99 protein-coding genes, 2 tRNA genes and 1 pseudogene (2 of these 102 cut by a window edge) are annotated in these 115,343 nt (G+C 71.8%); 47 read left to right on the top strand and 55 right to left on the bottom strand.

The features are described from left to right. Together CUC05_RS10095 and CUC05_RS10090 are read left to right on the top strand one after the other, a co-directional pair. Positions 1-150: the final stretch of a MaoC family dehydratase N-terminal domain-containing protein gene (locus tag CUC05_RS10095; RefSeq protein ID WP_108665971.1), read on the top strand. Its footprint begins 288 nt before the window's first position; 150 of the gene's 438 nt are visible here — the last part of the coding sequence; its start codon lies beyond the left edge, outside the window; the stop codon is at positions 148-150. Then, the gene (locus CUC05_RS10090) at positions 150-563 is read left to right on the top strand and encodes a MaoC/PaaZ C-terminal domain-containing protein (RefSeq protein WP_108665970.1); all 414 of its coding nucleotides are present in this window, start codon (positions 150-152) and stop codon (positions 561-563) included. The genes CUC05_RS10095 and CUC05_RS10090 overlap by 1 nt, the downstream gene beginning before the upstream one ends. 403 nt (positions 564-966) lie before the next feature. Here the strand turns inward: CUC05_RS10090 and CUC05_RS10085 are convergent, their stop codons facing one another. Continuing rightward, positions 967-2,526 (bottom strand): class I adenylate-forming enzyme family protein, encoded by a 1,560-nt coding sequence (locus CUC05_RS10085; protein WP_205712247.1) that lies wholly within the window; start codon positions 2,524-2,526, stop codon positions 967-969. 166 nt (positions 2,527-2,692) lie between these two features. Between CUC05_RS10085 and CUC05_RS10080 the strand changes: the two genes are divergently transcribed. From CUC05_RS10080 to CUC05_RS10070, 3 genes are read left to right on the top strand one after another with little or no spacing between them, the layout of a single operon-like run. After that, the gene (locus CUC05_RS10080; RefSeq protein WP_108665969.1) at positions 2,693-4,087 is read left to right on the top strand and encodes a phytoene desaturase family protein; all 1,395 of its coding nucleotides are present in this window, start codon (positions 2,693-2,695) and stop codon (positions 4,085-4,087) included. A 16-nt stretch (positions 4,088-4,103) separates the two neighbouring features. Continuing rightward, a complete protein-coding gene (locus CUC05_RS10075; RefSeq protein WP_108665968.1) occupies positions 4,104-4,649 on the top strand; it encodes a VOC family protein in 546 nt (181 codons plus the stop codon). A gap of 31 nt (positions 4,650-4,680) precedes the next feature. Further along, on the top strand, positions 4,681-5,328 hold the full coding sequence (locus CUC05_RS10070; protein ID WP_170127975.1) for a TetR/AcrR family transcriptional regulator: 648 nt from the start codon (positions 4,681-4,683) through the stop codon (positions 5,326-5,328). Positions 5,329-5,343: 15 nt separating this feature from the next. Here CUC05_RS10070 and CUC05_RS10065 read toward each other — a convergent pair whose 3' ends face one another. From CUC05_RS10065 to CUC05_RS10055, 3 genes are all read right to left on the bottom strand, one after another. Next, positions 5,344-5,808, bottom strand: coding sequence for a hypothetical protein (locus CUC05_RS10065; RefSeq protein ID WP_108665966.1), 465 nt, complete (start codon positions 5,806-5,808; stop codon positions 5,344-5,346). Positions 5,809-6,045: 237 nt separating this feature from the next. Continuing rightward, on the bottom strand, positions 6,046-6,456 hold the full coding sequence (locus tag CUC05_RS10060; RefSeq protein ID WP_157965425.1) for a nuclear transport factor 2 family protein: 411 nt from the start codon (positions 6,454-6,456) through the stop codon (positions 6,046-6,048). A gap of 21 nt (positions 6,457-6,477) precedes the next feature. Continuing rightward, positions 6,478-7,893, bottom strand: a complete 1,416-nt coding sequence (locus CUC05_RS10055; RefSeq protein ID WP_157965424.1) for a DUF1990 family protein — start codon at positions 7,891-7,893, stop codon at positions 6,478-6,480. Positions 7,894-8,028: 135 nt separating this feature from the next. On the opposite strand from CUC05_RS10055, the gene CUC05_RS10050 reads away from it, so the two are divergent. Next, the gene (locus tag CUC05_RS10050) at positions 8,029-8,604 is read left to right on the top strand and encodes a hypothetical protein (protein ID WP_108665963.1); all 576 of its coding nucleotides are present in this window, start codon (positions 8,029-8,031) and stop codon (positions 8,602-8,604) included. A gap of 60 nt (positions 8,605-8,664) precedes the next feature. Further along, entirely contained in the window at positions 8,665-9,435 is a 771-nt protein-coding gene (locus tag CUC05_RS10045) for a M90 family metallopeptidase (RefSeq protein ID WP_108665962.1), read from the top strand. Here the strand turns inward: CUC05_RS10045 and CUC05_RS10040 are convergent. Further along, positions 9,369-10,619: a cation:proton antiporter gene (locus tag CUC05_RS10040; protein ID WP_108665961.1), complete on the bottom strand. Its 1,251-nt coding sequence runs from the start codon at positions 10,617-10,619 to the stop codon at positions 9,369-9,371. The two genes, CUC05_RS10045 and CUC05_RS10040, sit on opposite strands and share 67 nt — an antisense overlap. Continuing rightward, entirely contained in the window at positions 10,616-11,095 is a 480-nt protein-coding gene (locus tag CUC05_RS10035; protein WP_157965422.1) for a cation:proton antiporter regulatory subunit, read from the bottom strand. Before CUC05_RS10035 ends, CUC05_RS10040 begins: the two co-directional genes overlap by 4 nt. Before the next feature lie 103 nt (positions 11,096-11,198). On the opposite strand from CUC05_RS10035, the gene add reads away from it, so the two are divergent. Next, positions 11,199-12,224 carry an adenosine deaminase gene (gene add / locus CUC05_RS10030; RefSeq protein WP_157965421.1) on the top strand — a complete coding sequence of 342 codons (1,026 nt, stop codon included), beginning with the start codon at positions 11,199-11,201 and terminating at the stop codon, positions 12,222-12,224. Between the two features lie 30 nt (positions 12,225-12,254). Here the strand turns inward: add and CUC05_RS10025 are convergent, their stop codons facing one another. From CUC05_RS10025 to CUC05_RS10010, 4 genes are all read right to left on the bottom strand, one after another. Then, on the bottom strand, positions 12,255-13,367 hold the full coding sequence (locus tag CUC05_RS10025; RefSeq protein WP_108665959.1) for an FAD-dependent oxidoreductase: 1,113 nt from the start codon (positions 13,365-13,367) through the stop codon (positions 12,255-12,257). 117 nt (positions 13,368-13,484) lie between these two features. Continuing rightward, positions 13,485-14,480: an NAD(P)-dependent alcohol dehydrogenase gene (locus tag CUC05_RS10020; protein ID WP_170127974.1), complete on the bottom strand. Its 996-nt coding sequence runs from the start codon at positions 14,478-14,480 to the stop codon at positions 13,485-13,487. Positions 14,481-14,535: 55 nt separating this feature from the next. Continuing rightward, entirely contained in the window at positions 14,536-20,712 is a 6,177-nt protein-coding gene (locus CUC05_RS10015) for an alpha-2-macroglobulin family protein (protein WP_108665957.1), read from the bottom strand. Between the two features lie 146 nt (positions 20,713-20,858). After that, positions 20,859-23,300: a neutral/alkaline non-lysosomal ceramidase N-terminal domain-containing protein gene (locus CUC05_RS10010; protein ID WP_108665956.1), complete on the bottom strand. Its 2,442-nt coding sequence runs from the start codon at positions 23,298-23,300 to the stop codon at positions 20,859-20,861. Between the two features lie 145 nt (positions 23,301-23,445). Between CUC05_RS10010 and fbaA the strand changes: the two genes are divergently transcribed. Then, on the top strand, positions 23,446-24,480 hold the full coding sequence (gene fbaA, locus CUC05_RS10005) for a class II fructose-bisphosphate aldolase (protein WP_108666151.1): 1,035 nt from the start codon (positions 23,446-23,448) through the stop codon (positions 24,478-24,480). A 105-nt stretch (positions 24,481-24,585) separates the two neighbouring features. Next, complete coding sequence (uvrA, locus tag CUC05_RS10000) at positions 24,586-27,084, top strand: excinuclease ABC subunit UvrA (RefSeq protein ID WP_108665955.1); 2,499 nt, start codon at positions 24,586-24,588, stop codon at positions 27,082-27,084. Here uvrA and CUC05_RS09995 read toward each other — a convergent pair. The 4 genes from CUC05_RS09995 to CUC05_RS09980 all read right to left on the bottom strand — a co-directional run bounded on the left by CUC05_RS09995 (position 27,068) and on the right by CUC05_RS09980 (position 33,353). Further along, positions 27,068-28,102, bottom strand: coding sequence for a hypothetical protein (locus CUC05_RS09995; RefSeq protein WP_157965419.1), 1,035 nt, complete (start codon positions 28,100-28,102; stop codon positions 27,068-27,070). The genes uvrA and CUC05_RS09995 overlap by 17 nt on opposite strands. Before the next feature lie 110 nt (positions 28,103-28,212). Next, entirely contained in the window at positions 28,213-29,598 is a 1,386-nt protein-coding gene (locus CUC05_RS09990; protein WP_108665953.1) for an FAD-binding oxidoreductase, read from the bottom strand. A 106-nt stretch (positions 29,599-29,704) separates the two neighbouring features. After that, positions 29,705-31,123, bottom strand: coding sequence for an FAD-binding oxidoreductase (locus CUC05_RS09985; RefSeq protein WP_205712246.1), 1,419 nt, complete (start codon positions 31,121-31,123; stop codon positions 29,705-29,707). Beyond that, complete coding sequence (locus CUC05_RS09980; protein ID WP_108665951.1) at positions 31,098-33,353, bottom strand: ATP-binding protein; 2,256 nt, start codon at positions 33,351-33,353, stop codon at positions 31,098-31,100. The genes CUC05_RS09985 and CUC05_RS09980 overlap by 26 nt, the downstream gene beginning before the upstream one ends. A gap of 202 nt (positions 33,354-33,555) precedes the next feature. Here CUC05_RS09980 and CUC05_RS09975 point away from each other — a divergent pair, with 202 nt between their 5' ends. Beyond that, positions 33,556-35,745 (top strand): bifunctional diguanylate cyclase/phosphodiesterase, encoded by a 2,190-nt coding sequence (locus tag CUC05_RS09975; protein WP_108665950.1) that lies wholly within the window; start codon positions 33,556-33,558, stop codon positions 35,743-35,745. A 70-nt stretch (positions 35,746-35,815) separates the two neighbouring features. Here the strand turns inward: CUC05_RS09975 and CUC05_RS09970 are convergent, their stop codons facing one another. Then, positions 35,816-37,519 carry an alpha/beta hydrolase-fold protein gene (locus CUC05_RS09970; protein ID WP_170127973.1) on the bottom strand — a complete coding sequence of 568 codons (1,704 nt, stop codon included), beginning with the start codon at positions 37,517-37,519 and terminating at the stop codon, positions 35,816-35,818. A gap of 169 nt (positions 37,520-37,688) precedes the next feature. On the opposite strand from CUC05_RS09970, the gene CUC05_RS09965 reads away from it, so the two are divergent. Then, on the top strand, positions 37,689-38,447 hold the full coding sequence (locus CUC05_RS09965; RefSeq protein WP_108665948.1) for a sulfite exporter TauE/SafE family protein: 759 nt from the start codon (positions 37,689-37,691) through the stop codon (positions 38,445-38,447). Between the two features lie 28 nt (positions 38,448-38,475). Here CUC05_RS09965 and CUC05_RS09960 read toward each other — a convergent pair whose 3' ends face one another. Next, positions 38,476-39,228: a polyphosphate polymerase domain-containing protein gene (locus tag CUC05_RS09960; protein WP_108665947.1), complete on the bottom strand. Its 753-nt coding sequence runs from the start codon at positions 39,226-39,228 to the stop codon at positions 38,476-38,478. Then, positions 39,225-39,827 (bottom strand): DUF4956 domain-containing protein, encoded by a 603-nt coding sequence (locus CUC05_RS09955; RefSeq protein ID WP_108666150.1) that lies wholly within the window; start codon positions 39,825-39,827, stop codon positions 39,225-39,227. The genes CUC05_RS09960 and CUC05_RS09955 overlap by 4 nt, the downstream gene beginning before the upstream one ends. A 213-nt stretch (positions 39,828-40,040) precedes the next feature. Between CUC05_RS09955 and CUC05_RS09950 the strand changes: the two genes are divergently transcribed. After that, entirely contained in the window at positions 40,041-41,435 is a 1,395-nt protein-coding gene (locus CUC05_RS09950; RefSeq protein ID WP_108665946.1) for a CotH kinase family protein, read from the top strand. Between the two features lie 57 nt (positions 41,436-41,492). After that, a complete protein-coding gene (locus CUC05_RS09945) occupies positions 41,493-42,539 on the top strand; it encodes an aldo/keto reductase (protein WP_205712245.1) in 1,047 nt (348 codons plus the stop codon). Positions 42,540-42,554: 15 nt separating this feature from the next. Here CUC05_RS09945 and CUC05_RS09940 read toward each other — a convergent pair whose 3' ends face one another. Continuing rightward, a complete protein-coding gene (locus tag CUC05_RS09940) occupies positions 42,555-43,391 on the bottom strand; it encodes a hypothetical protein (RefSeq protein ID WP_157965418.1) in 837 nt (278 codons plus the stop codon). Between the two features lie 146 nt (positions 43,392-43,537). Between CUC05_RS09940 and CUC05_RS09935 the strand changes: the two genes are divergently transcribed. The 4 genes from CUC05_RS09935 (at position 43,538) to CUC05_RS09920 (ending at position 45,945) form a co-directional block, all read left to right on the top strand. Further along, the gene (locus tag CUC05_RS09935) at positions 43,538-44,191 is read left to right on the top strand and encodes a VOC family protein (protein ID WP_108665943.1); all 654 of its coding nucleotides are present in this window, start codon (positions 43,538-43,540) and stop codon (positions 44,189-44,191) included. Positions 44,192-44,314: 123 nt separating this feature from the next. After that, a complete protein-coding gene (locus CUC05_RS09930) occupies positions 44,315-44,839 on the top strand; it encodes a carboxymuconolactone decarboxylase family protein (RefSeq protein WP_157965417.1) in 525 nt (174 codons plus the stop codon). Between the two features lie 159 nt (positions 44,840-44,998). Further along, positions 44,999-45,370 carry a TA system antitoxin ParD family protein gene (locus tag CUC05_RS09925; protein ID WP_108665941.1) on the top strand — a complete coding sequence of 124 codons (372 nt, stop codon included), beginning with the start codon at positions 44,999-45,001 and terminating at the stop codon, positions 45,368-45,370. Next, complete coding sequence (locus CUC05_RS09920; protein ID WP_108665940.1) at positions 45,367-45,945, top strand: ATPase; 579 nt, start codon at positions 45,367-45,369, stop codon at positions 45,943-45,945. The genes CUC05_RS09925 and CUC05_RS09920 overlap by 4 nt, the downstream gene beginning before the upstream one ends. Before the next feature lie 193 nt (positions 45,946-46,138). On the opposite strand, the gene CUC05_RS09915 is transcribed toward CUC05_RS09920, so the two are convergent. Then, positions 46,139-46,214, bottom strand: a tRNA-Thr gene (locus CUC05_RS09915). 179 nt (positions 46,215-46,393) lie between these two features. Here CUC05_RS09915 and CUC05_RS09910 point away from each other — a divergent pair. Together CUC05_RS09910 and CUC05_RS09905 are read left to right on the top strand one after the other, a co-directional pair. After that, complete coding sequence (locus CUC05_RS09910; protein ID WP_108665939.1) at positions 46,394-47,437, top strand: sugar phosphate isomerase/epimerase family protein; 1,044 nt, start codon at positions 46,394-46,396, stop codon at positions 47,435-47,437. A 420-nt stretch (positions 47,438-47,857) separates the two neighbouring features. Beyond that, a complete protein-coding gene (locus CUC05_RS09905) occupies positions 47,858-48,493 on the top strand; it encodes a hypothetical protein (protein WP_108665938.1) in 636 nt (211 codons plus the stop codon). A gap of 29 nt (positions 48,494-48,522) precedes the next feature. On the opposite strand, the gene CUC05_RS09900 is transcribed toward CUC05_RS09905, so the two are convergent. Together CUC05_RS09900 and CUC05_RS09895 are read right to left on the bottom strand one after the other, a co-directional pair. Beyond that, positions 48,523-50,373: an HD-GYP domain-containing protein gene (locus CUC05_RS09900; RefSeq protein ID WP_108665937.1), complete on the bottom strand. Its 1,851-nt coding sequence runs from the start codon at positions 50,371-50,373 to the stop codon at positions 48,523-48,525. 94 nt (positions 50,374-50,467) lie between these two features. Then, positions 50,468-51,592: a hypothetical protein gene (locus tag CUC05_RS09895; RefSeq protein WP_170127972.1), complete on the bottom strand. Its 1,125-nt coding sequence runs from the start codon at positions 51,590-51,592 to the stop codon at positions 50,468-50,470. Positions 51,593-51,711: 119 nt separating this feature from the next. Here CUC05_RS09895 and CUC05_RS25860 point away from each other — a divergent pair, with 119 nt between their 5' ends. Beyond that, entirely contained in the window at positions 51,712-51,840 is a 129-nt protein-coding gene (locus CUC05_RS25860; RefSeq protein WP_276308891.1) for a hypothetical protein, read from the top strand. A 13-nt stretch (positions 51,841-51,853) separates the two neighbouring features. On the opposite strand, the gene tmk is transcribed toward CUC05_RS25860, so the two are convergent. From tmk to CUC05_RS09880, 3 genes are all read right to left on the bottom strand, one after another. Then, a complete protein-coding gene (gene tmk, locus CUC05_RS09890) occupies positions 51,854-54,043 on the bottom strand; it encodes a dTMP kinase (RefSeq protein ID WP_108665935.1) in 2,190 nt (729 codons plus the stop codon). A 135-nt stretch (positions 54,044-54,178) separates the two neighbouring features. Continuing rightward, entirely contained in the window at positions 54,179-56,899 is a 2,721-nt protein-coding gene (topA, locus tag CUC05_RS09885; RefSeq protein ID WP_108665934.1) for a type I DNA topoisomerase, read from the bottom strand. A 49-nt stretch (positions 56,900-56,948) separates the two neighbouring features. Continuing rightward, positions 56,949-58,004 carry an HD domain-containing protein gene (locus CUC05_RS09880; protein ID WP_108665933.1) on the bottom strand — a complete coding sequence of 352 codons (1,056 nt, stop codon included), beginning with the start codon at positions 58,002-58,004 and terminating at the stop codon, positions 56,949-56,951. Between the two features lie 295 nt (positions 58,005-58,299). On the opposite strand from CUC05_RS09880, the gene CUC05_RS09875 reads away from it, so the two are divergent. From CUC05_RS09875 to galE, 3 genes are all read left to right on the top strand, one after another. Beyond that, the gene (locus tag CUC05_RS09875) at positions 58,300-60,444 is read left to right on the top strand and encodes a sodium-translocating pyrophosphatase (RefSeq protein ID WP_108665932.1); all 2,145 of its coding nucleotides are present in this window, start codon (positions 58,300-58,302) and stop codon (positions 60,442-60,444) included. Positions 60,445-60,535: 91 nt separating this feature from the next. Further along, entirely contained in the window at positions 60,536-61,894 is a 1,359-nt protein-coding gene (locus tag CUC05_RS09870; protein WP_108665931.1) for a YibE/F family protein, read from the top strand. Beyond that, on the top strand, positions 61,891-62,826 hold the full coding sequence (gene galE, locus CUC05_RS09865) for a UDP-glucose 4-epimerase GalE (protein ID WP_108665930.1): 936 nt from the start codon (positions 61,891-61,893) through the stop codon (positions 62,824-62,826). The genes CUC05_RS09870 and galE overlap by 4 nt, the downstream gene beginning before the upstream one ends. A gap of 15 nt (positions 62,827-62,841) precedes the next feature. Here the strand turns inward: galE and CUC05_RS09860 are convergent, their stop codons facing one another. Genes CUC05_RS09860 through CUC05_RS09850 form a run of 3 tightly spaced genes read right to left on the bottom strand, consistent with a single transcriptional unit; the run spans position 62,842 to position 64,870 of the window. Beyond that, on the bottom strand, positions 62,842-63,618 hold the full coding sequence (locus tag CUC05_RS09860) for a sterol desaturase family protein (RefSeq protein WP_108665929.1): 777 nt from the start codon (positions 63,616-63,618) through the stop codon (positions 62,842-62,844). Then, a complete protein-coding gene (locus tag CUC05_RS09855; RefSeq protein ID WP_108665928.1) occupies positions 63,615-64,361 on the bottom strand; it encodes a FadR/GntR family transcriptional regulator in 747 nt (248 codons plus the stop codon). Before CUC05_RS09855 ends, CUC05_RS09860 begins: the two co-directional genes overlap by 4 nt. A 56-nt stretch (positions 64,362-64,417) precedes the next feature. After that, positions 64,418-64,870, bottom strand: coding sequence for a flavodoxin family protein (locus CUC05_RS09850; RefSeq protein WP_108665927.1), 453 nt, complete (start codon positions 64,868-64,870; stop codon positions 64,418-64,420). 86 nt (positions 64,871-64,956) lie between these two features. On the opposite strand from CUC05_RS09850, the gene CUC05_RS09845 reads away from it, so the two are divergent. Further along, positions 64,957-65,676: a sulfite exporter TauE/SafE family protein gene (locus CUC05_RS09845; RefSeq protein WP_157965416.1), complete on the top strand. Its 720-nt coding sequence runs from the start codon at positions 64,957-64,959 to the stop codon at positions 65,674-65,676. Positions 65,677-65,715: 39 nt separating this feature from the next. Here CUC05_RS09845 and CUC05_RS09840 read toward each other — a convergent pair whose 3' ends face one another. From CUC05_RS09840 to CUC05_RS09790, 11 genes are all read right to left on the bottom strand, one after another. After that, on the bottom strand, positions 65,716-66,339 hold the full coding sequence (locus CUC05_RS09840; RefSeq protein ID WP_108665925.1) for a class I SAM-dependent methyltransferase: 624 nt from the start codon (positions 66,337-66,339) through the stop codon (positions 65,716-65,718). Positions 66,340-66,389: 50 nt separating this feature from the next. Continuing rightward, positions 66,390-66,848, bottom strand: coding sequence for an ATP-binding protein (locus CUC05_RS09835; RefSeq protein ID WP_108665924.1), 459 nt, complete (start codon positions 66,846-66,848; stop codon positions 66,390-66,392). Next, a complete protein-coding gene (locus CUC05_RS09830) occupies positions 66,845-67,174 on the bottom strand; it encodes an STAS domain-containing protein (protein WP_108666149.1) in 330 nt (109 codons plus the stop codon). Before CUC05_RS09830 ends, CUC05_RS09835 begins: the two co-directional genes overlap by 4 nt. 152 nt (positions 67,175-67,326) lie before the next feature. Beyond that, complete coding sequence (locus CUC05_RS09825; RefSeq protein ID WP_157965415.1) at positions 67,327-68,538, bottom strand: fibronectin type III domain-containing protein; 1,212 nt, start codon at positions 68,536-68,538, stop codon at positions 67,327-67,329. 27 nt (positions 68,539-68,565) lie between these two features. Beyond that, the gene (locus CUC05_RS09820) at positions 68,566-69,363 is read right to left on the bottom strand and encodes a sortase (protein WP_157965414.1); all 798 of its coding nucleotides are present in this window, start codon (positions 69,361-69,363) and stop codon (positions 68,566-68,568) included. 47 nt (positions 69,364-69,410) lie between these two features. Next, entirely contained in the window at positions 69,411-69,797 is a 387-nt protein-coding gene (locus tag CUC05_RS09815) for a hypothetical protein (RefSeq protein WP_108665921.1), read from the bottom strand. After that, positions 69,794-70,159, bottom strand: coding sequence for a hypothetical protein (locus CUC05_RS09810; protein ID WP_108665920.1), 366 nt, complete (start codon positions 70,157-70,159; stop codon positions 69,794-69,796). Before CUC05_RS09810 ends, CUC05_RS09815 begins: the two co-directional genes overlap by 4 nt. A gap of 91 nt (positions 70,160-70,250) precedes the next feature. Next, positions 70,251-70,559: a hypothetical protein gene (locus CUC05_RS09805; protein WP_108665919.1), complete on the bottom strand. Its 309-nt coding sequence runs from the start codon at positions 70,557-70,559 to the stop codon at positions 70,251-70,253. Positions 70,560-70,583: 24 nt separating this feature from the next. Then, entirely contained in the window at positions 70,584-71,654 is a 1,071-nt protein-coding gene (locus CUC05_RS09800) for a type II secretion system F family protein (protein WP_108665918.1), read from the bottom strand. Further along, entirely contained in the window at positions 71,651-72,838 is a 1,188-nt protein-coding gene (locus CUC05_RS09795; protein ID WP_157965413.1) for a TadA family conjugal transfer-associated ATPase, read from the bottom strand. Before CUC05_RS09795 ends, CUC05_RS09800 begins: the two co-directional genes overlap by 4 nt. Next, entirely contained in the window at positions 72,828-73,679 is an 852-nt protein-coding gene (locus tag CUC05_RS09790) for a hypothetical protein (protein WP_108665916.1), read from the bottom strand. The genes CUC05_RS09795 and CUC05_RS09790 overlap by 11 nt, the downstream gene beginning before the upstream one ends. Positions 73,680-73,767: 88 nt before the next feature. On the opposite strand from CUC05_RS09790, the gene CUC05_RS09785 reads away from it, so the two are divergent. After that, on the top strand, positions 73,768-74,439 hold the full coding sequence (locus CUC05_RS09785; RefSeq protein ID WP_108665915.1) for a PaaI family thioesterase: 672 nt from the start codon (positions 73,768-73,770) through the stop codon (positions 74,437-74,439). Positions 74,440-74,568: 129 nt separating this feature from the next. Here the strand turns inward: CUC05_RS09785 and CUC05_RS09780 are convergent, their stop codons facing one another. From CUC05_RS09780 to CUC05_RS09770, 3 genes are all read right to left on the bottom strand, one after another. Continuing rightward, a complete protein-coding gene (locus CUC05_RS09780; protein ID WP_108665914.1) occupies positions 74,569-74,916 on the bottom strand; it encodes a nuclear transport factor 2 family protein in 348 nt (115 codons plus the stop codon). A gap of 119 nt (positions 74,917-75,035) precedes the next feature. Beyond that, positions 75,036-75,527 carry a proteasome activator gene (locus tag CUC05_RS09775; protein WP_108665913.1) on the bottom strand — a complete coding sequence of 164 codons (492 nt, stop codon included), beginning with the start codon at positions 75,525-75,527 and terminating at the stop codon, positions 75,036-75,038. A 78-nt stretch (positions 75,528-75,605) separates the two neighbouring features. Next, positions 75,606-76,421 carry a tetratricopeptide repeat protein gene (locus CUC05_RS09770; RefSeq protein ID WP_108665912.1) on the bottom strand — a complete coding sequence of 272 codons (816 nt, stop codon included), beginning with the start codon at positions 76,419-76,421 and terminating at the stop codon, positions 75,606-75,608. Positions 76,422-76,522: 101 nt separating this feature from the next. On the opposite strand from CUC05_RS09770, the gene CUC05_RS09765 reads away from it, so the two are divergent. Further along, entirely contained in the window at positions 76,523-76,927 is a 405-nt protein-coding gene (locus tag CUC05_RS09765; RefSeq protein WP_108665911.1) for a PaaI family thioesterase, read from the top strand. 21 nt (positions 76,928-76,948) lie between these two features. Here the strand turns inward: CUC05_RS09765 and CUC05_RS09760 are convergent, their stop codons facing one another. Beyond that, positions 76,949-77,818 (bottom strand): PAC2 family protein, encoded by an 870-nt coding sequence (locus CUC05_RS09760; RefSeq protein ID WP_108665910.1) that lies wholly within the window; start codon positions 77,816-77,818, stop codon positions 76,949-76,951. A 76-nt stretch (positions 77,819-77,894) separates the two neighbouring features. On the opposite strand from CUC05_RS09760, the gene CUC05_RS24640 reads away from it, so the two are divergent. Continuing rightward, positions 77,895-77,988: transfer RNA gene (locus CUC05_RS24640), tRNA-Sec, on the top strand. A gap of 84 nt (positions 77,989-78,072) precedes the next feature. Further along, the gene (locus CUC05_RS09755; protein ID WP_170127971.1) at positions 78,073-79,911 is read left to right on the top strand and encodes a sensor histidine kinase; all 1,839 of its coding nucleotides are present in this window, start codon (positions 78,073-78,075) and stop codon (positions 79,909-79,911) included. A gap of 9 nt (positions 79,912-79,920) precedes the next feature. On the opposite strand, the gene aroQ is transcribed toward CUC05_RS09755, so the two are convergent. After that, positions 79,921-80,367, bottom strand: coding sequence for a type II 3-dehydroquinate dehydratase (gene aroQ / locus CUC05_RS09750; RefSeq protein WP_108666148.1), 447 nt, complete (start codon positions 80,365-80,367; stop codon positions 79,921-79,923). Between the two features lie 161 nt (positions 80,368-80,528). On the opposite strand from aroQ, the gene CUC05_RS09745 reads away from it, so the two are divergent. The 6 genes from CUC05_RS09745 to CUC05_RS09725 all read left to right on the top strand — a co-directional run bounded on the left by CUC05_RS09745 (position 80,529) and on the right by CUC05_RS09725 (position 86,009). After that, entirely contained in the window at positions 80,529-81,029 is a 501-nt protein-coding gene (locus tag CUC05_RS09745; RefSeq protein WP_108665908.1) for a hypothetical protein, read from the top strand. A gap of 193 nt (positions 81,030-81,222) precedes the next feature. Further along, complete coding sequence (locus tag CUC05_RS09740) at positions 81,223-82,785, top strand: AMP-binding protein (protein ID WP_108666147.1); 1,563 nt, start codon at positions 81,223-81,225, stop codon at positions 82,783-82,785. Continuing rightward, positions 82,785-83,042: a DUF2510 domain-containing protein gene (locus CUC05_RS24635; RefSeq protein WP_157965411.1), complete on the top strand. Its 258-nt coding sequence runs from the start codon at positions 82,785-82,787 to the stop codon at positions 83,040-83,042. The genes CUC05_RS09740 and CUC05_RS24635 overlap by 1 nt, the downstream gene beginning before the upstream one ends. Then, positions 83,039-83,845, top strand: a complete 807-nt coding sequence (locus CUC05_RS09735) for a prolipoprotein diacylglyceryl transferase (RefSeq protein WP_157965410.1) — start codon at positions 83,039-83,041, stop codon at positions 83,843-83,845. Before CUC05_RS24635 ends, CUC05_RS09735 begins: the two co-directional genes overlap by 4 nt. 35 nt (positions 83,846-83,880) lie before the next feature. Beyond that, a complete protein-coding gene (locus CUC05_RS25310; RefSeq protein ID WP_420810901.1) occupies positions 83,881-85,689 on the top strand; it encodes a radical SAM protein in 1,809 nt (602 codons plus the stop codon). Further along, positions 85,686-86,009: a hypothetical protein gene (locus CUC05_RS09725; protein ID WP_205712240.1), complete on the top strand. Its 324-nt coding sequence runs from the start codon at positions 85,686-85,688 to the stop codon at positions 86,007-86,009. Before CUC05_RS25310 ends, CUC05_RS09725 begins: the two co-directional genes overlap by 4 nt. Here the strand turns inward: CUC05_RS09725 and CUC05_RS09720 are convergent. From CUC05_RS09720 to hmgA, 4 genes are all read right to left on the bottom strand, one after another. After that, positions 85,996-87,087, bottom strand: a complete 1,092-nt coding sequence (locus tag CUC05_RS09720) for a glutathione S-transferase family protein (RefSeq protein WP_108666145.1) — start codon at positions 87,085-87,087, stop codon at positions 85,996-85,998. The genes CUC05_RS09725 and CUC05_RS09720 overlap by 14 nt on opposite strands. Before the next feature lie 113 nt (positions 87,088-87,200). After that, positions 87,201-88,928 carry an ABC transporter permease gene (locus tag CUC05_RS09715; protein WP_108665906.1) on the bottom strand — a complete coding sequence of 576 codons (1,728 nt, stop codon included), beginning with the start codon at positions 88,926-88,928 and terminating at the stop codon, positions 87,201-87,203. Continuing rightward, on the bottom strand, positions 88,925-89,878 hold the full coding sequence (locus CUC05_RS09710; RefSeq protein WP_108666144.1) for an ABC transporter ATP-binding protein: 954 nt from the start codon (positions 89,876-89,878) through the stop codon (positions 88,925-88,927). The genes CUC05_RS09715 and CUC05_RS09710 overlap by 4 nt, the downstream gene beginning before the upstream one ends. Before the next feature lie 59 nt (positions 89,879-89,937). Further along, positions 89,938-91,245, bottom strand: a complete 1,308-nt coding sequence (hmgA, locus tag CUC05_RS09705) for a homogentisate 1,2-dioxygenase (RefSeq protein WP_108665905.1) — start codon at positions 91,243-91,245, stop codon at positions 89,938-89,940. An 86-nt stretch (positions 91,246-91,331) separates the two neighbouring features. Between hmgA and CUC05_RS09700 the strand changes: the two genes are divergently transcribed. The 4 genes from CUC05_RS09700 to CUC05_RS09685 all read left to right on the top strand — a co-directional run bounded on the left by CUC05_RS09700 (position 91,332) and on the right by CUC05_RS09685 (position 95,336). Continuing rightward, a complete protein-coding gene (locus tag CUC05_RS09700) occupies positions 91,332-92,591 on the top strand; it encodes a hypothetical protein (RefSeq protein WP_108665904.1) in 1,260 nt (419 codons plus the stop codon). 137 nt (positions 92,592-92,728) lie between these two features. After that, a complete protein-coding gene (locus CUC05_RS09695) occupies positions 92,729-94,045 on the top strand; it encodes a M20 family metallopeptidase (RefSeq protein WP_108665903.1) in 1,317 nt (438 codons plus the stop codon). Beyond that, positions 94,042-94,458 carry a DoxX family protein gene (locus CUC05_RS09690; protein WP_108665902.1) on the top strand — a complete coding sequence of 139 codons (417 nt, stop codon included), beginning with the start codon at positions 94,042-94,044 and terminating at the stop codon, positions 94,456-94,458. The genes CUC05_RS09695 and CUC05_RS09690 overlap by 4 nt, the downstream gene beginning before the upstream one ends. Next, positions 94,455-95,336, top strand: coding sequence for an ATP-grasp domain-containing protein (locus CUC05_RS09685; RefSeq protein WP_108665901.1), 882 nt, complete (start codon positions 94,455-94,457; stop codon positions 95,334-95,336). Before CUC05_RS09690 ends, CUC05_RS09685 begins: the two co-directional genes overlap by 4 nt. On the opposite strand, the gene CUC05_RS09680 is transcribed toward CUC05_RS09685, so the two are convergent. Then, the gene (locus CUC05_RS09680; RefSeq protein ID WP_108665900.1) at positions 95,317-96,777 is read right to left on the bottom strand and encodes a hypothetical protein; all 1,461 of its coding nucleotides are present in this window, start codon (positions 96,775-96,777) and stop codon (positions 95,317-95,319) included. The genes CUC05_RS09685 and CUC05_RS09680 overlap by 20 nt on opposite strands. 288 nt (positions 96,778-97,065) lie before the next feature. On the opposite strand from CUC05_RS09680, the pseudogene CUC05_RS26115 reads away from it, so the two are divergent. The 5 genes and pseudogenes from CUC05_RS26115 to CUC05_RS09660 form a co-directional block, all read left to right on the top strand. Then, positions 97,066-97,365: pseudogene (locus tag CUC05_RS26115) on the top strand (hypothetical protein); the annotation flags it as partial. Positions 97,366-97,488: 123 nt separating this feature from the next. Beyond that, on the top strand, positions 97,489-98,121 hold the full coding sequence (locus CUC05_RS26110; RefSeq protein ID WP_108666143.1) for a TrmH family RNA methyltransferase: 633 nt from the start codon (positions 97,489-97,491) through the stop codon (positions 98,119-98,121). A gap of 97 nt (positions 98,122-98,218) precedes the next feature. Further along, positions 98,219-101,929 (top strand): multifunctional oxoglutarate decarboxylase/oxoglutarate dehydrogenase thiamine pyrophosphate-binding subunit/dihydrolipoyllysine-residue succinyltransferase subunit, encoded by a 3,711-nt coding sequence (locus CUC05_RS09670; RefSeq protein WP_108665899.1) that lies wholly within the window; start codon positions 98,219-98,221, stop codon positions 101,927-101,929. After that, a complete protein-coding gene (locus CUC05_RS09665) occupies positions 101,929-103,233 on the top strand; it encodes a M18 family aminopeptidase (protein WP_108665898.1) in 1,305 nt (434 codons plus the stop codon). The genes CUC05_RS09670 and CUC05_RS09665 overlap by 1 nt, the downstream gene beginning before the upstream one ends. 59 nt (positions 103,234-103,292) lie before the next feature. After that, a complete protein-coding gene (locus CUC05_RS09660; RefSeq protein ID WP_108665897.1) occupies positions 103,293-104,525 on the top strand; it encodes an AI-2E family transporter in 1,233 nt (410 codons plus the stop codon). A 71-nt stretch (positions 104,526-104,596) separates the two neighbouring features. On the opposite strand, the gene alr is transcribed toward CUC05_RS09660, so the two are convergent. From alr to CUC05_RS09630, 6 genes are all read right to left on the bottom strand, one after another. Continuing rightward, positions 104,597-105,721, bottom strand: coding sequence for an alanine racemase (gene alr / locus CUC05_RS09655; protein ID WP_205712239.1), 1,125 nt, complete (start codon positions 105,719-105,721; stop codon positions 104,597-104,599). Between the two features lie 4 nt (positions 105,722-105,725). Then, on the bottom strand, positions 105,726-107,303 hold the full coding sequence (locus CUC05_RS09650; RefSeq protein WP_108665896.1) for an NAD(P)H-hydrate dehydratase: 1,578 nt from the start codon (positions 107,301-107,303) through the stop codon (positions 105,726-105,728). A 286-nt stretch (positions 107,304-107,589) separates the two neighbouring features. Continuing rightward, a complete protein-coding gene (gene acpS, locus CUC05_RS09645; protein WP_205712238.1) occupies positions 107,590-107,955 on the bottom strand; it encodes a holo-ACP synthase in 366 nt (121 codons plus the stop codon). Beyond that, on the bottom strand, positions 107,955-109,787 hold the full coding sequence (gene glmS / locus CUC05_RS09640) for a glutamine--fructose-6-phosphate transaminase (isomerizing) (RefSeq protein WP_108665895.1): 1,833 nt from the start codon (positions 109,785-109,787) through the stop codon (positions 107,955-107,957). Before glmS ends, acpS begins: the two co-directional genes overlap by 1 nt. Positions 109,788-109,927: 140 nt before the next feature. Continuing rightward, positions 109,928-110,818 carry a DUF3105 domain-containing protein gene (locus CUC05_RS09635; RefSeq protein WP_108665894.1) on the bottom strand — a complete coding sequence of 297 codons (891 nt, stop codon included), beginning with the start codon at positions 110,816-110,818 and terminating at the stop codon, positions 109,928-109,930. Between the two features lie 172 nt (positions 110,819-110,990). After that, on the bottom strand, positions 110,991-111,602 hold the full coding sequence (locus CUC05_RS09630; protein ID WP_108665893.1) for a TetR/AcrR family transcriptional regulator: 612 nt from the start codon (positions 111,600-111,602) through the stop codon (positions 110,991-110,993). Positions 111,603-111,656: 54 nt separating this feature from the next. Here CUC05_RS09630 and CUC05_RS09625 point away from each other — a divergent pair, with 54 nt between their 5' ends. Genes CUC05_RS09625 through CUC05_RS09615 form a run of 3 tightly spaced genes read left to right on the top strand, consistent with a single transcriptional unit; the run spans position 111,657 to position 114,550 of the window. Then, positions 111,657-112,766, top strand: coding sequence for an ABC transporter permease (locus CUC05_RS09625; RefSeq protein ID WP_108665892.1), 1,110 nt, complete (start codon positions 111,657-111,659; stop codon positions 112,764-112,766). Then, positions 112,767-113,846, top strand: a complete 1,080-nt coding sequence (locus CUC05_RS09620) for an ABC transporter permease (protein ID WP_108665891.1) — start codon at positions 112,767-112,769, stop codon at positions 113,844-113,846. Between the two features lie 5 nt (positions 113,847-113,851). Further along, on the top strand, positions 113,852-114,550 hold the full coding sequence (locus tag CUC05_RS09615) for an ABC transporter ATP-binding protein (protein WP_108666140.1): 699 nt from the start codon (positions 113,852-113,854) through the stop codon (positions 114,548-114,550). A 37-nt stretch (positions 114,551-114,587) separates the two neighbouring features. On the opposite strand, the gene cofE is transcribed toward CUC05_RS09615, so the two are convergent. Next, positions 114,588-115,343 carry the 3' portion of a coenzyme F420-0:L-glutamate ligase gene (cofE, locus tag CUC05_RS09610; protein ID WP_108665890.1) on the bottom strand. 189 nt of this gene lie beyond the right edge of the window, so only the last 756 of its 945 coding nucleotides appear in the window; the start codon falls outside the window, past its right edge — the gene reads right to left on this strand; its stop codon occupies positions 114,588-114,590.

Raw genomic sequence — 115,343 nt, 5'->3', positions numbered from 1 at the left:
GCGGTCCAGCCGACAATCGTGGACGTGACCCGCAAGGAGGGGCGCAGCGGCACCTTCGACCTGATCGCCACCGAGTTCGTGGTGCGCGGCGAGGACAGCGAGCCGGCCGCGACCCTGCGCAACACCTACGTCTGCCCGAGGAGGGCGTGATGGCCACCGTGTCCGTCGGTGACGAGGTCACCCCGCTGCACATCGACGGGGTCGACGGCCAGCACATCAAGACGATGGCGGCGCTGCTCCGCGACCCCAACCCCATCCACTTCGACACCGCCGTGACGCAGGCGCTCGGCATGGGCGACAAGGCCGTGAACCAGGGTCCCACGAACGTGGGCTACGTGGCCACCGCGCTGATGGCGTGGGCCGGCGGTGGCCCGTCCTGCGTCCGCCACCTGAAGGTCCGCCTGGCCGGGAACGTCTTCGCCGACGACCGCCTGACCGCCGGCGGCCGCGTCGAGTCCGTCGAGGACGTCGACGGCACCCCCGTGGCCACCTGCGCCGTCTGGCTCCGCCGCGACACCGATGACGCCGTCGTCGTGACCGGAACGGCCCGGGTCGCCGTCTAGCCAGCCCACCCGCCAGCCGGCCCACCCCCGGGGCGTGTGCGATCGCCACCCCCCGACGCGGCCGACCACACCCAGCGCCCGCCCCACCCCCACCCGGCGTGTGCGATGGCCACCCCCCAAGGCCGTCGATCGCACCCGGGGTGGAGGGTCGTGTGGCATACCCACCTCCTCGCGGCCTGAATGCCACACACCGGCCCAAGGTGTGCGACATGCCCACCCCGAACGGACGCCGACCGCACACACCAGCGTGTGCGGAACCAACCGAGGTCCCCACGCACCGCCGCAGGGCGCCGACGAAACGCGAGTGAGACTCGCAGCGCCCGATGCGAAGCGAGGGTCGAGAATCGAAGGAGCGATTCGTCGGTCACGAGCCCGAGGACCGTCCGAGCGAAGCGAGGACCAGCTACACAGTGCGGCCGGCGTCGTCCCAGTGGTGCTTGCGGAGCTCGCGCTTGAGGATCTTGCCGGTCGGGGCCTTGGGGAGGGCGTCGACGAACTCGACGCTCTTCGGCTTCTGGTAGGAGGCGAGGTGCTCGCGGGCGGCGTCGATGATGTCGCGCTCGGTGGCCTCGTGGCCGTGGCGCAGCACGACCACGGCGTGCACGTTCTCGCCCCACACCTCGTCGGGCACGCCGATGACGGCGCACTCCAGCACCGCCGGGTGGGTGTTGATGGCCTCCTCCACCTGCACCGAGTAGATGTTCTCGCCGCCCGAGATGATCATGTCCTTGGCCCGGTCGACGATGTAGACGAACCCGTCGGCGTCCCACGTGGCCATGTCGCCGGTCCACATCCAGCCATCGCGCAGCGTCTGCGCCGTCTGCTCGGGCTGGCGCCAGTAGCCCAGCATGTTGGCGGGTGACCGGACGATGATCTCGCCGGTGGTCTCGCCGTCCTTGGGCACCGGCCGCCCGTCGAACCCAACGACGCGGACGTCGGTGACGAACCCCTCCCTCCCACAGGACTTCAGCCGGTGGGCGTTGATGCCCTCGACGGCATCGGCGTGGACCTCCTGGGACAGGAACGTCATGGTCGTGCCCTCGGTCTGGCCGTATCCCTGGATGAGGGTGCAGGGGAACGCCTCGAGCGCCCGCTTGACCACCGAGCTGGGCATCGGCCCGCCGCCGTACTGGATGTTGCGCAGGCTGGACAGGTCGAACTCGTCGAAGTCCTCGACGTCCATCATCCAGCTGAGCATCGTGGTGATCCCGAGGAACGCCGAGACGCGTTCGCGCTGGATGACCTCCAGCGCCAGGCGCGGCTCGAAGTTGATCAGCACCACCGGGCAGCCGTGGGCCAGGTAGTTCATCGACAGCACCACGGGGATGTGGAACATCTGCCCGGTCAGCATGTAGACGTCGGTCGGCACGATCCGCTCGGCGACGGTCTGGTTGAGCATCCCCATCCACACGCTGGTGTGGGAGTGCAGCGCCCCCTTGGACCGGCCGGTCGTGCCGCCGGTGTAGAGGATGAACAGCGGGTCGTCGTCGCCGACCTCGGCGGCCCAGGGCGGTTCGTGGTCACCGGCCCGGGCGACGAGGTCGGCGAGGGTGCCGCTGCCGTCGGCGGCCACGGTCAGCACGTGCGCGACGTCCTGCGCCGAGGCGATGGACCGGGCCACGTCGGCGAACTCCTCGGCAACGACGATCACCCGTGGTTCGCCGTCGGCGAGTATCCGGCCCAGCTCGACCTCGCCGAGGCGCCAGTTCAGCGGCTGGGTGATCAACCCCGCCCGCCCGCAGGCGAAGTACAGGGCCTGATACTCGATGGAGTTGCGGGACAGGACCGCGACCCGATCACCCTGCGCGAGCCCCAGCTCGTCCCTGAGGGCGTTGGCGAGCCGTCGGACGTACTCGTCGAGGGCGGCGAACGTCATGCGCCGTCCGCTGGGCACGTCGATCAGGGCCTCGCGCTCGCCGTCGAGGTGGGCCCACTTGGCTGGGATGCGGCCGATATTGATCACGACCCTGTTCTACCATCCGTTTGGTAAACCATTCCACCGTCCACCGACGATCCTCGGAGAACGAAGGCTTGCGTACTGACCGCAGGGATGCAACGATTACCAAACAGTCGTTTGGTCGAGAAGCCCGGACGCGCTGGCCGACCCTCCAACCCACACAGGAGCCGTGATGCAGAACTACGACGTCATCGTCATCGGAGCGGGTGCCGCGGGGCTGTCCGCGGCCGCGCTGCTGGCCAAGGAGGGGAAGTCCGTCCTCGTCGTCGAGCGCAGCCCGTACCTCGGCGGCCGTGGCATGGCCACCCCCGACGAGGGCTACGAGCTGAACCTCGGCGCCCACCTGATGGAGGACTCCGGCTCGGGCCTGACGAGGATCTTCGAGCACGTCGGCAAGACGCTCGGCCACGGCCCCTCCAACACCGACATGCCCGTCTGGAACCACGAGACCGAGCAGTGGGGCTCCATCCGTGACCGCTACTCGGGCTCCAAGGACGAGCTGAAGGCCGTCATCAAGGCCCTCGTCGACACCCCCTACGAGGAGCTCGAGCGCTGGGACGACCGCCCCATGCGCGCGTGGATCCAGCAGTACACCAACCACCAGGGCGTCATCGACCTCTTCGAGTTCATCACCGTCATGGAGTGCATGACCGAGGACTGGTGGGACCACTCCGCCTCGGAGAACCTCTTCGTGCGCAAGATGCACTACGAGGAGAAGAACACCGCCGCCTACTCCTACTGGCCCGTCGGGGGCTGGCAGAAGCTGTTCGCCGACCTGCGCGACGCCATCGAGGAGCACGGCGGCGAGGTACGGCTCGGCCAGCCCGTCAGCCGGGTCCTGATGGACGGCGGCGAGGTCAAGGGCGTTGCCCTGCCGCGCGCCGGCGCCGTGCTGCCCAACGAGATCTTCCACGAGGACGAGGTCCGCGCACCCGTCGTCATCTCCACCCTGCCGGTGTGGCACGTGCTCAACATCGTCGACGAGCACGCCCTGCCCGAGTGGTACGTCGACCAGATCAAGCAGATGGCGCAGGACAAGAACCGCATCTCGTGGGCCGGCCTGTACATGGCAACCGAGGAACCCATCCCGGTCCTCGACCGACAGGAGATCGCGACGTGGCTGCACTCCCCCGTGGCCCGAGCGTCGGGGTTCATGTTCGAGATGTCGGCGCTGGACCCGTCCGTCGCCCCCGACGGCAAGCACCTCTACGTGATGGGCGCGATGCTGCACGGGTTCGGCCGCAACGGCGACATGGGCTTCGTGAAGCAGAAGTTCGACGAGTTCGAGCAGGACGTCGAGACGATGTGGCCGGGCCTCGCCGACCACGTGTTCAAGCGCCGCCACCTGGTCTACGACCCCTCCTTCGGGGTCATCCAGAAGCCCGGCCTGGTGGGCAGCTTCCGGCCCCACTGGAAGGCACCCAACGTGCACGGCCTGTACTTCGCGTCGGAGACCTTCAAGTCCCGCGGCATCGGCATCGACCGGGCCGCCCGCGCGGGCCTGTCGGCGGTGGAGGACATCCTCGGCCGTCGGCTGTGGCCCATCGAAGAGGGTTTCCGGTACTGATGCGCGGGGTCTGCTGATGCGCGACGTCGTCGGGCGACTCGGCGTGGTCCGCGTGGACCACGTCGCGGTCGCGGTCCGTTCGATCGAGGCCGCCCTGCCCCTCTTCCGCGACCTGCTGGGCGGGGAGTTCCTGCACGGTGGCAACGAGCCCGAACCGCTGGGCATCCGCACCATCCAGCTGGCGATGCCCAACGACATCCGCATCGAGCTGCTGCAGCCCTGCACGCCCGACAGTTACCTGCACGCCGTGCTGGACAAGCGGGGCGAGGGCGTGCACCACATCACCGTGTTCGTCGCCGACATCCACGTGGCCCTCGCCGCGCTGGACGAGGCCGGCATCGAGGTGGTGGACACCGACCTGGCCTCCGACCCGTCGTGGCTGCAGACCTACGTCCGTCCCCGCTCCGGCTTCGGCATCGTCTGGCAGATCGTGCAGTCCGCCGACGACTGGAGCGTCCCGCAGGGCGTTGCCTCGCTGGACGCCGTCCTGGCCGGCGACGTCGACTGGGCGACCAACCGGGTCGACCGCACTGCCGGGGATGCCGGACACGTCCCGTCGTGACGCGCCCTGCCCCGGTTACGCTTCGTTGACCATGTCTGCAGACCGCGCCCCCCGGGGCACCCGAGAGGCACCCCGCCGCAAGGACGAGGTGCTGGCCGCGGCCACCCGCGTCTTCCACGCCAAGGGCTACGCGACGGCCTCGATTCAGGACGTCGCCGACGAGCTGGGGATCCTCAAGGGCAGCCTCTACTACTACATCGACTCCAAGGAGGACCTGCTCTTCGACATCATCGACCGGGTCCACCGTGACACCGTCGAACGGCTCGAGGAGTGGCTGGAGGTGGGCGGCGACCCGCTCGTGCAGCTGCGGGCCTACCTGGAGCAGCAGGTGCAGGCGTACTGCCGCGACGTGCAGCAGGTCGGGGTCTTCCTCAACGACTTCGCGCACCTGTCGGCGGAGCGGCAGGCGACGATCCTGGCCGAACGCGACCGCTTCGACGCCGCCCTGCGCGACCTGCTGCGGCGTGGCGTCGAGTCGGGGGCCATGGCTGCCGACGTCGACCCGAAGCTGACGGCGATGGCCGTGTTCGGGATGATGAACTGGATCAGCACCTGGTGGCGCGAGGACGGGCCGAGCACCCCCGAGGAGGTCGCCGCCCAGTTCACCGACCTGGTGCTCGCCGGCGTCGTGGGTCCGGCCGGCGGGTCCCGCAGCGACCTGGGGCGCCCACCGGCCTGACCCCACCCCTCCGCCTCAGCGCAGGAGCGGCACCCGGCGGACCAGCGCCGTGTCGGCCCATGCCCGACCCATGCCCCAGGTCCGACCGGCGTCGAGGGCGGTCAGCGCCACCAGGGCGACGGCGTAGATCACGTGCTGGTCCACCATCGGGTTGTGCAGCAGCGGCAGGTTCGCCAGCCACAGGCTCGCCATGAGCAGGACACCGCCCGCGGTCGCCAGGCGCATGCCGATCCCGAGGGTCACCCCGACCCCGACGGCAAGCAGCGCCGCCATGAACAGCACGTCGGTCACCGGACCGGCCATGCCCACGAAGACGTGCTGCAACATCTTGCCCTCCAGCGCGAACTGCAGGTAGCCCCCGGCCGGCGACCCACCGTTGACCCACGCCTGCGACGCCGGCGTGTCCATCCCGAGGCCCAGGAGCTTGTCGAGGAAGGCCCAGAGGAAAATCCAGCCCAGGAGCATCCGCAGCAGCCCCACGGTCCGCGGCCTGGCGGGCGCGGAAGGGGGCGCGCCGACCCGCTCGAGAGGTGGGTGTGGGAGCGGGCCCGGCTGGGACGCGACGGGGGGTGGGACGACGAGGGCGGGGACGGATGGCTCCGATGGGGAGACGAGGGTGCGCATGGCGACTGCCTTTCGGTCCGAGTTCGTTGCCCGACTGCGGGCACCCGGAAGGCGTGAGGTCGGTTCTCACGAGGTGAGAACCGGCGCACACGGTCAGCCGCCCCGAACCTGCCGGGCCACGTCGCGTGTGTCGTACCAGAGGCTGAGGCCGGCGATGCGGCCGTCGTGGTCGATGTCGAACACGTCGACCGCGTCGAAGGCGATGTCGACCCCCTGGACGGTCCGGCCCTCGAAGTGGATCTCCGCCGTCACCACGCGGCCGGCGACGGAGATGCGCGTCGGGGTGTCGGTGCCGTGCACGAACCCGGCGAGCAGCGGCGGGTAGTACGCCGCGATGTCCTCGCGGCCCCGGCGGTCGGGTGAGCCCACGGGTCGGAACGACGCGTCCTCCGCGAAGAGCCCGGCGAGGGTGTCGAAGTCCCTGGCGTTGACGGCGTCGAAGTAGGCCTCGACCGTGCTGCGGGGATCGTCGGGACGGGGCGGCGATGTCGTCTGGTCGGTCACATCGCGATACTGACTGATCAGTCAGTAGGTAGCAACCGTGGCGTCGTCCAGCCGTGCCCGGACCAGCTCGTCCATGCGGGACAGGGCGTTGCGAGCGAAGCGCACCTGCATCCCGCGGCCGAACACGGTCATGCCCAGCCAGATGATCGGGTTGGTGATCCGCGCCCGGCGGCTGTAGGCGTTGACGCGGAACTCCACCTCGCCGGAGTCCAGCCACTTCCACACCTGGAAGTCCATCTGCCCCGTCTCCAGGTGACCCTTCAGGGTGCGGTAGTTCCAGCCCCACCGCTGCACCGGCCGGCCGGCGACGGTGGTGGTCTCGTCGACGACGTCCCCGACCCTGAGCCCGAGGAGGAAGCGCAGCCCGTGGAACCGGGCCTCGAGCACCATGTCGCGCTCGGCCAGCGGCACGTCGGCACGGTAGACCGCACGGACGATCCGGGGGTCGGCGAAGGCGTAGTCCTCGAGCAGCCCGGCCGCCACCTCGAAGGGGCCGCCGGGGACGGGCTCGCCGGGCGGTTCGTCGGGCAGCGGCTGGCACCAGTCGTCGAGGGTCCATCCCTGCGTGGCGTCCTCGACGTCGACGGCGTCGAGGTCGAAGTTCAGCGGGACGTCGTGCAGGTCCTCCAGCGCCCGGCGGGCCCGCGTCGACACCGGCGCGGTCACCACGACCTCGCGGGTCCCTGTCGACACGGGGTCGTCGTCGAGGACGTGGGTGTCCACCTCCACCGACGTCATCACCACCCCGCCGGCCAGGTCGACCACCCGTTCGCAGAACTGCGCCCACATGTGCAGCTGGATCTCGCTTGCGAGCGGGACCCGGTCGTAGAGCAGGTGGAACAGCCGGTTGCCGCTGCGGGCGAAGGACACGATCTCGAACACGGTCCAGTCGAAGCGGTCGTGGGGCATGGCCCGGAACGTGATCTGGCCGGCCTCCATGTGCCCCTCGAGCGTGGCGAGGGTGAACGAGGTGTCGTCGGCCTCGACGACCCGTACTGGACCGTTCCAGGGGCCCGGCAGGTAGACGACGTACTCGTTGCCGACCTCGATGGTGTCGGTCTCGCCGTCGTCGGTGCCGTCCTCGAAGCGCGCCATCGACTCGGGCGTGGCCGCGTTGATGTCGTGCCGGAGGGTTGCGACGAGCATCTCGGGGGTCATCGCGCTGTCGGTGAAGGCGATGCGGTACCGGCGGCAGTACAGCGGTCCCACGCCATCGGCCGCGCGCTGGACGGCGCGGGCGTCGCCGATGAGGTCGCGGTCGAGGTCGGGGGTGTCGGGCGCCGCGTCCCCGGAACGGCCGCGCCGGTACAGGGGGACGCGGTGGAGGAGGTAGGAAAGGGTCGCCCAGACCATGCTGCTGACCCACCGCCACACCCGCGCCATCGTGCTGGCAGGCGTGGGGGCACCGGAATCGGACATGTCGGGGATGGACGGCATGTGGGGGTCTGTACCCAGCCGGCCGCCGGTCGGACCGCGCGAGCTCGCCTGCAGCTGACCGCGGACGCGTCGCACGGGCCGATCCACCGCCCCTCGGAGGTGTGAGACACGCCTCGAGTGGACACATCCCGACAGGTGATCACCACCATCCTCCGACACGTGCCGAACTGGACCCTGCGGGCAGCCCACGACCTCGGCCTGGCTGCCTGGTTCGGCGGCGCCTACATGGGCGCGGTTGCGCTGAACGGTGCGTCGCGAGAGGTCGAGGACCCCACGCAACGCGGACGCGTCGCCAACGCCGGCTGGTTCCGCTGGGCGGCGATCGTGCCCGTGGCCGTCGGAGCCCACCTGAGCGGCGGTCTCGGCCTGACCCTGCGCCACGGCAGGGCCAGCCGCGGTTCCGAACGCACCGCCGTCGTGCTGCGAGCCGGCCTGCTGGGCGCGACGCTGCTTGCCACGGCGGAGAGCGGACGGCTCGGCCGGAAGGTGGCCCGCGCCGGCGACGTGCCCGTGGCCACCGCAGTGCAGCCGATCGCTGACACACCGGCCGACGTGGCGTCGGCCCAACGACGCCTGCGGGTCCTCCAGTGGGTGATCCCCTCGACCACCGCCGCCATGCTGGTCATCGATGCCTGGCAGGAGTCCCACGGCGGCGCACGCCTGATCCCGCGTCGGTGGCTGCCGCGCATGCTCGGATGGGGCCGAGGCTGATCACCGCCCCACCGACCCCAACCGACGGGACGCGCGGCGGGCGATGACAGACTGGCCGGGATGATCCGTCGCCGAGGACCGCGCCCCCTGACCGACGACGAGCTGCGGGTCGTCGAGCAGGCCTTCCCCGCACGCGGTCGCCTGTCCGTGGAGCATCGGGACCGCTACGACGCTGCGGTCGTCGACCTGCTGGACCGCTGCGGGTGGGAGGCGTCGGCCGGCTCGGCGCTGACCGACCCGATGCGCATCACCATCGCCGCGCGGGCGTCGATCCTCGCCATCGGCTTCGACGAGACGCCGCTGCACGCCGTCCGGACCGTCGTGGTGCACCCCTCCACGATCGTGCTCGCGTCGGTCCGCCGCGGCGCGATCCCCGGGACGGTCACCGACGGCCCGATGCCGGTGGTCGGGCACACCGCCGCCCGAGGACCGGTCCACCTCGCCTGGAACCAAGTGGCCGCCGACCGACGCCATCCCGGACGACGACGCGACGTGGTCCTCCACGAGTTCGCCCACCAGCTGGACTTCCTCGACGGCGTGGGCGACGGCACGCCGCCGCTGGAGGGGGACCGTCGTCGACGGTGGATCACCATCTGCCAGATGGAGCTGGACGACCTCCGCAAGGGCAAGCCGCCCGGCCTGCTGCGTCCCTACGCGGCGACCAACCCCAGCGAGTTCTTCGCCGTGGCCACCGAGGTCTTCATGACCGATGCCGGCGCCCTTCGCGAGGACAGGCCGCTGCTGCACGCGGTGCTGGCCGACTACTACAACGTCGACCCGGCTTCCTGGGTCGACGACGCCGACGCAGCCGCACCCGCGGTCGTGGACTGAGGACGTCGCCGGAACACCAGGTCGTGCAGCGCGTCGGCGTTCTTGGCGAGGACCGGACCGGCCACCGCCGTGAGCAGCACGTAGGCCGCGGCGATGATGCCCAGCTGGGCACCGTCGGCCAGGCCGATCCCCAGCGAGGCGATGACGATGGAGAACTCGCCACGGGCGATCAACGCCGCACCGGCCCGCACGCGTCCGCGTGTGCTGGCGCCGATCCGCTTCGCCGCGACCCAGCCGGTCGCCATCTTCCCCGCCCCGGTCACCAGCAGCAGGAGCGCGGCCGGCACCATCGCCGCCGGCAGGTCCCCCGGATCGATCTGGAAGGCGAAGAAGAGGAAGAACATCGCGGCGAACAGGTCACGCAACGGTTCGATGAGTTCGCTGGCCCGCTCCTGCACGGGGCCGGAGAGGGCAAGTCCGACGAGGAACGCCCCGATCGCCGCGGAGATCTGCAGCTGCTGGGCCAGGCCCCCGACGACGAGGGTCAGTCCGAACACCGCGAGCAGCAGGGCCTCGTTGTTGCCGCGGTCCAGCCGGACGCTCATCAGGTGGCCGTAGGACATGGCGACCCACAGCACGACCCCGACGGTGACCAGGGCGATCGCGACGGTCGTGGCCGTCGACATCATGTCCTCGCCGGCCACGACGGCAGCCACGATGGGCAGGTAGACCGCCATCGCCAGGTCCTCGATGACCAGCAGGTTGAGGACCGACGGCGTCTCGCGGTAGCCCAGCCGGTCGAGGTCGCTGAGGACCTTGGAGATCACCCCGGAGGAGCTGATCCAGGTGACGCCGCCGAGCAGCACGGCCGCAGGGACCGCCCAGCCCAGCAGGAGCCCGGCGACCAGGCCGGGGGTGAATCCCAGCAGCGCGTCAACAGCCCCCGGGACACCGCCTCCGCGGAGCCCTGAGCGAAGCTCGTCGGAGCTGTACTCCAGCCCCAGCGTGAGCAGGAGCATGAGGACGCCGATCTCGGCACCGAGCTCGACGAACCCCTCCGCGACCCCGATGTCGGCGATCCCGCCCTCGCCGAGCCCGAGGCCGGCCAGCAGGTAGAACGGCACCGCGGTGATACCCAGCCTGGAGGCGACACGGGCGAGGAACGCCAGGACCAGTGCCAGCAGGCCGATCTCCACGAAGGCCAGCGCCACGTCGGCGCCGACCGCTGCGAGGACGACCGTCACGCGAGGAGGTCGCGGACCTGTCGGACGCCGTCGGGGGTGCCGACCGCCACCGCCATGTCGCCGACCGCGAACGCGAAGTCCGGCTCGGGCGAGGGGATCGTCTCCTCGCCGCGGACGACGGCGACGATCGAGACCCCCGTCCGGCTGCGGACGTGCAGGTCACCGATGGTCCGGCCGACCGACGTCGACCCCTGGGCGATCCGCAGCCACGCGATCGTGAGGCCCTGGATGTCCTGCTCGATCGCGGTGGCGACCTGGCTGACCGTCGACGCACCCATCAGCTCGCCGAGGGCACGTGTCTCGTCGGCGGTCATGTGCAGCACCGTCCGGCAGCGGTCGGGGTCGTCGGCGTCGTAGACCAGCAGCTCCTTCCAGCCGCCCCGGTGGGCGATGACGCCGACCTGCTCACCGGCCTCGGTCGCGAACTCGTACCGGACGCCGACGCCCGGCAGGGTGACCTCGCGGATGTTGGGCATGTGCTGCTCCTCCCGCCTCGTGGCGGTCGTCGATGTGGACATCTGGAACGCCGGGACCTGCTGGGGTGTTCCCCGCCGGCGCACCCGACCCTACGATCCCGCCATGACCACCAGCCAGTCCTCGACCCGTCCGTTTCCGCTCGAGGAGGTGCGTGCGCTGCCGAAGGCCGAGCTGCACGTCCACCTCGAGGGGACCGTCGATCCGGCGACCCTGCTGGAGCTGGCCGAGCGGCACGGCGCCCGGCCGCCCGCCGACACCGTCGAGGGGGTGCAGGACTGGTATCGCTTCGAGGACTTCCCGATGTTCCTCGAGCGGTACTTCGCCGTGCTGGAGCTGCTGCGCGAACCCGAGGACTTCGCCACGATCGCCGAGCGCTACCTCGACGCCGCACATGCCCAGGGTGCGGTCCACGTCGAGCTGCACGTGTCGGCGACCGGCCACATCGCCGAGGGCGGCAAGGCGTGGGCCCCCATCCACGACGGCATCGTCGAGGGGTGCCAGCGTGCGGCTGGCCGGACGGGGATCTCCTGGGGGCTGATCCCCGACATCTCCCCGCACCTCGGAGCCGAGGTCTGCGCCGAGGCGATGGAGGAGGTGTTCGCCCACGACCTCGACCACGTCGTCGCGATCGGCATGGGCGGTCCGGCTGAGTCGTGGCCGACGCAGGACTTCGAGGCCATCTACCGCCGGGCCGAGTCGCTCGGCATCCCGGGGGTGGCCCATGCCGCCGAGCACGGCGACCCGTGGGAGGTGCGGCACGCCGTCGAGCGATTCGGCGCACGCCGTATCCAGCACGGGATCGGCGTGGTCGACGACCCGGACGTCGTCGCGCTGCTCGTCGAGCGGGGCATCCCCTGCGACGTGGCCCCGGGCTCGAACCTGGCCCTGAACGCCGTCGCGTCCCCGGCGGCCCATCCCCTGCGCCGCATGCTCGAGGCCGGGATCACGGTCACGTTGGCCAGCGACGACCCGCCCCTGTTCCGGACCTCGCTGCTGGAGGAGTACCAGCGCGCGTGGGAGTGGTGTGACCTGGACATGGACGGCATGGCCCGACTGGCCCGCAACTCCATCGAGCACAGCTTCGCCAGCGACACCGACAAGGGGAGATGGTTGGCACGGCTTGCCTGACGGCGATCGACACGGGCCGCTCGCCAGCGCCTACTTGACCCCGGACCCAGCGGTCCTCGTGCCTGCCCTGATCCGGAACCGTTCGATGGACTGGCTGGCGCCCTCGGCGAGGTCGGCGAGGACCTCCCCGATGGCGGGCGTGAACTTGAAGCCGTGGCCGCTGAACCCGGCGCCGATGACGACCCGGTCCACGCGGTCCAGCACGAAGTCCCGGTCCGGCGTCGTGGTGTACAGGCAGCGGGTCATGCTGACCGGCGTCGGATCGATCCCCGGCAGCCACCGGCGGATGTAGTCGGCCAGGCGTGCGGTGGCGGCGGTGTCCTCGTCGAAGGGTCGGTCGTCGGGGTCCAGCCATTCGGGTCGGTAGTGCTCCGACACCTTGACCCCCTCGCCGGGCACACCGAACAGGTAGACGTCCTCGACCCCCCGGTGCACGGCCGGCAGCCACTCCCCCGGATGGCGCACGACCGGGCGGAAGAACATCGGCTGCTCGGCGCTGACCTGCATGGGCGGCAGCGCCACGACTCCATCCAGCACCTTCTGGGTCCACGCGCCGACGGTGCTGACGATCCGGTCGGCCCGGAGCACGCTGCCGTCGTCGAGGCGGACCGCCACCCCACCGTCGCCCACGTCGACGCCCACCACGGCCGTGGCAACCCGGACGTCGGCACCGTGCTGTCGTGTCCGCTGCAGCAGCACGTCGAGGGTGCGCTGTGCCGCGACACGGCCGCCGGTCGGGTGATGCACGACGGCGGCGTCGAAGCGCATCCCCGGCCACCGCGCGGCCGCCCGCTCGGGGTCCAGCACCTCGTGCTCCACGTCGTTGGCGACGAAGGCGTCGGTGATCGGCGCGATGGCATCGGCAGGACCGTGGTCGACGACCCCCGTCAGCTCCAGCAAGCTGGCCCCGGTGCGTGCCTCGAGGTCCCGCCAGCGCGGCAGCGCCGCACGGGCCAGGGCGATGTAGTCGGCGTCCTCGTAGCCCAGGCGGAAGACCCGGGCGGTGGCATGGCTGGATCCGCGCGCGTGGCCGGGCTCGAAGCGCTCGACGAGGGCCACCCGTCGGCCCCGGCCGGCCAGGGCGTGCGCCGTCGCCAGCCCCATCGCACCGGCGCCCAGGACGACGACATCGTGGGTGGTCATGACGTGGCTGCTCCCCTGCGGACGGACCGGGTGGTGGTGACCGGCCCCAGTGTCGCCGACCGACCTGTTCTCGTTCCGACCCTCGACCGCGGACGTGGACGCACGGTCCCCGACGAGTCAGATGGTGATGATCACTTTGCCGCGGGCCCGGCCCGACTCGCTGTGCGTCATGGCTGCGGCCGCGTCGGCCAGCGAGAAGGTGCGGTCGATGACGGTGCGGACCGACCCGTCGGCCAGCCAGCCGGTGATGGTCAGGAGGTCCTCCCGCACCGACTCGTCGGCGGTGAACGTGACCAGGTCGTGGGATGAGAAGCGGTTGCGGAGGACGACCCGGAGGGCCCGTACCGCAGGGCCGAGGAGGGCGCCGTCCTCGTCCGAGCCGACCATCACGTACCGGCCGCCGGGCGCCAGCAGGCCCATGTACTCCCCCAGCGGCTGGGCGCCGGCGATCTGCACGACCAGGTCGAAGCGCGGCCCCAGCCCGGCGAGGTCCTGGGTCCGGTAGTCGACGACCTCCTCGGCGCCCAGCCCTCGCACCAGCTCGGCGTTGCGGTCGCTGCACACGGCGGTCACCCGGCCGCCGAGCGCACGGGCCATCTGCACGGCGAACGTGCCGACACCACCGGAGGCACCGACGACGATCACCCGCTCACCGGCGGCCAGCCGACCGTGACGCTGCAGTGCCTGCAGCGCCGTGAAGGCGGCGACCCCCACCCCGCCGGCTTCCTCGACGGTGACGTTGGGCGGTCGACGCACGAGCCGGGCCGCCTCGACCGCGACCAGCTCGGCCAGCGTCCCACCGGGCGCTGCCCCGAGGACCGGGTCGCCCGGCTGCAGGTCGGTGACGGCGTCGCCGACCGCCTCCACGGTGCCCGACACGTCCGCACCGGGGATCGGCCGGTCCCGCGGTCCTCGCAGACCTGCGACGAGCCGGAGGAACAGGGGTGTGCCCCGCATGTAGTGCCAGTCCAGCGGCTGCAGGCTGGTGGCCTGCTGCCGGACCAGCACCTCGGTCGGTCGGGGGACCGGGACGTCCACGGCCTGGAGGTCGAGCACCTCCGGTCCGCCGTAGCCCTGCTGGACGATCGCCTTCATGGTCTGTGAGTCGCGCATGCCGTGCATGCTGGCCCCCACCCGATCTCGGGGACATGGGGGGTTTCCCCTACGGTCAGCCCTCGACCACGACGGTGTCGGTGGCGGACCGGCCGAACACCTCCGGGGTGTAGATCTCCTCGGCCTTCGTCGGCGGGACGACGAAGGTGCCGGGAGTGGTCGCACGGGCGATGTAGTCGTAGGTGTAGGTGCCGGCAGGCAGGTAGCCGCTGAAGGCCTCGGCCCGGTCGTCGCGAAGGTTCTGGTGGTCGAACCATGTCGGGAACCAGCCGATGGAGTCGAACAGGTCACAGCAGATCTCACCCGGGGAGGGGAAGTCGCTCGGCTCCTCCGGCTCCGGCGGCAGCGCGGGCGATGCCGCCAGCGCGGGGTTGACGATCTCCAGCCCCGCAGGCAGCGGGTCGACAAGCGCCATGTTCACCCGTCGGCTGTCGGCCACCATGGTCAGTCGCACCCGGACCTCGGCCCCGGCGCGGATGCGCCAGGTCCCGTCGTCGCCGAGCACCACGTCACCGGGGTCGCCGACGGCCTCGTAGGCACGCTCGACGACGAAGCCCTCGTCGCGTGGTTCGAGGCGCAGGTCATCCGGCGCCGTCCGCAGGCCGAGCCGGTAGTACAGCCGGCCCTCGCCGTCCTTGGACAGCACGATCGTCGGGTCCTCGCGGGACAGCAGCTCGGCGGTCGGCACGACGGTCAGCATGGAGTCGGTCGAGCGCCCCTGGTAGGGGTGCTCGGCGGCGTAGAGGTCACCCAGCCAGACGCGGGCCACGAAGTCAGGGGTGGTCGCCTCGAAGGTGTCGAAGTACCGCTTCAGCGCCAGCAGGACGAAGGCGTTCTCCTGCACGTTGTCCCAGCGGCCCTGCTTCTGGTTGGCGATCAGGCCGTTGACGATCTTGGGCACCAGGTCGCTGTCCGGCTGCTGGTCGAGGTAGGCGTCGAGGACGATCCCGTCGGTGCGACGGTCCGAGCCGAGCACCAGGTAGGCGTCCTCGCCGTAGCCGGTCACGAACGTCGCCGCCGACGGCGTCTCGGTCACCTGGTTGGCGAACGTTCGCTCGATGGCGGCACGGATGTCGGCGTCGTCGACGACGGGCCACAGCCAGGCGATGGCGTCCAGCGGCAGCGTGTCGTCGTCGCCGGTCGCACCCTCCAGCGCCCGGTACACCTCCGCGGCACGACCCGGGTCGCGGTCGCCGGCCAGGTCACGGACGTGCACGGCGTAGGCGCGGATGGTCTGCCGGGTCGTCTCGCTCCACTCCGGGTCGATGACCGCCTCGATCGAGCGCAGTCGTTCGAGCGCCCGGTCGAGGGTGCCGGACGGGACGTCGTAGCCGGCGTCGCGGGCAGCGATCAGCGCGTGGGCGGCCTGGATGGTGTGGTACGGCTCGGTCGGGCGGTTGCGCTGCCAGACGGGCCAGCCACCGTCGTCGTTCTGCAGGCCGACGAGGCCGGCGATGTCGGCGGCGACGGTCTGCTCGATCTCGGCGGCGGGCGGCAGCTGCTCGGCCTCGAAGGCCTCGAGCACGTCACGCAGCGCAGCGCTGGCGAGTATGCGGGAGGCGAACGCGTCGCTGGAGGTGTAGGGGTAGTCCGACAGGTACAGCACGGCGTCGGTGAGGGCCTGCAGGGCGGTGGAGGAGGTGGTGACCTCCAGCCCGCCGAACTGCGGCACGACCCCGTCGGGGGTGAGGAGCGGCTGCGCGACGGCACCCTCGTCGACGACCCCGTAGGTGGCGAAGGACTCGCTGGTGGTCGGGGTGTGGACGGGCAGCGACACGGTGGCGGAGTCCGCTGACTCGCCATCGCCGGAGCTGCTGACGGCGGTGGCCCGGAAGCGTGCGGTGCCGGCGTCGGCGGCGGTCACGGGGAAGCGCACCTCGACCCGGTTGTTCGCCGGGACGGTGACGGTGGTGCCGGTCCGGGTCTCGTCGGGACCCTCGACCGCGAGGTTGGCGGTCTCGAGGACCACGTCGGCGGTGAGGTCGGTATCGGTCTGGTTCTGCAGGACGACCGGCAGCTGGAAGGCATCACCGAAGTTGGCGAAGCGCGGTGCGGACGGGCGGACCTGGAGCGGCAGCCGGGCGGTCAGGGTCGACTCGCCCTTGCCGAACCGGTCGTTGCCGGACGCCGCCACGGCGAGGATCCGGTAGCGGGTCAGGTTGTCGGGCAGGTCGACGTCAACCGTTGCCCGCCCGGCCGCGTCAGTCGTGACGGACGGGGCGAACACGGCGAGGGCGTCGAAGTCGGACCGCACCTCGATCGGCGCACCGCCCCCCTGCTCGCCCTCCGGGGTCGCCGCCAACGGCGCGGCCGCCGCCGTCGCCCCTCCCGCGGTGCCGTCGGTGTCGGCCGCCGCGTCCTCGGTCACCTCGAAGAGGGCCTCGTCCTCGGCTCCCTCCGCGACGCTTTCCTCGCGATCACCATCGGTCCCGGCGGGCACGGGGGTGTCGGCCCGGGACAGCAGGATCGTGCGACGCAGGTACTCGCTGTCCAGCCACGTGTAGAGGTCCCCGTGGAAGGTGGCGACCGGATCGGCCAGGTCGTAGCCGATCAGCGACAGGACGGCCTCGTCGACCACGACGACCGCCAGGTCGGCGCCCTCGACGGGAGTGCCCGCGGCGTCGGTGACGGTCACGTCGACCGCGGTGGAGCCGCCGGGCACGATCGCCGTGTCGCGGGGCACGGCGTCGACGGTCAGCGTGCGCGACGTGGGCGGCACGTCGATCCGGACCGACCCCGTGGCGTAGGCGGGACGGGCGGGCAGGTCCGGTGCGGGCGATCCGTCGTCCAGCAGCCGTGGGGCCGCGCCGACCAGGTCGACCTGGACGGTGATGCCGGGGACCATGTCGTCGGCCAGCGGGATCTCGACGACGGCGCTGCCGTCGGTCACGCCGACCACCCGGGTGCTGGCGATGCCGTTGTGGGTCACGGTGACCAGGCCCGTGGCCGGGCCGAACGGGGCCGGCACGAGGATCTCCGCGGTGTCCCCGACCACGTAGTCCTGCCGGGCCGGGATGAGCGTCAGCTGCTCCTGCTCGATGCGGCGGGTGGGGACCGCCTCGGCGCCGCTGACCCACATCTCGTACTCGGTGCGGTTGGTCCCGCCGTCGGCGTCGGTGACGGTGCCGGAGATCCGGTAGCGGCCGCCGACCTCGGTGGCGAACTCGCAGCGCTGCGGCTCGGCGGCGCTGGTCAGCTCGCAGGTCCGCGGGTCGACGGCCGTTTCGGTCAGCACACCGTCGACGTACTCCTCCACCAGGCGTTCGGCGGTCAGCACGAGCGGTTCGCCGACGATGGCGGTGCCGTCGATGTCGGTCAGGACGGCATCCATGCGGATCGGGTCGCCCTGCCGGACGAAGGCCCGGTCGCTGCGCAGCCCGAGGTACCGCTGGCCGGCGTGGACCAGCAGGTCGGTGGTCGAGGCGAACGCCTGCCGGTTGACGTCCTCGACGGCGGCGTTGGCCGACACCAGCGTCGGCTGGTCGGGCGCGTCACCCTCCAGCTCGATCTCGAGGAAGTGCGCGCCGGACGCGTCGGTGACGCCCTCGAACCGCTCGACGGTCTCCTCCCCACCGGGGAAGCAGCAGATGTCCTGCTCGAACGCACCGAACTCGGCCTCGAACCCACGCCCTCCGAAGGACCCGCCGCCGACGAACCACCAAGGCACGAAGATCCCGAAGCTGAACCCCTCCCATCCGGGCGGTTCGTAGGTGCCGTCGCGGTGGCTGACGGTCCATGTCACGGGGGCGTTGGGCAGGCCGCCACCGGCGAAGTAGGTGGCCTCGGCCGCGACGGTGATCGGGCTGGTGACGACGTGCGGGGCAGGGCTCTCCGCACGGGTGGCGACCTCGAACTCGGGCCGGCGGAACTCCTCGATCCGCAGGGGGTGCTCGAAGAAGGTGTCCTGCAGGCCGGGGACACCGGACAGCTGGAAGGCGATCGTGCCGTAGCCGAGGTTGGCGCCGGCGGGCAGCTCGATGGCCAGGTCGAAGGCCCCCAGGGCGTTCAGGTCGACCTGGCCGGACCCGATCTCGGTGTACTGCCCGTCGAACACCTGGTAGTCGACGCTGGCGCCGTCGCCCGGCAGCACCAGGTCGGCGTTGCCGGAAAGGCGCAGCTGGCGGATCCAGCCCTTCAACCGGACGGTTTCACCGGGCCGGTACAGGCCGCGGTCGTCGAAGACGTACCAGCGGGAGACGTCGTTCCGGGGCTGGGCCTGCCAGCGTTCGCGCCATCCCGAGCCCAGCACCGCCGTCTGGTCCCCGACGGTGGCGGTGATGGTCGGGTCGCCGGAGCTGTCCAGCCGGAACGTCGCCAGGCCGTCGGCGTCGGTGGTGGCGGTGCCGCCGTCGTGGGCCACCTCGGCGCCGGCGATGGGGCTGCCGTCGCGCAGGTCGGTGGTCCACACGACCAGCTGCTCGCCGTCGGCGAACGCGTCGATGCCGACGGTCGTGGCCTGGACCCAGACCAGCATCTGCAGGTTGTTCCAGTACTCCTCGCTGTCCCGCGGGAAGGTCCGGTTCGGTTCGACGTACAGCAACGCCTGCCCGGCCCCGTCGGGGAACGCCTCGGACAGGTCGACGATCGTCTCCACGGTGGTGCCGTCGCTGGCACCGGTCTCGACGGTCCGGTCGAACAGGACGGGGAAGTCGGGGGGCGTCAGCTCGTCGCTCCACCGGTCGAGGGCGATGTAGCGCGACCAGTCGTCGGGTTCGACGTCGAGGGCGACGACGCGAAGGTCCTCGTGGCCGGCGCTGACCAGCGAGACCGACGGCTGCTCGGCCAGCGGGTCGACGGTGACCATGTCGCTGTCGAACCGGCGGAGGAACGGCATCGGGTCCCCGACGTCGAACTCCCGGGTCTCCTCGGCGCCGAGGACCTGGCCGCGGTCGTCCCGCAGGCTGGCGGGCACGGTGACCCGGTAGGTGGTGTCGGCCTCGGTCGCCCCCTGGACGACGATGACGTTGCCCTGCACGCCGATGGTGGCGCCGCGCAGCTCGGGCTCGACGGTGACGGTCGCCGGCTCGAAGGCGGCGGTGTCCAGCGGGTTGGAGAACTCCACGAGCAGCGGCTGGCCGGGACGGCAGCCCTGCCCGTAGCCACACTCGGTGCGCACGATCCTCAGGGGAGGGAAGGTCCGCCCGCTGTAGCGCTGCTCGGCAGCGGTCGTGCGCGGCCCCTCCGCCGACGGCATGCCCTCCCCGAAGGTGACGGTCAGCGGGGTGTCGGCGGGCAACGGCTCGACCGGGCGGAACGCCACCCAGCGGCCGTCGAGCGCCCGGTCGACGATCGGCCGGACGGTGTCGTCGGCGTCGATCTCCTCCGGTGTCGCCTGGCGCACGGGGCGGGTGCCGTCGGCATCGAGGGTCAGGTGATCCAGGACCGCAGCCGGGTCCACGACCTGGTCGAACACGGCGACGAAGGTCGGCTGCAGCACGAGGCTGTTGCCCTGCGGGGCGAACGCCTCCACGGTCGGGGCAGGTGTGGCGAAGTCGAAGGTGACGTCCTGTGCCAGCGTGCCGCCGGTCTCGGACGTGGTGCCGGCCGGGACGGTCACGGTGAAGGCCGTGGCCATGGGCAGGCGGTCGATCGTGCCCGGGGTGTGCTCGAAGCGAAGGGTGCGGGTGCCGATCCACCGCCATCGACCGTCCAGCTCGGGTGTGACGGTGACCGGGACGTCGGCGGCGTCGAGCTGCTCGAGGGTGGCCAGCGGGACCATGGGTTGGTTGAAGGTGATGCTCAGCGAGGGGGCGATGTCGACCTCGCCCTCGGGCTGGACCCGCACGACCTCCAGCGGCCCCGCGGGGACGTCGGGGGCAGCGGCATCGTCGCCCCCGGCGGGTGGGAAGGTCGTCGGGACGGTCTGTCCGGCGACGGGCGGGGGCAGCGTCTCGGCGGGCCGGTTGAAGGCCTGGCGGTCACCCTCCTCCTCCCCGAACGGCTCCAGCCGGTCGATGATGGCATCGACCCGGTCGGCCTCCAGCGGCGTGCCGGTGGCCACCTCGACGGGGTCGTCGGCCTGCGCCACCGACTGGCCCTGGCGGAGGCGGACCCGAAGGGGTTGGCCGTCCTCGTCGGTCGCGGCGGGGGTGCCGTCCTCGGCGGTGGCGTCGTTCACGTCGTCCTCGTCGTCCCCGGAGACCGTGCACATGGTGGCGACCACCGCGAGGGCGATGAACACCGACAGGAACAGGGGCCAGAGTCCGCGGAGTCGGGTGGTTGTGGTCGGCATGTCGAGGGGCCTCTGCGTCGTCACTGCGATCGATTCGACACCATGGGTGGTGCCGTCGTTGCGAGGTCCGACGCGAGATCGTCACCGGTGGTTCCCGAGCAGGTCCGAAATCCACGAAGACCAGTCGCGATGCCGCTCGGGAGGGATCAGCCGGTGCGGTTGCCCCAGGCGTCGACGCCGGTGACGGTCGGCAGGTCCGTGCCCGGCAGGGTGACCCGGAAGATCGCGTGGATGGTGTTGGCGTCGACCTCCACGATCTCGGGAGCCGAGTCGACCGCCACGCCGGCGGCGCCCTCGAAGGTCGCCGTGCCGGTCCGGACCGGTGCCGGCCGGTCCGCGGGCAGGTCCGCGTCGAGCAGCCGTCGGTTGGTCGGGACCGGGGTGTAGGCCAGCCGGGCAGTCACGGTGTCACCGTCGCGGGTCACCTCGAGCACCTGGAGGGTGTCGGCGGGCTGCACGTCGAAGGGAGCGGAGGCCACCTCGTAGGTCCCGGCGAGCACCCCGGTCGCCCCGGCGGCGGTGAATCGGTAGGTCCCCGCCGGCCAGTCCTTCGGAGCCTCGAAGTCGACCACCCAGAGGTGGGCGTCACCGGACAACCGGTAGGTCAGCGCGTACTCGAACGGGCGGTCCAGCGGTCGTCCACCACGGACGTCGGCCGCGACCCACCCACCGTCGGCGTCCAGTCGTTCCAGCACGACCGTCGGCAGGTCCACCACCGGGTCGCCCCCCTCGAAGCGGAAGGTGGTCGAGTCGAACCGGGCCACGTCCGTGGGCTGGGTGACGACCCGTCCGGGGCGGGGTGCGGGGGCGGCGGCTGCGGGCACCCAGGGACGTTGGACGTAGCTGACCTCCAGCTCGTCGGCCGGCATGGCGGCGGTGCCATCCAGCGCGGCCATCACGGCGACGGTGGCGTCGAGGATCCGGCCGCCCTGCCTCCAGCCCCAGAAGGTCGTGGTGCCCTCCACGCGGCCCATCAGCCAGTCGGCTCGGCTGTCGGGGAGGATGTAGCCGACGTGGTCCTGGGCGTACCCGACGACGAAGGTGTCGGCCGGATCGGTGGAGGACGCCTCGACCAGGCGGAGGCCCTGCTCGACCAGCGGCTCGCCGGGCTGGGTGATCAGCCGCAGGTCACCGATGTCGGCGACGGTGACGCGGGTGTCCAGCGGCACGAACGAGCCGTTCTCGGCGTGGCCGTTGTCGGCCAGGTCCCACGCGTCGGGTGCGGGCGCGGGGACGCAGTTGCGGTCGCTCGCGACGCCCTCGAGCACTGCGGTGTCGGCGTTGTTGCACTGCACGGCACCCCACTCGTGGGGGTACTCGTCGCCGGTGTAGCCCAGCGCGTCGCGGTCCAGCAGGATCCGCTGGCTGGCGACCTCGATGTCGGGGGCGGTCTGCCAGGTGTCGATGCCGTCGGCGAGGGCGCGGACCTGCCGGCCGAGCAACTCCCCGAACCGTTCGATGCGCTGCAGCGTCGGACGCCCGCGTCCGTCTCGGTCCGCCCGGGGGCTCACGTCGCCCGACGCCGACTGCACGAACATGGCCACGACGGGCGTGTCGTGGGTCGACTCGACGTACCGCTCGGCGGCGGCGGGGGCCCCGCCGGAGAAGAAGTGGTTCTCGACGTCGAACATGATCCCGTGCGCCGCGAAGTTCATGACGACGGCGAGGGGGGCGACGGGCTGCCCCGTGGCGGCGTCGATGTGGTCGATCGTGATGACCCCGAGGCGTCGTCGGAACGCATCCTGCTGCGCGACACGGGCGGCGTCCCACGGGTCGCGGGGCCGGCGGAAGGAGTTCAGCGAGTCGCGGTGGGTGTCAGCGCCCATGGTGTGGCCGATGCGGGCCGGCACGGTGTCGGTGACGGCGTCCACGACGACGTCGGCCACGTCGTTGACGAGCCGGTCCAGCACCTCGGGCTGGAACACGTCCATGGCCGCCCAGAAGTAGCGGACGCTGTCACCGGCGACGGCACCCGGACCGTGGTGGGAGTGGGTGGCGGTCAGGACCAGCCCGTCGGCGACGTCGATGCCGGTGCGGTCCAGCACCCGCTGGGCGACGGCGAGGGTCAGCTCGTCGAGGCTGCCGATGGTGTCGGTCTTGACCAGGACGCTCCAGTCGGTGCCGTCGAACAGCGCGATGGCCTTGGCGGTCAGGGCGTCGTGGTAGCCGCGGCTGGGCGGGGAGATGGTCGCGAACGGCGAGTGGCCGGCACGGGCCTCGTCGGGGACGTGCACGATCGGGGTGCCGTCCTCGGAGAAGCCGGGCGACAGGTCGGTGTAGTGGGCAGGTGTCTGCTCGCCGAACAGCTCACCGCCGACCGGCGGGCGCAGGTATCCCCCGAGCGGCGTCCCGACGGGCACCCGCAGCAGCCCCTCGGCCGCGCCGGCCCGAAGCGGCGCGGCCGGCCCCTCCGAGGTGTCGTTGTCCAGCGTCGTGCCGGATCCGATGTCGGTCAGGACGGGTGGTCGCACGATCCGGTCGGCGTCGAACGCGGGCGTCACCAGCGCCGCCGCAGGGGTGGCCACGACGGCGGTGATGGCGATGGTCGACAGCAGTCGGCGCAGGCGGATGGTCGGCAACACGGCCATGGCGGGGTCCCTCGGAGTTCGGCTCTACACGGTGTGGTTCGCCGTTCGACCGGCGACATCCTCCCCCGCACGCATCGGGATAAATGTTGCTGCTTCCAACAAAAAGGGTTTGCCGGCCTCGTGGGGATTCGGCATGCTCCGTGCCATGCCCATCGCCACGCCCGAGTCCTACGCCGCCATGCTCGACCGCGCCAAGTCCGGCGGGTTCGCCTACCCGGCCATCAACGTGACGTCGTCACAGACGCTCAGCGCGGCGCTGGCCGGGCTGGCCGAGGCCGGCAGCGACGGCATCCTGCAGGTGTCGACCGGTGGGGCCGGCTACTGGTCCGGCGGCAGCCGCAACGACATGGTCGTCGGCGGCCTGGCCTTCGCGGCCTGCGCCAGGGAGCTCGCGGCGCAGTACCCGATCGAGGTGGCGCTGCACACCGACCACTGCCCGCCGGACAAGCTGGACGGCTTCGTCAAGCCGCTCCTGGCGATCAGCCGCGAACGTGTGGAGGCGGGCGGCCTGCCGCTGTTCCAGAGCCACATGTGGGACGGGTCCGCCGTGCCGCTCGCGGAGAACCTGCGCATCGGCGCCGAGCTGCTGGAGGCCTGCGCGGCCGCCAACATCATCCTCGAGGTCGAGGTCGGTGTCGTCGGCGGCGAGGAGGACGGGGTCGTCGCGGAGATCAACGAGCAGCTCTACACCTCCCCCCAGGACTACCTGGACACCGTCGCCGCCCTCGGCGTCGGCGAGAAGGGCCGCTACCTGCTGGCCGCCACCTTCGGCAACGTGCACGGCGTCTACAAGCCCGGCAACGTCACCCTCCGGCCGGAGATCCTCGCCGAGGGGCAACGGGTCGCCGCCGAGCACCTCGGCCAGCCCGACGGCGCCAAGCCGTTCGACCTGGTCTTCCACGGTGGGTCGGGGTCCGACCCCGCCGACATCGCCGCCGCGATCAGCCATGGTGTGGTGAAGATGAACATCGACACCGACACCCAGTACGCGTTCGCCCGGCCGGTGGCCGACCACATGTTCCGCAACTACGACGGCGTCCTGAAGGTCGACGGCGAGGTCGGCAACAAGAAGGTCTACGACCCCCGCGTGTGGGGCCGTGCGGCGGAGACGAGCATGGCTGCCCGGGTGGCCCAGGCCTGCGCCGACCTCGGCTCGGCGGGCAAGAGCCCGTCCGCCTGAGCCAGTCCCCCTGAGCCTGAGCCAGTACCGCCCGCAGGCACGCCAACCGTCGCACGGACCCCCGCGGGCGGTTGACGCCCGGGTCGGCGGGTACGCCTGCGGGCCATGACCTTCGACCCGACCGATCCGTACGTCCACGTCCGAGGCGCGCGCGAGCACAACCTCAAGCACGTCGACGTCGACCTGCCCCGCGACGCGATGGTCGCCTTCACCGGCGTGTCGGGGTCGGGGAAGTCCTCGCTGGCCTTCGGCACCCTCTACGCCGAGGCGCAGCGCCGCTACTTCGAGTCCGTCGCACCCTACGCCCGGCGGCTGCTGCAGCAGACCGGTGCCCCGCACGTGGAGGAGATCACCGGCCTGCCTCCGGCCGTGGCGCTGCAGCAACGCCGCGGCGCCCCGAGCTCGCGATCGACCGTCGGGACGCTGACGACCCTGTCGAACCTGGTCCGGATGCTGTACTCGCGCGCCGGCACCTACCCCGAGGGCGCCGAGCGGCTGGAGGCCGAGTCGTTCTCGCCCAACACCACCGCCGGGGCGTGCCCGCGGTGCGGCGGACTGGGCGTGGACCACGACGTCGCCGAGGACCTGATGGTCCCCGACCCCTCCCTGACCATCCGCGAGGGGGCGATCGCCGCCTGGCCCGGCGCATGGCAGGGCAAGAACCTGCTGCGCATCACCAAGGCGGTGGGCATCGACGTCGACACCCCGTGGAGGGACCTGGCCGAGGAGGACCGCGACTGGCTGCTGTACACCGACGAGCAGCCGAAGGTGCTGATCCGGCGGCGCGGCGAACCCGATGACTCCACTGGCCGTGACTACCACGGCACCTTCTCCAGCGCCCGCCGGCACGTGCGCCACACGCTGGCCAACACCAAGAGCCAGATGATGCGCGACAAGGTCCTGGCCTTCGTGCGGAGCACCACCTGCGCGGCGTGCGACGGCACCGGGCTGCAGGCCGAATCGCTGGAGGTCACCTTCGGCGGGCTGACGATCGCGGAGACGAACGCCCTGTCGTTCACCGAGCTGGTCAAGGTGCTGCGCCCGGTGGCCGAGCTGGTCGAGGTCGACGTCGCCACCTCCACCGCCGACTCCGGCGAGCAGACCGAGGTCGCCGTGCGGCTGTGCACCGACCTGCTGGCCCGCGTGCAGGTCCTGCTGGACCTGGGGTTGGGGTACCTGTCGATGGGGCGGGTCTCCACGACGTTGTCGCCCGGTGAGACGCAGCGGCTGCGGATCGCAACCCAGCTGCGCTCGGGGCTGTTCGGCGTCGTCTACGTGCTGGACGAACCCTCCGCCGGGCTGCACCCCGCCGACGCCGAGCCGTTGTTGGAGGTCCTGCGGCAGCTGAAGGCGTCGGGCAACTCGTTGTTCGTCGTCGAGCACGACATGGACGTGGTCGGGCAGGCCGACTGGGTCGTCGACATCGGGCCGCTCGCCGGGGAGGGCGGTGGGCAGGTGCTGTACTCCGGACCGGTCGCGGGGCTGGAGGCGATGGAGGAGTCCGCCACCGCCGCGTACCTGTTCGGCCGCGCCGAGCGGGTCGAGGGGCACGGCCGCGAACCGGGCGGGTGGCTGCACCTGCGTGGGATCAGCCGGCACAACCTGGTCGACCTCGACGTGGACGTACCCCTGTGCGTCATGACCGCGGTGACGGGCGTGTCGGGGTCGGGCAAGTCGACGCTGGTCAGCCAGGTGCTCGCCGAGCTGGTCCGCCGCCACCTGGGCCAGGCGCCCGACGACGCCGAGGACGTCGAGCTGCACCTCGACGTCGAGGATGCGGAGGGGCTGGGGTCCTTCGATCGGCTCGTGCGGGTCGACCAACGACCGATCGGGCGGACACCCCGGTCGAACCTGGCGACCTACACGGGGCTGTTCGACGCCGTCCGCAAGCTGTACGCCGACCTGCCCGAGTCGAGGGCGCGCGGCTACTCGGCCGGCCGCTTCTCCTTCAACGTCGCCGAGGGGCGCTGCGACACCTGCCAGGGCGAGGGGTTCGTGGAGGTCGAGCTGCTGTTCCTGCCCGGCACCTACGCGCCGTGCCCGACCTGCCACGGCGCCCGCTACGACGCCGAGACGCTGGAGATCACCCACCGCGGGCAGAGCGTCGCCGACGTGCTGGCGATGTCGGTCGACGAGGCCGCCGAGTTCCTGGCCGACGTACCCGCCGCCTCCCGCAGCCTGCGGACGCTCCAGGACGTCGGGCTCGGGTACCTCCGGCTCGGCCAGCCCGCCACCGAGCTGAGCGGTGGCGAGGCACAGCGGATCAAGCTGGCCACCGAGCTGCAGCGCGCCCGTCGCGGGCATGCGCTGTACCTGCTGGACGAGCCGACGTCCGGGCTGCACCCGGCGGACGTGGCGCTGCTGCTGCAGCAGCTGCACCGGCTGGTCGACGCCGGCAACACCGTCGTCCTGGTCGAGCACGACCTGGACGCCATCGCCACCGCCGACCACGTCATCGACCTGGGTCCCGGTGGCGGCGACGAGGGCGGCCGCGTGGTCGCCACGGGCACACCGGAGGAGGTGTCCCGGGCGACGGGCAGCGCGACCGCCCCCTACCTGGCCCGACGGCTGGACCGCCGGGCCACTGCTACTCCACGATCGTGACCTCCCGGATCATCCCCTTGGCGACATGGGGGATGCCGTCGGCGAAGGTCGGCACGTAGCAGACGAGGGCGTAGCGGCCGGCTGGCAGGTCCAGCGAGACCCGGGCCGTGGTACCCGGCACGATGGCGTTGACCCCACCGACCGGCAGACCGGGTGGCGGTCCCTCGCCGCCGGGCTCGGCAGCCAGGACGTCCTCGAGCGTGGCACCGTCGGCCAGCCGCAGGACGTTCATCTCGTGCGGCTCCCCACCGTCGTTGGTCACGGTCCAGGTGCCGGCCGTCAGCTCGTCGTCGGGCAGGGCGAAGTCGTACTCCCCCATCGAGATGGCAGGGCTGTCGTCGCTCGGCACGGGCGTGTCGTCGGACGGGTCGACGTCGACGAACGCGACCATGCCGCTGGCGTAGTGCGGCACGCCGTCGGCGGCGCCGGGGATGAAGCACAGGAGGGCGTAGGTGCCCTCCTCCAGGTCGACGATGCCGTCGGCCTCGCTGGTGCCGCCGGGCACGACCACCCCCGTGCCGCCGGCGAAGACGGCGACCTCGGCGATGCGTGCATCGTCGGTGGTCTCCAGCGCCGCGCGGAACGTGTCCTCGTCGACGCCGTCGGCCAGCCTGGCCAGCTGTGCGTGATGGGGTTCCGCACCGTCGTTGGACAGCGACAGCCGGGTGGGGCCGGCGGGCAGCCGGTCCGGCAGGTCGAAGCCGAAGTCGACGGCGGTGACGGCAACCTGCCCCGGGACGGCGACGGCCGCCTCGCTGGGCGGGTCGCTGCTGCCGAGTGCCCCGGCCGGGGTGGCGTCGGGGTTGGCGTCCGCCGTCGCGCAGCCAGCCAGCAGCAGCAGGGCCAGCACGACGGCGTGGCGACGACGGAGCCCGGACGTGAACCACTTGAGGGGACCGGGCGGGAACGGCGGGAAGGGCGGGAGGGGAACGACGCCGGGCCGTGGCCTCGGGGCCGGGACGGGCGGCGGGGGTGCTGAAGGCGAGGGGGCTGGGGGTGCGAGGACGACGGTGTGCACGGGATGCTCCTTGGGGACTGGTGGCCGGCTGTGGCCGGCGCGGCAGGGATGTCAGGGGTTGGCAGGGGTGGCCGGCGGTCGGGCCGGTCACCCCGGGTGGTGGGGTGACCTCAGCGGAGGTCGAGGACCCGGCCGAGCGCCATGACGCGGTCCGGGTCGTAGGTGCGCGAGGCCGCGCGCAGCCGGGTGATCGTCGGCGGGTCGTACGCGGTCGCCAGGTCCTCCGGGGAGAAGGAGAAGTTGGGCAGCCGGTAGGTCCCGGTCCACGGCGCCATGGCGTCCAGGACCGCGCGGCCGTGCTCGTGCAGCCCAGGGGTTCCCGCGATGCCCACCAGCAGCAGCGAGTACGCGGCCGCTCGCGAGCAGAAGGCCGAGGCCCCGTGGCGTTCGTCACGGACGGCACCGCCCATCTGGCGGACCTCGACGATGATCTGCGGTGACGGGGTCCCGGCTCCGGTGAGCGCGAGCAGCGCGTCCACCGCCTCCAGCGGCAGGTCGCGCAGGACGGTACCGGCCTCGTGCGACGGGATCGGGTCGAGCGGATCGGTGTGGACCGAGTCGATCGCGGTGTAGGGCTTGGTGGCCACGTCGTCGAGGATCACCGGGGCGGCGTTGCGCATCGGCTCGAACCAGCGCGCACCCTCGTCGTGGTCGCCGGTCCAGACGTACCGGATCGAGACCGTCATGCGGTCGGCGAGCGGAGGCGGGACCATGGGGTCCTCGCCCGGGAGCTGGAACACCGCGAACGAGGTCGTGCCGGCGGTGGGCAGCTCGTCGGACCACGACTTCCAGCGGCGGATCACCTCGGGGGCGTCAGCCCCGTCGAACCACAGCGAGCCGCCGTAGAACGTGGGCTGGCGCACCAGGTCGAACTCGATCGCGGTGACGATGCCGAGCATGCCCTTGCCACCGCGCAGCCCGAAGAACAGCTCGGGGTGCTCGGTCGGCGTGACGCGGCGCAGCAGGCCGTCGCCGCTCACGACCTCGACGGCGCGGACACGATCGCTGGCCAGGCCGTACGTCCGGGCCATCGGACCGAGCCCACCGCCGGTGGTGTAGCCGACGACGCCGACATCGGTGATGGAGCCCGACAGCGGCGCGAGGCCGTGCGGCGCGGCCGCCTCGACGACACGCAGCCACTTGACGCCGGCACCCACGCGGGCCCAGCCCTCGGGGTGCACGACGCACTCGTCGAGGCCCTTGGTGTCGACCAGGATCTGGCCGACCAGCGAGGTCATGGGACCGTGGCCGGTGGCCTGCGGGGTGACCTGCAGGCCGTGGGCACGGGCGAACCGGACGGCTTCGACGACGTCGTCGTCGGTCCGGGCCGCCAGCACCGCGTCGGGCTGGACGGGGATCGCGAGGTTCCACGGCATGACCATGGCGTCGTAGTCGGCGTCGCCACGGACGACGACGGGACCGGTCGTGCGTGCCGCGAGCTGCTCGTAGGGAACGGCGGGCGAGAGGGGGGAGGTGGTCGGCAGGAGCGTGGTCACTTGGGTTCTCCGGGAGTCGGTACGGATTCGATGTCCACACCGTCCGGCCCCCACTCGTGGCCGCCATGTCGCCCGCTGGGCGGTTCCCTCGTGTCTCGCTCGTGACCTACTCGCGAGTCCTCGATGCCCGTGAGGCGCTGGCCCGGCCGGGTTCGTGCGGCAGGACGAACAGGCCGTGCGGGTCCGCGGCCGCGCGGATGGCCCGCAGCCGTGCCCACGACGACGGTGCCCACCCTCGTTCGACGTCCACCTCGTCCTCGGTCATCGGCAGGTACACCGAGCGGTGGGCCCAGGGCTGGAGGGCCGAGAGCAGCTTCAGCGAGTCCGCCCGCTGGGCCGGCCACAACGAGGGATCGGGGTCGAGCCCGAGCCCGAGGAGCAGGAACCGCCCGTCCACCCGGTCGAGGGCGCCGGGACGCGGCGAGCGACGCCCCATCGCCCCGCCGAGCTGGCGGATCTCGGTCGTGGTGAGGCGCGAGCCGGAGGCAGGCCCGGCCGTGCGCAGGATGACGTCGATGGCCTCGTCGGCGAGCTCGTCGAGCAGGACGCTGTTGGCGTAGGCCGGTGAGGGTTCGTCGGGCTCGAGGTGCAACGTCGCGATCGACGCGGCGGGTACCACGTCCATGGTGTCGAGCTGGGGGTGGATCGCGCGCAGCGGCTCGACGAGCGCCGCTCCCCTGATTTCGTCGGACAGGGCCACGATGCCGATGACGACGACTTGCCGTCCACGCAGCGCCTCGGGCACCTCCGGCGCGTCGGGCACGTTGAACAGGCGCGCGATGCTGGTGATCTCCTCGGGCGCGTCGGTGGCCCATCGCGCCCAGGTGCGGAGGGCCACCTCGGCGTCGTCGATGTCCCAGACCAGCATGCCCGCGTAGACGGTGTCGACCTCGAACAGGTCGAAGGCCATGCCGGTCACGACGCCGAACCCGCCCCCGCCACCCCGCGCCGCCCACAGGAGGTCGGCGTGCTCGTCGTCGGTGGCGCGGACGATGGTGCCGTCGGCGAGGACGACCTCGACCTCGGTCACGGTTCCCGACTGCAGCCCGAGACGGCGGGAGTACCAGCTGACCCCTCCCCCCAGGGACGATCCGACGACGCCGACGTCACTGCTGGACATGTGCAGGCCCGCCAGGCCGACCTCGCCTGCCCGCCGGATGACGTCCCCCCAGCGGACCCCGGCCCCCACCCAGGCCGATCGCCGTTCGCGGTCGATGCGCAGGTCCGTCATGGCCGAGGTCCGGAGCAGGACGGCGTCCCGCAGGTCGCTGTCCAGGCTCAGCGCGCCGTGTCCGGTGCCCTGCGGGGCGACACGCAGGCCCAGCCGCGCCGCGGCGCGAAGCACCTCGCTGACCTCCTCCGCGAACGCCGGGTAGACCACGGCCGCCGGGTGGGCGTCCACCAGCAGGTTCCACGGGACCCGTGCATCGTCGTAGCCCGGATCCCCCGGCAGGAACACCGCACCGCCGCACAGCTCTCGCAGCTCGTCGTGGCGCTGGTCACGCGCTGGGGATGGGATCTGCACTCGGGGCTCCATGGTCCGGTCCGTCGAGGATGTTGACGAACGCTCGTGACGGTCTCGTGGTCGACTCGTGGGAGTCGGTTGCGGCGAGCTCGGCGAGGACGTCCTCGCGCTCCAGGCCCAGCGCCGGCTCCTCCAGGGCACGCTGCAGCAGCCGCCTCGCCAGCTCGACGGCGCCCCGGCCGAGGGCGTCCCTCGCCGCGGCACGCAGCAGAGCCACCGTGGTCCCGTCGCCGCGGCGGGGCGCCTCGAGGGCATGGACGCCGAGCCTGTCCGGCGGGACCCCGAGTGGGCGCAGGACCGCGATCGCCCGCTCGTGGTGGATCGACCGTTCCGCCGCCGACATCATCGCGTAGACGGCGTCGCCGACGACCGGGTGGACGAATCGCGGCGGGTCGTCGCGCAGCAGGTCGCTGCGCACCAGCAGGTCCAGGGCGTCGAGCATCCGCGAGTCCGACAGTTCGGCAAGGCGTGCAAGGGTGCCGATGTCGGCGTCGGCCCCGAGCACTGCCACCGACCGCGCGACCGCCACGGCGTCCGCAGGCATGCGGCGCAGGCGCAGCGACACGACGTCGCTGATCGCCCGGGATCCGAGGGCCCTGACGGTGTCGCAGTGGGAGACGTCGGGGGGAATGGACTCGCAGGCCAACGCGCCGAGGACCTGCTCGAGCAGGAGCGGGTTGCCGTCGGTCGTGCGGTGGCAGACGTCCACGAACGTCTCGGCGGCCGGCCCCAGCCGATCCTCCACCAGGGTGCGGGTGGCGTCGTGGGACAGCGGCGCCAGGCGCAGGTGGCGCTGGCAGTCCACGACGAGCGCATCGACCAGGCCGTCGCCCACGTCGGCTTCACCCGGGCGGACCGCGACCAGGATCGCCACAGGGTGGTCGGCGACGCGCTTGGACAGGTAGGCGAGGAAGCGCATCGAGGCGAGGTCGGTCCAGTGGAGGTCGTCGACGACGATCAGCAGGGGACGGTCGGCCGCCAGGGCCACGGTCAGCCGGTACAGGCTGTGGAGGACGGCGAAGCCGTCGACGTCGGAGTCGTCACGGACGTGCTGCAGGACGTCGCGGGCCAGCTCGGTTGCGTCGACCCACATGCGGTCGGGCTGGCTGGAGTCCTCCACGAACGGCTGGAACAGCTGTCGCACGACCCCGAACCCGAACGGTTGCTCCACGGCGCTGCTGCGTGCCGCGGCCACCGCCAGGCCCCGTGTTCGAGCCTCCGCGCTGGCGTGGGCGAGGAGCCGGGTCTTGCCCCGTCCCATGGGCCCCTCGAGCACGACGAGGCCCCCGCTGCCGCGGCCGAGCCCCTCGAGCAGGTCGGTGATGGCGGTGACCTCCTCGTCGCGCTCGACGAGGAGCCGCACGTCCACCCGACGAGGCCCCGGCTGAGGTGGGGGCCCGCCGCCCCGTCGCGCCGCCGGGTCGGCAGGGGGTGCCGGCGGCTCGGGATGCGAGGCCGCGACGTCGAGGGTGGGGGCCTGCAGCAGGACCTGCTGCTCGATGTCCCGCAGGCCGGGCCCGGGGTCGACCCCGAGCGTGTCGGCGAGGGTGTCGCGTGCCCGGCGCAGGGCGGCGAGGGCGTCGGCCTGCCGCTGGGCGCGGTACAGGCCGAGGGCCAGCAGTCGCCAGCGCTCCTCCCGCAGCGGCGACTCCGCGACGAGCGCCTCGAGGTCACCGATCAGCAGGGCAGGGTCGTCGAGCTCCAGCCGGGCGGCGAGCAGCCGTTCGCGGGCGAGGTCCCGCAGCTCGTGGAGGCGAGCGATCTCGGGCGCGGCCCAGGGCTGGTCGTCGTACTCCGCGTACGCCGGGCCGGCCCACAGGTCCAGCGCCGACCGGAGCTCCTCGACGGCGGCGACCGGCCCGAGACCCGCGGCCCTGGACACCGCCCGTTCGAAGCGCCAGGCGTCGACGGCGTCGTCGGCGACCCGCAGAGCGTAGCCGCCACCGGTGCTGGCGATCACCGTCCCGCGACGTCGTGCGGCGGCGGCCGGTTCGAGGTGTCGCCGGAGCAGGCTGATCGAGGACTGCACCGCCGCGACGACGTTGGTCGGCGGCGCCTCGGCCCACACCCAGTCGGCGAGGCGGTCCAGGTGCACGGCCTGTCCACGGGCCACGACCAGCGCCGCCAGGACCGCTCGCTGTCGCTTGCCGCCCAACGGCAGGACGACACCGTCCCGGGTCGCGGTCACCGCGCCCAGCACGTGCAGGTCCAGCGGTGCTGTCTCGCCCACCCCCTCCTCCCGGGTCGGAACGACTGGCGCACTCTAGCCCCTCCGGGGTGGCGGAACCAGAGGGATCTCGTGGCTGCTCCCGGACCGAGCTGGCCCGACGGTCCGAGGGCGACCGATCGGGGAGGCTCGCACCGACCGACGCAGCGACGACAGCCTCACCGAACGATCGTCACTCCGGCCGACGCTCCCCTATCCTCATGCGGTGGAGCAGCAACGCGGCTGGCTGATGATGCTGGTGCTCGGAGTGCCGGTCCTGCTGAGCACGGCGGACCCGGCCCTGCTCGGCAGCGCCCATCGGACCGTGCTGATCGCATCCCTCCTCGCCATCACGGCCGGCACGATGTGGGGGGCCATCCGCCATCGGCCGACCGTTCCTGCAGTGGGCGCCTTCATCGCAGGCGTCGTCGTTGCCAACGCGGTCAACATCGCCTTCGGGCTCGGGTCGATCGTGCTGGTCCTGACCGGGTTCGCCTCGGGCCTCGGTGCGATCGGGTTCATCCTCCGTGCGCGTCGGCCCCGGTTCCGGCTGACCACCGCCACCGATGCGCTGGCTGCCACCGCCGCACCGTTCACGATCGTGGCGCTGACGGCGTCCACGCAGCCGCTGCCGGCCGACGCGCCGGCGCTGCTGATCGCCAACTTCGTCGTGCTCCTGCTCGTCACGTTCACGGTCTGCCTGCCCTACGAGGTGCCGCGGGCGCTGTCGTTCGGCCTGGGCGCCATCGCGCTGTCGACCTTCGCCGACATCGCCACCTTGCTGCACACTCCGTTCACCGCCGCGGGCACGAACTTCCTGGCCGTCCTGCCGCTGCTGCTGCTCGCCGCCACCGCCATGCATCCCACGTTCGCCGCGGTCACCACACCGGTGCCGCTGCCCGACCAGCGACACCGAGTCGTCCGACTGGTCCTGCTGTCGGGGTCGATGGCGATCACCCTGGTTCTGGCGTTCAGCGACGGGCGGCTGCTGGCCGACCACGGGGGCCTGGCGGTCGCCACCCCGATGGCGCTGGCCGGGCTGATCACCTTCAGGATGGCGCAGTGGGTCACGTTCCTCGACGCCGAGGCACGTCGACAGCGGTTGCACGTCCGGACCGACGGGCTGACGGGCCTGCGGTCGACGTCCGGCCTGCGCAGCTTCGTGGCAGACGCCGAGGAGGGCCTGACCGCGCAGTCCTGGTCGATGGTTGCCATCGACCTCGACGGTTTCCGACGGATCAACGACGCCTTCGGGCTGGAGGGAGGCGATGCGACGCTGCAGGCCGTCGCAACCACGCTCCGGGCCATCACCCCTCCCGACGCCGGCCTCGGTCGCCTGGACGCCGACGAGTTCGCGATCGTCATGCGGGGCAACGACGTCATCCGTGCCCGGCGGGTCGCGCTGACCGCGGTCGCGGCGGTCCGGGAGCTGCTGAACGCCGGACCGACACTCGGTCGGCTGTCGCTGCGCGCCTCCGCCGGCATCGCCGTCGACCTCGACGGTGGTCCGGGCGCGATCGATCGCCTGACCCACCGGGCCCTCACGGCGGTCGGGCACGCCCAGCAGCTCGGCAAGCAGGTCCTCGAGTTCGACCCGGCGATGACCACCGAGGCGTCCACGGACCTGGTGCTGCTTCGTGACCTCCAGCAGGCCCTGCAGGCTGGTTCGGGACAGATCCGGCCGGCCTTCCAGCCGATCGTCGACCTGCACACCGGGCGGGTCGTGGCGGTGGAGGCCCTCGCCCGATGGGTCCGTCCCGACGGCACCGCGGTCGAGCCGGATCGCTACATCGGCCTGGCCGAGGCCAGCGGCTGGATCGGCGCGCTCGGCCAGCGGATGCTCCAGCTGTCGTGCGAGGCCGGTGTCGCCCTGCGTCGGCAGCATCCCGACATCCGCGTGCACGTCAACGTGTCACCGGTGGAGGCCGAGCAGCCGTCGTTCGTCCAGGCGACCCTCGCGACGATCCATCGGTCGGGCCTGCCGCTGGAGGCGATCGTCCTGGAGGTCACCGAGCAGGTGTTCCTCCCGCGGTCGGGGGCTGCGCTGGACGCCTTCCTCACCCTGGCCGGCGAGGGCGTGGCCCTGGCGCTGGACGACTTCGGCAGCGGATACGCCTCGGTCGGCTACCTCTCGCGGCTGCCGCTGGCCTACATCAAGATCGACAAGTCCTTCACCGCCGAGCTCGGGGCGGAGGGCGCCCTGCTGGAGGACCTCATGCCGTTCCTGCGGGCACGCGGCCCGGTCATCATCGCCGAGGGCGTCGAGACCGAGGTGCACCTCCGCAACCTCGAACGCCTCGGGTGCGCGCTCGGGCAGGGGTGGCTGCTGGGACGCCCGGTCCTGCCTGCCGGACCTGCCGACGACCCGGCGGCGATGATCGAGCTCCGGGTCGACCACCGCTTCGGCACGAGCTGACACTGCCGTCGCCCGGACCGGCCGCACGGCCCACGACCCGGGGGCCGATAAGCCGTGCGGCCACGCACCCTCAGCGGGCCTGGTCGAGCAGTGCCTGGTCGAGCCCGTGGCTGCGGAAGCTGCCCGAGTGCATGGCGAAGGACCGCCACAGGTTGGGCATCCAGCAGTCGTCGTTGTGACGTCCCGTGCCCGGGTGGATGATGCCCTCGTGCGGGGTCAGCTTGGCCGTCAGCTGGGCCTGCATGGCCACGACCCCAGCAGCGAAGCCGAAGTCGTCCAGCGGGCAGGCGTCGAAGTAGTAGTCGTACTGCTGCAGGAACTCCGGCGCCATGGTGGTGACGCGGGCCGCCGGGTAGTTGGCGGCGGACTGGCCGTTGCCCCCGAGGGTCAACGAGCCGATGTGGCTGCCGATGGAGCGGAAGAGCTCCGGGTGGTCCCAGCCGATGCTGAAGGCGCCGTTGCCGCCCATCGACACGCCGGTCAGGCCGCGCATGCCCGCGTCGGGGATCGTGCGGTACTCGGCGTCGACGAGCGGGACGAGCTCGGTGATGAACATGGTGCGCCACGGCACGGTGGCGTTGTCGCGGTACCAGAGCGACTCGCCGTGGGGCATGATCACGATGGTCTCGGCCAGGTCGTGCTCGGCGATGATGCCGTCGATCACGTCGTCGATCTCGCGGGGCTCCCACTCGCGGTTGCCGCCGTTGATGCCGTGGAGCAGGTAGACCACGGGGTAGCGACGGTCCGGCTCGCTGGTGTAGCTGGGCGGCAGGTAGACGTTGAACTCGCGGGATGTGCCCTCGACGGTCGAGTCGAGCACGTCACGGAAGAACCGTGACCGGTTGCCGAGCTCCTGCAGGGTGCTGGCGTCGAACCGGAGGAACTCCTGCCGGGTGGGGCGGATGACGCGGACGTCCTCGCCCGTGCGGATCACCAGCGACCGGTTGGTGTCGACGATCAGCTGGTCGCCGTCGTCGAGCACCTCGACCTCACCGTCGACGAACCGGACCTCGTCGGCACCGTCGAGCTGCCGGGCGAGCTCGCGCACGCGCCGGTCGACGTCCTGGCCATCGTGGAAGAACGCCGGCGACAGGGTCGTGGCGTAGGCGTCGAGGTCACCGCGTCGCAGGGCGTCGTCCTGCTGGGACAGGACGTCGAGGACTGCCTGCCGCTGCTCGTCCGAGGCCGGCGGTGCGGTGATGCCGTGCACCTGTGCACGGAGGGTGGCCTTGGAGAACAGCCCGATCGGGCCCTTGTACCAGCCACCACCGCCGCTCATGTCGTACATGCGCACCGCGAGGGTGTTGGTGCCGCCGTACACCGGGGCCGCGGCGGGGACGGTGTAGGTCCGCCGCTCGAACCACGCCGACTTCCGGGGACTGTCGACCCGTCCGGAGGCACCGATCAGCACCCCGTTGAGGTAGACCTCGTCGGCGTCGTCGATGAACCCCATCGACGCGATGAGGTTCTGCCCCTCGGCGCCGGCGGGGATCTCGAAGTCCAGCCGGAACCAGGCGTAGCCGTTGTAGTCGTCGAAGCCCTGGTTGAGGCTCGTGTCGGGGACCTGCCGGACCTCCCACGCCGAGTCGTCGAAGGCCGGGTCCCGCCAGGCGGGATCGTCACCGGTGCTGAACCGCCAGGTCCCGCTGAGGTCCAGCGCCACATCGGGGCTGCCCTCTTCCTCGGTCGTGGACAGGGGCAGTGCCCCCACGGGGATGGCCAGGGCCACGGCCAGTACGGCGATGAGCATGGCGAGGGACAGGCTTCGGCTCATGACGGTTCCTCCGGCTCGATCACGGGACATCCGTGCTGCGGAGGGTTTCGCTATGACAAGGCCACAATCCTTCTTGTTCCACGAGAAGGGTTCGCGTTCGTCGCAATCGCCCTTTGGAGGCTTTCGGAATCGAAAGGGTGTGACGGACGTGCCGTAGGCTGCCGCCCCGGTGTCGTCGTTTGAGCTCCTCCTCGTCGTCCTCGCTGGCTTCGGCGCGGGGACGGTCAACGCCATCGTCGGGTCCGGGACGCTGATCTCGTTCCCGACGTTGGTCCTGCTCGGCTACCCACCACTGCTGGCCAACGTCAGCAACAACCTCGGCCTGGTCCCCGGGTCGCTCGCCGGGGCGGTGGGGTACCGCCGCGAGCTCGCGGGACAGGGCCCGCGGCTGCGGTGGCTCGTCCCGGCCTCGCTGGTCGGGGGCAGCGTGGGGGCACTCGGCCTGCTGGTCCTGCCCGCCGCGGCGTTCGATGCCATCGTGCCGGTGCTCGTGGGCCTGTCGTTGGTGCTCGTGGTGGTGCAACCGTGGCTGCGCACCCGGCTGTCGGGGCGGCTGTCCGAGGCGGGCGACGGCCGTCCCTCGACGGGGCTGATCGTCGGGGTCGCCCTGGCCGGCTGCTACGGCGGCTACTTCGGTGCCGCCCAGGGCATCCTGCTGATCGCGCTGCTCGGCAGCCTGCTGTCGGATGACCTGCAGCGGCTGAACGGGACCAAGAACGTCCTGGCCACGGTCGTCAACGCCGTCGCGGCAGTGGTGTTCCTCTTCGGCGCGGACATCGACTGGACGGCCGTGGGGCTGATCGCCGTCGGGTCGACCGCAGGCGGGTTCGTCGGGGGACGCTACGGTCGACTGCTGCCACCGACCGTGCTGCGGGGCTTCATCGTGATCGTCGGTGGTGCTGCCCTGATCAGGCTGCTGGCGTCCTGACCGTGCCCCACGCCGTGACGATCGGTCGTCAATCGACGACCCAGTCGCGGACCAGGGTCCGGTGCCAGGCGTTGTTCGGCAGCTCGGGGTGGAGGGCGGCCAGGCCGGTGCAGAACTTGCTGACCCTGGTCGGGCGGATGCCATGGGCCCAGAGCCACCGGTCGGCCGGGCTGGGCCGTCCGGCGGACTTGGTCTCCACGACAAGCAGGTCGCCGATCGTGGCCCGGTGGGGGCCCCAGTCGGTGCACGCCAGGTCGTGGTCGACGGTGAGCCGGGTGCCCGCCTCGACGTCCACCATCGTGGTGCGCCGGTAGGAGGTGGCCAGCGTCGGGACCAGCTCGGACGTGGCACAGGTCCCGGCGGTCGCCTCCGTGACGAAGCGGCATGCGTCGCGGGTCAGCCGGGCCGCGGCGTCCGCGTCGTGGCCGATCCGGGACTTGACCGTGACGCCACGGACGCCCTTCGTCTTCACCTCCAGCATGCAGTCGCCGGTGTCGGCGTAGGTCCGGGTCCGGACCTTCCACCGACGCCGACGGCGTCGGGCGGCGCTGGTGAAGGCGTCCAGGTCGGGAGTGTCGAAGTAGATCGACCGGTACTCGAAGCCGCGTCGTCCGTCGATGGAGAGGACACGGATGGTGTCGGCGTGCGCCAGCACCAGGGCGTCGACGGTGTCGGAGTCGACCACGTACTTGCGGTCGACGCGGGTCTGGAGGGACGCCACGGCGTTCAGTGCCTCCAGCGAGATGGGGTCGAGGGCCGCGTAGGCGCTGGCGGTGGTCATCGTCGACCTCCGACGGTGACGTCGAGACGGTCCTCGGTCCAGGCACGAGGGGTGGCCGTGTCGAGGGTGTAGCGCACGTCGACGACGGTGGAGTCGCGGACGAGGTCGACGTTCTTGACCTTCAGCTTCGTGACCGATCCGCCGAGGAGCGACTCGAGCCTGGCGACCATGGCGGCCTCGTCGGTGTACGCGGCGTCGAGGGTCACGACCTGGTGGCGGCTGCCGGCGAACAGGCGCGGGTGGTCGCCCACCCAGAGGGCCACGACGATGGCGCCCATCAGGACCGGGGTGACCCAGACCGGCGTCACGGCGATGCCGCCGAGCAGGCCGAGGGCGAGGGCGGTGAAGTAGTAGGCCACTTCCTCCTGCTCCAGCTCCGAGGACCGCAGGCGGATGATCGACAGCACGCCGAACAGCCCCAGGCCGAGTCCGGCGCTGACCTGTGCGGTCGACAGAGCGGTCGCCACGGCCATCACGCCGACGTTGAGTCCGAGGATGGCCACGACCATGTCACGACGTCGGTAGCGCGGGAAGTACATGGCGAAGACCAGGATCGAGATGGCGATCAGGTCGGCGGCGACGAGGGCGGTCTGTGACACGAGGAGCTCCTTGGGTGGCCGGCGGGGTGCCGGGTGATGACGTCGCTCGATCATCGAAGCGGTCCGTGAGGAAGTTCTGTGGGTCGGGTGGGGACTTCCTGAGAGCCCGGCCGCGACGCTCGTGGATCGCTCACCGAGTCCTCAGAGGTTTCGAAGAGTCGGTCGCTTCACTGGCGGCCATCCGCCAGTCCCCCACCCACGGAAGTCACCGCCATGAGCCCCCGCCACCCCTCCCGACCCGTCCGGACCGTCGGCGCAGCCGTCGCCTGCCTCGCCCTGCTCGCAGGGTGTTCCGCCGCCCGGGGCCAGTCCGCCGACGGTGCCGCCGACAGCGCTGACGTCAGCGCCACCGGCGTCTCGACCGACAGCGCGCTCTTCGACAGCAGCGTGGTGCACCACATCGAGGTCACCTTCGACGACGGTGACTACGCCGAGATCATCGACACGTACGCGACCACGGGCGAGAAGGACTGGATCGCAGCGACCGTCGTCATCGACGGCGCCACCTACGAGGACGTCGGCCTTCGCCTGAAGGGCAACTCCTCGCTGTTCGGGCTGTCCACCGCCACGTCCGGCAACCCCGAGGACCTGCCGTGGCTGATCCGCCTCGACAAGTACGTCGACGGACAGTCCGTCGAGGGGCACACCGACATCGTGATCCGCTCCAGCTCGACCGAGACCGCCCTGAACGAGGCCGTCGCGCAGGAGCTCCTGGACCTGGCCGGCCTGGCCAACCAGGACCCGATCGCCACGACGTTCACGGTCAACGGTGGCGAGACCGAGCTGCGGCTCGCCGTCGAGCTGCCCAACGACGACTGGGACGACGCCAACTTCGGCGACGGCGGCGTCCTCTACAAGGCCGAGAGCACGGGCGACTACAGCTACCGCGGCGACGAGGTCGAGGCCTACACCGACGTCTTCGACCAGGAGGCCGGCGAGGACAACCTCGACCCGCTGATCGACTTCCTCGAGTTCATCAACACCGCCGACGACGCCACGTTCGACACCGAGATCGGCGACCACCTGGACCTCGACGCGTTCGCCACCTACCTGGCGTTCCAGGACCTGGTGGGCAACAACGACGACATCGACGGTCGTGGCAACAACTCCTACCTGCACTATGACTACGACACCGAGCGGTTCACCGTGGTCAGCTGGGACCTGAACCTCGCCTTCGGCACCGCCAACGTCAACGGCGGCGGGGGTGGCAGTGCCGCTCCCGGTGCGGGTGGGCCCGGGGGCGGTGCGCGCCCTGCCGGTCAGGCCCCCGATGGCGCAGCTCCCGGCGGTGCGGCTGCCGGCTTCGGCGCAGCTCCCGGCGGCGCAGCTCCCGGCGAAGGTGCCGCCGGACTCGGCGCCGGTGGCGCTGGGGGCCAGTCCAACGTGCTGGTCCAGCGGCTGCTGGCCAACGAGGCGTTCGCCGAGCGCTACGACGATGCCACCACTGAACTGCAGGACCGCCTGTTCACGAGCGGTGCCGCCGACGACATCCTCACCGCCTGGACCGACCTGCTGCTCGCCGACGCCAGCGAGCTCGTCGACGTCGACACCATCGAGGCCGAGTCCTCCACGCTCGCCGCCTACGTGGCGAACGTCGTCGGGAGCTGACCGGCGTTCGGCTGGCCAGCCGTGCACGCCCCCTCGCGAGGGCCCAGACTGCAGGCCATGGATCATCCCAGCCACGAGATGCCCGTCGCCCAGCTCGGCCCCCGCGGTCCCGTCGTGTCGCGGCTGGGGTTGGGGACGATGACCTTCGGAGCCGAGACCGCGGCCGAGGAGGCCCACCGCCAGCTGGACGCGTTCCACGAGGCAGGTGGGACCTTCCTGGACACCGCCGACGTGTACGCCGAGGGCCAGTCCGAACGGATCGTGGGCGAGTGGCTGCGGTCACGTGACCACGACGACGTGATCGTGGCCACGAAGGGTCGGTTCGCGCCGCCGCCGGGGTCGCCGGGCGCATCGCGTCGCGGGTTGGTCCGGTCGATCGACGCCTCCCTGGACCGGCTGGGCGTGGACGCGATCGACCTCTACTTCGTGCACGGCTGGGATCGGGACACCCCGATCGAGGAAACCCTGGATGTGCTGAGCGCCGAGGTCCGCAAGGGCAAGCTGCACGCCATCGGCTGGTCCAACGTGACCGGATGGCAGCTGAGTCGGCTGATGACCACCGCCCGGCTCGGCGGGTACGTCGTCCCGACGGTCGTGCAACCGCAGTACAACCTGCTGGACCGGTCCATCGAGATGGAGGTGCTGCCGTGCGCCATCGACGAGAAGCTGGCCGTGACGCCCTGGTCGCCCCTCGGTGGCGGGTGGCTGACGGGCAAGTACCAGCGTGATGCCGAGCCGACGGGGGCCACGAGGCTGGGCGAGGACCCCAACCGCGGGGTCGAGGCCTACGACACCCGCAACACCGAGCGGACCTGGCAGGTGCTGGACGTGGTCGAGGCCGTCGCCGACCGGCACGACCGTTCCATGGCCGAGGTCGCCATCGCTTGGCTGCTGACCCGCCTCAACGTGGCGTCGGTGCTGCTCGGTGCCCGAACGCTCGAGCAGCTCCAGCAGGTCCTGCCGGCTGCCTCCCTGGCCCTCGACGCCGAGGACCTCGAGCAGCTGACCGCCGTGTCGGCACCGGGGCTGCCCGACTATCCCTACGGTGTGGTCGAGTCCTTCAGCGACATGGCCGTCTGGAAGGTGCTGCGAACCGCCGGCTGAGCCAGTGTCCGCGGGTCACATGGAGCCGATCTCGACGACGGCTCGTACCAGGCCGGGCAGGCTGACCATCACGACGAGGCCGAGCCCCACCTGGGCGGTTCGACGGACGGGCGCCCCGTCCAGGAGGTGCACCAGCGAGGTTCGGGTCCCGATCAGGGCGCTTGCCCCGACGACCAGCAGTACCGCCGCGCCGATGCCCGTCACGAGGATCGGCAGCAGGACCAGCAGCCAGGCCGCTGCCATCCACCGACGGGACAGCAGCGGGACGAGGTGGGAGAGGCGGGCCTGGTAGGTCGCCAGCAGCACGCCCTGCGCCACCGCCATCGCGAGGAAGACGAGCAACGCGAGCCATCCGGGACCCACGACACGGAAGTCGACGTTGTCCGGCCGGATGGGGTCGACGGTGGAGCCCAGGACGATCAGCAACAGCACCCCGGTGACGACGCCGCCGAGCAGGCCGGCCGGCAGGACCCCACGAAGCAGGCCATGGACGGCGGAGGAGATGAGCCCTGCTCCGAGGCCGACGAAGACGACGAGGCCGATCGTCCCGCCCACGGTGATTCGACCGACCACTTCCCCCGCCTCGGTGATCCGGTTCTGCGCGGCATCACCCCCGGTGACCGCCAGCAGCCGCATGGCGAGCCGCGACGCCGGACCGACGAACAGCAGGCCGCTTGCCATGCCGGCTGCGATCACGATCACGATCTCGCGGAGGGCCACACGGGCCGCGTAGCGAGCACCCGCCGCCTCTGGCTCGAGCGTCGTTGCGGGAAGGCGCGACAGTCCACGCCATCTCCACGCGCACACCAAGGCGATGATCACCGATGCACCACACGCCAGCATCACCGCCATGCAGTCGACAGTGGACCCCCATCGGTGAACCGTCCAGCACGGATGCGTTCGGTCGTCGACCGAGGTCGTCCGCAGCGGACACTGGCGCGACGCGGGACCGACAGTCCTCGTAGGGTGAGCCACGAGACCACGCCGAGGAGGCACACATGGGCGATGACCGGACGATCCTGACCGCCGCCGCGGTCGGCGCGGAGGGACTGCAGGACTGGCGGATGCTCTTCAGCCGCCTGCACGCCCGGTTCGACACGGGTGGCTTCGCGAGGGGCCTGGCGCTGGTCGACGACATCGGCGAGGCCGCGGAGGCGGCCAACCACCATCCCGACGTCACGCTCACCTATCCCTTGGTCGAGGTCCGGCTGACCAGCCACGACGTGGGTGGGGTCACGATGCGCGACGTCCGGCTGGCCCGGCGGATCAGCGAGATCGCGAATGCGCACGGCGTCACCGCCGACCCGGCGTCGCTGAAGGCGGTCGAGTGGGCGCTGGACACCCACGACCACACCGAGGTCGCCCCGTTCTGGGCGGCGCTGCTGGACCTGGAGGTCGACGGCGACGAGGTCCACGACCCCGACGGACTGCTGCCCACGATGTGGTTCCAGCACACCGACCCGACCGACCCGCCGGCCCAGCGCTGGCACCTCGACGTGCGTGTCCCGGTCGAGACCGCCGAGGATCGGATCGCCCGCGCACTGGCCGCCGGCGGCACCCTCGTCTCCGACGAGGCCGCGCCGTCGTTCTGGGTCCTGGCCGACGCGCAGGGCAACCGCGCCTGCGTGTGCACCTGGCAGGGCAGGGACTGAACGTCGACTCCACCGGGGGTTGAAGGCTTTGGGCCGGCGGGACTATGTTCATCATTGTCATGGTTCGGCCGGTCCGGGTCGGGCCCACCGATGGGGCGAGTCACCGCCCGGGGAGTTCCAGTCATGCCGAGGGTCGCACTGCTGAGCGAGGAGGCCGCGGCACGGTTCCGCCGGTCGGTCGGACCGGAGGCCGGACGGGCCCTCGCGCATCGCCCCGCGATGGCCGAGGTGATCGGTCAGTTCAACGCGGTGGTGGCGCGCAGCGAGCTGCCCGCGCGGCTTCACGAGCTCGTCCGCTACCGCATCGCGCAGATCAACGGCTGTCAGCGGTGCACGACCTACCGGATGCCCGGCGCGCCCGTCAGCGAGGATGAACTCGCTCTGGTGGAGGGGTGGGCGTCCAGCGACGCGTTCGACCCCCTCGAGCGGCTGGCCCTCGACTTCGCGGAGCGCTTCTGCACCGACCCCACTTCCGTCGACGACGCGTTGTGCGACGGGCTGAAGGCGGGTCTGGGCGACGACGGGCTGGTCGACCTGGCGGTGTGCGTGTCGAAGTACGTGGGGACGGGCCGTCTCATCACCGTGCTCGACCTCGACCAGGCCTGCACGCTGCCGTGGACGTCCGACGACGCGCAGCCCGTCTCGTAAGCCATCCACGCGTACCCGGCAGGCTCGTACGGGCGTGCCATCGAACCCGCGATACTCCGGCCACTCCCGGCGACCTTGCCGGCTTCATAAGGATCTACGGACGTCGCCGTGTGGCAGTTTGCCACAACCGTGGCAGAATGGCATGTGAGGTGAGGTGCGATGTCCACAGCAAAGTCTGTCAGGATCAACAGCGACCTGGTCGACGCGGCCGAGGCTGCGGCGTTGCGCGCCCACAGGTCCACTGCCGAGCAGGTCAACTACTGGGCTGCGGTCGGCCGGCGCGTCACTGCGGCGACCGGGGTCGACCAGCGACGGCTGGACGCTGTGGTGGCAGGCGCCGGCCAGTTCGATGACCTGTCGGCTGATGAACGGGTGATCGCCCACGCCCGCATCGACGCCAACATCGAGCGGGCTGTTGCCATGACACCGCTGGCCGAGATGGCCCGTGCCGACGGCGTCACGACCGTCACCGTGGACGAATCCGGCCACCTGGTCTGGACCGCCCCCGACGGGACCGTCAGCAACGGGTGAGTCGCCTGGACCTGCTTGCTGGCCCCAACGGGGCAGGCAAGACCACGCTGTTCCGGCGCGTCATCGGGTCGCTGCGGCCGGGGTTGCCGCTTGTCAACGCTGACGTCATCGCGGCGCAACGGTGGCCAGAGGACCCCGAAGGCAACTCCTACGCCGCCGCACGGATCGCTGATGACACCCGACGGCAGCTGGTGGAGGCCCGGTTGGACTTCGCCACGGAGACCGTGTTCTCCCACACCTCGAAGGTGGAGTTCGTCCAGTTCGCCAGCGATGCCGGATACGACGTGGTCCTGCACGTCGTGATGGTCCCGCTGGAGCTCTCGATCGCCCGTGTCGAGCAGCGGACGCTGGCCGGCGGGCACACCGTGCCACCCGAGAAACTCCAGCCGCGCTTCGAGCGGCTGTGGCCACTGGTGGCCGCCGCGGTTCCGACCTGCCACCGTGCGATCTTCTACGACAACTCCCGCGACCGGGCACAGGTCGTGGCCTCCTTCGACCGGGGCGTGGCCGAACACGCAGCTTGGCCGGACTGGGCTCCCCCGCCCCTCCTGCGCCTCACCGGATCCCCGACCTGACCGGCGTGTTGGAGGACGACCCCCTCAGTTGATCCCGGCGGCAACGGCCACCGCTGGCAGCACCGACGTGCCGGTCGGCCATCTGGGCAGCGACGAGGCAGGCCGGGACCGGCTGACGCCGGCCGAGCGGCGCGTCGTCGCGTTGGCCGCCGAGGGCCTGTCCAACGGGCAGATCCCTGACCTGCACGTTCTCTGGAGCCGGGTCGGGGAATCGAACCCCGGACCTATTCATTACGAGTGAATCGCTCTGCCGACTGAGCTAACCCGGCTGGGGCCCGGCGCACCGGGCGGACGATCAGGGTAGCGGCCCACCGCGGATCGGGCCAGTTGACCGCGAGGCGCGGGCTGAACCCGCCCACGAGCACTGAGAGCAGGAGTTCGTTGTACGAACGGCGAGATACCGCGGTGGGCGCAGGCCCATCCGACATCGAGCCGAACGGAACACGCCATGGACGTCAGTCGATCCACGCAGACCCTCAGCCGGCGCGGGATGCTCGGCGCAGGCTCGGGTGCCGTTGCGGCCGTCGCCCTCGGCAGGGGGCGCGCACGGGCCGACGAGGTCGACCCGCCCGAGTGCACCGAGCCCGATCCCGACGCCGACCTCACCGACGAGGTCGGCACGAACCTGCCGCCCAGCCGGATCGGCGTGCAGACGTACTCCGTCAACGACCAGATCAGCAGCCGGGGCCTCGGACCGGTCCTGACCGCCCTGGCCGAGATCGGCTACCGAGGCGTGGAGTTCGCTGGCCTCGGCGGCGCCACCGCGGCGGAGGCCCGGACGATGCTCGATGACCTCGGCATCCATCCCGTCGGCCAGCACGCCGTCATGGACAGCGCGTCCCTCCGGACCGCGGTCGACCTGGGCCTGCCCCACACGGGGATCAGCCTGATCACCAACATCCACGGCGTCCACACCGACGCGTGGACGCAGACCGCCGAGGAGTTCAACACCTTCGGCGCCCAGTGCGCGGCGGAGGGCGTGCGGTTCTACGTCCACATGCACCCCGAGCCCTACACCCCGGTCCTCGACTCCCCCGGCAACCTCGCGCTCGATGTCCTGCTCGCCCACACCGACCCCGAGCTGGTGTTCTTCGAGATGGACCTCTACTGGGCGTGCTTCACGGCGATGTCCGCGCAGGGCCTCCTGTTCGACCCCGCCGACTTCGTCCTGCCCGCGCCGGAGCGGTTCCCCATCTTCCACGTCAAGGACGGGCGGGCGCTGGCCAACGAACGGGTTGCAGGTCAGCAGGTCACCCCGATGAACGTCACGCACGCCCCCTACCCCATGGACGGGATCTGCGACGTCGGCCAGGGCGACGTGCCGTTCAAGGACTTCTTCGGCAAGCTCGCCGAGGTCAGCGACCTCTCCACCCACGAGCTGGTCTGGGAACGCGACACCGCCAGCAACCACCCGCGCGGTTCGCTTGCCTCGGCCCGCGCGAGCTACCTGATGATGCGGCACGACCACATGGCCGCGCCGAGCCTCTACTGAGCCCAGCCTCTCCGGCCGATCGGCCCGGCCGGCCCGGTCGGACCGTTGCCGATGGTCAGTTCGGCCGCCCAGCCGGCCGAACTGCACACAACGCCGAGGCTCCAGTGCACCTCGGCCCCCGTGCTGGCCGAGCTGCACAACTCGAGGCCGGCCCGGCCTGACCGTGCCCGATGGTGAGTTCGGCCGCCCAGCCGGCCGAACTGCACACAACGCCGAGGCTTCGGTGCACCTCGGCCCTCGTGCTGGCCGAGCTGCACAACTCGAGGCCGGCCCGACCTGACGGGCCCGGTCCGAACGGGCCCGGCCTGAACGGGCCCGGCCTGAACGGGCCCGGCCTGACCGTGGGATGCCACCACGGCGACCGGTGACCGGAGGTCCGACGATGTGTCGGACCCGGCGTTCTCGGGAAGGGAAAACTGCATGACTCCGACACGCACCCTCGCCGTCTATCCCGACCAGCCCTCCGCCACGCGGGCCGAGGGCGCCGTGACCGACATCGTCGGGGCCGCTGCCGTCCATGTCGAGGAATCCGCCGACGTGAAGGCCTCCAAGGTCGCGGAAGAACAGGCCGAGGCCAGCCACTCCGGCCCGATGCCTGCGACCCCGCCGATGACCGGGCAGGCCGCGAAGTCCTCCACGTTCTTCGCCCTCGTCGCCGCCGCCGTCGGCGCCCTGCTGCTGCTCCCCTTCGCCTTCATCGGGTGGGGTGATACCGACCTCGGCACCCGCGTCTTCTTCGCGCTGTTCATCGGCGCCGCCGGCGGTGGCGTGGTCGGCTGGCTCGCCGGTGGCTACCTGGGAGCCACGGTCTCCACCAAGCCCATGGCCGTCGAACGGGGCTGGATCCTGCGTGTGGACTCCACCGACGAGCAGGTCCTTCAGGCGCTCCGCTCCGAGGGGCCGCTGCGCATCGACCTGACCGACGACGTCGGGAGCCTCGTCCGGACCGACATGGCCGAGGAACACGATGTCGAAGGCATGATCAACCGCCTTGGGCGCGCCTACGCCGGCCACGATGACCCTGCCGAGCTGACCGACCAGCGACGGGTGCGCTGACCAAGCACCAGCCGCCGTCCCGGCAGTCCTCAGTCGTGGCGGTCGTGCCCCTTGCCGCGACCGTGCTCGTTGCCGTGCCCGTGACCCTGGTGATGGCCGTGCCCACCCTGACGACGGTCGTCGTCCCAGTCCTCGTCATCCCCGCCGTCGTCGTCATCCCAGCCGTCGTCGTCGTCGTCCCAGTCATCGTCGTCGTCCCAGTCATCGTCATCGTCCGGGCGATGGTCCTCGGCGGGCGCCGTCCCCGAGGGGTCGGACTGGGCGGGCTCGGACTGCACGGGCTCGGACTGCACGGGTTCGGACTGCACGGGCTCCGACTGCACGGGCTCGGACTGGACCGGTTCTGGCTGCGGGTCGGGCGGCGCCGGTTCGGGGGCCGCCGGGGCTGATGCGCTCGCCCCGGGTGGCGGCGCATCCGCCGCGTCCGACGCGGCCGCCGGCTGGGTTGCTGACGCCGCGGCAGGTCCGGCACCGGATCCCGCAGGGCTGGCAGGCGGCGCGGGGTCGGGGTCGGGCGGCATCGGCACCTCGGACGCGGCGCCATCGGGTTCCGGCGGCGGCAACGCAAGCTCCTCGGGTGCCGCGTCGTCCTCGGGGGCAACGGGGGCCGCGGTGTCCCCGGATCCCGCCGGGGCCCCGACCTCGAACACCCGAGGGCTCAGGGGCGAAATGTCCCGCCGCTCCGTCTCGTCGCCGCGCAGCTCCCCGTCCAGGAAGTCCTCGAGCGCCAACGACAGGTCCGGCGGGCGGGGCACGGTGGCGACAACGGCGTCAACGGAGGCCGACGGTACCGGCGGGAAGGACGTGCCGGCCCCCATGACGGCAACCGACACCGCCGCGCCGCCCACCAGGACCTGCTTGGCGGTGCTGACCTGCGGCGTCCCTGCTCCACCAAGCATGCGGGCCAGGTCCATCGACGCGCGGGCCAACGGGGGCAGGGCGACGCCGAGGAGGGTCGGCCGCATCCGACGGAGCGGGATCGCCATGAACGCGCGCACCATCTCGGGGTCGAACTGGGTGCCCGAGTGGGCCTTCAGCTCCTCCAACGCCTGCGCGTGCGTCATCGCCGGCTTGTAGCTGCGCGGGGCCGTCATCACCTCGTAGCTGTCGGTCAGGGTGATGATCCTCGCTTCGCGGCAGATCTGCGGCCCACGCAGGCCGCGCGGGTACCCCCGGCCGTCCCAGCGCTCGTGATGCTGGGCAACCCCGTCGCTCCATGGCTGCAGCCACTCACCGAGCGGACCGAGCAGCAGCCGCCCGGCGTCCGGGTGGGCGCGCAGCACCTGCCACTCCAGGTCGTCGGGGGCTCCGTGCTTGTTCAGCAGCGCCGGACTCACGTGCAGCTTGCCGATGTCGTGCAGCAGCGCCACCCATCGCAGCTTGTCGCGGTCCTCCTTGGACAGCCCGAGCTCGATGGCCAGGACGTCGGTGAAGACCCGGACGCGTTCGGCATGACCGCGCGTGCGGCGGTCGTGGCGGTCCAGCGCGAGCAGCAGCTCCAGCACGGCCTCGGCCGCCGCGGTCACGTCGGCCCCCTGGCTGGCAACCCTGGCGTTGGCCACACGGGCCTCCAGCGTGCGCTGGGCGTTGACCCGCCGGGTCAGCCTGAACCGGCTGGGCAGCGCCTCGGGGAACGCCAGGTCCAGCCGGTACAGCGCCTCCAGCGGCAGGGCCAGCATCGCCACCTTCCGAGCCACGACGAACGTCGCCACGACGACCACCGCCAGCGCCAGCGCCTGCAGCACCACGGTCCCGACCCCCGCCGACGGTGCGGGCGACCGCCACAGCAGCGCCACCATCGCCGCGCTGACCCCCAGCGGCGCGACCCTGACGAGGACTCGGATCACCGTGGCGGCGACCGGACGACGCTTCCAGCCCATGGCATGACTCCCGTTCAGCTCTTGCCGACGGGTACGTCGCTGAGTAGTGCGTCCTTACGCGACGTGTTGGTGGGACGTGCGTCGAGCCGCCGACTCAGCCCGCCAGCGCCCGAGCGTGAGCCCCCAGGAGGAACGCCTCGATCGCCAGGTCCCACTTGACGTTGACCTCGATGGCCTCGCGGGTGTGCAGCGCCGTGTCGCAGACGTCCAGCAGCGTCGCCACGGAGAACGTCTCGGCGTCCTCGCGCAGCGCCGCCATGGCGTCGATGTTGCGCACGGCCCCGCTGTCGCCGCCCCTGGCGACCACGACCACGTCGCGACACCAGGTGACCACGTCGTCGAGCGCCTGCTGGATGGTGATCGTCTGCTCGGCACGCGAGAGGCGCTTGTACCGCTCCTCCAGCTCCTTGACGACCGGGCGGGGCGGCTGGTCACCGTAGAGCTCGGTCAGGGACTCCAGCGCCTCGGCCCCCTCCAGGTCGATCGCCTTGCCACGCCGCTTCACCTCGTCCTTGAGCGCGGCGGTGGCCTGCAGCGCGTAGCCCGGGCCGTCGGCCCGCACCCGGCTGACCCAGTGCCGGTGCGTTCGGAAGTCCTCCAGGGCCTGGGGGTCCGCGAGCCGCCGCAGCGTCGTCGGCGACCCCATGGCCACCCGTGCGGCCAAAGCCGCGTCGGGACCCTCCAGCCCCAGCTGACCGGCCAGGCCGAGCAGTCCGTCCAGGGTCCACGCGGCGAACGGCACGACCCGGCACCGCGACAGGATCGTGTCGGGCACCTCCTCGGGGTCGGCCAGGTCCAGGATCCACACCGTCCCCGGCGGCGGTTCCTCCAGGGCCTTCAGGAACGCGTTGGCCGCGTTGTCGTTCATCAGCTCGGCCGCGACGATCCGCAGGACCTTGACGCGTCCCTCCTTGACCGTGGAGTTGGCGGCCTCCAGCCACTGGCCGTGCACGTCCTCCTTGCGGTGGAACGCGCCGGTCGGCACGAACTCGCGGTAGGCGGGATGGGCGCCGCGCATGAACCGGCCCAGCAGGATCGGGTCGTCGAGGGCGTCGTTGGCGGCCGCGGCGAACGCCCGTGCAGCTTGCTCCTGGCCGACGTCGGGCGGGCCGACGAAGGCCCACGCGTGGCCGATGTCGCCACGGGCAGCCGCGCGCGACAGGACCGAGGTGGCCTTGTCCTGCGCGGGGATGTCCCAGATGTCGGTGTCGTGCGCCATGAGGACCCCGAGGCTACCGGGCCCCTGTGACGAACCCGCACTGCGGGTTGGGTTTGGGGACACCCCGGAGCGGCAATGAGTGCCCCCGTCCCGCAGTCGACCCACGAGACCCATCTCCCATGGACATCACCACCCACGCCGACGTGCCCCTGACCGTCCGCCAGCGCACGATCGAGGTCATCGCCCTGCTCCTCGTCGCGTCCCCTGTCGTCGGGATCGCCGTCTGGTCGATGCTGACGATCCTGTAGGGACGATCGGCGCTCAGGCGGAGGAGGGCTTGCCGCCCGTCCCGTCGTCGGCCTCGCGCATGTCGGTCAGGTCGACCTCGCGGTCCACGAGCACGTCGTCGACGGGCAGCGGCAGCCAGCGGTTCAGGCCGGCGCGCACCTGCCGTGCGACGACCTCGCTGTCGGCGGTGGCGTCCACGACGACGTAGCGGCGGCGGTCCTGGCGGGCCAGGTCGAGGAACCCGCGGGCAACCCGCTTGTGGAAGTCCAGCCCTTGTGCCTCCATGCGGTCCTTGGCGACCTGCTCGGTGAAGGTCCCGGGCAGCTCGAAGACCTTGCCCGTCAGCGACCGCTTGGCCTCGGCACGGTTGCGTTCGGCCCGCTCCTCGACGCGGCGCAGGCCCTCCCGGGGGTCCAGGCGCAGCAGCACGACGGCGTCGGCGTTCACGCCGTCGATGGCCCACTTGTTGACCTCGCGGACGTCGGCGACCTCCAGCCCGCGGGCGTGGCCCTGGTAGGCCAGCGAGCTGTCGACGAAGCGGTCGCACAGCACGACCTTGCCGGCATCGAGCGCCGGGCGGATCAGCTTGTCGACGTGGTCGGCGCGGGCGGCGGCGATCAGCAGCGCCTCGGTGCGGTCACCCATGTCCTCGACGTTGGGGTCGAGGACCAGCTTGCGGATGCGTTCGGCGATCGGGGCGCCGCCGGGCTCGCGGGTGACCACGACCTCGTGGCCCTCGGCCTCCAGCTGCTCGGCGAGCAGGCGGATCTGGGTGGACTTGCCGGCCCCCTCGACCCCCTCGAAGGTGATGAACAACCCGGCGTACTGGCGCGGGACCGTCGGCGTGATCGTCACGCGGTCGGCATCCTCGGCCTTCATCTGGCCGATGGCCACGCGGGCACGGACACCGAACCACGCCGCCACCAGGCTGCCCGCGAGCAACATCGTTCGGATGCCCGACAGCGGGGTCAGTCCCTCGATCGACCCGGCCACGTAGGGGCCCATCACGAACGACAGCAGCAGGGCGACACGGGTGAGGGTGTAGAAGAGCGCGAACGTGCGGGCGCGGGTCTCGTCGATCGTGTGCTCGTGCAGCAGCGTGTACCCCTGCACCACCGCCACGCCAGCGGCCGCGCCCAGCGCGAAGCCGAGCGGCAGGGCCAGCGCGAAGGTCGGCACGAGCGCGGTGACCGCGGAGATGATGCCGACGGCAGCCAGGAAGCCGGTGAACGACTTCTCCTGGTCGAAGCGGCGCATCAACGGCACGACCCCGGCGATGCCGACCACGAGGCCAACCCCGACGAGGGTGAACAGCAGGGTCCAGTCCGACTCGGGGCGTCCCAGCGTCGACTGCACGAACGGCGAGCCGAGGCTGACGATCAGGCCGGCACCGAAGAACACCCCGACCATGCCGGAGATGAGCGCCCGCAGCAGCGGGAACCCGCGGATGAACTCAAGGCCGTCGCGGAGCTCCTGCAGGACGTTGGTGTCGGCCTCGGCCGCTTCGGCGCGGCGTTCCCGTTCGCCGGGCAGGTCGACCCGGGCCATCAGCCAGGCGCTGAACAGGTAGGAGATCGCGTCGACGACCAGGGCCACGCGCAGTGGGTCGGTGCCCTCCGGCAGGACCCCGTCGAACGTGCTTGCCAGCGCGGCGATGATGAACGTCGACGCGGCACCGAGCGGCAGGGTGCCGTAGCTGACCAGCAGGTTGAGCTGGTTGGCCTCGCTCAGGTGGGCCTTGTCCTCCACCACCGACGGCATCGAGGCGTCCTTCGCGGACAGGAACACGACGCTGAAGATCTCCACGACGAACGTCAGCGCGAACAGCGCGACGATGTCGTCGGTGACCGCCACGGCCAGGAACAGGCCGAAGCGGGCGATGTCGGTGATGACGATCAGCCGCTTGCGGTCGTACCGGTCGGCGATGACCCCGCCCAGCGGCCCGAAGATGACGTTGGGCAGCAGCCGCATCATCAGCAGCGTGCCGAGCGCGAACAGGCCGGCCTGGGCGTTGGCGCCCTCCAGGGCCGGCACCAGCGCGGTCAGCGCGGCGAACCCGATCCAGTCACCCAGTGCGGAGATGAACGACGAGGCGAACCACAGCCGGTAGTTCCGGTTGGACAGCAGGGCCTTGTAGGCCGACCCCGTCGACGGGGCAGCTGCGTCGTCGGCATCATCATCGTGATGGGGACGATCGAGGAAGGAGGAGGGGTCGCTCGGCATGACGGGGGGCGCCCCTGCGCAGAGGCGTGCGTCCAGCGTAGGTCACCGTCTCCGGACGGTCACTGACCGTACGACCACGGTCGTGGCCGGTGGTCAGCTGGTCGTGGTCGCGCCGGAGGCGCGCGATGTCGTGGCCTACTTCGTCGCCTTCTTGGTGGCCTTCTTGGCCGTCTTCCTGGTGGCCTTCTTGGCCGTCTTCTTGGTCGCCTTCTTCTTCGTGGCCTTCTTCTTGGCTGCCTTCTTCTTGGGCTTCGTGCCCTTGGCGGCCATGCGTTCGCGACGCATCTGCAGCAGCTCGGCAGCGCGTTCGGGCGTCAGGTCCTCGATGGTGTCGCCCTTGCGAAGGGACGCGTTGACCTCTCCGTCGGTGACGTAGGCACCGAAGCGGCCGTTGCGGATCGAGAGGTCGCCGCCGGAGATGGGGTCCTTGGCGCTCATCTCGCGCAGCACCGGGTTGGCGCGCTCGCGGGCGCTCTTCTTCTCCTGCGCCAGTAGCTTGAGCCCCTCGTCGATGGTGATGGTGAACAGCTCGTTCTCGCTGCCCAGCGACCGGGTCTCCTTGCCCCACTTCAGGTAGGGCCCGTAGCGCCCGTTCTGCACCATGATCGGTTCGCCGTCCTCGGGGTGGGGGCCGAGGGAACGCGGCAGGCTCAGCAGCTTCAGCGCGTCGGACAGCTCGATGGTGTCCAGCGACATCGTGGAGAACAACGACCCGGTCCTCTCGGGCTTGCCGTCAGCGGGGTCGCCCAGCTGCACGTACGGGCCGAAGCGGCCGTTGCGAGCCACGACGGGCTTGCCGGTCTCGGGGTCGTCGCCCAGGTAGCGGTCGTCGTTGGGCGCCTCCAGCAGCGCCTGCGCCTTCTCGATCGTCAGCTCGTCCGGCGCCAGGTCGTCGGGGATCGACGCGGTGTCGTCGCCGCGCTGCAGGTAGGGGCCGTACCGCCCGACGCGGGCCACGATCGTCTCGCCGGCCTCGTCCTGGCCCAGCGGGATGGAGTTGATCGAGGCGGCGTCGATCTCGTCCAGCCGGTGGGTGACCATGTCGTGCAGGCCGTCGCGGCCATCACCACCGAAGTAGAAGCCCGACAGCCACGGCACGCGGTCGGCGTTGCCGGCGGCGATCTCGTCGAGGTCGTTCTCCATCCGTGCGGTGAACTCGTAGTCCACGAGGTGGGAGAAGTGCCGCTCCAGCAGCGTCACCACGGCGAAGGCGGTGAAGGACGGCACCAGCGCGCCGGACTTCTTCCACACGTAGCCACGCCCGATGATCGTGGAGATGATCGAGGCGTAGGTCGACGGGCGACCGACGCCCAGGTCCTCCAGCTTCTGGACCAGCTTCGGCTCGTTGTAGCGGGCCGGGGGCTTGGTGGAGTGCCCGTCGGCCGTGACCTCGTCGACCGACAGGACGTCGCCCTCCTCCATGGGGGGCAGAAACGTCTCGCGGTCGGCCAGGGCCTCGTCGGGGTCATCGGAGCCCTCGACGTAGGCCCGCAGGAAGCCCGGGAACGTGATCGTGCGGCCGCTCGCGGAGAAGGTCGCGGTCGCGCCCTGCAGCTGGCCGCTGGTGGCGGTCGCGTCGAGCTTGACCGACACGGTCTGCCCGACCGCGTCGGGCATCTGCGAGGCGATGGTGCGCATCCAGATCAGCTCGTAGAGCTTGCGCTCCTCCGCACCGAGCTCGGACTTGAGCGACTCGGGTGTGCGGAAGGTCTCACCGGCAGGGCGCACGGCCTCGTGCGCTTCCTGGGCGTTCTTGGACTTCTTGGCGTAGATCCGGGGGCTGTCGGGCAGGTAGTCGGGCCCGAACATGTCGGTGATCTGGGTGCGCGCCGCCTGCAGCGCGGTGTCGGAGAGGATCGTGGAGTCGGTCCTCATGTAGGTGATGTAGCCGTTCTCGTACAGCCGCTGCGCCACCTGCATGGTGCGCTGGGTGGAGAACCGCAGCTTGCGGCCGGCCTCCTGCTGCAGGGTGGAGGTGGAGAACGGTGCCGGCGGCTTGCGGCGGTACGGCTTGGTCTCCACCGAGGACACGGTGAAGTCGGTCCCGTCGAGGCCGTCGGCCAGCGCCTCGGCACGGACCTGGTCCAGGCGCTCGACCTCACGGCTGGTCAGGGTCCCGTCCTGGGCAAAGTCGCGTCCGGAGGCGAGCTTCTTGCCGTCCAGGGCCATCATCGTCGCGTCGAACGGGGCGTTGCCCGCCACGGCGTCGTCGGCGTCGGGCTTGCGCAGCTTCGCTGCCAGGTCCCAGTAGTCGGCGGAGACGAACGCCATGCGCTCGCGTTCGCGCTCGACGATCACGCGGGTGGCGACGGACTGGACACGACCGGCGGACAGGCCGGGGTTGACCTTCTTCCACAGCACCGGCGACAGCTCGTAGCCGTACAGCCGGTCGAGGATGCGCCGCGCCTCCTGGGCGTCGACGAGGCGGGTGTCGAGGTCGATGGTGTTGGCGATGGCCTCCTCGATCGCGGCCTTGGTGATCTCGCCGAACACCATGCGCCGGACGGGGACCTTGGGCTTGAGGATCTCCAGGAGGTGCCAGGCGATGGCCTCACCCTCGCGATCCTTGTCCGTTGCGAGGACGAGCTCGTCGGCGTCCTTCATCAGCTTGCGCAGCGTGGAGACCGTCTTCTTCTTGTCGGGGTTGACGACGTAGACGGGCTCGAAGTCGTTCTCGGTGTCCACCCCCATCGACGCCCACGGCTTGCCCTTGTGCTCGGCAGGCACCTCCGCGGCGTTGGCCGGGAGGTCTCGGATGTGACCAACGGAGGACTCGACGACGTAGTCGGAGCCCAGGATTCCGCCGATCTTCTTCGCCTTCGCGGGCGACTCGACGATGACAAGTGATTTGGCCATGAGTGCCTAGAGAGGTATCAGGCCGCGAGCCTCGGCGCATCTTCTGTTGTCAGCGCGCAGGGCTCGGACCCGGTGTGTGGGCGGTCGGAACGGGGGGCAGCACACCGACGTCGAACAGCCGCGGGCGGAACCAGCGATCGTGCAGGGCGAGGGCATAGCGGTCGGTCATGCCGGCCACGAAGTCGGCCACCTGGGTGATCCGGTCGGCGTCCGGATCGGTGTAGGTGTCGGTGATGTGCTCGGGGTGCTCGAGCAGGAACTCCACGAGCTCGGTGACGATCCGCTTGGCCGCCCGGGTGTGGGTCTGCTGGTCGTGGCCCATGTAGACGCGCTCGAACATGAACGCGCGCAGCTCGTGCATGACGGGCAGCACCGCCGGGTCCATCTGGACCGTCCCGACCTCCAGCGAGCGCTGGACGACGGCGCTGATCAGCAGGCCGATCCAGCTCGAGCCGGGCTCGCCGAAGGTGGCGGTCACGGTGGCGGGCAGGTCGCCGGGGGCGATGGCGTGGGCGCGGATCGCGTCGAGCACGTCGTGGGTCAGGTAGGCGATGCGGTCGGCGAACCGCACGCACATGGCCTCCGGGGTGGTGGGCGGCGGCTGCACCTTCCACGGGTGGCGCAGGATCCCGTCGCGGACCTGCTCGGTCAGGTTGAGCGGCTCGAGGACGTCGAAGATGCGGACCGACTGCGAGGAATGGACCCAGCCGTCGTCGAAGAACTGCGCCAGGGCGTCCTCGCCGATGTGGCCGAACGGGGTGTGCCCCACGTCGTGGCCGAGGGCGATCGCCTCGGCCAGGGGTTCGTTCAGGGCCATGTTGGCGGCCAGGGACCGTGCGACCTGGGCGACCTGCAGGGTGTGCGTCAGCCGCGTGACGGTGTGGTCGCCCGACGGGTTGATGAACACCTGGGTCTTGTGCTTGAGGCGACGGAACGCCTTGGAGTGGGTGATCCGGTCACGGTCGCGCTCGAAGCAGGTTCGGAACTCGTGGGGTTCCTCGGGCTCGCGCCGGTCCCCGGCCCCATGGGAGCGCGTGGCGGCGGGCGAGAGCGCCGATTCCTCGGCCTCCCTGTCGATCCTCGTGCGCTGGCGGATGGCGCTCATCGAGCGTCACCGTACCCACTCGCGCAGCGATCGAGGACCGAAGCCACGCGTCCGGTGGGGACAACAGCGGGGACAACATCGCCGCGGCGGCTCGTTTGCGCCCTCGTGGGGGCCTTCCCGTACACTGCCGACCGACTCTCCCCCGGGGGGTGGTCCTGCCGTGCCGACAGTGCGACGGCGGACGACGGCGCGCAGGCGCCGTCACCGAGGACTCCCTCCGTCCCGCAAGCCCCGAGCCGCTCACCTTTCCGCATACCCGCGAGCGTGGGCGGCCCCGACCGACGAAGGCACACACATGAGCTTCATCCCCTACCTGGCCGCCGCTGCGGCCATCGCCGGCCTCGGCCTGGCGTTCTACTTCGCGAAGGTGGTGAACGCCGCCGACGAGGGCACCGACGTGATGAAGGAGCTCGCGGCCGCCATCCGCGAGGGTTCCCAGGCGTTCCTCAAGCAGGAGTACAAGTGGGTCGGCGTGTTCGTCGCCGTCATGACGGTCGTGATCGCGATCGTGCTCCCCTACGGCATGCCCTACGGTGCCGCCGCCTACCTCATGGGTGCGCTGTTCTCCTCCATCGCCGGCGTCGTCGGCATGCAGATCGCCACCGCCGCCAACGTCCGCACGGCCAACGCCGCGCGTGAGGGTGCCGCCAAGGCGCTGCCCCTGGCGTTCAAGGGTGGCGCGGTCATGGGCTTCACCGTCGCGGGCATGGGCCTGCTCGGCGTGTCGCTGTGCTACATCCTCTTCGTCGACATCGCCGGCGTCGACGACGCGTTCTCCGTCCTGGCCGCCTTCGGCTTGGGTGGCTCCTCCATCGCCCTGTTCGCCCGTATCGGCGGCGGCATCTACACCAAGGCCGCTGACGTCGGCGCCGACCTCGTCGGCAAGGTCGAGGCCGGGATCCCCGAGGACGACCCCCGCAACCCCGCCACCATCGCCGACAACGTCGGTGACAACGTCGGCGATGTCGCCGGCATGGGTGCGGACCTCTTCGAGTCCTACGCTGGGTCCATCGTGGCCCCGATCGTCCTCGCCGCCCTGCTGTTCGGCGGGTTCGTCGGCCAGGACGCCATCTCCGGTGAGATCTCCGCGATCGACACCGGCGGCCTCCTCCAGGGCCTGTACCTCTTCCCGCTGCTCATCGCCGCCCTCGGCATGTTCGCCTCCATCATCGGTGCGCTGCTCGTCCGCGGTCGCGACGGCAAGTCCCTGTCGGCCCAGCTGCACTTCGGCACCAACGTCGCGATGCTGCTCACCGCCGTCCTGTCCCTGGGTGCCGGCGCCTTCGTCTTCGGCGACATCGACGGCGTCGACAACGGCCTGTTCCTCGGCCTCGTCATCGTGCTCGGCCTCGGTGTCGGCTACGCCATCGGCTTCGTGTCGGAGTACTACACCTCCGACCACTACGGCCCCGTCAAGCGCCTTGCCGGTGAGTCCCAGACCGGTCCCGCGACCGTGATCATCGGCGGCATCGCCGACGGCATGATCTCCACCGTCGCCTCCGTCCTCCTCATCGTCGGCGGCCTCGTCGGGTCCTACGCCCTGGGCCAGGCCGCGTTCTCGCCCGAGTTCCTGGCCTCCGCCGGGTTCGTCCCCGAGGCCGGTGGCCTCTACGCCGCCGCGCTCGCCGCGATCGGCATGCTCGCCACCACCGGTGCCGTCGTCGCCGTCGACGCCTACGGCCCGATCTCCGACAACGCCGGTGGCATCGCCGAGATGGCCCACCTCCCCCCGGAGGTCCGTGAGGTCACCGACGGCCTGGACTCCCTCGGCAACACCACCGCAGCCGTCGCCAAGGGCTTCGCCATCGGCTCGGCCGCGCTGACCGCGCTGGCCCTGTTCCGCTCCTACACCGCAGCCGTGGGCCTGACGCTGGAGGGCATCGACCTCGTCAGCGTGGAGGTCATCTCCGGCCTGTTCCTGGGCTCCATGGCAACCTTCGCCTTCGCCGCCCTGACCATGAAGTCCGTCGGTCGCGCCGCCCAGGCGATGATCGTGGAGGTCCGTCGCCAGTTCGCCGAGATCCCCGGCCTGCGCGAGGGCAAGCCCGGCGTCAAGCCCGACTCCGCTCGCTGCGTGGAGATCTCCACCCAGGCCTCGCTCAAGGAGATGGTGATCCCCGGCACGCTGGCGATCGTCCTTCCCCTCGCGGTCGGCTTCGTGTCCGTCCAGGCGCTGGGTGGCCTGCTGGCCGGCGCCCTGTCCACCGGCTTCATGCTGGCGATCTTCATGTCCAACGCCGGTGGCGCGTGGGACAACGCCAAGAAGTACATCGAGGCCGGCAACTTCGGTGGCAAGGGCTCGGACAACCACAAGGCGGCCGTCACCGGTGACACCGTCGGTGACCCGTTCAAGGACACCTCCGGTCCGGCGATGAACATCCTCATCAAGGTGATGACCATCGTCAGCCTCGTGTTCGCCCCGGCCTTCCTCGGCCTCTAGGCACCAGCACCACCCGACGGCCCGGTCCCCCACGCGGGGGCCGGGCCGTCGGTCGTTCCGATCCGGCATCCCCTCGACGACACTGCAGGACATGGCACGCACCTCCTCGCGACACGACCGGGGCCAACCGCAGGCCCCCCGCCGCCGCAACCCGTGGGCGGGGGTCGTGCTCGGCCTGTTCTGGCTGATCGCCGCGGCCACCGTCGTCGGCGTCCTGGTGCTGTTCCCCTGGGGCGGGCCCCCGGCGGCCGACCAGGCCGGCTTCGCGCAGTCCTCCGAGGAGCGGTTCGCCGGGCGGATCGTGGCGGTCGAGGCCTCGCCGGTGCAGGACGACTTCCTGCTGCCGGGATCGGTCGCCGTGACCGTCGACGTCGTCCTCGACGACGGCCGTGAGGTGACCGTGGAGACGGTGGACGAGGCCGGCATCTTCGGGCTGGGCCGCCGGGTCGAGGTCTCCCAGGTCGCAGCCCCGGGCACACCCGAGATCTGGGCCATCGTGGACCTGCCGCGCGGGGCACCGCTGCTGGGCCTGTCGGCGCTGTTCGTCCTCGCGGTCGTCGCGCTGGGACGATGGCAGGGCGTGCGAGCGCTGGTCGGGCTGGTGCTGTCGGCGCTGCTGATCGTGGCGTTCCTCGTGCCGGCGGTGCTGAACGGCGCGTCGCCGACCCTCCTGGCGCTGGTGACCGCGACCGCGGTGATGCTGGTGACGCTGCCGCTCAGCCACGGGTTCGACCGGCCGGTCGTCGCCGCTGCGGTGGGCACGGCCCTGGCGCTGGCCCTGACCGTCGGGCTGGCGCTGCTGGCCGTCGAGCTGACCGGCCTCACCGGGCTGGCCAGCGAGGACGTGCAGCTGGTCCGCTTCTCCACCGGCCAGGCCATCGACCTGCGCGGGCTGCTGCTGGCCGGGATGATCGTCGGCACGCTCGGCGTCCTCGACGACGTCACCGTCAGCCAGGCCTCGACCGTGGCAGCGTTGCGTCGCACCAACCCGACGTTGTCCGCCGTCCGGGTGTTCCGCGAGGCCCTGGCGGTCGGCCGGGACCACATCGCCGCCACCGTCAACACCCTGTTCCTGGCCTACGCCGGCGCGGCGCTCCCCCTCCTCATCCTCTTCTCCGTCGGCGACGCCCCGCTGGGCGAGACGCTGACCAGCGAGCTCGTCGCGCAGGAGATCGTGCGGACGCTGGTGGGCTCCATCGGCCTGATCGCCGCCGTCCCCCTGGTCACGGGACTGGCCGCCCTGACCCTCGACGGCAGCGAACCCGGGCACGGCCACACCCACACCGCACCGGCCGGCGAGGGGCCGCCCCCGCAGCCGACCCCCCAGCCGGCGCGTCCCGCCGCGGCCGACGACGCTACGGTGTCTGGCTCCGAGACGGTTTCCGATCCGGACGCGTCGCTGCGACGCCTGTTCCGGCTCGACGACGACGGGGAGCATTCCCAGACATGAAGATCCTGGTGGCAGGCGGCGCGGGCTACATCGGCAGCGTCGTGACGCGGCGGCTGCAGGAGGCCGGCCACGACGTGACGGTCCTGGACAACCTGTCCACCGGGTTCGCCGACAACGTGGTCGGCTGCGAGCTGGTCGAGCTGCCGATCAGCCGGGCCGGCGAGGTGCTGGACAGCTCCTTCGACGTGGTGGTGCACCTCGCCGCCTCGGCGCTGGTCGCCGAGTCCGTCGCCCACCCCGAGCGGTACTGGCAGAACAACGTCGTGGAGGGCCTGGCGCTGCTGGAGGCCATGCGGCTGGCCGGGGTCGGCGGCTTCGTCTTCTCCTCGACCTGCGCGACCTACGGTGACCCCGAGACGTTGCCGATCACCGAGGCCACCCCGACGGCACCGGTCAACAGCTACGGGGCCACCAAGCTGGCCCTGGACCACGCCATCGCCAGCTACAGCCGGGCCCACGGGCTGGCCGCGATCAGCTTCCGCTACTTCAACGTGGCCGGTGCCTACGGCGACCTGCGCGAACGCCACGACCCCGAGACCCACCTGATCCCCAACCTGCTGCGGGGCGCCACGGGAGGGGTATTCAAGGTCTTCGGGACCGACTTCCCCACCCGCGACGGGTCGGCGATCCGCGACTACGTGCACGTGCTGGACCTGGCCGACGCCCACGAGATGGCGCTGGAGGTCCTCGAGCCGGGTACCCACCACATCGTCAACCTCGGCAGCGGCGACGGCACGTCGGTCAAGGAGGTCCTCGCTGCCGTGGAGAAGGTGACCGGCCGAACGGTGCCCGCCGAGGAGCACGACCGCCGCCCCGGCGACCCGCCAGAGCTCGTCGCCGACTACGCCCGCGCCCGCGAGCTGCTCGGCTGGTCTCCCAAGCGGGGTCTCGAGGAGCAGATCGCCGACGCGTGGGCCGCCCTCAACCCCTGACCCGTGCCGCAGGCGTCAGCGGGCGTCGAGGTCCCTTGCCGTCGGTGAGGTGGGGACCGTGGCCGGGTCGGGGAAGGTGCGGAGGATCCGGTCGGCCGTGCCGGCCGTCGTCACGGTGAACCAGTAGTTCTCGTTCTTGTAGTGGTGCAGCCGGTGGTTGCGCCAGACGGACCTGTAGGCCGCGGTCACGGGCTTGTAGTCGCTGTGGATCAGGTAGTGGACCCACTCGTAGACCAGCCCGATGGCGGTCAGCGCGACGAGGTAGGTCAACCCAAGGCCCAGGCGGGCGAAGGCGAACACGCTGACCGCGACGAGGGTCGGCAGCAGCCACCAGTAGACCTTGGGCGGGATGAATACCAGGGGGATGTCGCGGGGGTCGGCGTGGTGGGCCCGGTGCTCGCGGGCCAGCAACGGGTCGATGGTGACGCCCGCGACCTCGAAGGGCTTGAAGTGGAGGACGAAGACGTGGATCACCCACTCCACGAACGGGAACGAGGCGAGCATCACCAGCACCAGGACGAGGTCGCTGACGTGGTAGCCGCCGACGACGACCCGCGCCGTGCCGGCGACGAGCATCGTCGTGGCGATGATCCATGGGGAGGGATGGCGCCAGAAGCGTCCCGCGGCGTCGGCCAGCGTCACCGTGGCCGTGCGGGGACGGCGGGCCAGGTGGTCCTCGTCGGCGTCCACCTGCGCGCTGGCCAGCGCCTCGACGCGTGCCTGCGCGACACGTCGGTCGTGCAGCCAGCGGCGGACGCGAGTGATGGCACCGGTCGGTTCGAGGGCGGTCATGCGTCGGCTCCTGTCGGTGGCGGGTCGGGTGTGGGGTCGTCGATGCGGTCCAGCAGGTCGCTGATGGCACCGTGGCCCGACGACAGCAGGTCGGCGGCGAGGTCATGGGCGGACTCGGCGTCCCCGGCCTCGATGGCCTCGGCGAGGGCCGTGTAGGCGTCGATCCGGTCGACCTCGGCGGCCATGGCGTCGGCCAGCACGTCGAGCATGGGTTCGTAGGCGGCCCTCAGGCCGTTGAACATCAGCCGATAGACGATGGAGCCGGATCGTTCGACCACGGCCTCCCAGAACACGAGGGCGGCACGCTGCCGGGCAACCCCGTCCTCGGCCTCGGCGATGGCCCGGACCGCCGCGTCGAGGGGCGGCCCCTCCCCGGCCTCGGCCGCCGAGCGTGCGAGCACGGGCCCGATGGAGGAGCGGGTGCGCAGGACGTCGCGGACCACCCGCAGGTCCAGCCCGCCCTCCCCCACGATCAGGCGAGGGAGCAGGTCCAGCCCGGCGTGCCGACGGAAGTCCCTGACGCGCGTGCCCCCGCCCTGGCGGATCTCGACGAGCCCGGCCTGGGCGAGACGCTGGAGGGCGGCCCGGACGGTGGGGCGGCTGACCGCGAGCGTGTCCGCCAGATCGCGTTCGCTCGGCATGTGGCCCCCTGCGGCCAGCCGGCCGGACACGATCCGATCGACGAGCTGGTCGGCGACCTCGTCGGGCACCGACCGCCGCCTGACGGGCTCGAGGTCGTCCATGCCGTCGACGCTAGACCGCGACCGCCCACCTGGTCAACTGGTAAGACCAGTTGGTTTCAGGCGATGGTCGCGGCGACCGTGGCCGCGAGCTCGATCGTGGCCGTGACCGCGTCGTCGTCGGCCGGCCCCTCCAGGACGACCGGCGGGACGACCCTGTGCCACCGCATCCCCGTGGCGATCGCCTCGAGCGCTCGGACCGCGCCGTCGGCGTCCGTGGTGCCCTTGACCACGGCGGCGTAGGGAAGGTTGGCCGTCACGTCCTCCAGGGCCCTGAAGGAGGAGTCGAAGAAGTGCTTGAGCGCCCCGGAGATGTAGCCGAAGTTGACCGGCGTCACGCAGATGACCCCGTCACTGGCCAGCACGTCGTCGGCGGTGGCCTCCAGCGCCGGTCGCAGCACCGCCTCGACGGCCCCGTCGAGGTCGGGGTGGGTGGCGCCGGCCACGACCGCGTCGGTCAGGCGACGGACGGACGCCATGGGCGAGTGGTGGACGATCAGCAGTCGGGCCATGACCGGCCACGCTAACCGGCGAACCCGGCCGTGCCGGCCGAATGGACAGCGGAGTGGCCCGCTCCGGGCACGCACGCTGTTGGTTCGTGGATGTCGGTGCGCTCGTGCTCGTCGCCGCTGCCGCCGTCCTCGGTGGTGCAGCGCAGTCCGTGCTGGGCTTCGGCGCGGCGTTCACGCTGGTCCCGGCCCTGGCGGTGTTCGCCCCCGACCTGCTGCCGGGTGCGGCGATCGCGGCGTTCCTGCCCCTGACCGCGCTCATGGCCTACCGGGAGCGGCACCATGCGGACCGTGCGGCGGCGACGCGCCTGGCGGTCGCCCGGGTACCCGGCACGTTGGTCGGCACCGCTGCGGTGGCGCTGCTGCCGGTGCGGGGCCTCGCGGCCACCGTCGCCGTCCTGCTGCTGGCAGCCGTCCTGTCCACGGCCCGTGGGTGGACGGTGACCGAGACCGCCCGCACGACGGCGGCGGCGGGACTCATCAGCGGGTTCTCCGGCACGGCGGTCGGACTCGGCGGCCCTCCGCTGGCCCTGCTGTACCGCGAGCGCCACTCCAGCGAGGTCCGGCCGACCCTGGCCGTGGTGTTCGGGGTCGGCACGGTGCTGTCCATCGCGACCCTCAGCGCCACCGGCGGTTTCCACCTGGAGGACCTGCGCGCAGGGTTGGCCCTCGGCGGCCTGAACGTCGTCGGCATGGTCCTCGCGGCACCGGCCCTGCGTCGGGTGCCGGAGGCCGTGATCCGACAGGGCCTGCTGGTATGGGCGTTCGTGGGCGCGCTGCTGGCCCTCGTCCGCGTCGTCTCCGGCTGAACCCCTCGGGCTGATCCCCCGGGACCGGCTGCGGGTCGGCTAGGCCGGGTCGGTCGGGGCCAGGCCGATGCCCTGGACCCACCGCTGGGGAATGCCTCGCGGATCGGGACGCGACTCGACCTCGACGTCGACGTAGCCCATGCGCAGCAGCAGGGCGCGCAACTCCTCCGCGGTGATGGAGGTGGCCTGGACCTTGCCCGCAGGCGGGTCGTCGATCAGGGCGAGGTCGGTCTCGCCCTCGGGGAAGCTGAGGTAGATGGGCCCACCGGCCTGCACGCGACGGAACTCGCGCATGGCAGCCGGGATGGCACGGCGCGGAAGGTGCTGCAGCGCCGCAGGGGCCCAGATGCCCATGAACTGGTTGTCGGCGAACGGGAGGGCCCGGTAGTCCCAGCGGGCCAGCAGGCCCTTGGGGAAGAACGTGCGCGCGACCTTCATGCACTCCATGGAGATGTCGCCGGACGCGGCACGGAGGCCGACGTCGCGGAGCAGGCGCACGTCGACACCGGGGCCCCCGGCCACATCGAGCACCAGCGCATCCTGGCCGGCCATCCGGGCGAAGGTGCGGGCGCTGTCACGGGGCCGACGATCCTTCCACGACTCCAGGTACTCCTGGGCACAGGCGTCGTAGAGGTTGACGGTTGCGGTGAGAAGAGCATCCACGGGACGGCGATCCTAGCTGCCGCACGGACCGTCGAGTGCCTGATGGCACCTCAACCGGTCGTGATGCCGTCGGCGCTCGAGGCCTCGGTCAGCGAGAAGCGCAGGCGAACGGTCGTCCCGCCCGCATCCTCGGGGAGCTCGATCTCCAGGCCATCGGCCAGCGACTCCATGACCGTCAGCCCGTACCCACGCTCGGCCAGCTCCGCCAGCTCCATGCCCTCGACGGCGGAGACGACGATCTCGTCACGGCGAAGTCCTGGACCACGGTCCATGATCTCCACGACCAGCGCGTCCTCGTCGAGGCCGACTCGCAGGGTGATGGCCTCAGCCACTCCCGCATCGCGGTGGGCCTTGACGGCGTTGGTGACGCCTTCCGACACGCAGGTCCGCAGGTCGTGGACGCGGCCCGGTTCGAGCTTGCCCACGGTCGCTGCGGCAACGGCCATGGTGCGCGCCACACCGACCAACGCGGGGTCCGGGGGCAGCACCAGGTCCAGCCACTGACTCACGACTGATCGGCCACCTGGTCCAGCGAGTCGACGACGCCGAAGACGTCCACGAGTCCGGTCACCTCGAAGATCTTGCGGACCGAGTCCGATGGGCTGACGACGACGAGGTTGCCCTCGAGCTGGCGAAGGCGCTTGAGGCCACCGATCAGCACACCGAGGCCCGTGGAGTCCATGAAGCCGACTTCCGTCAGGTCCACCGCCACCAGCCGCACACCGTCGTCGACGGCGTCCTGGATGCGCTGCCGGAGCGTCGGTGCCGTGGCGATGTCGATCTCGCCGTTGACCGCAAGCACGGTTCGTGTGCCGTTGCGGTCCTCGTTGATCATCACCTGCACAGGTGCCGCACCATCCTCTCGAAGTTCATTCCGCGCCCCTCGTCCAGAGCCGTTCCGGGCAAACATGTCCGGGCCACACGGTACCTAATCATCGTTTCGCCAACTTTTCGCGGCCGTCGTCACGCACGGTGACGACTCGTGCGTCATCGGCGAGAACCCACCGAAAGATAGCGACGCAGGTGACCGGCGACGACCACGAGCAGCAATCCAGTCGCGCTGGCGAGCACGAGCTGGCGCCGTCGGCCCTCTTCCTCGTCGGTGGTCAGGATCGCCTCGCTGCCGCCCGGACGGATGCTGCCGTCCAGCAACGCGGTCTCGGTTTCGGTCAGCTCCAGGGCGGTTTCGGTCGGGCCGATCGGCAGGAGCGGCTCGAAGACCCCGTCGTCGAGGGGGACGACGGCAGGTGGGGCAGGCGCAGCCGGTGCGGGGGCCGGAGCGGGGACGGTGACCGGTCGGGGCCGGCTCGGCTCGGGCGTCACGGTGGCGGTGCCCGTTTCCGCTGGGCCGGGGTCCTGGGCCACGTCGTCGTTGCCCGGGCGGCCGATGGGTCCGCCGGGCTGGGGGGTGGGCGTGGGCTCGACGGACGGCCGGTCGTCGGGCTCGGCAGGCGGGTCGAACGTCCCCGGGTCGGCGGGGTCGGCACGAACGCCACGGGGCCGAGAGAACCCGACGACCTCGCCGTCGCTGCCGTCGCTGCGGACCACGACGAGGCGGTAGAGGTAGGCGCCGGGGCTGGCGACCTCGTCGGTGGTGTCGCGGACCGCCGGGTCGTCGAACCGAGCGACGGTGCGCCACAGGCTGTCGTCGGTGTCGGGTCGACGCTGGATGCGGTAGGCCAGGAAGTCGGGCAGGTCGACCGGATCCCACGTCAGGGCCACCACCGTGGCGTCCTCCCCCGTCGGCGCGGCGACCAGCTGACCCTCGACGGGGACGGCCAGGACGACCTCGTGGCCCTCGAACGCGGGGGGATCCCCTGCGGCGGGCACGGGACGCACGACCAGCCGGTGACGGCCGTTGTGCATCGGTTGCTGGCCCAGCGGGTCGACCTGCAGGGCCCAGCGCTGCTCACCGTCCAGCCCCGGGCCGTCGACCCGGTTGAGCTGGAACACCCGGTTGGTCGGCCCAGCGAGCTGGGCCTCGACCCGCTCGATGATCTCGCCGTCGGAGGGGTCGACGACCACCTCGATGGTGAACGTCCCGTCCAGCGACGTGCCCGCCGCAGGGGAGGCGAGCCGGAAGCTGTCGACCGCCGTCGCCGGCAGGCCGCCGAGCAGCACGGCTGCCAGCAGGCACAGCACGGCCAGCATCCATCCCAGCGGAAGGGATGCAGGCGACAGCGACGGGCCCCTGGTCATCGACCGCCCACGGTAGCTCGGACGGGGTCAGGCCCCGTCCGCCTCCGTCCCGTCGTCGGGCAGGCGGTCGATCGGGACGGGCAGGCCGTCGGTGCCGAACTGCCGTGGGGTGGTCTCGACCAGCTCGGCCCTGATGATGAGCCGTTGGCGTGCGCTGCCCTTGGGGTGGCAGGTGGTCAGGGTCAGCATGGCGGTCTCCGTGGGGCCGACGACCTCCCACTGCGCCGGGTCGACGATCCAGCAGGCCCCGGTCGGACACGGACGGGCGACGTCGGCGGGGGCCGGCACCACCCGGTAGGTGTGGACCTCCAGCGGTGTGACGAGCGTGATCTCCGCGCCGACGACGAGCTCGTCGACCCGGTTGAACGGCTTGCCGTACGTCGTCCGGTGGCCGGCGATGGAGACGTTGCCGACCTCGCCTGGCAGCGGCGTCGTCGGGTAGTGGCCTGCGCCGGCACGCAGCGCGGCGGGCGAGGTGCCCTCCACCACGACGGTGTCCACCCCGAGGTCGGGCATGACGATGCGGGTCAGCGGGTCGCCGGTGGTGATCGTGCGGGTGCTGTACCGCTCGACCAGCTCGGCGGACTCGAACTGGTCCTCCAACGGTCGCTGGACCAGCTGGGTGGTGTAGATGTCGGTGAAGAAGGGGTAGGCGAAGATGCCGGCCCCGGCGACGAACAGCAACACGGAGAACAGCGACAGCAGCCGTCGGCCCGCTGGACGCAGGCGTACGGCGTCCATCAGGTAGCCCGTGGTCGACGCGCCCGTCGCACCCCGTGGCAGCGGATCCGGCTGCAGCAGCCCGGAGGAGATCATCTCGCTCATGGGAGGGCGCCAGCGTAGCGTCGAGTCGACCCCGCAGGCCGGTCCGGTCAGGGCGGATGGAGCGCGGCCGCAGCCTCCGTCGTCACGACCCCGTCGACCAGCGGCAGGTCGAGGTCGACCGCGACGGCAACGACGACACTTCGAGGCCATCCGGCCAGCTCGACCCGTACGAGCGAGGCCCCGTTGTCGCGGGCCACGTCGGCGGCTGCCTCCACGTTGGGACTGCCGCTGCCGCCGGCGAGCGGCGACCCGGTCAGCACTGCCAGGGCGGCGGCGTCCGCGGCGGCGGTGCCGTGTTGCAGCGCCACCGTCGCACGCCCCAGCGACGCGATGGCGACGGTCAGCCCGAGGGTCACGAGTCCGAGCACGAGCAGGGTGGTCGGTGCTGAGGCACCCGCGGCCCGGTCCTGCGGCAGCCACCGGGGTGCGGTCACGGGACGTCCTGGGTGATCGTGGTGGCTGATGCGGTCAGCGGCAGGCGGACCCCGGAGAGGACGGGTACCGAGACGGTGGTGGCGACCCGGACCGTCACCGGGTCCCCCGGCTGGCGAACACCCGAGGGTGGGTCGACGGTGACGTCCAGCCACGGCCGGTCGGCGAGTCGCTCCACGACCTCGTCGTCGTGGTCGACGCTGGCCGCCCGCGCGAGCTCCACGGCCAGCGCATGGGTCCGCAGCGCCGTGGCGGCCACGCCGCCGACGGCGACGAGCCCGACGACCAGCAGGGCGACGAGGGGCAGGACCATGGCGAACTCCATGGCCTGGCTGCCGTCGTCGCCGCGCAGGCGGTCCGCCACCGGCGCCGAGGGCAGGGGACGGGGCGTCCGGCGGGCCGGGCCGACGGGGGCCGCAGGGCGACCTCCCGTCGGCCGGCGCCCACCGAGTCGGTCAGGCGATGGCACCGAAGGCCGGCAGGAGGTCGCCGATCCGGTCCAGGAGCGACCCGAACAGGCCGGTGAAGAACTCCTTGATGGCCTCCTCGAACCACGGCTGGCGCATCAACCAGGTCAGCACGCTGACCGACGCCACGCCGGCGCCACCGAGCATGGCGTACTCCATGGCCTGCGCGCCGGTGTCGTCGGCCAGGCGGTCGAGGACCGTGGTCGAGGGGACGGGGTCGGTCGAGGGGACGGAAGCGGTCGAGGGGACGGGGACGGTCGGGGGAACCGTCGAGCGGTCGGTGGTGGTGTCGGACATGTGCTGTGCCTTTCGATGTCGGTGCTACGACCACAGCCGGACGCTGCTGAACGCCGAGACCACGAGCGGGACGACGACCAGCAGCCCGAAGGCCGGGACCAGCAGCAGGGTTGTGGGGAAGACGAGTCGGACCGAGAGCTGCTCGGCGGCGGCCTCGGATGCGGCGGTGGCGCGGCGACCCAGGTCGTCGGCCAGCAGGCGGAGCGAGGCGACGGCAGGGGCACCCCATCGCCCGCTGACGTCGATGACGTCGGCGACCTCCTGCAGCCCGCGAGGGAACGCGTCGGCAGGCGGGAGGCCGGCACGGAGGCCATCGGCCGCCCGACGCAGCGGCCGACGCACGCCGGGGGGACCGAGGCGTGACACCAGGTCCATCGCCTCGGCAAGGGGCACACCCGCGGCGAGCGAGACGGCCAGCAGCTGAAGCGCCTCCACGGTCGGCAGCAGCCCGTCCGCACCCGAGCGGTCCAGCGCGCCTCGCCCGGGACGCAGGACGCGATGGGGCGCCTCCACGAGCGGGTCGACGAGCAGGACGGCCCGGCCCACGCCGGACACGAGGTGGCGCATCCACCAGGAGGCCAGCAGCACGAGGAGGCCGGCGGTCGCCATCAGGACGGCCCCACCGGGGCTGGCCAGGAACGTGCGGGCCCCGGTGTCGAGCAAGGCGATGCCAGTGGCCCCGACCACCGGAAGGGCGGTCAACATCCGGGCGACCAGCCGTGCCTGTGCGGACCGCGTGTGGACCAGCCGGTCGAGCTCGACCGCACGCACCACCGCGTCGATCAACCCGTCGAGGACCGGTACGGCCGCCGTGCCTGCCACCTCGGCCGCGGCCAGCCCCCGGACGAGGGGGCCGGCAGGGCAGGCCGGGTCGGCGGCGAGCACCTGCAGGTCGGCACCGGCGACCAGGCGACGGGTGATGATGGCCAGCGGGCCGCCCCGGTCGGGCACCGCCGTCAGCGCCTGGGCAGGTGTGGCCCCGGCGTGCAGCGCGGCCCGCACCAGGAGGAGGTCGACGGGGGCGACAGATGCATCGGCGCGAGCGGACCCTGCGGCGGCCCGTGCACCGGCGCGCGGGCGCAGCAGCGCGGTCATGCCGCCATCCCCTCGGACGCACCGAGGGGCGCCCGGTCAACGGTGACGGCAGCGGGTCCCGAACCCGGCCACGACCCGCGTCGCCAGAGCGGGTCGGCCACGGGCCGTCCGTTCGCCGTCGACACCCTGGCGACCTCGACCACACCGCGTTGCCCGTCGGGCCCGCGGTCCAGCGCGACGACGAGGTCCATGGCGCTGCCGAGCTGGGCGTGGACCGCCTCCATCGGCAGGCCGGCCTGCAGCGCCATTCCCTCCATCCGCACGAGCGCCTGTGCGCCGCTGCGGGCGTGCACGGTCGTCATGCAGCCCTCGTGGCCGGTCACCAGCGCCTGGAGGACGTCGGCCAGCTCGACCCCACGGACCTCGCCGACCACGATCCGGTCGGGGCGCATCCGCAGCGCCTGCCGCACGAGGTCGGCGATCGTGACCGCCCCCGTGCCCTCCGTCGACGGGGGCTGGGCCTCGAGCCGGACCAGATGCGGGGTGTCGGGCCGCAGCTCGGGCGCATCCTCGATCAGGACCACCCGCTCGTCGCTGCCGACATCGGAGACCAACCGCTGGAGCAGCGTGGTCTTGCCGGTCCCGGTGCGTCCGCAGACGACCATGCACTCCCGCTCGGCCACGGCCTGCCGCAGCAGGTCGGCCACCTCCGGCGGCACGGCACCGGAGGCCACCAGCGCGGCCCAGGGCAGCAGGCGGGCATCGAAGCGGCGGAGGGTGACCAGCGGCCCGTCGGCGCAGACCGGCGCGATGACCGCGTGCAGCCGGCTGCCGTCGGGCAGGCGGGCGTCGACCCAGGGCTTGGCGCGGTCGATGCGGGCGCCGCGAGGCCCGACGACCCGACGGACGGCGTCGAGGACGGCGTCGGCGGAGCCGAACGTCACATCGGTCCGCTCAAGCACGCCGTGCCGCTCGACCCACACCTCGTCGGGCCCGTTGACCATCACGTCGGTCACCCCCGGCCGGCGCAGCAGCACCTCCAGCGGCCCAAGGCCGGCCAGGTGGTCGGCGAGCGTCCGCACGGCCTCGGCGAACCGGTCCTCGGGCAGGGCCACCCCTTCCTCGCGCAGCGCTCGCGCGACCGCAGCACGGACCGCTGCGGGGCCTCGCGTCGCCGACCCGTCGGCGGCGTCGGCCAGCCGGCTCCGCACGCGGTCGAGCAAGTCGTCCCGGTCAGCGACCACGAGCGGCACCCCCGGCGGCACCGGCCACGCGAAGGCCCGCGCGGAGGTCGGCGACCAGCCGGCCGGGCAGCGCCCCCGGCAGGCGACCGCGAAGGCCCGCGCGGGCCACCCTGACGCTGTGGTCGAGGTGCACGTGTCGCCGGCCGGCCACCGCCCGAGCCACCTCGTGCGGGTGCAGGCCGCCCGTGCCCACGGTGACCACGACCGGCGCCGATCCCGTGCGGACGGCGGCCAGCAGGGATGCGTCGGGGCGGGCCACGAGGACATGACCGCGGGCGTCGACGCCGAGGTCGACCACCACGCGTTCACCGGTCACCGCACGGCCGATCGCATCGTGCAGGTCACCTCCGACGCGCAACCCGGGCACCGCGTCGACCTCGTGGGACGCCGAGCCGTCCACGCCGCACAGCCGTCGGCCGGCAACGTCGGTGACGAGCCAGGTGGGCACGCCGGACCACGCTGACGCCGCCGCCGTGGCGATCGCGACCGTGCTGGTCCCCACTCCTCCCGCGGCCCCCGCCACACCCACCACGTCCGCAGCCGGCCGCACCACCGCCGTCGGGCGCAGCTCGGCCAGTCGTTCGGCCTCCTCGGGCCAGCGCACCACGTCCCGGACACCGGAAGCCATGGCGTGCCGGACGTCGGCGCCGTCCAGGGACCGCGCGACGAGGACGGCTCCCTCGCACACCGACTCGACGTCGACGAGGCGCAGCCGTGCCGGCAGCGCCACCGAGTCGGCGACGACCTGCCAGCCGAGGGTCGACTCGACCCACCGGACGACGTCGTCGGCCAGCTGCCGGTCGGCCATCTCGACGGCCACGGGAAGGGCTGTGGTGCTCACGGCTCGCACCGTAGGCAGGCCGACGGCGACACGACCGAGCAACCGGTGCAGCCCTGTGGACAACCCGCGGGGAGTAGGCTGCGTTCTCGTGACGAACCCAAGCCCGGAGAACACGAGCCCGGACGTATCCCAGCCGACCGCTGACGACACCCTGGCCGTCCGCATCGCCGCCGCCGAGGCGATGCGCCGGCTGAACCACGCGATGGTGGCCCACGAGGCCGACCCCGGCCTGCTGCAGCGCATCGCCCGCGAGGCCACCGCCACCGCCGCCGTCGTCGAGGCCGGCCCCCGCCGCGAGCGTCCCATCCGACGGATGAAGACCCAGCTGTGGCAGGCGCCCGTGGAGGAGGGGCAGCGACTCGCGCACTTCGAGGAGTGCATGGTCAGCGGCCGGGCCAACCCCATGGGCATCGCCATGCAGCCACGCCGGGAGGGCGACCGGATCGTGGCCGACGTCAACTTCGGTGCGGCCTTCGAGGGCGCGCCGCAGCGAGCGCACGGCGGCGCCGTCGCCGCCGTGATGGACGACATCATGGGCTACGTGCTGCTGCTGACGGCCACGCCGGCCTTCACCGGCAGGCTCGGCATCAGCTACCGGGCCCCGACCCCGGTCCAGACCGACCTCGTGGCCAGCGCCTGGATGGACCGGCGGGACGGGCGGAAGATCTTCCTCGTCGGTGACCTGCGGACCGCCGACGGCGACCTGATCGCCGAGGCCGACGCGCTGTTCGTCGCCATCCCCCGCGAGCGGCTCGCCTGACCCGACCGGCAGGTCGGTGCCGACGAGCCCGGACGGGAAGACGACGAACGCGGAGGGAAAAACGACGAGCGCACCCCTGATGGGGTGCGCGTCCGGGCTCGAGGGGTCGGGTGGCCGACCCCGGGCGTCCTAGTAGTAGTCGCGCTGGTAGGCGATGCCCTGGTCGGAGACCTCGATCCAGCTGGACCGGGGCAGGGAGTTCCAGCGACGGCCGGCCGCGGTGTAGGAGATCGCCCACTCGATGGCGGCGAAGGAGCCGTCCTCGGACTCGAGGATCCGCTTGGTCGACACGTCGATGTTCTCGCGGGCCTGCATCCACGAGGACAGGTACGCCTGGATCAGCTTGTTGGTCTCGTGCGGCGGGTTCTGCGGCTCGAGCCACACCGCGTCGGGGGCGTAGAGCTCACCGACGGTCTCCACGTCGACCTTCTCCAACGCAGCTCGAAGCTGCTCCCAGTGCTCGCGTGCGCGACCCATGTACTTGACTCCTCGTGATGAACGGCGACGGATGCGTCACCGGCGAACGACCGCAGAGGGTATCGAACCCGCGCGCCACCGGCCCAACCGACCGGTGGATGCCTGGACGGTGGTGGCGATCAGAGGTAGTTGCCCGGGCTGCGGCCCGAGGACTCGGCCTGCTCGCCGCCGGGCGCCGTGCCGGCCGGCAGGCCACGGCCACGCATGGCCTCCAGCTGCTTCCGCGCGGCGGCCTGCTGGTTGAAGATCGCCGCCTGGATGCCCTGGAACAGCCCTTCGAGCCAACCGATGAGCTGCGCCTGGGCGATCATCAGCTCGCTCTGCGACGGGGTCTCGGTGTCGAAGTCGAAGGAGAACTGCGACAGCTCGTCCTGCAGGTCGCTGCTGAGGATCCCGCACAGCTCGTTGAGCGCACGTTCGTGCACGTGGCGGAGGCGTCCGCGGCCGGCCTCGTCGGCGTCGGCCCGGCGCGCCTCCTCCTGCACCTCGCGCAGCATCACGGCGATGCGCATCAGCTTGCCGGGCTCGCTGATCATCGGTTCGGACTCCTCGTCCTCCGCGACATCGGCGTCCTGCGGCTCGTCGTCCACGACCTCGATCTGTTCAACCATCGGCGCGCACCCTACCCCGCCGTTCCGACACGGACACGTCCGAGGGTGACCCCAGGCTCCCGCACGCGCGGCGGGCGATCAGAACAGCGCGGCGGCAAGCCTCGGCCGGGCCTGCTTGACCAGCGGGTGGTCGTTGCCGAGCACGGTGAAGACCTCCAGCAGGGCGTCGCGTGCCGCCTCCTTCGTCGACGGGGTCCGCACGCCGTCCAGCAGCACCGCGATCGCTCCCTCGTGGTCACCGCCAGCGGCCAGCGCCCGGCCGAGCGCCACACGGGCATCGTCCTCGCCCTGCGCCACACGGCTGCGGAGGTCCTCGACGTCCCCGACCTGCTCGCTGGTGGCCGACAGGTTCAGCGCGGCGATGGCCTGCTGCACCTCCGGGGTCGGCCGCGCCCTGGCCAGGATCGCCTGCGCGTCCTCGACGTCGTCGGTGTCGGCGGCCAGCGCCAGCGCCGCCGCCGGATGGTCGACCTCGAGCTCCATGGCCTGCTCCAGCAGGCTGCGGCGCCGATCGGCGTCCACCTCGTTGCCGGCGGCGATGACCAGCCGGTCGGCCTCCGACGGTCCCAGCCCGGCGAAGAACTGCGCGATGACGGGGGCGGGCTGCAAGCCGGTGAACTCCGCCGCCACCCTGCCGTCGACGAACGCCTTCACCGCCGGGATGCCCTGCACCCCGAACTGCTGGGCCAGCCGCGGCGCGTGGTCGACGTTGACCTTGACCACGTCGACCTGGCCGGCATGCTGCTCGGCCATCTGCTCCAGCAGCGGCGACAGCTGGCGACACGGGCCGCACCACTCGGCCCAGAAGTCGACCACGACGGGACGGGACTTCGAGCCCTCCACGACGACGTCGACGAACTCCGATTCCTGTACGTCCTTCACGACAACGCTCATGGCGCCCCAATCTAGGCAGGGCCTGCAACGCCGACAGTCCCCCGGCCGGTCGCCCCACGACGATGCTGCTGTCGCCCCGCCCACGAGCCAGACTGCCGGGCATGGAAATCGACCCCGAGAGCTTCCCGCGCGACGGATTCCTCGAGCTGCTGGGCGTGGAGGTCATCGACCTCACCCCCGAACGCTGCGAGGTGCGCCTGGAGATCAACCCCACCCACCACCAGCCCTACGGCATCGTGCACGGTGGGGTGTACTGCACCCTCGCCGAGTCCGCCGCCAGCGTGGGCGCGGTCATGGCCATCGGCGGCAAGCCCGCCGTCGGCATGTCCAACCACACCGACTTCCTGCGGTCCATGCGGGAGGGGACGATCACGGCCGTCGCCACCCCGATCCACGTCGGCCGGTCCTCCCAGCTGTGGGAGGTCGACATGACCGATCAGGACGGGCGGAAGGTCGCCCAGTCCAAGGTGCGGCTGTTCAACCTGCCCGACGGCGCGGCGGGCTGAGCCCGCTGCCCGGGGGGTGGGCTACTCGCCGCCCCGGTCGGACAGGAAGCGTTCGATCTCGGCGGCAAGGTCGTCACCCGACGGCACCTGCATCGCGGCCCCGCCCTCGTCGTGGTGGGCCTCCAGCCGGCTGATCATGACGGCGGCTTCCGGGTGGTCGGCGACGGCGTCGTTGACCTGCTCCTCGTGGGCTCGCGCGGCGGCCTGCAGCTCGGTGGTGTCGATGGACACCCCGAAGGCGCCGGCGACGACGTCGACGAGCGCCAGGGCGGACGACGGGTGGTTGTTGGCGGAGATGTAGTGGGGCACCTCGGCCCACATGCCGACCGCCGGAATGCCGGCCTCGCCCATGCGGTGCTGCAGCATCACCTGCGCGCCCACGGGACCGGTGTAGCCGGCGACCTCGCTGGTGGTCGGCAGCACCTCGCCCGAGGCGATGTTGCGGGCGGAGGTGACGTTGACCGGACGGGTGTGCGGGACCGCGGCCGGGTAGGCACCCAGGCCGATCACCTGCTCGATGCCGAGGTCACGGCACAGCCGGACGACGGTGGCGCAGAAGGCCTCCCACCGCATGTCGGGCTCGGGGCCGAGCAGGAACACCGCGTCGTGCGGCGAGTCGTCGACTCGCGCCACCAGCACCTGCAGCTCGTCGAACTCCATGCGCCGCAGGACGCCGCTGTCCATGACCGTCGTGGGCCGGCGTGCCCGGTAGTCGATGAACGTGTCGTGGTCGAAGGTGGCCACGACCTCGGCGGTCCAGCGATGCCGCAGGAACATGGCGGCGGTCTGGGCGGCGTTGCCTGCGTCGATGAAGCCATCGAGGGCGAGCAGCATCACCGGACGCCGCAGCGCCGGCACTTCCTGGGTCCAGTGGATGGAGGGGGTGGCCATGGCCCTCAAGGCTAGTCGGCAGCGCACCGCTCCTCACGAGCGGCCTGCCCGGGACGGGTAGGGTGTGGGAGCCCATGGGGGCGTCTGGGTTCCTGGTGGGCCCCACGGTCTTCAACACCGATGAGGGCGGCTCGGCCGTCCTGGCGGGTTCGATTCCCGTCCGCCTCCGCTTCCTCCCCGTTCCACGACCCTCGTGCCCGGATCCCGTTCATGTCGGTCGTTGCCCGGCCGATCGTGCCTCTACCATGTTGCTGGTGGGCTCGGACGGAAGGCGGGACACCGAGGCGTCGTCGCGCTCGGTGTGGCCTGTCGCGCTGCCGTGGGTCATCGGGGCGGTGCTGCTCGCGCTGACGGTCAGCTTGGTCGTGTGGGCGGAGCGAACGGTGGACTCCAGCGCCCAGGACCGGCTGGACCGGCGGGCCAACGAGGCCCGCGAGGCCATCGACCGTCGGATGCAGGCCTACACCGAGTCCATCTTCGGTGGACGTGGCCTGTTCACCGCCGGTCCCGTGGACCGCAACGAGTGGCGCGCCTTCGTCGGGGCGCTCGAGCTGACGACTCGGTACCCCGGCATCCAGGTGATCGGGCACGCCACGCGGGTCGACGCGACGCAGCTGGGCGCACACGTCGAGGCGGTCAACGCCGACGCCGGCACCGTCGATGCGTACCCCGAGTTCGTGCCCCATCCACGGACCACCGACGACACCAAGGTCCTGATCGACTACGTCGAGCCGACCGCCGGCAACGAGGCCGCGTTCGGCCTGGACTTCTTCTCCGAGGCCAACCGCCGTGCGGCCGTGGAGCTGACACGCGACACCGGGCAGGTCGCCACCACCGCCCCGATCGTGCTTGTCCAGGAAACGGGCTCCCAGAGCGGCTTCCTCGTCATGGTCGCCATCTACGACAACCCCGGCGTGTCCACGGTGGAGGAACGGCGCGCGGCGTTCACGGGCGTGTCCTACGCCGCCTTTCGCATGGGCGACCTGGTGGAGGGGGTGCTCGGCGACAACGCCGACGCCCGGCTGGAGGTCTACGACGTCGGCACCCCGGACGACCCGGTGCCGGCCAGCCCGGACAACCTGACCTTCGGCGACGACGCGACCGTGCCCGACGGGGTCGATGCCAGCGACGCACGGCTGCTGGAGTACGACATCGGCGGGCGACGCTGGGCGATCCTCTACCAGGCCGTCGAGCCCCTGAACACGCCGTTCGAGCGGGCCACCCCCTGGGTGGTCGGGGTCGTCGGGCTGATCATCACCTCCCTCATCGTGCTGGGACTGCGGTCGATGTCGACCGCCCGCATCCGTGCGGTCCGGCTGGCCGAGTCCATGACCAAGGACCTGCGGGAGAGCCGCGAGGAGCTGGCCCGGTCGAACCTGGAGCTGGAACGGTTCGCCTACGTCGCCTCCCACGACCTGCAGGAGCCGCTGCGCACGGTGTCGAGCTTCGTCGGGCTGCTCCAGATGCAGTACGCCGACGGGCTGGACGATCGAGCCCTCGAGTACATCGCCTACGCCCGCGACGGGGCCAGCCGCATGTCGACGTTGATCAGCGAGCTGCTGGACTACTCCCGTGCCGGGCGGGACCACGTCCTGGAGCCCGTGGACCTCAACGTCTCCTGGCGTCAGGCCGTCGGATCGTTGGGGGCGGCGATCCTCGAGGCCGAGGCGATCGTGGAGGTCGATCCGCTGCCGACGGTCCTGGCCGAACCGGCTGCCATGGCCCAGGTGTTCCAGAACCTCATCGGCAACGCCCTGAAGTACCGCTCTCCGGGCGAGGTGCGCATCCACGGCACCGCCACCCGCGAGGACGGCATGTGGCGGATCACGGTGACCGACAACGGCATCGGCATCGACCCGCAGTACCACGACGAGATCTTCGTGATGCTCCGCCGCCTGCACACCCGTCAGGAGTATCCCGGCACGGGCATGGGACTGGCGATCTCAAAGAAGCACATCGAGGCAGCCGGCGGTCGGATCGGCGTCGAGTCCAGCCCGGGCAACGGCGCCACGTTCTGGTTCACCGCCCCGCCGGCACCTGTCGAGGCAGCACCGGCGACGGACGCGCCCGACGCCGTCGAGACCGGGACCTGACGGTCGACCTCAGGTCGGCGCTGCGTCCAGGTGGCCGAGCAGGCCGTCGAGGGCCACGGTGTAGCTGCGCCAGCCGAAGCCGGCGACGACGCCGAGGCACACCCCGGCCAGCATCGAACGGTGGCGGAACTCCTCCCTGGCGTGGACGTTGGACAGGTGGGTCTCCACCACCGGAAGGCCACAGGCGCTGATCGCGTCCCGCAGGGCCACCGACGTGTGGGTGTAGGCGCCCGGGTTGAACACGACGCCAGCACGGGTGCCGTGGGCGGCGTGGAGGGCCTCGACGAGCTGGCCCTCGTGGTTGGACTGCACGTGGGTGATGGTCGCGCGGTCACCCGCGTGCGCGACGACGCGCGCGACGATGTCCTCCAGCGTGTCGGCCCCGTAGACCTCGGGCTCGCGCACCCCGAGCATGTTGAGGTTCGGGCCGTTGAGCAGCAGGACGTCGTGTGCCATCGCCATGGAGCGTAGTCACGCCCGTCGCCGACGAGGGTCAGGACGCTCAGAGGACCGCCAACCGCCTCTCAGAGTCCCCTCACGAACACGGCTCAGTCTGTTGTTCGAGCCGGACGGGACATCCGCCGGGCCACCGGACCGAAACGAAAGGCGTTTCCATCATGACCACCACCGCCAAGACCGTGTCGGCGCTCGCCATCGCCGCGCTGCTCAGCCTGGCGCTGTTCCTCTCCCCCGTCGGCATCTCCCGAGCCCAGGAGGACGACGCCACCGAGGACACCACCGACGTGCCGGCCGATGACACCACCGAGGACGGGTCGGACCGTCCCGACCGCGAGCCCCTCACCGACGAGGAGCGCGAAGCCCTCCGGGCCGAGCGCGAGGCCGAACGACAGGCCTTCGTCGACGACGTCGCGGCCGAGCTCGGCGTCACCAGCGACGAGCTGACCGGCGCGTTCCGGACCGTCGCCATCGAGCGAGTCCAGGAGAAGGTCGCCGACGGCACCATCACCCAGGAGCGCGCCGACGAGATCATCGAACGCATCGAGTCCAGCGACGGCTTCGGCTTCGGCTTCGGTGGCCGCGGCCACGGTCGTGGGCATGGCCACCGGGGCATGGGCGGCCACGACGCCGGCGTGGCCGAGTCCGGATCCGAGATCTGACCACCTCCGGGGGAGGACACCCCCCACCTGCCCCGGACGGGGTCGGCCCACGGGCCGGCCCCGCGTCTCGTCGTGGCCCCGGTGTCCCGACGGGGACACGTGGATTGCCGAACGGCCGGGCCCCGGGCTTCACTTCTCGCCGTCGACGGTGCAGGATCCGGGCGACCCCACCCCCGAGCCGAGGAACCCGTCCATGGCGTCCATCGTCCACCAGAGCCCGCTGCCCTCCCTGGAGATCCCCGAACAGGCGCTGACGCCGTTCACCATGGCCAACGCCGCCCAGCTGGGCGACAAGCCGGCCCTGATCGACGGGCCGACCGGTCGGACGCTGACCTACAGCCAGCTCGACCAGGGCATCCGTGCGCTGGCAGGTGGGCTGGTGGCCCGGGGCTTCGGCAAGGGCGACGTCCTGGCGATCCTGGCCCCGAACCTCCCCGAGTACGCCGTGGTCTTCCACGGCGTGGCGATGACGGGCGGTGCGGTCACCACGATCAACCCGACCTACACCCCCAAGGAGATCCGTCACCAGCTGACCGACGCGGGGGCCACCATGCTGGTCACCGTCGGGATGTTCCTCGACACCGCTCGCGAGGCCATCGAGGGCACGCAGGTCGAGTCCATCCACGTCATCGGTGAGGCGGAGGGCGCCGAACCCCTGACGGCCCTGTTCGGCGAGCCGCTGGCCGAGCAGGTCGAGGTCGACCTCGACGACGTGGTGGTCCTGCCGTACTCCTCCGGCACCACCGGCCTGTCCAAGGGCGTGATGCTGACGCACCGCAACCTGGTCGCCAACATCCAGCAGACCCGCGTGCCGATGGACCTGACGGCCGACGAGGCCTTCATCGCCGTCCTGCCGTTCTTCCACATCTACGGCATGCAGGTGCTGATGAACTCCGGACTCCGGACCGGCGCGACCATCATCACGATGCCGCGGTTCGACCCGATGCAGTTCCTGGAGCTGAACGCCCAGCACGGCTGCACCCGCGCGTTCGTCGCCCCGCCCATCGTGGTCTTCCTGGCCAAGCACCCCGCCGTCGACGGCTTCGACCTGTCGAAGCTGGAGACGATCTTCTCCGGCGCGGCACCGCTGTCCGCCGAGCTCGCCGAGGAGGCCGCCACCCGCTTGGGCTGCGAGGTCGTCCAGGGCTACGGGATGACCGAGCTGTCGCCGGTGACCCAGCTGACCACCCCCGGCGGGTTCAAGCCGGGCAGCGTGGGCGTGACCACGCCGAACACCGAGATCATGATCGTCGACCCGGTCACGGGCGAGTCGCTCGGCACCGACGCCGAGGGCGAGCTGTGGATCCGCGGCCCCCAGGTGATGAAGGGGTACCTGAACAACGAGAAGGCGACGGCCGAGACGATCACCGACGACGGCTGGCTGCGCACCGGCGACGTCGCCAGGGTCGACGAGGACGGGCACGTCTACATCGTCGACCGGCTCAAGGAGCTCATCAAGTACAAGGGCTTCCAGGTCCCGCCGGCCGAGCTCGAGGCGCTGCTCCTGACCCACCCGGACGTGGCCGACGCCGCCGTCATCGGCATCCCCGACGACGACGCCGGTGAGCTGCCGATCGGCTACGTGGTCCTCAAGGAGGGACGCACCACCACCGAGGACGACATCAAGGCCTTCGTCGCCGAGGAGGTCGCCACCTACAAGCAGCTCCACCGCATCACGGTGCTCGACGAGATCCCCAAGTCCGCGTCCGGCAAGATCCTGCGGCGCGTGCTGCGGGACCGCAACGACGCGGGCTGATGCCACCGGCCGGGTGGTTCCCCGACCCGTCCAACCCGCGCGCGATGCGATGGTGGGACGGGCAGGCGTGGACCGACCACGTCGCGGACGTTCGGCTCGGCCCCGACCATCCGGCCCCCAAGCCGCGGCCCAGCGGCGGCAGGACCGTCCTCGTCGTCCTCGGGGTGGTCGTCGCGTGGCTGCTGGTCTCCGCCGCGATGATCGCCCTGCTGTTCGGTGCCTGCCTGGCGCTGCTCTCGGGGGCGACGCCGCAGTGATCTCGACCTGGCAGCTCGGCCCCTGGTCAGCGCCGATCCACGACCTGTTCGTGGTGCTCGGCGCCCTGGTCGGCCTTGCCGTGTACGTGACCGAGGCACGACGTCGTGGCATGGCCGATCGTGCCCACCTGCTGGTCGCGGCCGGAGCCCTGGTCGGTGGGGTGCTGCTGGCGAAGGGCGCCACGACCTGGCGGTACCTGCTGACCGTGGACGACCCGTCGGTGCTGGGGGTGCTGGCGTACGGCGGCAAGTCGATCCTCGGGGGCTTGTTCGGGGCCTACGCCGGGGCGGAGGTCACCAAGAAGCTCGTCGGCATCCACCACTCCACCGGCGACCTGTTCGCCCCCGCGGTCCCGGCCGCGATGGCCGTGGGGAGGATCGGCTGCCTGCTGACCGAACCGTTGGGCACCCCGACCTCGTTGCCGTGGGGGGTGGCGTTGTCACCGGACCAGGCCGACGGGTTGGTGGGATGCGACGCCGCGTGCCTGCTGCCGAGCCACCCGACGCATGCCTACGAGATCGGCTTCCACGTGGTGTCGCTGGTCGCCGTGGTCGCGCTGCGCGACCGGCTGCACAAGCGTGGGATGATCTTCACGGTGTGGCTGCTGGCCTACGGGACGTTCCGGTTCGCCAGCGAGTGGCTGCGCGCCAACCCCGACCTGGTCGGGCCCCTGTCGGGGTCACAGGTGTTCCTGCTGGTGACGCTGCCGTTGCTGGCGTGGCGACTCGTGCGGACGTGGCGGTCGGGGCTGCTGCGCCCACCCTCGTTCCCCGAGCCGGTTGCCGTGGAGGTGGGGTCGTGAGCGATCAGTCGGCGAACGGCGTCCCGGCGAAGGGCATGGCGACGCGGACCGACCGGATCCGCCGCTACGTGACGGCGTGGTGCCCCCGCTGCCACGACCGCGACGGCGGGTCGGTGGACGGCGCGAGGCGGCTGCCCGGCTACCTGTCGGAGGCCGACGGCAGGGTGTGGCTCGTGCGCGGCTGTCCCGATCACGGCCGGATCGTCACGCTGTACGACGAGGACCCCGAGATCCTCGACTGGCTGGAGCGGTGGACCGCCCCGACGAAGGTGCACGTGCCCGACACGGCCGGCAACTTCACCCCTCCTCCGGCGGGGTACCTGCAGGGGCTCGGCGAGCTGCAGACCCAGCACACCTGCATCCTGCTGGAGGACCTGACCGACACCTGCAACCTGTCGTGCCCCACGTGCTTCGCCGGGTCCGGACCCGACGTCGCCGGTTTCGTGCCGGTGGAGGAGGTGCTGGCCAACGTCGACCAGCGGCTGGCGCGCGAGAACGGGCGGCTGGACGTGGTCATGCTGTCGGGCGGCGAGCCGACGCTGCACCCGGGGTTCGGCGAGCTGCTCGACCGGCTGCTGGAACGCGACGTCGTGCGGGTCCTGGTCAACACCAACGGCCTGACGATCGCCCGGGGCGAGTCCGGGGTGCTGGAGACCCTGCGTCGGCACCGCGACCGCGTCGAGGTCTACCTGCAGCACGACGGCTTCGACCTGGCGGGGCACCGCCACCACCGCGGAGCGGACCTGCGACGGGTCAAGGCCGAGGCCGTGCGGGCGCTGTCGGACGCCGGGATCTTCACGACGTTGACCATGACGATCGCGATGGGCGTCAACGACCACGAGATCGGCGCGGTCGTCGACCTGGCGCTGGCCACCCCGTACGTGACCGGCGTGTCGTTGCAGCCACAGTTCGGCGCCGGCCGGTCGGGCGAGATCGACGCCCTGGACCGGCTGACCCACACCGGGGTGCTGGCCCGACTGGGTCCGCAGACCGACGGCCGGATCACCTGGCGCGACCTGACCGCCCTCCCCTGCTCCCACCCCCACTGCTGCTCGGTCGGCTACCTGTTCAGGACAGACGACCTCGCGAGGACCCGAGGGCGGGGTTCCCGAGGCCCGGAGCGAGTCGTCCCCGGGGGGTCCGGGGGTGGCGGAGCCCCCCCGGAAGAGGACGACCTCGCGAGGACCCGAGGGCGGGGTTCCCGAGGCCCGGAGCGAGTCGTCCCCGGGGGGTCCGGGGGTGGCGGAGCCCCCCCGGAAGAGTACGACCTCGCGAGGACCCGAGGGCGGGGGTCTGTGGACGGGCCGGTGTGGCAGTCGCTCGTGGCCCTGCTCGGTCCGGAGGTGCTGGCCGAGCACCTGGGGCTGGTGGCCAACACCGGCATGGCCAAGCCCGAGCTGGCGGAGGACCTGCGGGTGCTGGCCCGCGAGTCGTTGCTCGGCCTGCTGTCGGAGCGGTCGTCGTTGACCCACCCCGAGACCGCCGAGCTGTTCAGGACCGTCTGCGACGCCTGCGACCTGGGGGTCCCGGGGCTGCTGAAGCTGGCGCGGGCGGGGGCGTCGCGACGGTCCCTGCGCAAGCTGCTGGCCGAGCGGATCGTGCGGATCACCGTCAAGCCGTTCATGGACATCGACACGATGGTGGAGGAGCGGTTGCTGCAGTGCTGCGTGCACGTCGGCACCCGCGACGCCGATGCGAACCAGTGCGCGCCGTTCTGCGCCGTGCAGAGCTGGACGGAGCTGTCGGGGCAACGGCTGTCGCGCCTGACCGCAGGCGAGACGGCACCGTCGCTGGGTCGACCCGGCCGGTCGTTGCCCGTGGTGTCGACGGGCCCGCGGCGATGAGCGTGGACCCGCGCGTCCCACGAGCGTTCGCCTCCGCTTCCGAGGACGACCCGCATGCCCCGACGGGCCACGCCCCACCGGCGCCACCGGATCCGCTGCGACTGTGCGTCGCGACGACGGTGGCGTTGGTCGCGTGGGTGCTGTCCCCTCCCTTGGCCGTCGTCGTGTTCGGCACGCTGGCGGTCGTGGCCTACGTCAGGGCATACCGGGCCGGCCTGCTGGCGTCGCGTTGCAAGCTGGGCGACACCCGCCTGGTCCTCGGGTACCTCTCGGTGGCCGTCGTGGCGGGGGTCGTGGGGATCGTGATCAGGCTGACCTGATGATCCCGCCGGCCGGGTTGCTGGCCGGGGCGACCCGTTCGTGCTCGGGTGGTGGGGGCGGCGGGGTGCCGTCACCGAAGGGTCGGCCGCCGAGCTGCTCGCGGTGGTGCAGGGTCATCCAGCCCGACAGGTCCGGGCCCTTGGGGACGATCCCGGTCGGGTTCACGTCGCGGTGGACCTCGTAGTAGTGGGACTTGATCTGGTCGAAGTCGATCGTGTCGCCGAAGCCGGGGGTCTGGAACAGGTCGCGGGCGTAGGCCCAGAGGACCGGCATCTCGCTCAGCTTGCTGCGGTTGGCCTTGAAGTGGCCGTGGTAGACCGCGTCGAAGCGGACGAGGGTCGGCCACAGGCGCACGTCGGCCTCGGTGATCGTGTCGCCGACGAGGTAGCGCTGGTGGCTGAGCCGTTCGCCCAGCCAGTCGAGCCGTGCGAACAGCTCGTCGTAGGCCTCCTCGTAGGCGGCCTGTGTCCCGGCGAACCCGCACCGGTAGACGCCGTTGTTGACCGCGTCGTAGTTGTCGCGGGCGACCTCGTCGATCTCCTCGCGCAGGGGCTCGGGGTACAGGTCGGGGGCGCCGGGCCGGTGGTGGGCGGTCCACTCGGTGGAGAAGTCCAGCGTCAGCTGCCGGAAGTCGTTGGTGACCACGCCACCGGAGGGGATGTCCACCATCGCCGGGACGGTGATCCCCTTGGGATAGCCGGGGAAGCGCGCCTCGTAGGCGTCCTTCAGCCGGGGGATGCCGAGGACGGGGTCGACCTCGCCGGGGTCCAGGTCGAACGTCCACGACCGCTTGTCGTGGACCGGTCCGGCGATCGCCATGGAGATGGCGTCCTCCAGCCCGAGCAGCCGACGCACGATGACCGCCCGGTTGGCCCAGGGACAGGCGCGGGCCACGGCCAAGCGGTACCGGCCGGCCTCGACCGGCCACCCGTCCCGCGCGTCGACGGTGATCCGGTCGGGGATGTAGGCCGTGTCGCGCTCGAACGAGGGCTCGACGTAGGTGCCCCCAACGGCCTCATCGGTGTGACCCCGGAGGGTCTCGGTGGCAGTGGTGTCCTTGGCAGTGGGCGTGTTCATCATAATTCATACTATCCGGCCGGGTCGTCCCCGAAACCCCGCGTGTCGCCTCACCCGCACCGGGTGCCGACCAGCGCGACGCGCATGAGCTGGGGCAGCCACGTCGGGGGCGGTCAGGTGCGTCGAGGGGCCCAGCCGAAGCGTTGGCGGACCACGACGGCGGCCACCACGGCCCAGGCGAGCATCACGCCGAGGCGGGCCCAGGGGACGCCGACGTCGAGGGCGGGGTTGAGGACGTCCGACAGCGCGGTGACGGCCGGCCGCAGCGGCAGCACGTCGGCGATGGTGACCAGGAAGCCCGGCAGGTCGCCGATCAGGAAGACGTCGGAGACGAACGCCATGGGCAGCAGGGCGGCGTTGGCCAGCGGTGAGACGGCCTCTGCCCGCGGCGCGATCGCCACCAGCGCCAGCCCGAGCACCGTGAACGTGGCGATCCCGACGGCCAGCACGAGGCCGGCGACGGGCAACCGGGACAGCGGCACGGTCACGTCGACGACCAGCACGCCGACCAGCAGGACAACGGCGGTGGTGACGACGCCGAGCACGACCGCCGCGCCGATCCGACCCGCGACGAACGTGCCGAGGGTCATGGGGGTCCCCCGAACGCGCACGAGGATGCCGCGGTCGCGCTGGGCGGCCAACCGTTCGGCCAGCTCGGCGAAGGTCACGGTGGCCATGCCGAAGATGCCCAGCGCAGGCGCGAGGTGCTGGGCCAGCGGGACGCCGCCGCGGTCGTTCAGCTCGGGGTTGCCGAACACGGCGCTGAACAGCAGCAGCATGACCACGGGGAGGGCGAGGGTGAAGAACGCCGAGGAGGGGACGCGGACGGTCGCCAGGATGCCGTCGACCACCTGACCGCGTACCAGCGTCCAGCGGGTGACCGGCCCCTCCTCCACCTCGTGGTCCCGGCCATCGCCGGCCGCGGGCCCCGACGTGTGTCGCCCAACCACGACCGGCGGCCGGTTCGACGACACACCCGGCGGGAGGGACCGCCCCGACCCCGACGTGTGTCGCCCAACGACGACCGGCGGCCGGTTCGACGACACGGTGCGGGGGGTGTCCCAGGTCCACCGGCGGGTGGCCACCCCGGCGCCGACGGCCGCCCAGGCCACCATCAGGGCGAGGTGGCTCCAGGCGAACCCGGCGCCCGCCGTGAACGGGTTGAAGGCCTCGGCCAGCGCGTTGGCGAACGCCTTCAGCGGGAACAGGCCACCGACGATCGACAGCGCCTCGGGCATGTCGTCCCCGACGACGAAGACGTCCGACACGAAGGCGAGGGGCACGAGCGTGCCGTTGGTGATCGCCTGGGTGGCCGCCGAGGTCCGGGCGATCGAGGACACCGCGAACCCGAGCGCCGCGAAGCAGCCGATGCCGACGACCAGCGCCAGCACGGCAGCGGGCAGCTTGGCCCAGACGATCCGCACGTCGAGGAACAGCACGCCCGCCACGACCATCAGGACCACCGCCGCGGTCCCCGACACCACGCCGGCCCCGACCCGGCCGCCGAGCAGCGCTGCGGTCGGGATGGGCAGCGCCCGCTGGCGGCGCAGCACCCCCTTCTCGCGGTCGATGGACAACCCGATGGCCAGCGAGGTGTAGGCCGCCGTCGCCGCCGCGTAGGCCGCGATGGCCGGCGTGAAGAACTGGGCGATCCGCACGCCCGACCGCGACTCCAGCACGGCGTTGCCGACCAGGGTGCCGACCAGCAGCAGCACGACCAGCGGGAAGACGAGGGTGAAGAACGCCGCGATGGGCGTGCGGACGAAGGCGGTCACCCGCGCACGGGTCTCGCCGAGCAGCAGTCCGGCGACGGTCGGCCGGCCGGTCGCGACGGTGCTCACGACACCACGTCCGACATCGGTCCGGTCTCCACGCCGTCGGCCCCGACCAGGTCGAGGTAGACGTCCTCGAGCGTGGGCCGCCGCACCTCCAGCCCCTCCAGCTCCACGCCTGCCTCCAGCGCCCACCCGGTCAGCCGGTGCAGGTCCCGCGCCGGCGCATCGGTCGGGGCGGAGTACCACCCCGACGCAGCCCGCTCGAGGGCGATGCCCACGTCGGCGGGGTCGGCCGGTGTCGTCGACCCCCCGGCGCCCAGCCGGAACCGCAGCGTCGGACGCAACCCGGATGCCGCCTCGAGGTCGGCGGTCGTGCCCTCGGCCAGCAGCCGTCCCCGGGCGATGACCAGGACGCGGTCGGCAAGGTGCTCGGCTTCGTCCAGGTAGTGGGTGGTCAGCAGGATGGTCCGGCCCAGCGACCGGAGCCCCTCGACGACCTCCCATGCCTGGCGCCGGGCGGAGGGGTCGAAGCCGGTGGTCGGCTCGTCGAGGAAGATCAGGTCGGGGTCGCCGATCAGGCCCAGCGCCAGGTCGACCCGGCGCCGCTGGCCGCCCGACAGCGACGTCACCCGCTCGTCGGCCTTCTCGCGCAGCCCGACGACGTCGAGGACCTCGTCCACGTCCCGCCGGCGTGGGTACATCGACCGGTAGCGGGTCAGGATCTCACGGACGGAGAAGACGTCCTCGATCCCTGCCTCCTGCAGCACGATGCCGATGCGCTCGCGCAGCGCCCGCTCTCCCCGACCCGGGTCGTGGCCGAGGACCGACACCTCCCCCGTGTCACGTTGCCGATGCCCCTCGAGGATCTCCACGGTGGTGGTCTTGCCGGCCCCGTTGGGTCCGAGCAGGGCGACGACCTCACCGGCGGCGATGTCGAAGGACAGGTCGTCCACGGCGGCAACGCCACCGTAGGCCTTGCGGAGGGAACGGACACGGACGGCGGGTTCGGTGGCCATGCCCTGCATCCTCGCGGACATCCCGATGGGTGTCGTCCTTCGCGAGGACGACCTCGGGGTCAGCCCGTGGGAGGGTCGAAGTGCCGCTCGAGGCTGTGCCAGACGCTGGGGTAGTCGTCCTGCAGCGCGGGGATCCGTCCGGCCCACCCCGTCGGGATCAACGGATACCGGCTCTCGAACATGAACGACATCGTGTCGGTCAGCTTCTGCGGGGACAGGTCGTGCTGGGTGGCCTTCAGCCAGGCGTCGTGGTCGGGGCCGTGCGGGAAGTACATGTTGTGCAGGCTCATCCCGCCGGGCGCGAACCCCTCCTCCTTGGCGTCGTACACGCCGTAGAGGATCCCCATGAACTCGCTCATGATGTTCTTGTGGTACCAGGGCGGGCGGAACGTGTCGTCGGCCACCAGCCAGCGGTCGCCGAAGATCACGAAGTCGATGTTGGCCACGCCGGGATCGGGTGACGGCGAGGTCAGCACCGTGAAGATCGACGGGTCGGGGTGGTCGTAGCTGATCGACCCCATCGTGTTGAACTTCCGCAGGTCGTAGCTGTAGGGGACGTGGTTGCCGTGCCAGGCGACGACGTCCAGCGGCGAGTGGTCGGTCTCGACGACGAACAGCTTGCCGTCGAACTTCACGTACAGCTCGCCGGCCTCGTCGGTGTCCTCGTAGGCGGCCACCGGCGACAGGAAGTCCCGCGGGTTGGCCAGCCCGTTGGCGCCGATGGGGCCACGTTCGGGCAGCTCCAGCAGCGTCCCGTAGTTCTCGCACACGTACCCACGGGCACGGTCGTCGAGCAGGTCGACGGCGAACACCATGCCGCGCGGCATGACGGCGATCTCGCCGACCCCGATCTCGAGCACCCCGCACTCGGTCCGGAAGCGCAGCCGTCCCTCCTGCGGCACGACCATCATCTCGCCGTCGGCGCAGTGGAAGTACTGGTGGTCCATGGACTCGGTCGCCATGTAGACGTGGGCGGCCATGCCCGTCTGGGTGTGCGCGTCGCCGTTGGTCGCGACGGTCCGCAGGCCGGTCAGGAACGTCGTCGGCTCGTCGGGCCATGGCGGCGGGTTCCAGCGCAGCTGCCCGATGGGCGGGTCCTGCTCGCGGCAGGGGGCGCTGCGGATCAGGTGGTCGGGCGCGGGGGTGAACCGCCAGGCGTGCCGCACCGACGGGCGGATCCGGTACATCCACGTCCGGCGGTTGCGGTCGTTGGGCACGGTGAAGGCAGTCCCCGACAGCTGCTCGGTGTACAGCCCCAACGGTGGCACCTGCGGGTTGTTGCGACCGCGGGGCAACGCGCCGGGCACCGCCTCGGACTCGAACTCGTTGCCGAAGCCGGACTGGTAGCGCAGCGGGTCGTGGCTCATGGGCGCGGTGTACACGTTCTCGGGCCCGACGCCAAGGGCGCGGTCCCCCGCCGGGCGGGTCCGTCACGGGGTGCAAGACTGGCCACGTGCCCGTCCCCCTCCTCGCCCATGCCCTGCCGGCGTCCGTCGGTGCCGTCCCGTTGACCCTGATCCTCACCGCCCTGCTGGCGGCGTTCCTGGCCGTCAACGCCGTGGGCACCCGTCGCGCGGCGACCCGCATCGGGGAGGGGACCCACGCCACCGGCACCATCGACGGGCTGTCGATCCCGTGGGCGTCGCTGCCGCTGTCGAAGGCGTCGCTGGCCGGCACCGGCAACGTGATCGGGCTGGTCCTGCTGGTGCTGACCGTCGTCCTGTCGGCGCTCGGCCCGACGGACCCGGCGACGAACCTGACCGACGTGGCCGTGCTGACCCTCGGCTGGGGGTTCGTCGCGCTCACCAGCCTGCTGGCCGGCGGCTGGTGGCCCGTCATCGACCCGGTGGCGGCGACCAGCAGGACCCTGCGGACCCTGGCCGGCGACACCCCCGCCGAGGCCCCGCTGCCGGCCCGGACCAGCACCGTCGCCATGGTCGTGCTGATGACGCTGTGGGCGTACCTGCAGCTGCTGACCAACCTGACGCCCCTCGCCTTCACGGTGATCGTCGTGGTCTACGTCGCGGTGCACGTGCTGGCCACGGCACGGTTCGGGCCGGCCTGGCTGGCACGGACGGAGTCGGTGACCGTGATGAGCCGCACGCTGGGCCTCCTGCGCCCCGGCGACGGGGGCCCCACCGCTCGGCTGACCGCCGTCGACGACACCGACCCCCTGCGGTGGACCTCGGCGATCCTCATCGGCTGGAGCCTGGTCGACCTGGTCCTCGAGACCGAGTGGTGGCACGACCTGGCGATCAGCCAGTCGGCTCGCGAGGCCCTCGGGCCGGCCGTGCTGGTCGGCGTGATCGTGCTGCTGTACGGGGCCATCCGCGGCTCCAGCGGCCGCGGTCACCTCGGCCCGGCGTTCGTCGCCGTCGCCGGCGGCTGGGTGGTCTCCCACTACCTGTCGATCCTGCTGATCGAGGGTCAGGGCATCCCGATCTGGCTGTCCGACCCGTTCGGGACGGGCGCGGACCTCCTCGGCCAGCGCGGCGACCTGGTCAACCTCGAGCCGCTGCCGGTCGCCGCCATCACGATCCTGCAGATCGTGCCGTTCCTGGCGGGTCACGTGCTGGGCGTCGTGGTTGCCCAGCGCCGTGCCGCTGACGTCGTGCGAACCGAGGGACAGCTCGGCGCGGTCACGTTGTTCGCCCGGGCGACGATCGCCGTCCTGCTGCTCGGCGGGGCGTGGATGCAGCTGGGCGGCCTGTGACCGGCCCCGGCCCGCTGGTCCCGGTCGTCGCGCTCCACGGCGAGGACATCCTCGCCATCTCCGGGGTCGTCCTGCTCTGGGTGGTCGTCCGCAAGCTGACCCGCGGCCGATGACGGCCGAGCGGTAGCCTCGCCGCCGTGATCGAACCCACCGCACCCGACTACGCCGAGTACCTCGAGCGGATCTTCACCGCCGCACAGGACATGGCGAGCCATCCCCGACCCGACTCACCCTTCGTGGGGGCGCCCGCGGACGTCGCCGACGCCGCCGAGGCCGCCATCGAGGCCATGCGCGAGGACCTGATCGGGCTGTCCCACGACATCCACGCCCACCCGGAGCTGTGCTACGAGGAGCACTACAGCGCCGCAGCGGTCGACGCGTTCGTGGCCGACCGTGGCTACGGCGTGACCCGGCCCGCGTGGGACCTCGACACCGCGCTGCTGGCCTCCGCTGGGGAGGAGGGCGGTCCGACCGTCGCCATCCTGGCGGAGTACGACGCCCTGCCCGACATCGGGCACGGCTGCGGCCACAACGTCATCTGCGCCACCGCGGTCGGGGCCTTCCTGGGCGCTGCGGCCGTCGTGGAGCGGACCGGCGGGCGCGTCCAGCTGATCGGCACCCCTGCCGAGGAGGGCGGCGGCGGCAAGGAGAGGATCGCCCGCGCCGGCGGCTTCGACGACGTCGACGCCGTCGTGATGCTGCACCCGTTCTTCGCCGACATCGCCGACCACCCGTTCATCGGCGTGCGGACCGTCCAGGTCGTCTACACGGGCATGGCCGCCCACGCCTCGGCCCTGCCGTTCATGGGCCGCAACGCCCTCGACGCGGCCGTGCAGGCCTACACCGGCATGGGCCAGCTGCGCCAGCACATGCTGCCCACCGACCGGGTCCACGGGATCATCACCGACGGCGGCCAGAAGCCCAACATCGTCCCGCAGCGGGCCGCGCTGGAGTTCTACCTGCGCTCCGCCGAACCCAGCACGCTGGAGGAGCTGTCGAAGCGGGCCGAGGCGATCTTCGAGGGCGCCGCGCAGCAGACCGGTTGCGGCGTGGAGATCATCTGGGACGTCACCCCCGTCTACCTGCCCACGCGCCTCAACGGCCCGCTGACCGAGCGCTACGCCGTCGCTGCCGCCAAGCGCGGTCGCCCGGTGATCCCCAAGGGGCTGCTTCCCGAGTCGATGACCGGTTCGACGGACCTCGGCAACCTCAGCGTCCGCGTGCCCAGCATCCACCCGCTGCTCGGCATCGCCCCGTTCGGCACACCGCTGCACACCAGCGACTTCGCCGCCGCGGCCGTCACCGAGGAGGCCGACAACGGCGTCATCGACGGGGCCGTCGCGATGGCCCAGGCCAGCCTGGACTACCTCGCCGACGCCGACCTGCGCGCCGCAGCGGCCAGGGACTTCGAGCTGGGCGGCGGGCTGCTGGACGTCGAGGCGATGTACCCGTGAGGTCGCTGCTGCGCGGACCGGCGAGGGCGCTCCTCCTCGGCGGGGTCCTGCTGGGCGTCGGCACCCTCCACTTCGTCTCGCCCAAGCCCTTCGACAGCATCATCCCGCGGGCGCTGCCGGAGGAGTCCCGACGCCCGCTGACCTACGCCTCGGGGGTGGTCGAGGTGGCCGCCGGCGCCATGCTGCTGGCCCCCCGCACCCGCCGGCTGGGCGGGCGAGTGGCCTTCTGGCTGTTCCTCGCCGTGTGGCCGGCCAACATCGACGCGGCCCTGCGTGGCGGCTATCCGGGCCTGCCCGGGTTCGCCGGCAGCGCGGCGGCGGCGTGGCTGCGCGTGCCCCTGCAGCTGCCGTTGCTGTGGTGGGCCCACCGCATCGCCCACCGTCCCGACACGGACGTGGAGTCCGACCGATGATGCGGGACCGGATCGCGCGGGTGGCGCTGGCCACCTGCGCGGACTTCCCCGACCTCGAGGCGCCCGAGCGGCTGGTCCTCGACCCGCTGCGCGACCGCGGCATCGAGCCGGTCCCGGCCGTCTGGGACGATCCGTCGATCGACTGGTCGGGCTTCGACCTGGTCGTGCTGCGCGGGACGTGGGACTACGCCGAACGCCTCGTGGAGTTCATGACGTGGGTCCGTCGCGCCGACACCGTCACCACGGTGCTGAACCCGCCCGAGGTCGTGGAGTGGAACACCGACAAGCGCTACCTGGCCGAGCTCGCCAGGCACGACGTGCCGATCGTGCCGACGACGTTCCTGGCCCCGCACGACGCCCCGGTCCTGCCGACCAGCGGTGAGTACGTCGTCAAGCCGACCGTGTCGGCGGGGTCGCGGGACACCGCCCGGTACCTGGCCGGCCGCGACGACGCGGTGGCCAGCGCCCACGCCGAGCGGCTGCTGGCCGCCGGCCGCGAGGTCATGGTCCAGCCCTACGTCGACACCGTGGACGACCACGGCGAGACGGCGCTGCTGTACCTGGGCGGCCGGTTCTCCCACGCCATCCGCAAGGGACCGCTGCTGGAGTCCGGGGCGGCACCGACGACGGAGCTGTTCGCCCAGGAGACCATCGACCCGCGCATCCCGACGACGGCGGACCATGCCGTCGGCGACGCGGTGATGGCGCACCTCACCGGCCGCTTCGGCACCCTGCTGTACGCCCGTGTGGACCTGCTGGAGGGGCCGGACGGCCCCATGGTGCTGGAGGTCGAGCTGACCGAGCCGTCGTTGTTCATCCAGTCCGACGACGGTGCGCCGGGCCGGCTGGCCGACGCGATCAGCGGTCGGCTGGGCTGACCTCGGCGTCGCCGTCGGTGGTGACGGCGATGGGGTCCACCACCGCCGGGGCGTCCCCGGCGGGCGCGTCCTTCACCGTGGCGTTCCACACGAGGTCCAGCACGATGAGGGTGCCGGCGAGCTGGACGAGCTGGCCCCACGGGGCACCGAGCCACGGCGTGAACAGGTTCTGGCCGAACCGTCCCTCGGCGATTCGCCACAGCCAGTGGCCGGCAGCGAAGGTCTCGGTCGGCTGGGCCAGCGGGTTGGTGAAGATGGCGGCGAACATCGGGATGGCCCCGACGACGATCGCCAGCACGACGGCGGCGCGACTCCACCTCCACGCACGGGCGACGCCGACCGCGACGAACGGCAGGGCAGGGACGACGTAGCGGGGACCGGGGGCGGCACCGGCGGTGACGCTGAACCAGCCGCCCTGGACGGCCACGAACGCGGCGAAGACGACCAGTCCGACGACGGCCACCTCGCGGGTGCGTCGCTGGCGGGCCAGCATGACCAGGCCGATCACACCGACCAGCACGACGGGGGTGAGGGTCAGCAGCCCCCGTTCGCCCATCAGGACCTGCACGGTCAGGCCGGGGTCGGGGACGCGGATGCCGAACAGGCCCTGCTCATGGAACTGCTGGAACGACCCGGAGTTGCTGTAGCTGAACTCCAGCGGATCGCCCCACGTGATGGCGTTGTAGACCGTCAGGACGGCGACGGCGGGCAGCCCGCCGGCGACGTAGGCAAGCGCGCCCGCACGGTGGCGGATCAGGACCAGCACCCCGACGACGAGCACGATGATCCCGGTCGTGTACTCCGAGACCACGGCCATGCCGCCGAGCAGCCCGGCGGCCGCCAGCCGGACGGTCGGGGCGTCGGGGTCGCGGGCGGCGAGGTAGGCGGCGTAGCCGAGGGCGGCAGCCAGGACGTGGCTGAACAGGACCGTGGCGAAGGGCAGCAGCAGGGTCGACAGGGACATGCCGACGGCGGCGATCGTGGCCGCGCGCGGGTCGCCGGTGACCCGCAGGGCGAAGCGTCGCATCATCACGGCCAGGACGGCCGCGGGGATGGCCGCCGACCACAGCGACGTCCACCAGAGCGTGTAGTTGTCGAAGTACCGCTCCTCCACCCCCGGTTCGGCGCCGACCGCGCGAGCCAAGCCGTAGAAGGGCGTGGCGAGCAGCGGCTGGCCGGGCGCCTTGTCGGAGTACAGGTGCCCCTCCCGCTCGGCGTAGTCCACCGAGAGGATCCCCCCGGAGTCGCGTGGCCCGAGGCCCTGCAGCAGCCCGGGCCCGTACTCGTCGATCTGCACGGTGCCGTCGTCCCACATGGCCGCGGTGAGCGCCAGCCGCGAGGCCTGGTGGGCCATCAGCAGCTGCACCGTCGGGGCGGTGGCCACGAGGACCAGCGCGAAGAGGAGCAGCTCGGTTCGCCACCGGGACAGGAACGCACGCATGGCCCATACCGTAGGCCCTCGCCGGCCCCTCCCCCGATGGAATCGCCTCCGATCCCGACGGAATCGCCTCCGACGGCCGATCACCCTCCGAGGTGAACGCAGGTCAGCGGCGTTCGGCGCGACGGAATGGACTCCAACCGACCACGCCGCGGCCGGATCCGGAGTCGATTCCATCCGCTGGGGTGACGATCGGGACGAGGAGGGGAGGCGGGGCGGGCCGCTACCGTTCCGGGCATCGCCAGCCGCACCCCCGATCCGTGGACGCCGCCGGATGCGCCCCTCGCGCCGGTGGCCGTCGGTCGTGTTCGGATCGTGGCCGACCACGTCGGCAGGGATGCCGCCGCCGGGCAGATCGCGCTCGACGACGGTGAGGTCGTCGGGGCCTTCCACGTGCGCATCGACACCGCCACCCACGCCGGCCGGGGGTCGATCACCGTCTCGGGGCCGGCCCGACGGCACGGGATCGCCGGCCACGTCGCCCCGCGGCTCGTGTCCCTCGCCCTGACCGCCCAGGCCGACGGCGGGCTCGGACTGCGGCGCGTCCAGGCGGCCGCCGCCGGCAGCAACACCGCCGCGACGGCCCTGGCCAGGCGGCTCGGGGTCAAGCGGGAGACCCGGGCACGTCAGGACCGCTGGACCGAGGGCCTCGGCATCGACGACACCCTCGCCTGGGGTGTCCTTGCCGACGAGTGGGACTGCGAGACCCACCGGATGCGTGGCGCCGATCCCGAGCACGAGGTCGGCGTGGGCCCCCATCCCGAACCCCGGCCGACCGACGACCGCTACGACCCGGCGCTGCTGGCCGGCGGTGACCGGCGCAACGTCGCCGACCGCTACCGCTACTGGACGGTCGAGGCGATCCGCGCGGACCTCGCCGCCACGGCCCGGCCGTTCCACGTCGCGATCGAGAACTGGCGCCACGACCTCAACATCGGCACCGTCGTCCGCACCGCCAACGCCTTCGGGGCCGGCGGTGTCCACATCGTCGGCAAGCGGCAGTGGAACAAGCGCGGGGCGATGGTCACCGACCGCTACCTCGAGGTGCACCACCACGACCGGTTCGAGGGGCTGCGCCGGTACGCCGCCGACCACGACCTGACGCTGATCGGCATCGACAACCTGCCGGGCTCGCGCTCGCTGCTGACCGAACCACTCCCCGAACGATGCCTGATGGTCTTCGGCCAGGAGGGCCCCGGCCTGTCACCCGAGGCACGCATCCACGTGGAGGCCGTCCTGCACATCCCGCAGGTCGGCTCGACCCGATCGATCAACGCCGGTGTGGCCAGCGGCATCGCGATGGCGACGTGGGCGGCCCAGCACTCCGCCACCGACCGGTCCGGCTGATTGCCCTTCCGGTCCCTCCCGCGGTGGGTCGCAGGTGGTCGGGGCCGATACGATGCCGGTCGAAGACTGCCTTCCCTACCCAGGTGGTGACCTGACAATGGCCGACACGGCCTCCCGCGCGGACGCGCCCTCCCCTTCCTCCGGTGCTGACTCGTTCGGTGCGAACAGCTGGATCGTCGAGGAGCTGTACCGCGACTACCTTGCCGACCCGGGCAGCGTGCCCGAGAGCTGGCACGACTTCTTCAGCGACTACGTGCCGCCCCACGGCGCGATCCCCGCGACGCGTCCGGCGCCGCAGGGCAACGGTGCGACGACCGCGCCGGCCGCTGCCCCGCAGGCCGCCGCCCCCGCGACCAAGGACAAGGACACGTCCGAGGACAAGGACGCCGTCGAGGTCGAGATCCCCGAAGGCGCCCAGAAGATCCGCGGGGTCTCCGCCGCCATCGCGGAGAACATGCAGACCTCGCTGACGGTCCCCACCGCCACGTCGTTCCGCGAGGTGCCCGCCAAGCTGCTCGAGGTCAACCGCCGGATCCTCAACAACCAGCTCAAGCGCACCCGCGGCGGCAAGGTCAGCTTCACCCACCTCATCGGCTGGGCCATGGTCAAGGCCATGGTCGCCAACCGGGCGATGACCAAGAGCTACCACGAGGACGCCGACGGCACGCCGTACGTGCACCAGCCCGAGCACTTCGCCATGGGCCTGGCCGTCGACGTCGAGCGCAAGGGCGGCCGTGTCCTGCTGGTCCCCAGCATCAAGCAGGTCGACACCATGGACTTCGCCGAGTACTGGCGTGCCTACGAGGAGATGGTGCGGGCCGTCATGGCCAACAAGCTGACCCCGGAGATGTTCGAGGGCACCACCGCCACCCTGACCAACCCGGGTGGCCTCGGCACGGTCGGCTCGGTCCCCCGCCTGATGAAGGGCCAGTCGGCCATCATCGGTGTCGGCGCGATCGACTACCCCTCCCAGTTCAAGGGCTCCGACCCGCGGACGCTGGCCGACCTGGGAATCGGCAAGGTCATCACGATGACCTCCACCTACGACCACCGGGTCATCCAGGGCGCCGAGTCCGGCATGTTCCTGCGGTCCATGGAGCACTGCCTGCTGGGCGAGGAGGGCTTCTACGACGAGATCTTCGACTCCCTGAAGATCCCCTACGAGCCGGTCCGCTGGCGCACCGACAACTCCACCCGTGTCGTCAACGACCCGGCCGCCGCCGCTGCCAAGCAGATCGCGGTGCAGAAGCTGACCAACATGTACCGGGTCCGCGGTCACCTGATCGCCCACCTCAACCCACTGCAGCACACCTTCCGGGCCGTGCACCCCGAGCTGGACCCGGCCACCTACGGCCTGACCATCTGGGACCTGGACCGCGAGTTCTACACCGACGGGATCGCCGGCAAGGAGCGGATGACGCTCGGCAACCTGCTGGGTGTCCTGCGCGACGCGTACTGCCGCACCGTCGGCATCGAGTACATGCACATCTCCGACCCGGAGCAGAAGGAGTGGTTCCAGGAGCGCGTCGAGGGGGTCAAGACCTCCGTCAGCGCCGAGTCGCAGCGGCGCATCATGGACATGCTCAACGAGGCCGAGGCCTTCGAGCGGTTCCTCGGCACCAAGTACCTGGGCCAGAAGCGCTTCTCCCTGGAGGGGTCGGAGTCGCTGATCCCGATGCTCGACGCGCTGCTGTCCGCCGCCGCCGACGAGGGCCTGCAGGAAGCCGTGATCGGCATGGCCCACCGCGGCCGCCTGAACGTGCTGGCCAACATCCTCCGCAAGTCCTACGACAAGATCTTCTCCGAGTTCGAGGGTGACATCCCCGGCGACTCCGTCCAGGGGTCCGGCGACGTCAAGTACCACCTCGGTTCGCGCGGCCTGCACCGCTCCCCCAACGGCGGCGAGCTGCCCGTGTCGCTGGCGGCCAACCCCAGCCACCTCGAGGCCGTCGACCCGGTCGTGGAGGGCATGGTCCGCGCCAAGCAGGACCAGCGCCAGCACCCGCCGAACCACGGGCCGATCCTGCCGATCCTCATCCACGGTGACGCGGCCTTCGCCGGCCAGGGCGTCGTGGCCGAGACCCTCGGCATGTCCCAGCTGAAGGGCTACCAGACCGGTGGCACCGTCCACATCGTGGTCAACAACCAGCTGGGCTTCACGACCGCCCCGCACCACAGCCGGTCCTCGGAGTACGCCACCGACGTCGCCAAGATGGTCGCCGCGCCGATCATCCACGTGAACGGCGACGACCCCGAGGCCTGCGTCCGCGTGGTCGAGATGGCCCTGGCGTACCGCCAGCGCTTCCACCGCGACGTTGTCGTGGACATGATCTGCTACCGCCGTCACGGGCACAACGAGGGCGACGAGCCCGCGTTCACCCAGCCGATCATGTACGAGGCGATCCGCAACCGTCGCAGCGTCCGCAAGGTCTACACCGAGGAGCTCGTCAACCGCGGTGACCTGACGCTGGAGGAGGCGGAGCAGGCGCTGGAGCGGTTCCAGGACACGCTGGAGTCCGCGCTGAACCAGACGAGGGGCTCCAAGCCGGAGACCAACGAGCTGCCCCCGACGCCGACGGTCGTCGGCGTGCTGCCGCACGTCCACACCGGTGTGCCGCTGGACCGCCTCCAGCAGATCACCAAGGCCCTCACGACCTGGCCCGACGACTTCTCGCCGCACCCCAAGCTGGCCAAGCTGCTCAGCCGTCGTGCCGAGCAGCTCGCCCAGGACAGCGTCGACTGGCCGACCGCGGAGATGCTCGCCCTGGGCACCCTCGTCCAGGAGGGCATCAGCGTCCGCTTCGCCGGCCAGGACTCCCGCCGCGGGACGTTCAGCCAGCGCCACTCGGTGCTGATCGACCACACCGACGGCTCGGAGTACATCCCGCTGCGCAACCTCCCCGGCCACGAGGAGGACGAGCACGGCCAGTTCATGATCTACGACTCGCCGCTGCACGAGTTCGGCGCGCTCGGGTTCGAGTACGGCTACTCCGTGGTCCGGCCCGAGGCGCTGACGATGTGGGAAGCGCAGTTCGGCGACTTCTCCAACGGCGCCCAGGTCATCATCGACCAGTTCATCACGGCGGCGGAGGACAAGTGGGGCGAGAGCTCCGGCCTCGTCGTGCTGCTGCCCCACGGCTACGAGGGCCAGGGCCCCGAGCACTCCTCGGCCCGCATCGAGCGGTGGCTGACGCTGTGCGCCCAGGACAACATCCAGGTCGCCCAACCCTCCAACGCCGGCCAGTGGTTCCACCTGCTGCGCCGCCAGATGCACCGTGAGGTGCGCAAGCCGCTCGTCGTCATCTCCCCGAAGTCGATGCTGCGCGCCAAGCACGTCCTCTCGCCGGCCTCGCAGTTCATCGACGGGCAGTTCGAGGAGGTCTGGACCGACGACCCGACCGGGCCGCCCGCCGACGACGTGACGCGTGTGGTCCTGTGCTCGGGCAAGGTCGCCCACGACCTGATCGCCGCCCGTGACGAGCGGCAGGCCCCGGCGGCCGTCGTCCGGGTCGAGCAGCTGTACCCGTGGCCGCACCAGCAGGTCGTGGACGCCATCAAGGCCTACCCCAACGCCACCGACGTGATGTGGGTGCAGGACGAGCCCGAGAACATGGGTCCGTGGCCGTTCGTCGGCGGGCTGCTGTACAACGCCTGCGAGGACGTCGGCGAGGCCCGCGGCGGCGCCGACCGCAAGCCCACGCTGAAGCGGTCCACCCGCTTCCAGTCCGCCAGCCCCGCCACCGGGTCGCACACCGTGCATGACCTGGAGCAGGAGAAGCTGATGGACGACGCGCTCGGCGGCCTGTGATGCACGACGACGCCAGTCCGGCCGGGATCCACCACGAGTCCCGGCCGGGTGACCCGGCGGGCCTGATGGCGTTCATCGACGCCTCCCCCACCCCCTTCCATGCGGTCGCCAGACTGGCCGCCCGGTTGGAGGCCGCCGGGTTCGTGGCGTTCGACGAACGGGCGCGCTGGACCGTCGAGCCCGGGACCGCCGGCTACGTCGTCCGCGATGGCGGCTCGATCATCGCCTTCCGGGTCGGGACGGCCCCGCTGGCGGACGCCGGCTTCCGGATCGCCGGCGCCCACACCGACTCGCCCACCTACCGCCTGCGTCCCCACGCCGACGTCCAGCGGACCGGCTACCGGCAGGTGGCCGTCGAGGTCTACGGCGGCCCGCTGCACTACACGTGGCTGGACCGCGACCTGACCGTGGCCGGCCGGGTCGTCACCAGCGACGGCGACATCGAGCTGGTCCACCTGCCGGGCGCGCCGCTGCGCGTGCCGAGCCTGGCGATCCACCTCAACCGGACCGTCAACGACGAGGGCCTGAAGCTCAACCCGCAGCAGCACATGCTGCCCGTCTGGTCCGCTGCGGCCGAGGACGCCTCCATCATCGAGGAGGTCACCGACCACGTCGGCGCCGACGAGCTGCTGGCGTGGGACCTGGTCCTGGCCGACACCCAGCCCTCCGCCCTCGGTGGCCGCGACGACCAGTTCGTGTTCGCGCCCCGCCAGGACAACCTGGTGTCCTGCCACGCCGCCGTCGACGCCATCATCGAGGCGCCGCTGTCCGCGGCGACCCAGGTCGTGGTCTGCAACGACCACGAGGAGGTCGGGTCCGGCAGCGCCGAGGGTGCCCGCGGCGCGATGCTGGAGGACACCCTGTCCCGCTTGGTGGTCGCAAGCGGCGACACCGATCCGCAGGCCCGTCCACGGGCGTTCGCCGGGTCGATCCTCGTCAGCGCCGACTCCGCCCACGCAGTGCACCCGAACTACGCCGACCGCCACGACCCCGGCCACCAGCCTCGCCTGGGCGGCGGCCCCGTCGTGAAGGTCCACGCCAACCAGGCCTACGCCACCGACGCCGGCACCGCCGCGTGGTTCATCAACCGCTGTCGCGAGGCGGACGTACCGGTCCAGGCGTTCACCAACCGCGCCGACTCCCCCAGCGGCTCGACCATCGGCCCGCTGACCGCCACCCGGCTGGGCATCCACACGGTCGACATCGGCAGCCCGCTGCTGTCGATGCACTCGATCCGAGAGCAGTCCCACGCCGAGGACCTGGCACACCTGACGCGCGCGTTGACCCAACACATGGCAAGCTGACGCCGTTCGACCGCCGCGTCCGAGGCAGAGAGGAACCCGCCGTGCCGGGTGAGGGGAAGATGGAGAGGGAGCTGACCGCCGCCGAACGCCGCGCCGAAGCCGTGCGCGCACGGCTGGCCCGTGTCCGTCGCCATGCCCCGGCCAGCGAGACGGGACCGGGCGGCGACGGCGAGGACGTGTTCAAGGAGGACACCGACGCGCTGGTCCACCCCGGCGACGAGCGGCCGGACGCCGAGGTCCTGCTGCGCCGTCCGCTGACCGAGCGACCGACCGTCCGCGCCGGCGTCTACGCATGGTCGGGGATCGGCATCACGATCATCGTCATCGCATCGGCGGTGGTCATCGCCCGGCTCTCGAGCGTCGTGATCCCCATCGTGATCGCGTTGTTCCCGGCGGCGGTCCTGTACCCGTTCGTGAACCGGCTGAAGAAGATCGGCCTGCCGTCGGCCGCGGCAGCCGCCATCGTCCTGCTCGGGACGCTGGGGATCATCGGCGGGATCGGTGCGCTGATCGTCCCGGCCGTGGGCGACCAGCTCGACACGTTGAGCGCGTCGATCATGGACGGCTACACCCAGATCGACGAGTTCCTCCGCAGCGGCCCGTTCGGGCTGGACCCCATCAACCTCGACGAGCTGGTGGAGGGCTTCTCCACCGGGTTGTCCGACGGGGTGGGCGCCGCGGCGGGCAGCGCCCTCGGTGTGGCCCAGGCGTTCTTCCAGGGCGCGACCAGCGTGCTGCTGACGCTGATCGTGCTGTTCTTCTACCTCAAGGACGGCCCCACCATCGGCCGCTGGGTGAAGAGCCTGTTCCCGCACGCCCTGCACCGCGACGTCGAGATCCTCGGCGACCGCATGTGGACCACGATCGGCGGCTACATCCAGGGGCAGCTGGCCGTGGCCGTCGTCGACGCGGTGTTCATCGGCCTGGGCCTGTGGCTGCTGGGTGTCCCGCTGGCGCTGCCGCTGGGCGTCATCGTCTTCTTCGGTGGCCTGTTCCCCGTCGTCGGTGCCAGCATCTCCGGCTTCCTGGCCGCCATCGTGGCCCTGGCCACCAACGGCCCGGGGACGGCGCTGCTGGTCATCGGCGTCGTCGTGGCGGTGCAGGCGCTGGAAGGCAACCTGCTCCAGCCGCTGATCCTCGGCCGGGCGCTCGAGCTGCACCCCCTCGCCATCGTCATGGCGCTGGCGACCGGCGGGTTCCTGCTGGGCATCCTCGGCGCGTTCCTGGCAGTCCCCGTGGCCGCCGCGTCGGCCCAGACGGTCGGCTACATCCGCAACCGCACGCCCGGCTGAGCCCGCGTGTCGGGTGTTCTCGACGGGCGGCCCGGAACCCGACACGCGGTCGGGCTGTCCGGTCGACCGGGTCAGCCCGAGCGGGGCAGGTGGACGCGGGGGATGCGGACGCCGATGCCGCACGTGACCTCGTAGGTGATGGTGTCCAGCCAGGCCGCCCAGTCCTCGGCGGTCACGGGGTCGGGGCCCGGTCCACCGAGCACCCAGACGTCGTCGCCGGCGTCGGCGTCGGCATCGGGGCCGAGGTCGACCAGCAGCTGGTCCATGCACACCGTGCCCGCCATCGGGACGCGGCGCCCGCGGTGGGTCACCTCTCCCCTGCCGGTAAGGCCACGTCGGATCCCGTCGGCATAGCCCGCCGGCACCGTCCCGATGACCGTCGGCTCGGTCGCCGTCCAGCGACGGCCGTAGGAGACGGTGTCCCCCGGCTGCACGCGCTTGACCAGCGACAGCTCGGCCCTGATCGACATGGCGGGCCGCAGGCCCTCCAGCTTCACGCCGGGTGCGGCCTCCAGCCCGTACAGCGCGATCCCGGTGCGGACCATGTCGTGGTGCAGCTCGGGGTACAGCGTGGTCCCACCGGAGTTGCACAGGTGCCGCAGGTCCGGGCGCAGGCCGGCCGCCTCGGCCATGGCCAGCCCGCGGGCGAACCGCTCGGCCTGCAGGTCGTTGAAGGGGTTGCCTGCCTCGTCCCCCACGGCCAGGTGGGACCAGATGCCCGCCACGCGAAGGGAGGGGCTGGCGGCCAGGCGAGCGAAGGCGGGCTCCCAGTACTCCTCGGCCAGGCCCACCCGGCGCATCCCCGTGTCGAGCTTGAGGTGCACGTCGACCACGCGGTCACCGGCCGCCGCGGTCAGGGCCGCCGCGAAGCCGTGGGTGTAGACCGTCGGGGTCAGGCCGGCGTCCAGCAGGGCCGCCGCTGCTGCCGGAGGGGGTTCGGACAGCACCAGCACGGGGGCCGTGATGCCGGCGTCGCGCAGCACGATGCCCTCCTCCACCAGCGCCACGCCGAGCCAGGACGCCCCGCCGTCCAGCGCGGCCCGGGCGACCGGGACGGCGCCGTGGCCGTAGCCGTCGGCCTTCACGACGGCCATCAGCTGGGCGTCGCCGGAGTGGGCGTTCAGCACGGCGGCGTTGTTGGTGATGGCGTCGAGGTCGATCTCGGCCCGGACAGGACGGTGGAGGGGAGGGGTCACGAGGTCAGATCCCGAGCTCGAGGGCGGCGGCCGCGACGTGGTCGGCCACGTCGCTGGCGCCGGTGGAACGGGCCGACAGGTGCCCTGCAGCCAGGTCGCCGGCGAGGCCGTGCAGGTGGACGGCGGCCGCCACGCTCTCGGGGTCACGACGTTGCGCCATCAGCGCCGCGGTGATCCCGGTCAGCACGTCGCCGGTCCCACCGCTCGCCAGCGCCGGTCCGCCGGTGGCGTTGATCCACACGCGGCCGTCCGCGGTGGCGACGACCGAGCGGGGTCCCTTGGCGACGAGGGTGGCGCCGAACCGCCGGGCCTGCTCGACGGCGGTCTCGGTGCGGCGGGCGTGGGCGCCGTGCCCCGACGTGCCCGCCAGCCGGCCGAGCTCCTTGGCCTGCGGCGTCAGGACCAGCTGCCGGCCCTCGGGACGGCCGCCCGGGTCGACGGTCCGGTTGACCTCCAGCAGCGAGGTGTGGTCACGGAAGGCGTTGATGCCGTCGGCGTCGAGCACGACCGTGCGGTCGGCGTCGGTGACCAGCCGGCGAACGGCTTCCTGGGTCGCCTCGGCCAGTCCCAGGCCCGGCCCGATCGCCAGGACGTGTGCCTTCTCGGCCGCCTCGCGCACGCCGGCCACGATGCCGTCGACATCATCGGGCAGCGGCATGGTCATCGCCTCCGGGACGGCGGAGGCGATCCGGTCGGCCGCCGCCCGCGGCGTGGCGACGGTGATCAGCCCGGCCCCGGCCCGCAGCGCCCCCCTGGCGCACAGGATGGCGGCGCCGGCCATGCGGTCGGATCCGGCGTAGATCGCGACGACCCCGCGGGTCCGCTTGTGGTCACGCGGCCCGGGAGGTGGGGCGAGGACGGGCAGGTCGGCCGCCTCCAGCACACGGGCGACCGGGGTCGCCGCGTCGTCGACGACGCCGATCTCGCCGAGGACCAGCCGGCCGACGTGTTCGGCCGCCGGGTGCAGCCACAGGCCCTGTTTGTGGGCGCCGAGGGTGACGGTCAGGTCGGCCACGACGGCGTCCCCGGGGACCCGGCCGGTCGCGGCGTCCACCCCGGTCGGCAGGTCGCAGGCCACCACGGGACAGCCGCGGTCGTGCACGCCGCGGAGGACCGCCACGGCAACGCCGAACGGTCCGCGTGGTTCACCGGACGCGCCGGTCCCGAGCAGGCAGTCCACGGCCACGTCGGCGTCACGAAGGACCCGGTCGAGTGCCTCGCCGAGGTCCGCGGCGTCACCCACCGACACGATCCGGCCGCCGGCCCGTCGCAACGCAGCGGCCTCACGCACGCTGTCCTCGCCGAGCTGGTCCTCGGGCGTGACCAGCACGCAGGTCGGGGCGACCCCACGACGCTGCAGGTGCCGGGCGGCAGCCAGCCCGTCCCCACCGTTGTTGCCCTTGCCGCACAGCAGGACGACCCGCAAGCCGTACGGCCCCATCCCCCGCTCGGCGGCCAACGCCAGCACGCCCTGCGCCAGGTGCCGGGCCGCGTGGTTCATCAGCGCCGCCGGGTCGACCCCACGCGCGAACGCACGCCGGTCCATGGCCTGGACGTCCTCGGGCAGGTACAGGTCGATCATCGCCGACCATCCTCGCACCCGCTCGGGGCGTTGCCGCCGCCAGCCCGCGCCGTGCCCCGGACCACGATCGTGGCCGGAAGCCAAACTCCCGAGAATGGTCGACGCCGACGATTGTGGCGAACGGAGCACCCGTGCACCCCTGACCACAATCGTGGCCGAACGCCAAACTCCCGAGAATGGTCGACGCCGACGATTGTGGCGAACGGAGCACCCGTGCACCCCTGACCACAATCGTGGCCGAACGCCAACCTCGGGGCGCGCCACGGCCCGGGCCGCCCCGGCACCCTCACCGCTCCGCGACGGCGTAGGCGGCGACGGTTTCGGTGGCGGTGGTTAGAGACAGGTGGACGGCGATGATCCCCAGCCGGTCGGCGGTGATCGCCGCACGGCCGAGCAGCACCGCCGACGGCCGGCCGAGGTCGTCGTTGGTCACCTCGATCTCCAGGAACGCGAAGCCGCGGATGCCCGTCCCCATGGCCTTGGCGACGGCTTCCTTCGCGGCGAACCGTGCGGCAAGCCGGTCGACCCGCTCGCCGCACCGCTCCAGCTCCAGCGGGGTGAACAGGCGCCCGCGGATCGAGGGGGTCCGGTCGAGGGTGCGCTGGAAGCGCGACAGCTCGACCAGGTCGATCCCCACGCCATGGATCGGCACTACTCGACGGTGACGGTCTTGGCGAGGTTCCGGGGCTGGTCGACGTCGCGGTCGAGCGCGACGGCGATGTGGTAGCCGAGCAGCTGCAGCGGCAGGACGGTCAGGACCGGGTACAGCAGCTCGTGCACGTCCGGCACGTACACGACGTGGTCGGCGTGCGCCTTGACCTCGGTGTCCCCCTCGGTGGCCACGGCCAGCACGACGGCGCCGCGGGCCTTGACCTCCTGGATGTTGGAGACGACCTTGGCCTTCACGTGGCCGTCGGTGGCCAGGGCGATGACGGGGCCGCCGTCGTCGATGAGGGCGATGGGACCGTGCTTCATCTCGCCCGAGGCGAAGCCCTCGGCGTGGATGTAGCTGATCTCCTTGAGCTTCAGCGCCCCCTCCAGCGCGATCGGCAGCCCGACCTGGCGGCCGATGAACATGAAGTAGTCGGCGCCCGAGAAGCGCTTGGCCAGCTCGGCCATGCCCTCCTCGGCCTGCAGGACCTGCTCCATCAGCGCGGGCAGCGCCTCGAGCCGGTCCAGCATGTCGCGGCACTCCTCGGCGAACATCTGGCGGCGTTCCTGGGCGAGGAACAGCGCCAGGACCGACAGGGCGATGATCTGGGTGGTGAACGCCTTGGTGGACGCGACGGCGACCTCGAGCCCCGCACGGGTGTAGATGACCCCGTCGGCGGTGCGGGCAAGGGTCGACCCGACGATGTTGGTGACCGCGATCACCTTCGCCCCCTGGGCGCGGGCGTACTCGGCGGCGGCGATCGTGTCGGCGGTCTCACCGGACTGGGAGATGGCGACGACGAGGGTCTGCTTGGTGAGGATGGGGTCGCGGTAGCGGAACTCGCTGGCGATCTCGGCCTCGACGCCGACCTTCGCCCAGTGCTCCGTGGCGTACTTGGCGACCATGCCGGCGTGGTGGGACGTGCCGCAGGCCACGATGTAGACCTTGTCCAGGGCCCGCAGCAGGGCAGGGTCGAAGTCCAGTCGGTCCAGCACGACACGGCCGTCCAGGTCGAGCCGGCCGAGCAGGGTGTCGGCGACGGCGCGGGGCTGCTCGTGGATCTCCTTGAGCATGAAGTGCTCGTAGCCCTGCTTCTCCGCCGCCTCGATGTCCCAGTCGACGGTGTAGCGGTGCCCCTGGGTGGGGTTGCCGTCGAGGTCGGTGACGGTGATGCCCTGCGGGGTCAGGACGGCGACCTGGTCGTCCTCCAGCGCCTCGCACTCGCGGGTGTGGCTGATCAGCCCGGCGGCGTCGGAGGACAGCATGGACGCCCCCTCGAGGTGTCCGAGGATCATCGGGGCGGACCGCTTGGTCGCCACGATCGTGTCGGGGTCACGACGGTCGATGACCGCGATGGCGAACTGCCCGTCGAGGCGCTTCACCGCGGCCCGGACCGCGGCAGGCAGGGATCCCTCGTACAGGGATGCGACGAGGTGGGCGACGACCTCGGTGTCGGTGTCGGAGACGAACTCCGCCCCCCGCCGCTCCATCAGCTCGGCCTTGAGCTCGGCGAAGTTCTCGATGATGCCGTTGTGGATGACGGCGATCGTGCCCGACGGGTCGCAGTGCGGGTGGGCGTTGGTGTCGTTGGGCACGCCATGGGTGGCCCACCGGGTGTGGCCGACACCGATATGACCGGTCGGCGCCCCGTCCGCCAGGGCGTCCTGCAGGTTGGCCAGCTTCCCGGCCCGCTTGACGACCCCGAGGCTGCCGTCGGCGTCGATCAGCGCGACCCCGGCGGAGTCGTAGCCCCGGTACTCCAGACGGGCGAGGCCGTCGATGATGATCGGCAGCGCATCCGCGTCACCCGTGTACCCCATGATTCCGCACATGTGGCAAGGCTACGGCGTCCAGCCACGGTTGCGGGGCTGCCCGGACGGGCACGCCACCGCCGCCCGCGTCGGGGTGGCCGAACGCGACGACGGGGCTGCCGCAGCAGCCCCGTCGTGGGTGTTCGTTCGCCGGGTGGCGACTACTCCGTGGCGGCCTCGACGGGCTCGTCCTCGGCCTCGGCGTCCTCGTTGCCCGGGTCGACGTCGGTCGCCGGCTCGGCGCCCTCGACGTCGTCGACGGCGGAGCTGGTCCCGAACTCCTCGTCCAGCGGCGGCAGGAACAGGTCCTCCCCCTCCGGGTCGATGACGCCCTGCGCACCGACGTTGTGGGTCGGGATGCCCTTCTCGGGGCCCTCACCGTTGGTGTCGTAGTGCGTGCGGGTGAACACCTCGGCCACGTCGGCGTCGAAGGTGTCGCAGGTCTGGCGGAAGAACCAGGCCGTGTAGGCGAAGTTCGCGTCGGGGATGTCCTCGAAGTACTCGCTGACGATCAGCTTGGGGTAGTCCCCGTCGAGCATCTCCTCACCCCAGGCCTTGAGCTCCTCGACCTGGTCGGCGGGCGAGTCCGCGTCGTACCAGGCCACGATGTAGCCGTGCTCCAGGTTGTGGGTGGTGAAGCGCGGGTCGATCTTCACGTCGTAGACGCCCGAGGGGGCGACCTGGCCGATGTGGCGACCCGAGGACGGCGGGGCGTCGGGGTAGATGACCGACGGCGGCTCCTGCGAGAGGGCGTCGCCGGTGCCGGAGATGTGACCGCCACCGAGGTCGGCCTGCCGCTCGTCGGGCGTGCACCCCAGCTCGTCGAGGCGTGCCGCGACCTCGGCCGCCTGCTCCTCCTCCTGCTGGCCCTTCTGGATCTGCCGGAACACCAGCAGCCCGATCAGCGCGACGACGACGAGGCCGACGATGCCGTAGGTGGCCGTCCGGCGGACACCCTCGGCCTTGGCCTGCTGGGCCTCCTGCTCGAGGCGGGCAGCGCGGCGGGCCTTCTGGCGCTCGCGCTTGGATTCGAACTGTTCTTCTTCGGACACGGCGAGTGGTTCCTCCGTCTGGGGGCACACTCGGGGTTCGAGCGCGGCGTCCCCTGGGCTGGCAGTGATGACGCAAGTGCGCCCGGTGAGCGGGCGCGCGAACGCAGAGTGTATCGGGGTGGCGGAACCAACCGCGTTCGACGGCCGACGCGCCCGTTCGTGTCCGGCGCCGTCAGTCCTCCTCCGCCGGCAGCGCTGCGTGCTGGAGGCCCGCGAGGAGCACCTCGCCGACCACCTCCGCCGCCCGCTGCGGGTCCACCCGACCGCTGGCCACCGGAAGCCGGTACCCCCCGATCGTGGCGGACAGCAGCTCGACCAGGTCCTCGGTCCGCCCCCGGAAGTCGCCGGACGCGACACCGTCGGCCACGATCTCGTGGAGCATCGCCCGGATCGGGGCGAGGGCGTCACGCATCCGCTGCTGTTCCTCGGCGTCCAGCATGGGCATGAGGTCATCGGCCGCAGCCGGCACGGCCGCGTACATGGCCATGTTCATGGCGATGAACCGCCGCAGCCGCGCCGCGGCACCGTCGACCCCCGCGAGTCCGGCCTGCAGCTGCTGCTCGGCCCCGCTCATGGTCCGCTCGGCGTGCAGCAGGACCAGGCCGTGCTTGTCCTTGACGTAGTTGTAGAGGGCGCTGCGGGCGATTCCCGCGCGCTGGGCGACGGCGGTCAGGGTGACGGCCTCGACCCCGACCTCGGCACGCAGCGCCTCGTAGGCCGCCAGCACCTTGCCGAGCACCAGCTCGCGGTGCTCGTCCAGGGAGTCGGCCCACAGCGACGGCATGGCGAGATCCTACCCACCTGTTTACGACACGACGTCGTGTCGCATACTGGCGCCGTGTTCATCGCCCTCGCCGAGATGCGGCGCGCCCCGGGACGATTCGCGCTGCTCGTCGGTGCGGTCGCCCTCCTCGTGCTGCTGCTGCTGTTCTTCCAGACCGTCGCCGGCGCCCTGACCAGCGGGCTGACGGGTGCGTTCGAGTCCAACCGGGCCGACGTGTTCGTCTACTCCGACCGGGCCCGGCTGAACCCCTTCGCCAGCGTCGTCACCCTCGATGCGGCCGACGCCGTTGCCGACGTCGAGGGAGTCCGGGACGCGACGCCCGTCGGGGTCAGCGTCTTCACCGCAACGACCGACGTCGGTGACACCGACATCGCGATCGTCGGGGGTGACCCTGCGGGCCCTGCCAGCCCCCGGGACGTCGACGAGGGCAGGCGACCCGAGGCACCGGACGAGGCCCTGTTCAGCGGCAGCAGCCTGGACAGCGCGTTCGCCGTCGACGACACGGTGCAGGTGGGTGATCGGACGCTGACGGTGGTCGGCACCAGCAGCGATGCGGCGCTGAACGTGCTGCCGACGTTCTACGTGCCGCTGGACACCTATACCGAGGCGGTCCGTGCGCGCGCCGGCGCCCCGATCGACGTGCCCGTCTCGTGGATCGGCGTCACCGTCACCGACGAAGCCGACCCCGCAGCGGTTGCCACGGCCATCACCGATCGGGTGGACGGACTCGAGGCGGTCGACCGCGCCACGGCCACCGACGCGATCCCCGGCGTCGGCCAGATCACCCGGTCCTTCTCCATCCTCTACCTACTGCTCTACATCGTGGTCACGATCGTGACCGGCGTGTTCTTCCTCATCCTCACGGTGCAGAAGACCGAGGCCCTCGTCCTGCTGCGAGCCATCGGCGGCAGCCGCGGGGACGTCGTCAAGCCGGTGCTCCTGCAGGCCGTGGCGGTGGTGGGGCTCGGATCGGTGCTCGGCGTCGTCGCCACCTCGGGCCTGCTGTCGGTCACCCGGGACGTCTTCGGGTCGTCCCTGTCGACCGGGACCACGGTCGCCTCGGTCAGTGCGATCGTCGTGCTCGGCCTGCTGGCGTCCGTCGGCGCCGTCCGGCGCGTGCTGGCCATCGACCCGATCGACGCGACCACGGGAGGGGTGGCCTAGATGCGCATCGCCATCCGCGAGCTGCAACGCGAGCCCGGCCGCTTCGCGCCCGTCACCGCCGCCCTGACCCTGCTCGTCGTGCTGCTGCTGGTCCTCGGGGGGTTCCTCGACGGACTGGAGGGCAGCCAGACCGGGGCCTACCGTGCCCACGACGGCATGGTGCTGGCCTTCGCCGACAGCGCCGAGCTGCAGCTGCAGCGGTCGGTCGTCGGGGCCGACACCGCCGAGGAGCTGGAGGCACGGGACGACGTCGACGCGGTCGGCCGCCTCGGACGGGTCGACACGACCGCGGTGCCCCGGGACACCGACACCGTCGAGGACGTCGCCGTGTTCGGCTACGACCTCGGCACCGACGTGCTGCCGGCCCCGTCCCCCGACGGCGCCATCGTCGACGCGACCCTGGCCGAGCTGACCGGGATCGAGGTGGGCGACGTGATCGAGATCGGTCCCGCGGCCACCCCCGTGACCGTCAGCGACCTGATCGACGACCTGACGCAGGGATCCCCGACGGTGTGGCTGCCGTGGGACCAGTGGCGTGACGTCGCGATGGACGCCGCCCCCGCCGACGTGCTGCCCGCCGGGGCATCCCAGGCGCTCGTGCTCATCCCGACCGGGTCCGCCGACGCCCTGGCGCAGGGATCGGTGGCCGAGGGCGTCGACGCCGTCACGCCGGAGGACGCCATCCTCGCCCTCGACGTGGTCCAGCAGCAGTCCTCGACCTTCGAGGGGATCATCGGCGTGACGTTCGCCGTCACGCTGCTGGTCATCGGCCTCTTCTTCGCGCTGATCGTGCTGGAACGCGTCGGCTTGTACGCGGTGCTGAAGGCACTCGGTGCGGGGACCCGCGACCTGCTGACCGGGCTCGCCGTGCAGGCCGTGGCGATCAGCGCCGTCGCCCTGGTGGCCGGCATCGTCGTCGCGTTCGCCTTCACCGGCCTGCTCCCGGCCGACCTGCCCATCCGCATCCTGCCCGCCCGCGTCGGGCTGATCGCGGGCGGCACCGTCCTCACCGCGCTGCTCGGCAGCCTCCTGACCCTCCGGCGGATCGTGCGCATCGACCCCGCCTCCGCGATCGGATGACCTCCATGCATGCACTCGAACTCGACAACGTCCGCAAGACCTACGGGGAGGGCGAGCAGCAGGTCGTCGCGCTCGACGACGTCTCCATGCAGGTCGCCACCGACGAGATGGTCATCCTCGTGGGCCCGTCCGGGTCCGGCAAGACGACCCTCCTGACGGTCGCCGGTGCGCTGCTGCAGCCGACGAGCGGCCGCGTCGTCGTCGGCGACGAGGCGGTCGACACGCTCGACAGCCGGCAGCTGGCGGCGTTCCGTCGCGACCGGATCGGCTTCGTCTTCCAGTCCGTGAACCTGGTGCCGTTCCTGACCGCCCGCGAGAACCTGCTGGTCGTCCGGGACTTCGGCGGCAGCCGGATCGACAGGGCGGCCAAGCAGCGGGCGGACCAGCTTCTGGACGAACTGGGCCTCGGCGACCGTGCCGGCAACCTGCCCTCGCAGCTGTCCGGCGGGCAGAAGCAGCGCGTGGCCATCGGTCGAGCGCTCATGAACGACCCGGCGCTCGTGCTGGTCGACGAACCCACGTCGGCGCTCGACAGCGAGCTCGGCCAGCAGGTCATGGAGCTGCTGCGCCGCGAGGTCAAGGACCGGGGCGTCGCGGCGATCGTGGTGACCCACGACGAGCGGGTGCTCGACTACGGCGACCGCACGGTCCGCATCGTGGACGGCGCCCTGCAGGACTCGGCGAGCCAGGACGCAACCCTGTAAGGCACCGGCCGGACACCACCGGCCCCCCTGTCTCCGGTCAGCCCACCGGCCGGACGACGACCGTCCAGCCGTCACCGTGGTGCACCGCGGCGTCGTAGCCCAGGTCCAGCAGCGCTGCCTCGGCACGGCCTGCAGCCAGCCCGTCGGCCACGTCGATGCGGTCGGCCACAAACGACCCGCCCCCCGCCGCCTCGGCGACCCGCTGCCACTCCCACGCCTCGGGCAGGCCGGCCCGCACCGGCGCCCCCTCCCCCGTTGCCAGGCGACGGGCCAGCCAGCCCCGTCCGTGGGGGAACAGGTCGGTCTCGGGCCCCCGGACCAGCGCCTGTCCGCCGCCCGTCGCCGAGGGGGCCACCACGTCCAGCCCGCGGACGACGACGACGGGCACCCCGGCGGCCTTGTCGCGGACCATGTCGGCCGCACCGGCGATCTGGTCGGCCTGGGCGATCAGCGTCACGCGCAGCGCCTGACCCTCCCGGTCGACGGTGCCGCGTTCGTCGCGCAGGGCCTGCATGCCGGCAACCCCCAGCGCGACGTCGGTCTGGCCCTCCCGCCAGGCACGGCCGAAGGTGTCGGAGACGATCACCGCGGTGTCGACGCCGGTCAGGCGACGCAGCCCCGCGCGGATGTCCGCGGCGGCCGCGTCCACGTCGTCGGGCAGCAGCAGCAGCTCACCGCCGGGCACGTTGGAGGCGTCGATGCCGGCGTTGGCGCACACGAAGCCGTGGGGAGTCCGGACGACGACGACATGGGGGGTGTCGACCACGACCTCGTCGGCCATCGCGATGCGACG

The sequence above is a fragment of the Euzebya rosea genome (assembly GCF_003073135.1).
GTDB lineage: Bacteria > Actinomycetota > Nitriliruptoria > Euzebyales > Euzebyaceae > Euzebya > Euzebya rosea.
The sequence above is the reverse complement of the archived record's forward strand: the minus strand, read 5'-3'. Positions and strand labels throughout refer to the sequence as shown.

Bases quoted from the DNA above. Each gene is read 5' to 3' on its own strand.
- CUC05_RS09760 (WP_108665910.1), bottom strand. From the start codon at position 77,818: ATGGCCACCCCCTCCATCCACTGGACCCAGGAAGTGCCGGCGCTGCGG.
- CUC05_RS25310 (WP_420810901.1), top strand. From the start codon at position 83,881: ATGGCGACGCGGACCGACCGGATCCGCCGCTACGTGACGGCGTGGTGC.
- aroQ (WP_108666148.1), bottom strand. From the start codon at position 80,367: ATGGCACACGACGTCCTGCTGCTCAACGGCCCGAACCTCAACATGCTC.
- tmk (WP_108665935.1), bottom strand. From the start codon at position 54,043: ATGCCGAGCGACCCCTCCTCCTTCCTCGATCGTCCCCATCACGATGAT.
- CUC05_RS09930 (WP_157965417.1), top strand. From the start codon at position 44,315: ATGCCGAGGGTCGCACTGCTGAGCGAGGAGGCCGCGGCACGGTTCCGC.
- CUC05_RS09670 (WP_108665899.1), top strand. From the start codon at position 98,219: ATGGCCGACACGGCCTCCCGCGCGGACGCGCCCTCCCCTTCCTCCGGT.
- CUC05_RS10025 (WP_108665959.1), bottom strand. From the start codon at position 13,367: ATGACCACCCACGATGTCGTCGTCCTGGGCGCCGGTGCGATGGGGCTG.
- CUC05_RS09775 (WP_108665913.1), bottom strand. From the start codon at position 75,527: ATGGTTGAACAGATCGAGGTCGTGGACGACGAGCCGCAGGACGCCGAT.
- CUC05_RS09900 (WP_108665937.1), bottom strand. From the start codon at position 50,373: ATGGGCTGGAAGCGTCGTCCGGTCGCCGCCACGGTGATCCGAGTCCTC.
- CUC05_RS09685 (WP_108665901.1), top strand. From the start codon at position 94,455: ATGATGCGGGACCGGATCGCGCGGGTGGCGCTGGCCACCTGCGCGGAC.
- fbaA (WP_108666151.1), top strand. From the start codon at position 23,446: ATGCCCATCGCCACGCCCGAGTCCTACGCCGCCATGCTCGACCGCGCC.
- add (WP_157965421.1), top strand. From the start codon at position 11,199: ATGACCACCAGCCAGTCCTCGACCCGTCCGTTTCCGCTCGAGGAGGTG.
- CUC05_RS24635 (WP_157965411.1), top strand. From the start codon at position 82,785: ATGCCACCGGCCGGGTGGTTCCCCGACCCGTCCAACCCGCGCGCGATG.
- CUC05_RS09780 (WP_108665914.1), bottom strand. From the start codon at position 74,916: ATGGGTCGCGCACGCGAGCACTGGGAGCAGCTTCGAGCTGCGTTGGAG.
- CUC05_RS10080 (WP_108665969.1), top strand. From the start codon at position 2,693: ATGCAGAACTACGACGTCATCGTCATCGGAGCGGGTGCCGCGGGGCTG.
- CUC05_RS09905 (WP_108665938.1), top strand. From the start codon at position 47,858: ATGACTCCGACACGCACCCTCGCCGTCTATCCCGACCAGCCCTCCGCC.
- CUC05_RS09620 (WP_108665891.1), top strand. From the start codon at position 112,767: ATGCGCATCGCCATCCGCGAGCTGCAACGCGAGCCCGGCCGCTTCGCG.
- CUC05_RS09615 (WP_108666140.1), top strand. From the start codon at position 113,852: ATGCATGCACTCGAACTCGACAACGTCCGCAAGACCTACGGGGAGGGC.
- CUC05_RS09665 (WP_108665898.1), top strand. From the start codon at position 101,929: ATGCACGACGACGCCAGTCCGGCCGGGATCCACCACGAGTCCCGGCCG.
- uvrA (WP_108665955.1), top strand. From the start codon at position 24,586: ATGACCTTCGACCCGACCGATCCGTACGTCCACGTCCGAGGCGCGCGC.
- CUC05_RS09895 (WP_170127972.1), bottom strand. From the start codon at position 51,592: ATGGCGCACGACACCGACATCTGGGACATCCCCGCGCAGGACAAGGCC.
- CUC05_RS10055 (WP_157965424.1), bottom strand. From the start codon at position 7,893: ATGCCGTCCATCCCCGACATGTCCGATTCCGGTGCCCCCACGCCTGCC.
- CUC05_RS09910 (WP_108665939.1), top strand. From the start codon at position 46,394: ATGGACGTCAGTCGATCCACGCAGACCCTCAGCCGGCGCGGGATGCTC.
- CUC05_RS09650 (WP_108665896.1), bottom strand. From the start codon at position 107,303: ATGATCGACCTGTACCTGCCCGAGGACGTCCAGGCCATGGACCGGCGT.
- CUC05_RS10015 (WP_108665957.1), bottom strand. From the start codon at position 20,712: ATGCCGACCACAACCACCCGACTCCGCGGACTCTGGCCCCTGTTCCTG.
- CUC05_RS09710 (WP_108666144.1), bottom strand. From the start codon at position 89,878: ATGGCCACCGAACCCGCCGTCCGTGTCCGTTCCCTCCGCAAGGCCTAC.
- CUC05_RS09745 (WP_108665908.1), top strand. From the start codon at position 80,529: ATGACCACCACCGCCAAGACCGTGTCGGCGCTCGCCATCGCCGCGCTG.
- CUC05_RS09855 (WP_108665928.1), bottom strand. From the start codon at position 64,361: ATGGACGACCTCGAGCCCGTCAGGCGGCGGTCGGTGCCCGACGAGGTC.
- CUC05_RS09950 (WP_108665946.1), top strand. From the start codon at position 40,041: ATGAGCCCCCGCCACCCCTCCCGACCCGTCCGGACCGTCGGCGCAGCC.
- CUC05_RS09860 (WP_108665929.1), bottom strand. From the start codon at position 63,618: ATGACCGCCCTCGAACCGACCGGTGCCATCACTCGCGTCCGCCGCTGG.
- CUC05_RS09740 (WP_108666147.1), top strand. From the start codon at position 81,223: ATGGCGTCCATCGTCCACCAGAGCCCGCTGCCCTCCCTGGAGATCCCC.
- CUC05_RS25860 (WP_276308891.1), top strand. From the start codon at position 51,712: ATGGACATCACCACCCACGCCGACGTGCCCCTGACCGTCCGCCAGCGC.
- CUC05_RS09925 (WP_108665941.1), top strand. From the start codon at position 44,999: ATGTCCACAGCAAAGTCTGTCAGGATCAACAGCGACCTGGTCGACGCG.
- CUC05_RS09680 (WP_108665900.1), bottom strand. From the start codon at position 96,777: ATGCGTGCGTTCCTGTCCCGGTGGCGAACCGAGCTGCTCCTCTTCGCG.
- CUC05_RS10090 (WP_108665970.1), top strand. From the start codon at position 150: ATGGCCACCGTGTCCGTCGGTGACGAGGTCACCCCGCTGCACATCGAC.
- CUC05_RS09660 (WP_108665897.1), top strand. From the start codon at position 103,293: ATGGAGAGGGAGCTGACCGCCGCCGAACGCCGCGCCGAAGCCGTGCGC.
- galE (WP_108665930.1), top strand. From the start codon at position 61,891: ATGAAGATCCTGGTGGCAGGCGGCGCGGGCTACATCGGCAGCGTCGTG.
- CUC05_RS09945 (WP_205712245.1), top strand. From the start codon at position 41,493: ATGGATCATCCCAGCCACGAGATGCCCGTCGCCCAGCTCGGCCCCCGC.
- CUC05_RS09770 (WP_108665912.1), bottom strand. From the start codon at position 76,421: ATGAGCGTTGTCGTGAAGGACGTACAGGAATCGGAGTTCGTCGACGTC.
- CUC05_RS10035 (WP_157965422.1), bottom strand. From the start codon at position 11,095: ATGCCCAACATCCGCGAGGTCACCCTGCCGGGCGTCGGCGTCCGGTAC.
- CUC05_RS10070 (WP_170127975.1), top strand. From the start codon at position 4,681: ATGTCTGCAGACCGCGCCCCCCGGGGCACCCGAGAGGCACCCCGCCGC.
- CUC05_RS09630 (WP_108665893.1), bottom strand. From the start codon at position 111,602: ATGCCGTCGCTGTGGGCCGACTCCCTGGACGAGCACCGCGAGCTGGTG.
- CUC05_RS26110 (WP_108666143.1), top strand. From the start codon at position 97,489: ATGCGTGGCGCCGATCCCGAGCACGAGGTCGGCGTGGGCCCCCATCCC.
- CUC05_RS09820 (WP_157965414.1), bottom strand. From the start codon at position 69,363: ATGAGCGAGATGATCTCCTCCGGGCTGCTGCAGCCGGATCCGCTGCCA.
- CUC05_RS09960 (WP_108665947.1), bottom strand. From the start codon at position 39,228: ATGACCACCGCCAGCGCCTACGCGGCCCTCGACCCCATCTCGCTGGAG.
- CUC05_RS09850 (WP_108665927.1), bottom strand. From the start codon at position 64,870: ATGGCCCGACTGCTGATCGTCCACCACTCGCCCATGGCGTCCGTCCGT.
- topA (WP_108665934.1), bottom strand. From the start codon at position 56,899: ATGGCCAAATCACTTGTCATCGTCGAGTCGCCCGCGAAGGCGAAGAAG.
- CUC05_RS10045 (WP_108665962.1), top strand. From the start codon at position 8,665: ATGATCCGTCGCCGAGGACCGCGCCCCCTGACCGACGACGAGCTGCGG.
- CUC05_RS09800 (WP_108665918.1), bottom strand. From the start codon at position 71,654: ATGACCGCGCTGCTGCGCCCGCGCGCCGGTGCACGGGCCGCCGCAGGG.
- CUC05_RS10020 (WP_170127974.1), bottom strand. From the start codon at position 14,480: ATGCGCGACTCACAGACCATGAAGGCGATCGTCCAGCAGGGCTACGGC.
- CUC05_RS09720 (WP_108666145.1), bottom strand. From the start codon at position 87,087: ATGAACACGCCCACTGCCAAGGACACCACTGCCACCGAGACCCTCCGG.
- CUC05_RS09880 (WP_108665933.1), bottom strand. From the start codon at position 58,004: ATGAGCGCCATCCGCCAGCGCACGAGGATCGACAGGGAGGCCGAGGAA.
- CUC05_RS09970 (WP_170127973.1), bottom strand. From the start codon at position 37,519: ATGAGCCGAAGCCTGTCCCTCGCCATGCTCATCGCCGTACTGGCCGTG.
- CUC05_RS09935 (WP_108665943.1), top strand. From the start codon at position 43,538: ATGGGCGATGACCGGACGATCCTGACCGCCGCCGCGGTCGGCGCGGAG.
- CUC05_RS09870 (WP_108665931.1), top strand. From the start codon at position 60,536: ATGGCACGCACCTCCTCGCGACACGACCGGGGCCAACCGCAGGCCCCC.
- CUC05_RS09825 (WP_157965415.1), bottom strand. From the start codon at position 68,538: ATGACCAGGGGCCCGTCGCTGTCGCCTGCATCCCTTCCGCTGGGATGG.
- CUC05_RS10075 (WP_108665968.1), top strand. From the start codon at position 4,104: ATGCGCGACGTCGTCGGGCGACTCGGCGTGGTCCGCGTGGACCACGTC.
- glmS (WP_108665895.1), bottom strand. From the start codon at position 109,787: ATGTGCGGAATCATGGGGTACACGGGTGACGCGGATGCGCTGCCGATC.
- CUC05_RS09830 (WP_108666149.1), bottom strand. From the start codon at position 67,174: ATGATCAACGAGGACCGCAACGGCACACGAACCGTGCTTGCGGTCAAC.
- CUC05_RS09765 (WP_108665911.1), top strand. From the start codon at position 76,523: ATGGAAATCGACCCCGAGAGCTTCCCGCGCGACGGATTCCTCGAGCTG.
- CUC05_RS10010 (WP_108665956.1), bottom strand. From the start codon at position 23,300: ATGGCCGTGTTGCCGACCATCCGCCTGCGCCGACTGCTGTCGACCATC.
- CUC05_RS09875 (WP_108665932.1), top strand. From the start codon at position 58,300: ATGAGCTTCATCCCCTACCTGGCCGCCGCTGCGGCCATCGCCGGCCTC.
- CUC05_RS09725 (WP_205712240.1), top strand. From the start codon at position 85,686: ATGAGCGTGGACCCGCGCGTCCCACGAGCGTTCGCCTCCGCTTCCGAG.
- CUC05_RS09805 (WP_108665919.1), bottom strand. From the start codon at position 70,559: ATGTCCGACACCACCACCGACCGCTCGACGGTTCCCCCGACCGTCCCC.
- hmgA (WP_108665905.1), bottom strand. From the start codon at position 91,245: ATGAGCCACGACCCGCTGCGCTACCAGTCCGGCTTCGGCAACGAGTTC.
- CUC05_RS09940 (WP_157965418.1), bottom strand. From the start codon at position 43,391: ATGGCGGTGATGCTGGCGTGTGGTGCATCGGTGATCATCGCCTTGGTG.